The organism is Bifidobacterium mongoliense DSM 21395, assembly GCF_000741285.1.
In the GTDB taxonomy this organism is placed as follows: domain Bacteria; phylum Actinomycetota; class Actinomycetes; order Actinomycetales; family Bifidobacteriaceae; genus Bifidobacterium; species Bifidobacterium mongoliense.
The window spans coordinates 115,343-230,685 of the sequence record NZ_JGZE01000002.1; the positions used below are offsets into that span (position 1 = coordinate 115,343).

General features: G+C 61.2%; 92 protein-coding genes and 2 pseudogenes (2 of these 94 running past the window's edge). 22 read left to right on the plus strand and 72 right to left on the minus strand.

Translation table 11 applies throughout. From position 1 onward, the window contains the following. The 12 genes and pseudogenes from BMON_RS01770 to BMON_RS01825 form a co-directional block, all read right to left on the minus strand. Positions 1-709: the 5' portion of an NADH:flavin oxidoreductase/NADH oxidase gene (locus tag BMON_RS01770; protein WP_420307386.1), read on the minus strand. Its footprint begins 419 nt before the window's first position; only the first 709 of its 1,128 coding nucleotides appear in the window; it begins with the start codon at positions 707-709; the stop codon falls past the left edge of the window. 157 nt (positions 710-866) lie between these two features. Continuing rightward, a pseudogene (locus BMON_RS01775) lies at positions 867-3,136 on the minus strand (transglycosylase domain-containing protein). A gap of 182 nt (positions 3,137-3,318) precedes the next feature. Beyond that, positions 3,319-4,032 carry a Crp/Fnr family transcriptional regulator gene (locus BMON_RS01780; protein WP_033512342.1) on the minus strand — a complete coding sequence of 238 codons (714 nt, stop codon included), beginning with the start codon at positions 4,030-4,032 and terminating at the stop codon, positions 3,319-3,321. Between the two features lie 26 nt (positions 4,033-4,058). Next, complete coding sequence (locus tag BMON_RS01785; protein ID WP_033512341.1) at positions 4,059-5,165, minus strand: lipoate--protein ligase family protein; 1,107 nt, start codon at positions 5,163-5,165, stop codon at positions 4,059-4,061. 11 nt (positions 5,166-5,176) lie between these two features. Continuing rightward, a complete protein-coding gene (locus BMON_RS01790; RefSeq protein ID WP_081882764.1) occupies positions 5,177-5,932 on the minus strand; it encodes a TM2 domain-containing protein in 756 nt (251 codons plus the stop codon). A 78-nt stretch (positions 5,933-6,010) separates the two neighbouring features. Further along, positions 6,011-7,048 carry a 3-isopropylmalate dehydrogenase gene (locus BMON_RS01795; protein ID WP_033512340.1) on the minus strand — a complete coding sequence of 346 codons (1,038 nt, stop codon included), beginning with the start codon at positions 7,046-7,048 and terminating at the stop codon, positions 6,011-6,013. Between the two features lie 49 nt (positions 7,049-7,097). After that, the gene (locus BMON_RS01800; protein ID WP_152595746.1) at positions 7,098-9,575 is read right to left on the minus strand and encodes a S9 family peptidase; all 2,478 of its coding nucleotides are present in this window, start codon (positions 9,573-9,575) and stop codon (positions 7,098-7,100) included. A 184-nt stretch (positions 9,576-9,759) separates the two neighbouring features. Continuing rightward, positions 9,760-10,929: an App1 family protein gene (locus BMON_RS01805; RefSeq protein WP_051917796.1), complete on the minus strand. Its 1,170-nt coding sequence runs from the start codon at positions 10,927-10,929 to the stop codon at positions 9,760-9,762. A 124-nt stretch (positions 10,930-11,053) separates the two neighbouring features. After that, positions 11,054-11,467: a glycine cleavage system protein GcvH gene (gene gcvH / locus BMON_RS01810; protein ID WP_033512339.1), complete on the minus strand. Its 414-nt coding sequence runs from the start codon at positions 11,465-11,467 to the stop codon at positions 11,054-11,056. Positions 11,468-11,510: 43 nt separating this feature from the next. Beyond that, positions 11,511-13,187: a L,D-transpeptidase gene (locus tag BMON_RS01815; RefSeq protein ID WP_051917757.1), complete on the minus strand. Its 1,677-nt coding sequence runs from the start codon at positions 13,185-13,187 to the stop codon at positions 11,511-11,513. Positions 13,188-13,308: 121 nt separating this feature from the next. Further along, positions 13,309-14,154 carry an alpha/beta fold hydrolase gene (locus tag BMON_RS01820; protein WP_033512338.1) on the minus strand — a complete coding sequence of 282 codons (846 nt, stop codon included), beginning with the start codon at positions 14,152-14,154 and terminating at the stop codon, positions 13,309-13,311. 98 nt (positions 14,155-14,252) lie between these two features. Next, positions 14,253-14,879: a DUF4916 domain-containing protein gene (locus BMON_RS01825; protein ID WP_123644275.1), complete on the minus strand. Its 627-nt coding sequence runs from the start codon at positions 14,877-14,879 to the stop codon at positions 14,253-14,255. Positions 14,880-15,066: 187 nt separating this feature from the next. On the opposite strand from BMON_RS01825, the gene trxA reads away from it, so the two are divergent. Both trxA and BMON_RS01835 read left to right on the plus strand, forming a co-directional pair. Next, complete coding sequence (trxA, locus tag BMON_RS01830; protein WP_033512336.1) at positions 15,067-15,429, plus strand: thioredoxin; 363 nt, start codon at positions 15,067-15,069, stop codon at positions 15,427-15,429. Positions 15,430-15,731: 302 nt separating this feature from the next. Next, complete coding sequence (locus BMON_RS01835; RefSeq protein WP_033512335.1) at positions 15,732-16,751, plus strand: aggregation-promoting factor C-terminal-like domain-containing protein; 1,020 nt, start codon at positions 15,732-15,734, stop codon at positions 16,749-16,751. Between the two features lie 340 nt (positions 16,752-17,091). On the opposite strand, the gene BMON_RS01840 is transcribed toward BMON_RS01835, so the two are convergent. From BMON_RS01840 to BMON_RS01860, 4 genes are all read right to left on the minus strand, one after another. Next, entirely contained in the window at positions 17,092-18,597 is a 1,506-nt protein-coding gene (locus BMON_RS01840) for a hypothetical protein (protein WP_152595745.1), read from the minus strand. A gap of 42 nt (positions 18,598-18,639) precedes the next feature. Next, positions 18,640-20,061 (minus strand): tyrosine-protein kinase domain-containing protein, encoded by a 1,422-nt coding sequence (locus BMON_RS01850; RefSeq protein ID WP_033512442.1) that lies wholly within the window; start codon positions 20,059-20,061, stop codon positions 18,640-18,642. Positions 20,062-20,232: 171 nt separating this feature from the next. Further along, positions 20,233-20,802, minus strand: a complete 570-nt coding sequence (locus BMON_RS01855; RefSeq protein ID WP_033512333.1) for an arsenate reductase/protein-tyrosine-phosphatase family protein — start codon at positions 20,800-20,802, stop codon at positions 20,233-20,235. A gap of 41 nt (positions 20,803-20,843) precedes the next feature. Next, the gene (locus BMON_RS01860) at positions 20,844-22,682 is read right to left on the minus strand and encodes a DUF4012 domain-containing protein (protein WP_081882766.1); all 1,839 of its coding nucleotides are present in this window, start codon (positions 22,680-22,682) and stop codon (positions 20,844-20,846) included. A 186-nt stretch (positions 22,683-22,868) separates the two neighbouring features. Between BMON_RS01860 and BMON_RS01865 the strand changes: the two genes are divergently transcribed. Beyond that, positions 22,869-24,626, plus strand: coding sequence for a sugar transferase (locus BMON_RS01865; RefSeq protein ID WP_237745286.1), 1,758 nt, complete (start codon positions 22,869-22,871; stop codon positions 24,624-24,626). A gap of 143 nt (positions 24,627-24,769) precedes the next feature. Next, positions 24,770-26,500, plus strand: coding sequence for an MDR family MFS transporter (locus BMON_RS01870; protein WP_081882768.1), 1,731 nt, complete (start codon positions 24,770-24,772; stop codon positions 26,498-26,500). Between the two features lie 118 nt (positions 26,501-26,618). Here the strand turns inward: BMON_RS01870 and BMON_RS01875 are convergent, their stop codons facing one another. The 9 genes from BMON_RS01875 to BMON_RS01915 form a co-directional block, all read right to left on the minus strand. Further along, the gene (locus BMON_RS01875) at positions 26,619-27,353 is read right to left on the minus strand and encodes an HNH endonuclease family protein (protein ID WP_033512434.1); all 735 of its coding nucleotides are present in this window, start codon (positions 27,351-27,353) and stop codon (positions 26,619-26,621) included. 14 nt (positions 27,354-27,367) lie between these two features. After that, positions 27,368-28,240, minus strand: a complete 873-nt coding sequence (locus tag BMON_RS01880) for an aldo/keto reductase (RefSeq protein WP_033512433.1) — start codon at positions 28,238-28,240, stop codon at positions 27,368-27,370. Positions 28,241-28,444: 204 nt separating this feature from the next. Continuing rightward, positions 28,445-29,998: an ABC transporter ATP-binding protein gene (locus BMON_RS01885; protein WP_081882769.1), complete on the minus strand. Its 1,554-nt coding sequence runs from the start codon at positions 29,996-29,998 to the stop codon at positions 28,445-28,447. Then, positions 29,980-30,672: an energy-coupling factor transporter transmembrane component T family protein gene (locus BMON_RS01890; protein WP_033512331.1), complete on the minus strand. Its 693-nt coding sequence runs from the start codon at positions 30,670-30,672 to the stop codon at positions 29,980-29,982. The genes BMON_RS01885 and BMON_RS01890 overlap by 19 nt, the downstream gene beginning before the upstream one ends. Next, on the minus strand, positions 30,669-31,322 hold the full coding sequence (locus BMON_RS01895; RefSeq protein WP_152595744.1) for an ECF transporter S component: 654 nt from the start codon (positions 31,320-31,322) through the stop codon (positions 30,669-30,671). The genes BMON_RS01890 and BMON_RS01895 overlap by 4 nt, the downstream gene beginning before the upstream one ends. Before the next feature lie 240 nt (positions 31,323-31,562). Beyond that, entirely contained in the window at positions 31,563-32,711 is a 1,149-nt protein-coding gene (locus tag BMON_RS01900) for a helix-turn-helix domain-containing protein (protein ID WP_033512329.1), read from the minus strand. A gap of 221 nt (positions 32,712-32,932) precedes the next feature. Next, a complete protein-coding gene (locus BMON_RS01905; RefSeq protein WP_033512328.1) occupies positions 32,933-33,856 on the minus strand; it encodes an ABC transporter substrate-binding protein in 924 nt (307 codons plus the stop codon). Between the two features lie 149 nt (positions 33,857-34,005). Then, positions 34,006-35,184: a phosphotransferase enzyme family protein gene (locus BMON_RS01910; RefSeq protein ID WP_033512327.1), complete on the minus strand. Its 1,179-nt coding sequence runs from the start codon at positions 35,182-35,184 to the stop codon at positions 34,006-34,008. Positions 35,185-35,200: 16 nt separating this feature from the next. Then, positions 35,201-35,746, minus strand: a complete 546-nt coding sequence (locus BMON_RS01915; protein WP_237745287.1) for an ECF transporter S component — start codon at positions 35,744-35,746, stop codon at positions 35,201-35,203. Between the two features lie 492 nt (positions 35,747-36,238). Between BMON_RS01915 and BMON_RS01920 the strand changes: the two genes are divergently transcribed. Then, the gene (locus BMON_RS01920; protein ID WP_033512326.1) at positions 36,239-37,186 is read left to right on the plus strand and encodes a 5'-nucleotidase; all 948 of its coding nucleotides are present in this window, start codon (positions 36,239-36,241) and stop codon (positions 37,184-37,186) included. Between the two features lie 125 nt (positions 37,187-37,311). Here BMON_RS01920 and BMON_RS01925 read toward each other — a convergent pair whose 3' ends face one another. From BMON_RS01925 to BMON_RS01980, 12 genes are all read right to left on the minus strand, one after another. Next, entirely contained in the window at positions 37,312-38,574 is a 1,263-nt protein-coding gene (locus BMON_RS01925; RefSeq protein ID WP_051917759.1) for an MFS transporter, read from the minus strand. A 217-nt stretch (positions 38,575-38,791) separates the two neighbouring features. Next, on the minus strand, positions 38,792-40,048 hold the full coding sequence (locus BMON_RS01930; protein WP_033512325.1) for an AGE family epimerase/isomerase: 1,257 nt from the start codon (positions 40,046-40,048) through the stop codon (positions 38,792-38,794). A gap of 2 nt (positions 40,049-40,050) precedes the next feature. After that, complete coding sequence (locus BMON_RS01935; protein ID WP_051917760.1) at positions 40,051-41,055, minus strand: glycoside hydrolase family 130 protein; 1,005 nt, start codon at positions 41,053-41,055, stop codon at positions 40,051-40,053. Between the two features lie 96 nt (positions 41,056-41,151). Then, on the minus strand, positions 41,152-42,057 hold the full coding sequence (locus BMON_RS01940) for a carbohydrate ABC transporter permease (RefSeq protein ID WP_051917761.1): 906 nt from the start codon (positions 42,055-42,057) through the stop codon (positions 41,152-41,154). Then, positions 42,054-42,971: a carbohydrate ABC transporter permease gene (locus BMON_RS01945; RefSeq protein ID WP_033512324.1), complete on the minus strand. Its 918-nt coding sequence runs from the start codon at positions 42,969-42,971 to the stop codon at positions 42,054-42,056. The genes BMON_RS01940 and BMON_RS01945 overlap by 4 nt, the downstream gene beginning before the upstream one ends. A gap of 84 nt (positions 42,972-43,055) precedes the next feature. Then, entirely contained in the window at positions 43,056-44,393 is a 1,338-nt protein-coding gene (locus tag BMON_RS01950) for an ABC transporter substrate-binding protein (RefSeq protein WP_033512323.1), read from the minus strand. Positions 44,394-44,652: 259 nt separating this feature from the next. Beyond that, positions 44,653-45,696 (minus strand): LacI family DNA-binding transcriptional regulator, encoded by a 1,044-nt coding sequence (locus tag BMON_RS01955; RefSeq protein ID WP_033512322.1) that lies wholly within the window; start codon positions 45,694-45,696, stop codon positions 44,653-44,655. Between the two features lie 84 nt (positions 45,697-45,780). Further along, positions 45,781-47,061 carry an amidohydrolase family protein gene (locus BMON_RS01960; protein WP_033512321.1) on the minus strand — a complete coding sequence of 427 codons (1,281 nt, stop codon included), beginning with the start codon at positions 47,059-47,061 and terminating at the stop codon, positions 45,781-45,783. 161 nt (positions 47,062-47,222) lie between these two features. Continuing rightward, positions 47,223-48,011: an ABC transporter permease gene (locus tag BMON_RS01965; RefSeq protein ID WP_033512320.1), complete on the minus strand. Its 789-nt coding sequence runs from the start codon at positions 48,009-48,011 to the stop codon at positions 47,223-47,225. Continuing rightward, positions 48,008-48,781: an ABC transporter permease gene (locus BMON_RS01970; protein ID WP_033512319.1), complete on the minus strand. Its 774-nt coding sequence runs from the start codon at positions 48,779-48,781 to the stop codon at positions 48,008-48,010. The genes BMON_RS01965 and BMON_RS01970 overlap by 4 nt, the downstream gene beginning before the upstream one ends. After that, entirely contained in the window at positions 48,778-49,671 is an 894-nt protein-coding gene (locus tag BMON_RS01975) for an ABC transporter ATP-binding protein (protein ID WP_081882772.1), read from the minus strand. The genes BMON_RS01970 and BMON_RS01975 overlap by 4 nt, the downstream gene beginning before the upstream one ends. After that, positions 49,668-50,711, minus strand: coding sequence for an ABC transporter substrate-binding protein (locus tag BMON_RS01980; protein WP_081882773.1), 1,044 nt, complete (start codon positions 50,709-50,711; stop codon positions 49,668-49,670). The genes BMON_RS01975 and BMON_RS01980 overlap by 4 nt, the downstream gene beginning before the upstream one ends. Before the next feature lie 396 nt (positions 50,712-51,107). Here BMON_RS01980 and BMON_RS01985 point away from each other — a divergent pair, with 396 nt between their 5' ends. From BMON_RS01985 to BMON_RS09145, 3 genes are all read left to right on the plus strand, one after another. Next, positions 51,108-51,545: a hypothetical protein gene (locus BMON_RS01985; protein ID WP_033512318.1), complete on the plus strand. Its 438-nt coding sequence runs from the start codon at positions 51,108-51,110 to the stop codon at positions 51,543-51,545. 269 nt (positions 51,546-51,814) lie between these two features. Further along, entirely contained in the window at positions 51,815-52,576 is a 762-nt protein-coding gene (locus BMON_RS01990) for an SDR family NAD(P)-dependent oxidoreductase (RefSeq protein WP_033512317.1), read from the plus strand. 183 nt (positions 52,577-52,759) lie between these two features. Beyond that, positions 52,760-53,257, plus strand: a complete 498-nt coding sequence (locus BMON_RS09145) for a hypothetical protein (RefSeq protein WP_051917765.1) — start codon at positions 52,760-52,762, stop codon at positions 53,255-53,257. A gap of 133 nt (positions 53,258-53,390) precedes the next feature. On the opposite strand, the gene BMON_RS02000 is transcribed toward BMON_RS09145, so the two are convergent. The 16 genes from BMON_RS02000 to BMON_RS02075 form a co-directional block, all read right to left on the minus strand. Beyond that, a complete protein-coding gene (locus BMON_RS02000) occupies positions 53,391-55,244 on the minus strand; it encodes a glycoside hydrolase family 13 protein (RefSeq protein WP_033512316.1) in 1,854 nt (617 codons plus the stop codon). A gap of 114 nt (positions 55,245-55,358) precedes the next feature. Next, entirely contained in the window at positions 55,359-57,197 is a 1,839-nt protein-coding gene (locus tag BMON_RS02005; protein ID WP_202805439.1) for an ATP-binding cassette domain-containing protein, read from the minus strand. A gap of 74 nt (positions 57,198-57,271) precedes the next feature. Further along, the gene (locus BMON_RS02010; RefSeq protein ID WP_033512315.1) at positions 57,272-59,086 is read right to left on the minus strand and encodes an ABC transporter permease; all 1,815 of its coding nucleotides are present in this window, start codon (positions 59,084-59,086) and stop codon (positions 57,272-57,274) included. A 129-nt stretch (positions 59,087-59,215) separates the two neighbouring features. Next, positions 59,216-60,466, minus strand: coding sequence for an ABC transporter substrate-binding protein (locus BMON_RS02015; protein WP_237745289.1), 1,251 nt, complete (start codon positions 60,464-60,466; stop codon positions 59,216-59,218). After that, entirely contained in the window at positions 60,463-61,629 is a 1,167-nt protein-coding gene (locus BMON_RS02020) for a uroporphyrinogen decarboxylase family protein (protein ID WP_081882799.1), read from the minus strand. Before BMON_RS02020 ends, BMON_RS02015 begins: the two co-directional genes overlap by 4 nt. Before the next feature lie 695 nt (positions 61,630-62,324). Continuing rightward, positions 62,325-63,419, minus strand: a complete 1,095-nt coding sequence (locus BMON_RS02025; protein WP_081882774.1) for an asparaginase — start codon at positions 63,417-63,419, stop codon at positions 62,325-62,327. Next, a complete protein-coding gene (locus BMON_RS02030; protein ID WP_033512313.1) occupies positions 63,400-64,218 on the minus strand; it encodes a nitrilase-related carbon-nitrogen hydrolase in 819 nt (272 codons plus the stop codon). The genes BMON_RS02025 and BMON_RS02030 overlap by 20 nt, the downstream gene beginning before the upstream one ends. Further along, entirely contained in the window at positions 64,215-65,246 is a 1,032-nt protein-coding gene (locus tag BMON_RS02035; RefSeq protein WP_051917767.1) for an ABC transporter substrate-binding protein, read from the minus strand. The genes BMON_RS02030 and BMON_RS02035 overlap by 4 nt, the downstream gene beginning before the upstream one ends. Positions 65,247-65,257: 11 nt before the next feature. Beyond that, the gene (locus tag BMON_RS02040; RefSeq protein ID WP_081882777.1) at positions 65,258-66,118 is read right to left on the minus strand and encodes an ABC transporter permease; all 861 of its coding nucleotides are present in this window, start codon (positions 66,116-66,118) and stop codon (positions 65,258-65,260) included. A 124-nt stretch (positions 66,119-66,242) separates the two neighbouring features. Continuing rightward, positions 66,243-67,046, minus strand: a complete 804-nt coding sequence (locus tag BMON_RS02045) for an ABC transporter ATP-binding protein (RefSeq protein ID WP_033512311.1) — start codon at positions 67,044-67,046, stop codon at positions 66,243-66,245. Between the two features lie 187 nt (positions 67,047-67,233). Further along, entirely contained in the window at positions 67,234-68,217 is a 984-nt protein-coding gene (locus BMON_RS02050) for a ribokinase (RefSeq protein ID WP_051917768.1), read from the minus strand. 35 nt (positions 68,218-68,252) lie between these two features. Further along, positions 68,253-68,648, minus strand: coding sequence for a D-ribose pyranase (gene rbsD / locus BMON_RS02055; RefSeq protein WP_033512410.1), 396 nt, complete (start codon positions 68,646-68,648; stop codon positions 68,253-68,255). 153 nt (positions 68,649-68,801) lie between these two features. Further along, positions 68,802-69,752 (minus strand): D-ribose ABC transporter substrate-binding protein, encoded by a 951-nt coding sequence (locus tag BMON_RS02060; protein ID WP_033512310.1) that lies wholly within the window; start codon positions 69,750-69,752, stop codon positions 68,802-68,804. Positions 69,753-69,928: 176 nt separating this feature from the next. Then, positions 69,929-70,918 carry an ABC transporter permease gene (locus BMON_RS02065; protein ID WP_033512309.1) on the minus strand — a complete coding sequence of 330 codons (990 nt, stop codon included), beginning with the start codon at positions 70,916-70,918 and terminating at the stop codon, positions 69,929-69,931. Next, complete coding sequence (locus tag BMON_RS02070) at positions 70,911-72,440, minus strand: sugar ABC transporter ATP-binding protein (protein ID WP_033512308.1); 1,530 nt, start codon at positions 72,438-72,440, stop codon at positions 70,911-70,913. The genes BMON_RS02065 and BMON_RS02070 overlap by 8 nt, the downstream gene beginning before the upstream one ends. 123 nt (positions 72,441-72,563) lie before the next feature. Then, complete coding sequence (locus BMON_RS02075) at positions 72,564-73,565, minus strand: LacI family DNA-binding transcriptional regulator (RefSeq protein ID WP_033512307.1); 1,002 nt, start codon at positions 73,563-73,565, stop codon at positions 72,564-72,566. 451 nt (positions 73,566-74,016) lie between these two features. On the opposite strand from BMON_RS02075, the gene BMON_RS09150 reads away from it, so the two are divergent. The 3 genes from BMON_RS09150 (at position 74,017) to BMON_RS02090 (ending at position 77,602) form a co-directional block, all read left to right on the plus strand. Next, the gene (locus BMON_RS09150; protein ID WP_152595743.1) at positions 74,017-75,132 is read left to right on the plus strand and encodes a hypothetical protein; all 1,116 of its coding nucleotides are present in this window, start codon (positions 74,017-74,019) and stop codon (positions 75,130-75,132) included. Positions 75,133-75,469: 337 nt separating this feature from the next. Further along, positions 75,470-76,582 (plus strand): zinc-ribbon domain-containing protein, encoded by a 1,113-nt coding sequence (locus BMON_RS02085; protein ID WP_081882778.1) that lies wholly within the window; start codon positions 75,470-75,472, stop codon positions 76,580-76,582. Between the two features lie 42 nt (positions 76,583-76,624). Next, complete coding sequence (locus BMON_RS02090; protein ID WP_081882779.1) at positions 76,625-77,602, plus strand: serine hydrolase; 978 nt, start codon at positions 76,625-76,627, stop codon at positions 77,600-77,602. Between the two features lie 125 nt (positions 77,603-77,727). Here the strand turns inward: BMON_RS02090 and uriT are convergent, their stop codons facing one another. Together uriT and uriH are read right to left on the minus strand one after the other, a co-directional pair. Further along, complete coding sequence (gene uriT / locus BMON_RS02095; protein ID WP_081882780.1) at positions 77,728-79,191, minus strand: uridine transporter UriT; 1,464 nt, start codon at positions 79,189-79,191, stop codon at positions 77,728-77,730. After that, positions 79,188-80,138 (minus strand): uridine-preferring nucleoside hydrolase UriH, encoded by a 951-nt coding sequence (gene uriH / locus BMON_RS02100; RefSeq protein ID WP_033512305.1) that lies wholly within the window; start codon positions 80,136-80,138, stop codon positions 79,188-79,190. The genes uriT and uriH overlap by 4 nt, the downstream gene beginning before the upstream one ends. 164 nt (positions 80,139-80,302) lie before the next feature. Here uriH and BMON_RS02105 point away from each other — a divergent pair, with 164 nt between their 5' ends. The 7 genes from BMON_RS02105 to BMON_RS02135 all read left to right on the plus strand — a co-directional run bounded on the left by BMON_RS02105 (position 80,303) and on the right by BMON_RS02135 (position 89,084). Then, entirely contained in the window at positions 80,303-81,385 is a 1,083-nt protein-coding gene (locus BMON_RS02105) for a LacI family DNA-binding transcriptional regulator (protein WP_051917771.1), read from the plus strand. 122 nt (positions 81,386-81,507) lie between these two features. Beyond that, positions 81,508-82,518 (plus strand): LacI family DNA-binding transcriptional regulator, encoded by a 1,011-nt coding sequence (locus BMON_RS02110; protein ID WP_033512402.1) that lies wholly within the window; start codon positions 81,508-81,510, stop codon positions 82,516-82,518. Positions 82,519-82,695: 177 nt separating this feature from the next. Then, entirely contained in the window at positions 82,696-84,003 is a 1,308-nt protein-coding gene (locus tag BMON_RS02115; protein WP_033512304.1) for an ABC transporter substrate-binding protein, read from the plus strand. 148 nt (positions 84,004-84,151) lie between these two features. Further along, positions 84,152-85,276: a carbohydrate ABC transporter permease gene (locus BMON_RS02120; protein WP_051917772.1), complete on the plus strand. Its 1,125-nt coding sequence runs from the start codon at positions 84,152-84,154 to the stop codon at positions 85,274-85,276. 4 nt (positions 85,277-85,280) lie between these two features. Further along, complete coding sequence (locus BMON_RS02125; RefSeq protein WP_033512303.1) at positions 85,281-86,222, plus strand: carbohydrate ABC transporter permease; 942 nt, start codon at positions 85,281-85,283, stop codon at positions 86,220-86,222. Positions 86,223-86,420: 198 nt separating this feature from the next. Beyond that, positions 86,421-87,833, plus strand: a complete 1,413-nt coding sequence (locus BMON_RS02130) for a GH1 family beta-glucosidase (protein ID WP_033512302.1) — start codon at positions 86,421-86,423, stop codon at positions 87,831-87,833. Positions 87,834-87,950: 117 nt separating this feature from the next. Then, positions 87,951-89,084 carry a LacI family DNA-binding transcriptional regulator gene (locus BMON_RS02135; RefSeq protein WP_081882782.1) on the plus strand — a complete coding sequence of 378 codons (1,134 nt, stop codon included), beginning with the start codon at positions 87,951-87,953 and terminating at the stop codon, positions 89,082-89,084. A 137-nt stretch (positions 89,085-89,221) separates the two neighbouring features. On the opposite strand, the gene BMON_RS02140 is transcribed toward BMON_RS02135, so the two are convergent. The 14 genes and pseudogenes from BMON_RS02140 to BMON_RS02205 form a co-directional block, all read right to left on the minus strand. Next, positions 89,222-90,340, minus strand: a complete 1,119-nt coding sequence (locus tag BMON_RS02140) for a class C sortase (RefSeq protein ID WP_202805433.1) — start codon at positions 90,338-90,340, stop codon at positions 89,222-89,224. A 64-nt stretch (positions 90,341-90,404) separates the two neighbouring features. Then, positions 90,405-91,928, minus strand: a complete 1,524-nt coding sequence (locus tag BMON_RS02145; protein ID WP_202805434.1) for a SpaH/EbpB family LPXTG-anchored major pilin — start codon at positions 91,926-91,928, stop codon at positions 90,405-90,407. 127 nt (positions 91,929-92,055) lie between these two features. Continuing rightward, positions 92,056-94,608: a SpaH/EbpB family LPXTG-anchored major pilin gene (locus BMON_RS09420; protein ID WP_081882783.1), complete on the minus strand. Its 2,553-nt coding sequence runs from the start codon at positions 94,606-94,608 to the stop codon at positions 92,056-92,058. Positions 94,609-94,997: 389 nt separating this feature from the next. Then, on the minus strand, positions 94,998-96,515 hold the full coding sequence (locus BMON_RS02160; protein ID WP_161786313.1) for a phosphatase PAP2 family protein: 1,518 nt from the start codon (positions 96,513-96,515) through the stop codon (positions 94,998-95,000). A 16-nt stretch (positions 96,516-96,531) separates the two neighbouring features. Beyond that, positions 96,532-96,921, minus strand: a complete 390-nt coding sequence (locus BMON_RS10100) for a hypothetical protein (RefSeq protein WP_161786312.1) — start codon at positions 96,919-96,921, stop codon at positions 96,532-96,534. A 229-nt stretch (positions 96,922-97,150) separates the two neighbouring features. Continuing rightward, positions 97,151-98,056 (minus strand): annotated as a pseudogene (locus BMON_RS02165) (carbon-nitrogen hydrolase family protein). A 162-nt stretch (positions 98,057-98,218) separates the two neighbouring features. Further along, positions 98,219-99,526 (minus strand): N-acetylglucosamine-6-phosphate deacetylase, encoded by a 1,308-nt coding sequence (gene nagA / locus BMON_RS02170; RefSeq protein WP_033512299.1) that lies wholly within the window; start codon positions 99,524-99,526, stop codon positions 98,219-98,221. Between the two features lie 58 nt (positions 99,527-99,584). After that, positions 99,585-100,373, minus strand: a complete 789-nt coding sequence (gene nagB / locus BMON_RS02175; protein ID WP_033512298.1) for a glucosamine-6-phosphate deaminase — start codon at positions 100,371-100,373, stop codon at positions 99,585-99,587. Between the two features lie 21 nt (positions 100,374-100,394). Further along, positions 100,395-101,447, minus strand: coding sequence for an ROK family protein (locus BMON_RS02180; protein ID WP_237745290.1), 1,053 nt, complete (start codon positions 101,445-101,447; stop codon positions 100,395-100,397). Beyond that, positions 101,444-103,486, minus strand: a complete 2,043-nt coding sequence (locus BMON_RS02185; RefSeq protein ID WP_051917776.1) for a beta-N-acetylhexosaminidase — start codon at positions 103,484-103,486, stop codon at positions 101,444-101,446. The genes BMON_RS02180 and BMON_RS02185 overlap by 4 nt, the downstream gene beginning before the upstream one ends. Before the next feature lie 58 nt (positions 103,487-103,544). Continuing rightward, on the minus strand, positions 103,545-104,699 hold the full coding sequence (locus tag BMON_RS02190) for an ROK family protein (RefSeq protein WP_051917777.1): 1,155 nt from the start codon (positions 104,697-104,699) through the stop codon (positions 103,545-103,547). A 123-nt stretch (positions 104,700-104,822) separates the two neighbouring features. Beyond that, positions 104,823-105,659, minus strand: a complete 837-nt coding sequence (locus BMON_RS02195) for an ABC transporter permease subunit (protein WP_033512393.1) — start codon at positions 105,657-105,659, stop codon at positions 104,823-104,825. A gap of 68 nt (positions 105,660-105,727) precedes the next feature. Continuing rightward, on the minus strand, positions 105,728-106,726 hold the full coding sequence (locus BMON_RS02200) for a carbohydrate ABC transporter permease (protein WP_237745291.1): 999 nt from the start codon (positions 106,724-106,726) through the stop codon (positions 105,728-105,730). 175 nt (positions 106,727-106,901) lie between these two features. After that, positions 106,902-108,215: an extracellular solute-binding protein gene (locus BMON_RS02205; RefSeq protein ID WP_033512296.1), complete on the minus strand. Its 1,314-nt coding sequence runs from the start codon at positions 108,213-108,215 to the stop codon at positions 106,902-106,904. A gap of 392 nt (positions 108,216-108,607) precedes the next feature. Between BMON_RS02205 and BMON_RS02210 the strand changes: the two genes are divergently transcribed. Beyond that, positions 108,608-109,549 carry an acyltransferase domain-containing protein gene (locus BMON_RS02210; RefSeq protein WP_033512295.1) on the plus strand — a complete coding sequence of 314 codons (942 nt, stop codon included), beginning with the start codon at positions 108,608-108,610 and terminating at the stop codon, positions 109,547-109,549. Positions 109,550-109,585: 36 nt separating this feature from the next. Here the strand turns inward: BMON_RS02210 and BMON_RS10235 are convergent, their stop codons facing one another. Next, positions 109,586-110,365, minus strand: coding sequence for a hypothetical protein (locus BMON_RS10235; protein WP_052122202.1), 780 nt, complete (start codon positions 110,363-110,365; stop codon positions 109,586-109,588). A 2-nt stretch (positions 110,366-110,367) separates the two neighbouring features. Further along, complete coding sequence (locus BMON_RS02225) at positions 110,368-111,819, minus strand: hypothetical protein (RefSeq protein WP_162176683.1); 1,452 nt, start codon at positions 111,817-111,819, stop codon at positions 110,368-110,370. 443 nt (positions 111,820-112,262) lie between these two features. Between BMON_RS02225 and BMON_RS09160 the strand changes: the two genes are divergently transcribed. Genes BMON_RS09160 through wecB form a run of 3 tightly spaced genes read left to right on the plus strand, consistent with a single transcriptional unit; the run spans position 112,263 to position 114,996 of the window. Beyond that, entirely contained in the window at positions 112,263-113,285 is a 1,023-nt protein-coding gene (locus BMON_RS09160) for a type IV toxin-antitoxin system AbiEi family antitoxin domain-containing protein (protein WP_081882786.1), read from the plus strand. A gap of 9 nt (positions 113,286-113,294) precedes the next feature. Continuing rightward, a complete protein-coding gene (locus BMON_RS02235; protein ID WP_051917780.1) occupies positions 113,295-114,080 on the plus strand; it encodes a nucleotidyl transferase AbiEii/AbiGii toxin family protein in 786 nt (261 codons plus the stop codon). Next, complete coding sequence (wecB, locus tag BMON_RS02240; RefSeq protein WP_202805437.1) at positions 114,010-114,996, plus strand: non-hydrolyzing UDP-N-acetylglucosamine 2-epimerase; 987 nt, start codon at positions 114,010-114,012, stop codon at positions 114,994-114,996. Before BMON_RS02235 ends, wecB begins: the two co-directional genes overlap by 71 nt. A gap of 238 nt (positions 114,997-115,234) precedes the next feature. Here wecB and BMON_RS02245 read toward each other — a convergent pair whose 3' ends face one another. Next, on the minus strand, positions 115,235-115,343 hold the end of the coding sequence (locus BMON_RS02245) for a hypothetical protein (RefSeq protein WP_033512293.1). Its footprint extends 1,088 nt past the window's final position; only the last 109 of its 1,197 coding nucleotides appear in the window; the start codon falls outside the window, past its right edge; it ends in the stop codon at positions 115,235-115,237.

The window sequence follows — 115,343 nt, forward strand, 5'->3', positions numbered from 1 at the left end:
GCATGACGCCGCGCACCGCAGCGACGACCTCAAGCAGGAGGCGCATGCGATTGGCGAGCGATCCGCCGTATTCATCGGTGCGCTGATTGACCAACGGATCGAGGAATTCCGACAGCAGATAGCCATGTGCCGCATGGATCTGAATCATCTGGAAGCCGACCAACACGGCACGCACCGCGGCTTCGCGGAACCGGTCCACGATGCCGTGGATCTCGTCGACGCCGAGTTCGCGGGGCAGGGCATAATCGCCGAAGGCGACGGCGCTCGGCCCTACGACGGGCCAGCCCCCATCGTCGCCCGGGACGGTGCCGGGACCGTGACCGCAATCGGGGGCATAACTCGAGGCCTTACGCCCGGCATGATTGAGCTGCACGCCGAATGCGGCACCCGTGCCGCGTACACCATCGACGATCCAACGCCAGGCGTTCATCTGATCATCGTTCCACAGTCCCAGATCCTCGGGGGATATGCGTCCGTCGGGCGTCACGGCCGTGGACTCGGCGATAACCATGCCGAAGCCACCCATGGCCCGGGAGACATAGTGCTGATAGTGGAACGGCGTCGGTTTGCCGTCGCGGGCGTCGACGGCATACATGCACATCGGCGGCATCCAGACGCGATTACGCATCCGCAGACCGCGTAGCACCATCGGTTCGAACAGACCGCGAGAAATCTGCCCCTGTTCCTGCTCCGGCGTCATACCGCTCATCGTTGTCATATTCGTTTCCATGTTCGCTGCCATCTTCTTCCCGCCCCGCCAATGATGCAGGGCATACAAGCTTGTTCATCACCGGAGGCGCGTCGGTCGTGCAGCCATGCCACCGACCACCCGGACGATCGCCCCCCGGAAGGAACGCGGCATGCGACTAATGCCTGTCCCCGTCCCCACCGGTGTCAGTGTTGCCCCCAGTATTCGTGTTCCCTCCGTTGTTCGTGTTTCCACCGGTATTCGCGTTGCGATCGGAGTCCCGACTCGGCGCCGCGGCGCTCGACGATGGCGTCGTCAGATATTTGGCCTCCGGATTGCCATAGTTGTTGTCCTGAGGAATCTTCGCCGTATCCAGATACGTGTTCATGAAATCCTTCCAGGCGGGTGTGGCGATGAACATGCCGTACCAGGAAGCCATGAACTTGCCGTTGATGGTCATGTTGTTGAAACTCTTCGGCGATTCGGCGTTACCGACGGCCACGAAGGAGGCGACCTGGGGTACGAAACCACCGGTGAGCATCGACGTGTCCTCGTTGGTGCCGGTCTTGGCGAAGGTCTTGCGGTTGTCGTTCAGCTGGGTCGTCTCGGCCTCACCGCCCTTGGTGACGACGCCCTGGTTCATCGCATACGCGACGGTCTGGGCGATGCCGGGTTCGATGGCCTGGTGGCAATTCGCGCTCGGTGTCTTGATCTCCTTGCCGTATGCGGTGACGACTTTCTTCAGCGCGATTGGTGTGCATTCCACGCCGTTGGCGGCGATCGTGGCGAAGACGTTCGCCATGGTCAGCGGCGCGGCCTGCACCGCACCGATCGTCATGGGCGCATTGAGTGAATTGGCGGAAAAGACATCCTCGCTGCCTCCGGGGAATTATGATACCCCATGGCCTTGGCCGCATCGGCGATCGCGCACAGTTTGATCTGCTGCATCATCGACGCCTGGGTCGTGTTGTGCGAACGCACAAGACCCTGCAACGGTGTCTCGGGGTTCGTGGTGCCGCCACCGGAGTTCTGCACGGACCAGGTGCCGATCCCCTGGAAGCGGTCGCAACTGAAGTCGGCGTTGTTGTATCGGGTCGCCGTGCGCAGCGGCGTATTGATCGATTTGCCGGCCATCATCCATGCGGCCAGATTGATCGGTTTCCACGTGGAACCGACCTGGAAGCCCCAGCCGCCGCCGTCCTTCTGATCGACCGCGTAATTGATGGCGGTGTGGGTCGGGTTGGTCTTGGCTTCGTCGGTGGCGTCGTAGACGCGGTTGCTGCCGAACCCGAGGACCTCGCCGGTGCCGGGCCGGATGGCGGCGATCGAGACCTCGAAGCCACTCGGGTCGTCGACCGGTATCGTGTCGCGCGCGGCCTTCATGGCGGCGGCGTTCGCATTCACATCCATGGTGGTGTAGATGTCGAGCCCACCCTCGTTGAGCAGCTTGTTGCGCGCGTCCTGCGTGGCGCCGAACTCCTTGGAGTTGAGGATCTGGTTGGTGACGTAGTTGCAGAAGAAGGCGTTGTCGCCGGCGCCCTGGCATCCGATGTTCGACGCCGCGTCCTGGAGATTGAGGGTGTCCTTGAGCGGCGTCTTCACCGCGTCCTCATAGGTCTTCTCGTCCTTGATGAACCCCTCCTGGCGCATGAGGTCGAGCACGATGTTGCGCTGCCGTTCGGACTCCTTCTGGTTCGCCTCGACGGAGGGATCGTAGGCGGCGGGGTTTTTGGTGATGGCGGCGATGGTGGCGGCCTGCACGATGTTCAGATCCTTGGCGGACACGTTGAAGTAGCGGCGCGCGGCGGTTTCGACGCCATAGAGATTATTGGTCCCGAACTGGGCGATGTTGAGATAGCCCTGCAGGATCTCGAGCTTGGAGTACTTCTTCTCCATCTGGACGGCGATGAGCATCTCGCGCAGCTTACGTGCGATGGTCTCCTCCGACGCGTGGTATTCGCCGATGGGGTCGTCCTTCTCGTGGGCCTGGGTGAGCAGAACGTTCTTGACGTACTGCTGCGTGAGCGAGGAGCCACCCTGCGTGTCGCCCTTCTTCACGAAGGTCTGGACGAAAGCGCGCAACACGCCTTGGACGTCGACGCCGGAATGCTCGAAGAACCGGCGGTCCTCACGGGCCACAACGGCCTGCTGCATCGGCTGGGAGATGTCCTTGAGCGGCACGACCGTGCGGTTCTGCGCGTAGAACGAGGCGATGATGGTCTTACCATCGGATGCGAACAGCCGTGACTTCTGGGGCAGGGATGTCACATTGAAATCGATGCCCTCCACCTTGAGCGATGGTACGATCGCGCGGGCCAGGCCGTTGGCTCCGAGGACGGCCGGGGCCAGGAACACGCTGGCGACCACGCCACCGGAGATGCACAGCATGGCGTAGGCCAGGAGAAGCGCGAGCACACGCCGGACTGTCAAGGTTTTCTTCTTGGGCATACGCCCATTCTAAGTGAGCGTCTCTACCTGATCACCGCGGGTCGACCGACCTGGGTGCAGAGGCTTCACGATTGGCCTCGGATGCGACGGCGTCACCTCGCCGGACTATGAGCGCGCATGGAGCCGCCCGATGTTCGACACCCCCTTGCCACGCCCGACCCGCGATGCGCGAGTACGTGGATTCAGCGTCTCGAACGACGGATGAGCATGCCGGGTTGGTAGATGATGATGGACCGCCCCTCCCGGGCGATCCACCCACGGTTCGAGAAGTCCATGAGCGCCTTGTTCACCGTCTCCCGCGAGGAGCCGACCAGCTGGGCGAGTTCCTCCTGCGTCAAGTCGTGCGGGACCTTGAGCCCGGCCTCGACCGGTTCGCCGAACCGCGAACCCAGATCGAGCAGCGTCTTGGCGAGCCGCGCGGGCACGTCCATGAATACCAGGTCGGAGATGCGCTCGTTGTTGGCGCGCATACGGTTGGCCAGCACCTGCAGCATGTCGACCGCCACCTGCGGGTATTCCTCAAGCCACGAGAACAGGGCGTCATGCTCGAGCCACACAACCACGGTGTGGTTCTTCATGGCCACGGCTGAAGCCGTGCGGGGGCCGCCGTTGGGATCGAAGACGGGTATCTCGCCGAGGACCTCGCCGTACGAATGGATGCTCAGCAGCTGTACACGATCGTCGCTCGAGGAATGCACGAGCTTGACACGGCCGGACTCAAGCAGGAACATGCGCTGGTCCCTGCCGCCCTCACGGAAGATGAAATCGTTCTTATCGAAGATCGCACGTCGCAAGGCCGGCAGCAGCTCGTTCGCCTGATCCGGCGATACCTGCTTGAACAACGCCGTGCGCAACAGGATGTTGCCGCTTTCGGAAATCTCATTGGGCTTACCCACGCCGTATTGCCTCCATGCCTTCGAATCTACTTCGACTCGGCACCATTGTATCCCCACGATGTGGCGGCCTCGATCAGGTGCCGCACCAGTGTTTCACGGCTCATGCCGGTCTGCGAGCGCAAGGGGTCCACCCGCTTGACCGCCGAGCGCACCGCCTTGTCCGACATCTTCTCCCGGGACACCCTGAGCACCCGCGCCATCTTCTCCGCGTCGATGTCGTAGGCGAGGGTGACATGATGCAGCACCGCACCGGGCCGACCGTCGCGCCCCGGGAACCTGCGCTGTGCCGCACCGCCGATCTTGCCGTGCCGGGAGGCGATGTCGTTGAGTCCGGAGAAACGCACATCCATGCCCAAAGCCCCGAGCGCGTCCACCAGCCACTGATCGCACAACCGGTAGGAACGGGCGATGTCGACGCCCTGCACGAACCCCATGGGGACATACAACGAGTAGGTGATGGTATTGCCGGGCTCCACGAACATCGCACCGCCGCCGGTGCAGCGTCGCACCATCTCGATGCCCTCGGCCCGGGCGGTGGCGACATCGACCTCATCGGGCAGCGACTGGAACCGGCCGATGATCACGGCAGGGACGCTCCACTCCCAGATCCGCAAAGTGGGTCGTTCGAGCCCCGCCGCGAGACGCCGGGCGAAATCCTCGTCGTAGCGCATCTGGTCCCTGGGTGTACGCGGACGGTCGCGGACCACGTCGATATGCGACGCACGCCACCGATTGATCGCCATCCGGCGTAGTGCGTGGTCGTCGACATCGACACCGACACCGGAAGGAACCGCCACGGGACGAGCCGTGCCCGCGTCGGAGCCGTCCGGCTCCCGTCCAACCACATGGGACGCGCTGCAGGCACGGGCGAAGGCGATGTCGAAGGCGCTGGGAGCCGCCCCGATCACATGGATCCGCGGATGCCGCGACAGCACCACGGCCGCACTGCTCCCCTGGGCCAGACCCCGCCCGAGTTCGCTCATGACGGCAGCGGCATCGACATCGGCGGCACCTGATTCATCGACGAAGAAATCCCCGTCCACATGGCAGTCGATCACGCGTCCATCGGTGGTGACATCGACGTTCACGCCGACGAGTTTGCCTCCGGGAGTCTTGTATTCACCCCGTGCCAATCCGTCGGACCTCAGTCCTTGAGCTCGATACCCCTGGCGTCCTTATGCCACGCAGAGCCGTAGTTGGAGCTCAAAATCAGCACGCCTTCGATGAGTCCCCAGACCGTGGCCACGACGGGGCCGAGCCCGAAGACGATCCAACCGACGCAGGTGAGGACGAGCTGCCATACGGCCTTGGTCGTGTTGCCCAGGTAGAAATTATGCACGCCGAGCGATCCGAGGAAGATGCCGAGCAGGCCGGCCACGATTTTCTCGCGCGGCTGGTATCCATAGGGCAGCTGCTGATAACCGCCGTTATACCCCGGAGCATACTGGCCATATTGACCGGATGCTCCCGCGGGACCACCCTGATACTGCTGGCCATACTGTTGCTGGCCGTATTGTGGCTGGCCGTACCCGGGCTGACCGTATTGCTGCTGGCCATATTGCTGCTGACCGTATGCAGGCTGGCCATAGGGGTCGGACTGGGTGGGCTGACCGGGCTGATTGTACTGGCCCTGCTCGGCCTGGGTGTACTGCCCTTGCGGATACTGGGTATATCCATCGGACTGACCCGGCTGACCTGGCTGGCTGGTCTGCCCGGCCCGGCCTGACTGGGCATACGCATCCTGGCCATACGCCTGCTGGGGCTGAGCCTGCCCCTGGTTCTGATCGGCCGGAGCGGGATTCACCGCAGCGTTGCCTTCCGGGCCATGGTATTCAGGCCCACGAGGCTCTTCGCCGCCTGTGGCTCCATCCTGCGCGTGTGTGCTGTCGTTATCGTTCATAAGCCACAACAGTAGCCCACGCACGCACCGTATTTCTTACGGCTGCCTGAATATTGGCTGACAGCCGCACACGCCCGTCTACAGGCGCGCCAGGATGTCCCGTCCAATCTCCTCGGTGCCCCGGGAACGTGAACCGGATTGCTCGATATCGGCCTCCACCGCGGCGTCGATCCGGTCGGCGGGCTCGTCAAGACCAAGATGGCGCAGAAGCATGGCCGCCGACAGCACCGAGGCCGTTGGATTGGCGATGCCCTGGCCGGCGATATCGGGGGCCGAACCATGAATCGGTTCGAACATGGAGGGATGTTCGCCGCTGGCGTTGATGCAGCCGGACGCCGAATACCCCACGCCGCCCACGACTTCGCCCGCCTCGTCGGTGAGGATGTCGCCGAAGAGGTTGTCGGTCAGGATCACGTCGAACCGCGAGGGGTTCGAGACCATGAAGATGGTGGCGGCGTCGATGTGCAGGTAGTCGTGCGTGACGGCCGGATACTCCTCGCCGACCCGGTCGACGATGCGCTGCCACATGTCTCCGGCGTTGACGAGTACGTTCTTCTTGTGCACGAGGGTGATATGGCGGCTGCGGCGCATCGCCAGATCGAAGGCGTAGCGCACCACGCGCTCCACACCGTAGGCGGTGTTGACGGAGACCTCCGTGGCGACTTCCTGCGCAGTACCGCGCCTGACCGCGCCGCCCACGCCGCAATACAGCCCTTCGGTGCCTTCGCGGACCACCACGAAGTCGATATCGCCCGGCTCGCGCAACGGGGAGACGACGCCACGGTACAGCTTCGAGGGCCGCAGATTCACATACTGATCGAGGCTGAAACGCAGCTTGAGCAGCAGCCCACGCTCCAACACGCCGGCCTTGACGCGGGGATCGCCGATGGCGCCGAGCAGGATGGCGTCGGCCTGATCGATGCGCGCAAGTTCGTCGTCGGGCAGGATGGCGCCATCGCGCAAATACCGCTCGGCCCCCAGATCGAATTGCTCGCAACGGAACTGCGCCACACCATCGCAGGCCTTGCGTAGGGCCGCCAAAGCGACCGGAGTGACTTCTTTGCCGATGCCGTCGCCCGGGACCACGGCGAGGGTGTACGTATGCATAGTGGACATAGCCGCGACCCTACGCGCCGCGCGCCGGGCGACCGGCGGAGTGTTTCACCTAGCGGACATGGCGGTGGACACGATTGCGGACTTTCCCGTCATCGACTCCCATGACATGCAGGCACCAGGCGTTTTCGTAGGAGACCTCCTCCCACTGCCGGTAGCGACCCGAGGTGCCGCCATGCCCGGCCTCGGTCTCGATCTTGGCCACGGCGTCGACACCCGCCGACTGCAGGCGCGCGATCCACTTGAGCGGTTCGACGTAGAGCACTCTGGTGTCGTTCATGGAGGTCGTGGCGAAGATCTTCGGGAAATGCGCGACCGGATGGGCTGCGGACGGCGCGTTCTCGTAGGGGCTGTAGGACCGCATGTACCGATAGACCCGCTCGTCGTGCAGGGGATCACCCCACTCGTCCCATTCGGTGATGGTCAGGGGCAGGGAGGGGTCGAGAATCGAGGTCAGAGCGTCCACGAATGGCACGTCCGCCTCGATGCCGGCATAGCGCTCCGGCGCCATGTTCGCCACGGCCCCCATGAGCAATCCTCCCGCGGAACCGCCGTTCGCCACGGTTCTGGAGACATCGGCGTACCCGGCGTCCTGCAGCGCGATCGTGACATCGACGAAATCCTCGAAGGAGTGGCGTTTGGCCAGCCGCCGCCCCTGCTCGTACCAGACCCGACCCATCTCTCCGCCGCCGCGGATGTGCGCCACGACGTAGAGCACTCCGCGATCGAGCATGCTGACGCGCGCCGGAGAGAAACCGGGATCGGAGCTGATCTCATAGGCGCCGTACCCGGTGATGAACATCGGCGCGCCGCCGTTCGAGCCGTCTGAACCGTTCAAGCCGCCCGAACCATCAGCGCCGTCCCGGCGATCCTCGATACCAGCCGAAGCGCGCGCCGCACGCACGTCGAGTTCGGCGGGGAGTCCCGACACCCAGGGCAGCGCGTCACGCCGCCACACCAGCGACACCGGTATGCGTTCGCCGTCGCGGGCGGCGACCCAGACCCGACGCTCGTCGTACTCGTCCATATCGTATCCGCCCAACACCCGTGCCCGTTTGAGCAGGCGATCGACCCCCGTCGCCGCATCCAACTCCCGCAGCTCGCCGGGATGCGTGTAGCTGGTGAAGGAATATCGCAGCCGGGGCGCCTCGTAGCTGGGGTTGCCGCCCGAGCCGATGGCGTACAACCGATGGTCCACGCCCCGCAGCGCCGTGGGAGGGACGACCTCCCGGAACCCCCAGGGACGACGTGCCTTGAAATCATGGGCCGCCTGGCCCGCCGTCATGACCGCGAGATGCGGCAGCCCCTCGGCCCGGTACATGAGGACGGCGAAATGCCGATAGCAAGCCATGCCCTCGATGCCTAGACCCCGAGCGCCGCGCAGCACCGTCGGATTGTCGGGATTCTCGTCCGGCAGGCTCACCGGTAGCTTGGACGAACCCGGCTGCACCAAATCACCGGCCTCGCAGCCGTTGGGGGACCCCTGTGCGACCACGACGCCCTCACCGAGACGATAGGGTGCTTGGTGCTCCTGCATGTCGATGACGTCGATCTCGAAATTCGGATTGCGGGCGTTGTGGTACACGACTGCGATAGGCAGATCGGCGCCCCGCTCCCCCGCTCCCTCAAACCGGGTGAAGCTCACATCGTATTCCACATTCTCCTGGCGTTCGATGAACGGGTGGAACGTGCCCTCGGGAGTCTCCAGCGGCAGAAGCAGCACCTCGCTGGAGGTCTTGGAAGAGGTGCTGATGACCACCTGACGCTCATCAAAACTCAGGCCGACACCGACCCAGAACCGCTCATCGGATTCATGGAAAACCTCGACATCGTTGCCCGCCACATCGCCGACGCGATGACGGACCACGGCATACGGCCTCCAAGCATCATCAAGCCGCACATAGAATACCCACCGGCCATCCGGTGTCAGGCACGCGCTCGATATGCCGTCGATCCGATCGGACAGTTGCTTCCCGGTTGACAGGTCGCGAATGCGGTAATCGTAGCGTTCGTTGCCCGTGGTATCCACCCCGAACAGCATCCATCGGCCGTCACGGCTCAGATCGAGCCCGCCGAGGCGGAAGAAGCCATATCCTTCGGCTTCGGCGTTGGCATCGAAGACGATCTCCTCGCCGGGCATGCTGCCCGGTTCATCGTGCGCGTCGACTTGGGGCGGATCCCAATTGTCGGCGTCACGTACGGGCAGTCGGCACTGCACCCCGTACTGCCGGCCCTCCCGAGTGCGGGCGAAATACCAGTAGCCGTCCATGCGCGTCGGCACGGACATATCGGTCTCCTGGATGCGCGATTTGAGTTCGTCGAACAGTGTGCGCCGCAGCGTCGCCAACGGGGCCATGCGTCGCTCGCAGAACGCGTTCTGCGCTGCGACGAAGGCCTGCAGATCGGGGGACTGCTTGTCGCGCATCCATTCGTAGGGATCCGGGACGTCATCACCGTGCGTCAGCCGGTGGTGGTCGACCTGTTTCGCCTGTGGGGGTATCGCCGACCGCCCATCCTTCTCACCCGGCATATCTTCTTCCGTCATCGTCCCGTTCGTCTTGTGCAGTGCACCGCCATCAATCATGCACGCGATTATACGACCGGAGGCGCCGTTCGCCTCGGGCGGATGGCTGGCCGCCGGGTCCTGCACACCACGCCAAGCACCGACGCGCCATGACCGCACGGCGCGACAACGAGATGACTGCGTTGGCCCATCAGTGGGGCAGCTTGAGGAAGGGCATCATCGTCTTCATGAGATTTGCGCCCGTCGCGCCGGTGAACACCGGGGCATCGGTGATGGGCATGGGGTGGACCGTCGTGCGGCCGGCCAACGAAGCCAGCGGCGAGAACTCACGCGGGCTCAGCTGGCGCAGCCCGATGGCCAGGACGCGCCCGGGATGGCGGTGCGCGATGGTCGCATAGGTGATGGGGTCCTTCTGACCATCGTCACCGATGAGAATGAACTTCATGTTAGGGAAGTCGTTCATCAGCTGCTCCGCGAACTCGAGCTTGTGCTGCACCCCGGACGGCACGAAGGTCTTGGGCCGGGGGTCGAGGTCGCGCAGCAACAAGGGTCCTTCCGGGAACCCCTGGTCGTCGATGAACGTGCGGATGGTGCGCTCCACGTTCCACGGGGACGTCGACAGATAGAAGAACGGGGCATTGGGGAATTGGTCGGCGATGCGGTTGAAGAAGACGCCCATGCCCGGCACGGACGCCCGTTTCTTGGGGTTGAGCAGCAGCAGGTTGTAAGCGGCCTTCACCATGGACGGCGCGTTGGTGACCATGATGGTGTCATCCACGTCCGATATGACGCCGACCGGAGTACCCGGGGCGATGACGAACAGCTCGGCATGGACCGGATGGCGTCCCTCGACGACGTATGACACGGTATGCACACCGGGCTCGAGGCGACGCTCGGCAACCAGATCGAGGTATCCCGAGCTGTCGGATATGGCGTAGTCGCCGCTGCGATCCCGGACCCGATCGACCTTGTCGTAGATCTCGGAAGATCCGACCTGCACGGTCTCGATCGGCACATCGTCGATGGCGATGCGGACATGGATGCCCCCGGCCGGGACGGCCAGCATCGCACGCAGGCCACGCATGAGCGTGCCCGATCGGCTGTGCCCCGGGGCGAAGGTGGTGCGGCAGATGAGCCGCGCATAGTCATCGGTGCCGTAGCACACGTAGGGCTCGACCTTCGGGTACCAATGCAGGCGCCGACCCAATGCCCTGGAGAACCGCGCCCACAGGCCGAAGCCGTCGATCACCAGACGCCGGGCCACCCGTATCGCAAACGGCTTGTTCTCCATACGCTCGGGGGCGCTGGCGCTGTCGACGGTCGATACGACACGTCGGGCAGGAATCGGCACGGTGGCCATATCGTCCGCCTCGGCGCCGTCATGATCGTGCACCTCACCGACGCGGCGGGATCGAACCCCACCATGGCCGGTGTGCGGCGCGGGGTTCGATCGCGATGTCTGGTTCGGAGTCAAGACCATACGGCTACTCGATCTTCCGCAACAATCCGCGGTACTGCTCGGCGTCGAGCAGATCGGGCTCATCATCGTCCAACGTGATCTTGAGCATCCATCCCTCACCGTACGGATCGGTCGTGACGACCGAGGGGTCATCGCTGACATCGCGGTTCACATAGGCGATGGTGCCCGCCACGGGGCACACGAGCGGCTGGACGGCCTTGGAGGATTCGAGCTCGATGATCTCATCGCCCGCCTCCACCCGTTCGCCGACCTCCGGCAGATCGACGTAGACGAGCTCGCCCATCTGGTCGACGGCGTATTCGGTGATGCCGATCATCGCGGGGTCCAGGGAATCGTCGACCCACACATGGTCGTCGGAGTAGCGCAGCTGCTCGGGTACCTCGAGATCCGCCGCGGGATTGTCGGATTGTTCGTTCATGCCACCAGATTATCGTCCCCGCGTTACAACCACGGGGCCGGGTTCAGCCGCGCACCGGGCCGGAAGGCTGGTTGCCGACGACGTTCACGAGCGTGCCCTCGGGGCAGTTGTCGTAGATCCACTGCGCGTCCTGCTCGTACATGTTGATGCAACCGTGCGAACCGTTGTCGGAGGGATCGCCCTTGGCGATGCCGGGGTAGTTCCAATTCGCGGTGTGGAATCCTTCACCGCCGTTGTAGTAGCTCACCCAATGCACGTCCTTGGACAGGTACGGTGTGCCGTCGTTGTTCAGACCGCGCATATCCTGCGTCCGGTAGCGCAGATAGATCGTGAACGTGCCCGAATCCGACTCGTCCCCGCCGGACCGGCCCGTGCACACGAGGAAGGTCTTGACAAGATTGTCGCCGTCGTAGACGGAGGCCACCTGCTTGGTCTTGTCGACGACGATGTGGTATTTGGAGACCGTCTGCTTGACGTCATGCGCCTGAACGTCGGCGTCGACTTTGAGCGCGCCACCCTGGCCTCCGGCGAGAGCCTGGTAGATCGGCCCGGAGACGGCGGAGAGATTCTTGACCGTGACGCCATCGACGCCCGGCACCTTGGTCATGAGCAATTTGCCATGGGAATCGACGATATCCTGCTGGCTGACCATCTTGCGGTTGAGCTCTTTCGGCAGATCATTGGCGACATAGTCGGCGATGGCCTGGCGATCGTACTGCAGGGAGATCTGCCCTTTCGCCGGGTCTCCGGCAGGGGTGATCCACGAAGCGAGGGTCTGCGCCGGGATGGTGAAGGATTGCCGCTCACCGGCCGTCAGCGTGATCGGCGCGGACAGGCGGGCGTTCGCCTGATCGGCCGCATCGGTGGCGCTCTGCATCGAGATCGGCATGTCCACGCTGCGGTACCCGACCTTCACGCTCGCCGGGGTTCCCGGCTGGGCGATCATGCGATCGACGGCGGCGTTGACCGGTTCGGGTTCGGGGACGCTGCCGCCCTTGCCTTCGGTCGCGGCGAACCTATGGGTGTCGTTGTTGTACGCGATGCTCGAGGGAACCGCACGATCGCCGGGGGTCACGAAGGACGTGGTGACGAATTCGCCGGCGGTCAGCTTGTTGTCAGCCGCGCTCAGCGGCACCGTGGCCCGGCGGAACGGGTTGAGTCGTTGGAACGGATCGGTCCCCTTGGCTCCGATCAGCGCATGGACGGTGGCATCGGCATCGACCTTGGTGCCGAGGTCCTGTAAGGAGGCCTTAACGGTGTGGCCCTGACCGTCCGAAACCGTGATCGTCGAACGCTGCACCACACCATTGACGATCGCCTTGACCTGGCCGGCATCCTTGCCGACGACGGACACATCGGCGAAGGAGACCCCCGGTGCGACCCTGTCCTGGAAGTAGGCGCGCGCCGCGAAGAAGGAGCCTACCAACAATACGATCAGCACCGCAAGGGTACTCAGCAGTACGATCCACAGCGTCTTATGGCCATGGCGGGTCTGATGATTCACCACAGCATGCTCGGGAAAGTCTTCTTCCCCTCCCATATCGGTCCACGCCAAAGACGACAGGCCGGCGACCCCTTGGGCCGTATGCTCGCCCAGCGGAGGCATCGATATGGTGCGCTCCCCGATCTGCTCCGGAACGATGCCGTCACCACCGCGACGCCGAGCGTCAAATCCTTCGTTCCCGGCCCCCTGGCCGAACGCGTTAGCAGTGCTGTTCACATCGCTTCCTTTCCCCACCGTATGCTGAGCAGAGTCTATGCCCGGCATGTGACCATTTCGCTTCTCGGCTTATCGTGTCACGGACCTTACCGATACCAAGGCCACACGGCAACGACCCTATTCAGACCCGTCGCACCAATGCAACCAGGGCCCGGGCCACCGTTCGAGGATGCTCGACCGCGCTGAAATGGCCGCAATCCTCGATCTGCGAGAAGGCGACCTGCGTACCGGTCATCCTATCGGCCATCGCCTGCATAACCTTCGGCGGACTCGAGGGGTCCAGTGTTCCGCACACGACGGCGGTGGGCACAGTGACGAGCGGTAATTGGTCATTGAGGTCGGGGCGTCCCGCGGCCATACGTTGCCGCCAGGCGATGCCCTCCGGTCGCTGGCTACGAATCCATCCGGTGAACAACCGCACGCATGCCGGGGAACGTTTGACCGTGGAGTCGCCGTCCCGGGGCACCGCGAAATGCATGACCGGCTCCACCGTGTCGCCGCGCTCGCACGCCTCGGCGACGGACAACCGCCTGGCCCGCCCCTGCACACCGTCGTCACCGGCCTTGGTGTCGCAGATACCCAGCCCTGCGACCGCTTCCGGGTGGCGCTTGTGGATGTCGAAGACCACATAGCCACCCATGGACAGACCGACCCAGATGGCGCGGTCGTACCCGGCGGCACGCATCATGTCGACATAGGCATCGGCAAGCATGTCCAACGCCTGCGGATACGCCCCGTCGTCATCAGCCGGCCCGCTGTCGCCGGCATCGGGAATGGGGGCGATGCCGGCGCCCGGCATGTCCGGGGCCCAGATCGGGAAGGGCGACAGACCCTCCTGCTCCGCGATTGCTACGATGTCGCGGACGCACTCATCCCACATCCGGTGATCCACCGGGAAGGCATGCACCAGGATCAGCGGGACACCCTCCCCCTCGCGATAGACGGTATTCGTCACACTCAGTGCCATATCACATATCCTCTCGTTCTCTCATGCCCCGTACGCCGAAGCCCCGGCACCCGGGATTCCTTGATGCGAATGCGCTGCCTGCCCCAGGGTCCTCTGGGTCACAGGCAGGCCCAGGCGATGGCCTTGCGTACGATCTCTCCCTGCCCGTTGGCCATCTGATCGATGAAGGCGTGCATGCGCAGACTGTCGGGGCTGCACCACTCCACATCCAACGTCTCGTCCTGGGGCTTGCAGTCCCCCAACACGGGAACCAGATAACACAGTGCGATCGCATGCTGTCTGGGGTCGAAATAGGGCGATACGCCCGGTGTGGGGAAGAACTCGGCGACGGTAAACGGCGTCAGACCGGCGGGCAGCACCGGAATCGCGATCTCGCCCAGATCCTTGGCGATGTTTCTGGCGATCGCCTCACGCAGGGTCTCGTGGTAGAGCACACGGCCTGCGATGATCGTGCGTTCTACCGAACCGTCGTCGTCCATATGCAGCAGCGAACCGATCTGGACGACCCGCCCCAGCTCGTCGGTGTGAGCCGGCACGACCTGGACGTACGGGATCGGCATCTCCTGACGCAACCGGTCGATGCTGGCGCTGGGCAACCATCCGGGCGGATTGCCATGGCCGGAACCCGCGACGAAATCCTCCGGCGTGATGCCGTCGAATTCGCCACGCCGGCGATGAGCGTCGAAATCGCCGTCGTCGGGCACTTCATCATTCATGACTTGCATACCGCCCATTATCGTCCGAAACCAGACCACTCGACAAGCGGGTTCACGAAACCCGACCGACCGGCACCCGCACCGTGGGCCTTCGTCCCCTCCACGCTTCGCCTGAAAGCATAGCCGCGGTGTGTTGTTGTGTGGTGCTGGAATGATGGGAAACACTGTTGTTGAGTACATTTTGCAGGAGGATGATATGGCGACCACAACGTTGAACGCACAAAATTTCGAGCGGACCATCAAGGACAACGAACTGGTGTTCGTTGATTTCTGGGCGACCTGGTGCGGGCCGTGCAAGGCGTTCGGACCGATCTACGACAAGGCGAGCGAGAAGAACAGCGACATCGTCTTCGGCAAGGTCGACATCGATCAGAACCAGGAGCTGGCCAGCGCCGCCGACATCAAGGCCGTACCGACGCTCATGGTCGCCAAGCAGGGGCAGATCATCTTCAAGCAGGCTGGAGCCCTGCGCGCCTCCGACCTTGACGACGTCATCGATCAGGCCCGCAAGCTGGACATGGCGAAGGCGAAGGCCGCCTCCGAGGATGCCGCGAAGTAACTGAGCCCGCATCCACAGCGATTACCGGCGCGGGGCCGTGCACAGCGATGCACTGCCCCGCGCCGTTCTCGTTATACCTGTGCACGGCAGGATCACACCGTGGTGCGCACCCCCAGAAGCCCCAGGCCGGTCAACAGATTCCCGCCGACGGATGACGGCCCGAATACGATGATTTCCCCGCCCCGATATACACTGTTGGATAGTGCGTGACACAGGATGCCGCCTTTGGGGAATACGGAACAGTAGCACAGGGGCTTCGTCACCGGGTACGCGCGGTATTATTCGTCGAGTCAAGGAGCGGTATGGCCAACCATCGCAGGGAAGTGCCCACGCTGAAATCACTGAGCAAACGCCAGTGGATGAAGATCGTATCGGCATTTGTTGCCTTGGGTATGCTGTCCGGCGCCGGACTGGCTTCGCGCCATTTCTATGAGTCCCAGCGTCCGATCTCCCAAGTCACCACCTATTCCGCCACCGACTCCAATGCGTTGGCCGTATCCCGTGGCACCGATCGTGAGGATTTGCGCGGCATGAGCGCGGACACGTCGTATGTGCGTGTCACGATCAATGGCCGTTCCCGCATGGTGCTCGGCACGGATTTCACCGACGTCAAATCGGTGCTTGAGGCCGGTGACATCACCTTGGAGCCCAATGACACTGTCAGTCCATCGCTGTCCACGAAGGTGAACGAATCGACCGTCATCAGCATCAGCCGCGCTGGCGCGGATCTCGAGACGTCGGATGCCGACATCGCTTTCAACACCGTACGCAAGGAGACCGCGGATCTGCCCAAGGGCCAGGAGAAGGTCGAGACCGAAGGCAAGGCCGGCGTCATGGAGACCACGAGCCTGGTCACCAAGGTCGGCGGCAAAATCGTATCGTCCAATATCTTCGCCTCCTATGTCAAGACGGCACCGGTCGACAAGGTCATCCTGGTCGGCACCGGATCGACGGCACCGGCTCCCAGCACCTCCGCGGGTTCCTCGAACAGCGGTTCGGGCAACATCGGCACGACCACCCCGGTGGGCGAGATGCAACAGTGGGCACATGACACCCTGCTGTCGAGCGGCCACAGCGAAGCTGACTTCACCGCCACGGTCTACATCATCAGCCACGAATCCGGTTGGCGGGTCAACGCCATGAACCCCTCAGGCGCCTACGGCCTGCCGCAGTCACTCCCGGGCTCGAAGATGTCAACGGCCGGCGCTGACTGGCAGACCAATTACCAGACCCAGCTCAAGTGGTTCTGGGGCTACTGCAACAGCCGCTACGGCTCGATTCAAGGCGCCTACGCATACTGGCAGACGCATCATAATTACTGATCGATCATTACTCTTCTCAACCATTGAGGGCGTTGAACATGGAATCATGTTCAACGCCCTCAATGGTTGTATATCCGAGGAAATATCTCTATCCGAATAGGTCACATCGTTTGACGGTCCAGACTCATCCCCAAAGGTTCTGGAGTAACGAGAACGAGTAGCGTGAATCTGATACGCGCCAACACCCAAACAGCCCCAGATGGAGCACGAAACACTCGGCACAACCATCATCACGGTGCCCCAGGCGACTTGTAATATGCAGGATCCCCGGACTCACCGAGTCATGCCGGAGCACGTCCCATTTATCATGGAGAACCGCCATGCAGAAAGACAGAACGGATTACTGTACCCCGTCGCCGGCCCCACTGCCCTGGGACCCAGGAGAATCCTGAGGTGAGAGACCCTGATCAGGTGGTGGCTCTTTATTATCACCATCACCACCGCTATCTTTGGCATCCTCATCAGATTTTGTAGTGTCCCTGGTCGGCGTTCTCGGTGCCGGAACGGAGGGCGATGCAGGTGCCGCAGGCGCGACTGGCACAACGGGGGCAGCGTTCTGAGACGCACTCTGTCGCGCTGCATAGGCGCTCATGGATTGATTGACAGCCACCTGCGCGGTATCAAGATCATTCTTGACTTTATGCAGGGTATCCAAGTAGGCGTTGTCGTTCGCAACAGCCTGACGCGCCGCAGACACAGCAGTCTCCAAAGTAACCCTGGTCGCATTCTCATCGACCTGATTCTGACTGGAATTGAGCAATGTCACCGCCTGGGCGATCGACGCATTCACCTCTTGGCGGGCGGACGTTATCTCACTGTCCCGCTGCGCTTTGCTCGCCCGAACATCTGCGGCGGCCTTCGTGACTGCGGTCACCGAGGACCGAATATTCACCACTGCAGAGCGTGCATCACGTGCGCGCTTATCCAATACTCCAGCACTCGAGGATTCATCACACCTGCGTTGTGTTGCAGACAGCCGCTGCGCACGAGCGTTTGCTATCGTCTTCGACAGCGTGTCGATGGTGGAGCCATCATGCACCTGGGCGGCCTTCAAGGATTGCTGTGCTTTGACATTATCCAGCGCTGTCCGCAACGAGGCATCAGCAGTGGTATACGACCTCACCGCCGCAGTACATGTGACCACCGCTTGGCGATGTGCATCGGCCATGCCATGACGTTTGACCAGCCAAGTGGCGACGGCAGCTATGAGCGCCACACATACCGCCATAAGGATGATAACGGCCAGAATACGGCGTCTCTGCAACCCTTGAGGTGGTAGTGCTGCCGCATCGGCATCACGGAATTGCGGCGGCACGCCGGCACCGGGGGTCTGTGCGCCGGCCATTCGCACAATATCGGAGAACTCATCGTTCTCCGAAGAGATATGGTTCCCCGGATTGGCATGTCCGTCCTGAGCATCCCAAGGATTCAACTGGGCATCATCAGGATTCAGTGCATGAAGACCGCTGCCCAGAACCAGAGTGCGTTCACCCTCCGCATCGCCGGAACCAGCAGACGAACCAGCAGATTCACCCCGTTGCTCGGAACCGGTCTGTTCACCGGTCTGAGGTACTCCGATGAACCCGTTGCCTGCGTGCTGAGATGATGCTACACGCGGTTTCGGGGCGAACTCGGCATCACCAGATGTACCATGATCCCCCATATCCAAGTCATGCGGAAACGTGATCATGGGAATATCCCAATCGGTGTCCACAACATCGTGGTCAAGCCAAGGTACATGATCCACTGCCTCGGGCTCAGGTGTCACGGAACGTTGCGAACCTTGCCCTTCGGCGATAGGAAACGAGAGGTCCACTGATGGATCCTGCTGCCGCTCATCGGTCATAGCCCGATTCTCCCTATCCTATGCGTCCGGAGGCATTGTCCTTCAGTGGCGCTTATCACGGCCCCTCGCGGAGCGACGCGCCTTACCATGTGATTTACCGTCTTCTTCGTAATAGTAGTAATTACTCGCGTTTATTCTCTTAGGATCCGCAAAATTCAGGATGAAACCGAGTACCGGTACCTCACTGGTGTGCAACGACTCCACTGTAGCGTGCAGTTCCTTTTTATCCGCGACGCCCTTACCAACGACCAACACCACACCATCGGCCTGTTTCCCGAAGATGGCGGCATCGTTGGCCACAGACAGCGGTGCAGTGTCAAGAATGACATAGTCATACTGGGTCAATGCCTGATCGATTAATTCGGTCATGATGACCGAATTAAGTAATATGCTCGCGTTGCCGGGACGCTTACCCGCCGGCAGTATATGGAAATTAGGCTTCCAGTACTGCTGCACGATCTCCCTCGGCGACGCCTGTCCGGAAAGAATATGTGATAATCCCACATGCCCTTCCAGACCCAACGCTCGAGCAACGGACGGATGGCGCAAGTCACCGTCAATCAAAAGAACGGACTTACCCTCCTCGGCGATCGCCGATGCGACATTGACCGACAGCGTCGTCTTGCCCTCCGATGGCTCGGTAGACGTAATGACGACGAGATGTCCATGGTCGTTCGTATTCGGACTCAGGAACGAGATATTGGTACGGATGCGTCTGATCTGTTCAGCCTCGTGGCTCGAAGGCTCCGCCACCACAACCGGCTTCCGTTCTTCCATACGCGAAGAACGGGGAACGGTACCCAACGATGAGGCATCCGTCAGAGTCTTGGCGTCCTCGAGGCTATCCACTCTAGTATTGAGCACGTCCCTCAGCAACGCCGCACCAACGGCAACGATCAACGCCAGAACGAAGCCCGCGGCCAGATATAATGGGATTTTCGGCGAACTCGGTGCAGTAGGAGTCTGTGCCTCCTGAACGACGGAGAGTTGAATGGGAGATTTACCGGCATCATTGCTGTAGAGACTCGAAGATATCTGCTTTGCCAGATTCTTGGATACACTATTGGCGATCTGCGCCGACTGCTGCGCATCGCCGGTTTCCACCGCGATATCGACCATGAAGGTATTGGTCGGATTCGTAGCGGTAACCGTGTCGGCAAGATCCTTGACACTCATATTCAACGACAAGTCGTCAATGACTGGCTGAAGAATGGCTTGCGTCTTAATCAGCTGGGGGTAAGTCTTGATCTGCGTGGACAGATACGAGGCTCCGGAATTCATTTCATTTGAATTTTGAGTACCGTCGGACTGCCCCGAATAGGTGGCGAACAACTCCGCAGTTGCCGTGTATTTGGGAGGCGACAAGAAAGTAAAAGCAGCCACCGCGAGGAATACCACCACGAAGGCGGTAACTACAGTCACGACATGTTTACGCAACACGTGCAGCAAATCAGCAATAGTCACAATGTTCCCCGTCTCCCGTTGGCCCTCAGACGCCGAAATTATATCATTGCACACAGAGTAGCCAGCCCTCGGCGTTACTTCGGATTCTCTCGCACGCTGCGATGCCGAATTTCACCGGCCATGGGGACCGTCACACACCCAATCCCACCAACCCACGCACCCTGCGATGCATCATCTCACGTCACCAAACATTTCTGGATGCTTACGCATGCTAGTTAGGATTCTGCGTAATGCACGGTTCGTATCGTCAGCCGCGACTTCGAAATGAGCGAAATCCTGATGATGCGGATCCGCGATGTCTTGGGATACGGGCATCGAAGCTCGGATCAACGGCGCGGCGTCCATCACGGATTGTAGGCGTTCCTCGATGGTCAAGCCACGCACCAGTCCATGTCCTGCGCAGTGCACGCATACATCGGCGAACTCGTTGAGCAAGAACGTATACCGTACAGCAACCGGAGCAATAGAGACGATGCGTTGACGTTGCGCACGTTCGAAACAGAGTATGAGATCAGCGGACGACGCCATCGCCCGCGTCAGCCTCCTCGAATGGAATCCACTCGAATCGATGCCTACGCTGTCCATCAATCGGGCACTGGATGGATCAATGGCGTGTCTCGACAATCCGTGTGTTCCCGCACTCGACACCTGTATCGACGTTCCCTCGAGATATCTGCTCATCAGGAGTTCCGCCATGGGAGACCGACAGATATTCCCAGTGCAGACAAAAAGGATATGCATGGTGCTCCTTTAATGGATGGTACCGAAGAAAGTATAGGCGTCTACCGCTTATCGGTAGTGGTGCAGGCCCCGGTATCGGTGGTGATTCCCGGATCCTTCCAGCCCATAGGGGTCTGGTCGAGCACGAGATCACCCGTGGCCTTCGTGGATGTAGTGACATCGAAGGTATACTTCACGCTGGCGCCAGGAGCCAACTTCGCAATGCTGGCCTGCAACGACGAACCGTTCATCGTCTCTTGCCGTGCATCTGATACGTCACCCGTCGTGTTGAGATTGGTCAAAGAACCTCCGGCCGGAGCGTACATCAGAACCTTCTCCAGTCCAATGTTCTGGAGTCCATCCGCAACCCCGGAAATATACCGAGGCAACGTTCCTACCTGGTCGGTGGTCAAGGTGTTGGTCAACAGGTATTCGACGTGATACGTCTGTGAACCATTGGCGTTGCAACTGGTGCGAGTGATCTTCGAGGTCCGGTGAATATACCAATCCATCTTCGATGGATTCTGCTGCGTAACATATACCCCGACGGTCGGATTCGTGTCGCTCTTCGGCGTCTGCGGCGTGAACCCACCCTTGCTCAGGGACGCCTGCATACCGGCATCAAAGGAATACATGGCGAAATGCCGTTGCTGTGCCATGGTTCCCATGGTCTTGCCAATGGCACTGAGCTTTTCGAAACTCACGTTGTCGAACAAATTACCGATGCATTGCACCGCCACCTCCTGGAAATACAGATCCTGTTCCGCCGGTGCATAGTCCTTGTAGACCGTGTTGAGGAGGAATTCGGCGGTGTTGTCGCCGGTCAGCACCTGCCCATTCGACAGTTTCACAGTGCCGTTGATGGCGATGAGCTGCTGCAGGAAGACCGGATCCATCATAAGCACACCATCAAGGGTCCTTCCAGCGCCCCATGGAGTTCTGCCCCAGATCGCCCGCATGGCCTCAGCACTGCGGGAAGTATCCGGGAAAACGGCGAGATCCCTGATGTCGAACGACATGCGCAATGGGCCCCAGGCGTTGAAGATACGCGACTCGTCGGCGGTGGGATCCCCAGGTCCAAACTTGATGTACTCCTGGTTGGCCCGGAAATCGTCGATGGCGATCTTGCCGTTCTGCGTCCGCATTTCACCCACGGAACCGATCAGCCCACCCGCAGAACGAGCTTCCGACGTGGTCATGGCCATGACCGCATACGTCCGTGCCTGACCGGCCCCCAAGAAACCCGGCAGGATGTTGAGCGTGTTCGATAGGGCGTCAGCGGTCTTGGCCACGCTGCCGAGTTGATCACGGGCAGTGGAGTACGCATCACGCACCATCGGTATCCGTGGTGTCGGCAGGTGATTCAACCCCTGCACATCGCGTTGCAGTGCTTGATTGGCTGTATGGACACCACTCTGAGCATCAAGCAGCGGCTGCAGGTTCAACCCACCATCCACCGACTTCAGCGAAGTGGACTTGAGTCCACTGACCGATTCGATGAATTGCGGCATGGCATCTGTCACCACCCCGTGCACCGCCGAAGTCATGCCTTGCACGGTTACCACATCATCGCCGATAACGGGCAAGTGCGTCATAAGATTCCACATAGTCCCGTGTGCGATAGCCTGGGCGGCACCAGTCTCCTGCTGAATCTTGGGCAATTGCTCGGAGACCGCATCCAAACTCTGCCCACCACTCTGGGCGGCACCGAGCAATGCGATGGCCTGTCGCTCGTGCGCCTTGATTCGCTGCACATCACCGTAGACGCGAAACCCCGCGTAGCCCAGTAGACCGACCATCACAATCGCCAGGCACAGCAGGGACCAAAGCAACGGATGACCATGCTTTCGGATCACCCCGTGCTTGGACGTTTCCCGTCCCATTGCCGAACGTCTACTCATACGAATACCTCAATATCATGTTGTGACCACTCAGACACCCTGCGTCGTCGACATGCCAAGTCTCCATATGACTATAAAGCGAACGATTGGAAAACGGACAATTGGTCGTGTCTTCGTTATCTAGTGTGACCTATCCCCGTGTTACCTTTAATCTACATAAGCTGAGAGTCTTGGGGGAGAGTCAATATGCCAGAGGATGAGGCTACACAGGAAATTGACGTTGCTTCGATGAGAACCTCTCGCGTGGCCGGTCACGGCTATCCCGCCTCATTGGGGCATGAACCAACAACGGCACCCGTTCCCCCACCTGCTCCATTCTCGTCCACTGACACGCAGACAAATTCTGGAGAATCACGGAATCCCGCTCCGGCCATTTTCTTTGACGGGTCTTATATCGTGCCACCGGCACGCCCTTCCATGGACGGTACACCCGCACCGCGGCGGCATGTCCGGCGTCTCTTCGAATATGCCGTTCCACGTTGGAGTCTGTTATACACCAGTACATTGATCATGCTCGACATGGCGATGACTCTGCTCGCCGCGGCTATCATCATGATGTTGTACCCCGAAGCACATGCCTACCCGTTCAGTCATGCCATGATTCATAACGGTATGTCCGAATATCTCACACTCATCTGCCTGTCGTGGTTCGTCAGCTTGGCCCTGAGTCATATCTTCGAACGTCACACCATGGGTGAAGGATATGAACTCTACAGCAAGATATACAAAGCCGCCTGCATCAATTTCATTCTCCTGGCAACGATCAGCTATTTGAGTAAAATGGACACCCCACGATCACTGACCGTTGGTGTCCCGATACTCACCGCATTGCTCACCACCATCGAACGTTGGCTCATGCGGCGCGCGTTGCAACGCAATCGCCATCGGGGCGAATACAACTATCCTACGGTGGTCGTCGGTTCACCCGAAGGCCTGCACCGCGTTATCGCCTTGCTTGAAGAGCATAAAGGCTTGGGATATGATCCAATCGCCGTCTGCCCGGTTGTGGCTGTGCAGACCGATCATGATTCTTCAGGTCCCCAACATCTTGTCTCCGCACCGTTCACGCCAATCAACGACAGGGAACGTACCTTACGCGTGTTGCCCATGAACTCACATTTGCCGCAGACAGCGAAGTACCTCAAGGCCAACACCGTGATGATCGCTGATGTCATCGAACGATATTCCGAAACCATGCGGACGCTCTCGCTTGCCGTTGAATCCATGGGCATCGAACTTGCCTTCAGCTCGGCGGTCGCCGATCTCGACGGAGCCTCGCTGCACCTGCGCAACCACCCCTCAATGCCGGTCTTCACCGCACGACTGCCCCAGTACTCCATGCTCACGAGAACGAGCAAGCGACTCGTGGATATCATCGGATCCTCAATTGCTTTGGTGCTCTCCTCCCCCATCATGGCGTTCATCGCCATCAAAGTGCGCATGGAGGATGGTGGACCGGCGATCTACAAGCAGCAGCGGATCGGACTCTACGGAAAGCCCTTCACTCTCTATAAATTCCGTTCCATGAGCGTGAATGCCGATAAGCAGGATGTGTCACTGGCCGAGCAGACGGGCGCAGACCACGGCATCCTGTTCAAACCAAAGAACGATCCTCGCGTCACCCCATTCGGACACTTCATTCGCAAGACATCGCTGGATGAGTTCCCCCAGTTCTTCAACGTGTTCATCGGCAATATGAGTCTCGTCGGCCCGAGGCCGCAGCAACGGTACGAGGTCGAGCAATACGGCACGCTGTATTCAAGCCGGCTTCTGGTCAAGCCCGGTATTACTGGATTGTGGCAGATCTCAGGTCGCAGCGACCTGAGTCAGGAGGAGGCCGAGCATCTCGACGTCTCTTACATCCAGAACTGGTCCATCACCGGCGATCTCGCCATATTACTGAAAACAGTGAGTGTGGTCATCCGGGGTACCGGCTCGTACTAGACCCCTTTCGTGGCGTATCCACGCTGCGGCGTAGAATATCGTCGTTATTACATAGTCATCCCACAGCCGGCGCATATCACCGGTCATATGCGGGGATATGAGGGGCGTGGCATCACACGGCGATAAGAAGAGGCGGCAGACGCATGGCAGGGCGTGGCATCGATAGGATATCCGCGGATTCAGGCACAGTAGCGAATACGACCGATGCACAACCACTGTCCACAAAGCGTGATTTTTCGGCGGTCCTACCTAAAAACGAGGCCTACGTCGACGGCCATCTGTCGAAGCCGGCGCTGATCTCGATCGCCATCCTCACGTTCATCACCTTCGTAGGCAACTTCACCCAGTTACAGCTCAGCGCGGCTCTGCCGACCATCGTGAAAGAATTCGATATCAGCGTGACCACCGGCCAGTGGCTCACCTCCATCATCATGCTCACCATGGGTGTCATGGTGCCGCTCACGGCATTCCTCACGAGGCGGTTCTCCACCCGACAGATCGTCATCACCTCCATGGTGGTGTTCACGCTCGGTTCGATCATTGCCTGGCTGGGACCGACGTTCCCCATCGTCCTGGCAGGTCGCGGCCTCGAGGCCATCGGGTCGGGGGTCATGTGGCCCGTGCTGCAGATCACCGTCTTCTCCATCTACCCGTTGGCCCGCCGCGGCCTGGCCATGGGCACCGTGGGCATGGCCATGAGCGTGGCGCCCGCCATCGGCCCGGTGTTCGGCGGCTGGCAGACCGATGCCAACGGATGGCGTTCGGTCTTTCTCACCCTGGCCGTTATCGGCGTCATCGCACTGTTGCTGGCGACATTCGGCCTGCGCAACTTCGTGCAGCATGATGGTTCTGTCAAGGCCGATTTGTTCTCGGTATGCCTGTCGATCATCGGGTTCGGCAGCGTGATGTTCGGCGTCACCAACAGCGAAGCGTACGGTTTCGGCAACGTCATGGTCTGGCTCCCCATCATCGTGGGCATCGCCGGCATCATCTGGTTCGTGCTGCGGCAGATTCACCGGGCACGGCTCTTTCGCATCGCCTCCGAAAAAGTCTTCGCGGCCAAACGCGCCGGCGCCAGTCCCGAAGTCATCGCCCATCTCAAAGCGGCGAAGGTCCAGCCCCCGCTGCTCGATCTCAGCGTGCTGCGCAACCACAGCTTCACCGTGGGCACGATCACCGCGACCCTGAGCTTCTTCGCATTCAGCACCATCACCGTGATCATCCCGCTCTATATTCAGAACGACCGCGGGTTCTCGGCCACCATGAGCGGTCTGGTGATGCTGCCCGGCGCTCTGGGGCAATGCATCGCACAGTTCGGCGGCGGCCGCCTGCTCGACCGCTTCGGTGCCCGCCCCGTCACCTTGGTGGGTTCGATCACGCTGCTCGTCGGCACGCTGATGATGGCGATGATCGGTCCGGACACTTGGATCTGGTGGGTCTCGATCTGCCAGTTCATCCGCCAGATCGGCATGGGATTCGTACTCATGCCTGTCACCACCTGGTCACTCAACTGTCTACGTTCCACCTCGGTTTCGGCCGGCTCGGCGGTGACCAACACCTCGCGTCAGCTGGGGGGTGCCATCGGGGCGCCAATCCTCGTCATCGCGATGGAGTCGATTACGAAACTGCGTCAATCGGCCTTGGGCGGTGGTGCGGCGCATGCCGTGGCGGCCAGTATCTTCGGCGTGCGAATGTCGCTGTATATCAGCGCGCTCATCACCTTCGCCATGGTGGTGCTCGTGTTCTTCGGCGTCAAGGGCGACGGCGCCGGATCGACGCGCGACCTCACCCATCAGGCATTGCATCGACTGCACGAACAGATCGAGCAAGAGCGCAACCACATCACCGGGGCGTGGCCCACGCATATCGACTGAGTAACGCTCATCGCTGGATGACCAGCACCCGTCACCCGCTGTCCTTCACCGACCGGACAATCGGGACATTGCATTCACCTGACCATCATCAATCGCCCCGTTCCGACAGCCGGGAATGTTACCGCTTCGGCACCTCCTGCGCCGGACACCCGTGGAGAACGGCCTTCATCGCCCGCTTCTCCTGGCTCGTCACCGTGAGACCGTACTTCTCCTTGACCCCGATCTGGCGAGAGACGTAACTGCATCGGTAGGCGCTGTTCGTCGGCAGCCAATACGCGGCGGACGCCGATCCCTTCTCCTCGTTGCTCGGCCCGTCGACGGCCAGCAGATTGTAGGGGTCATTGCCGTAACGATAGCGTTGCGCGGTCGTCCAGCTTTTGGCACCGGACTGCCACGCATTCTGCAACGCCACCACGTGATCGATCTGGACCGCCGTGCTCGTGGTCGGACCACGGAGGAAATGTATGGTCCTGGCGGTGTAGGGGTCATTGAGTACACCGGATTTGACCTGACAGCTACCGCGGCGTTTGTACATCATCTGCGTCAGGTCCCTGGCCAGGACATCCTCGCGAATATCACAGCCGTCACCGTCCTCATCGGTCTGGCGATAGCCGAAGGCCTCCCTGTCATACCCGGCCACGCTCGGCCGGTCATCGACCTTCAGACCGTCCAACGCCTGGGCGGCCGGTCCGCTGGCGGTGTACTCCCCGGTCAGTTCGCCCACCGGCCGACTGATCTTCGGCAACAACACGCCAATGGTGATGCCCACCACGATGGCGACCACCAACAGCATCAGGATACGCTCCAGCGGACTGCTGGAGTCGAAACGACGTTTGCGAAATCTGGATGACATGCTGGCGCGCACCCTCACGCGTAGGAGAAGGTCTGCGGATCATGCCCGGCGCGAACAGGGCCGTCCAGACCGTCGATGGCGGCATGCTCGGACTGCGTCAGGGCAAAGCCGAACAGATCGAGGTTCTCGCGCTGACGATCGGCATGCACCGACTTGGGAATGATGATGGTCCCGTTCTCGATATGCCAGCGCAGAATCACCTGGGCCTCGCTCACGCCATGCTCTCCGGCGATGCGCGATATGAGACCATGTCCCGCCTGCAGATCGGCGCCTCGTGCCATCGGTGAATACGCCTCGACGGCTATGCCATGCTCTCGGCAGAACGCGACCGTATCGCGCTGCTGCCAAGTCGGATGCAGCTCGATCTGATCGACGGCGGGCCACTCGCCCGTCTCGCGATGGAGACGTTCGAGGTGTTCGGGCAGGAAATTACACACGCCGAGCGTACGGACCCGGCCCTGTTCCTTCAACTCCCGGAACGCTGTCCACGTCTCCCCCGAGCGCCAATCGAACGGCGTCGGCCAATGAATCATGTACATATCGACGTAGTCAAGTTGCAGGAGCCCGATCTGCCGGTCGAAGGCTCGCAACGCAGCATCATGGCCCTGCTCGGAGTCGCGCAGCTTGGTGGTCACCCACATGCAGCCACGGGCGTCGCCACGGGTCAGTCCCGCCTCAGCGAGCGCCCGGCCCATCCCCGCTTCGTTGCCGTAGCCGGCCGCACCGTCGATGTGGCGGTACCCGGCCTCAAGTGCGTTGAGCACAACGGGCGTCGTTTCCTCGTCGCTCACGCGCAGAATACCCAGTCCTACTTGCGGGATGTGGTTGCCGTCCGACAACGCGATATCCAGCACCGCCGAGTTTTGGCCCTTGGATTCCAACGTCATGGTCATCATCGCTCCGTTCATTGCCGTCCGCTCAACGTCACACCGCATGCCCGACACCACCTGCATCATACGGATGGCGCATCGGAACGGCCGCTGAGGCAGGTCCTCTATCTGTTGATTCACGATAGCCGGGCCGTGGGATGACCAGGCCGACCAGCGGTGGCAGCGGCGCGGGACGTATGCGCAAGCTCGGCGCATGCCGCATCAGCGTCGGGACACCCGTCCCTGCCGCATGACCAGTGTGCCGTTGGCGATGCGCTCCGCCCCTCGCAGATCATGGGTGGCCATGACACACGCACATTCGTGGGTGTCGAGATAGCGTCGTACTGCTTCCATGTCGTCGCTCACCCGATCCTCGTCCTGTCCGGCAGCCGGTTCGTCAAGGAGCAGCAGTTGCGGACACGACACGAGGCAGGTCGCCAGGGCCAGACGCCGTTTCTGCCCTTCGGACAGTGCCAACGGATACCCCGAGGCGAGACCAGCCAACCCCATCTCCTCAAGCACCGCCATACAAGCCTCTCGATCGGCGTTTCGGGCGAGCATTTCGGCGATGACACTGGCGGTGAACAGCTGGTAATCGGGGTTCTGCCACAGGTAGGCGGTCCGCAGCCCCGACGACGAGGCGCCAAGCCGCCACAGCCGAAACCCCTCGGCACGTGCGGATGCCCGTCGTATGATGCGTCCCCGCCCGTCAAGGCATCGACCCGCGCTGGGGTGCAGGACGCCGGCCATCACCGACAACAGCGTGCTCTTCCCGGCCCCGTTCTCCCCCAGCAACATCAGGGCGTCGCCGTCGTGAAGCTCGAGCCGATCGATGTCGAGTGTGGTGCGCCCATGCCGACGCACACGCACGCCATCCATACGCGGCAGCGGCACCCGGACACCCGTACGGATGTTCTCGCTGTGGTGTTCCTCTGGCCTCGGGCAATCATCCGACACCGCACCGGCATGGGAGCCAGAGCGTTGAGCATAGGGCATCAGGGTACCGGGACGTAGGGTACAGGGATGCAATGTGCAGGGCCGTATGCCGCCGTCGATCAACTCGACCGTGTGATCGGCGTACGGCTCGACCTCACGGATCCGGTGCTCGCACACGATGATCGTACGGCCCGCATCGGCCAGACGCCGCAGCGCGCCCATGACCGTGGCCGCACCCTCACGATCCAAGCTGGCCAAGGGTTCGTCGAGCAACAACATCGGCCGATCCATCGCCAGGGCCGCCGCACAGCATACGCGTTCCTGCTGCCCGCCCGAGAGCCGGGCCGCGGCCGCCGTCGGGTCGAGGTGGAACATCGCGCTGTAAGTGCGCACCCTGCGCTCGATCTCCTGTGCCGGCACCGCGAGGTTTTCGCATCCGAAGGCTATCTCATCTTCGACGGTGGCATTGAGGATCTGCGCTTCGGGATTCTGCTGCACGAAGCCGACCGTCTGCGCAATCTCGCAAACGGACCGTCCTGTATGCGACACCCCATCGACGAGCACGTCGCCCCGCCACCGCATTGTCGGCTCATGCGCCGCCAACCCGGCGATGCAGGAAAGCAGCGTCGACTTGCCCGATCCGGAGGCACCCGCGAGCACGGTAAGACTGCCCGCAGGCACCGTCCACGAACAATCCTTGATAACCCACGGTTCACCGTCACCGTACGCGCACCATAAGTGACGCACCGTAAGCGCAGCGACCGCAGCGGTATGACTCACGACGCCACTCACTACGCCACCCCCACCGTCACCCATGCCGCTCACCCATGCCTCACCCATGGCAATGTCACCGCCACGACCATGGCGAGGGCGAGCAACACCAGGAATGCCACGTCACGACGATGCAACGCCACCGGATGGTAGACGCTGGCGGGCACCCGCGAATCGAGACTGAAACACCGCATCTCCACGGAGACGGCCATGCATGTGCTGATGACCATGACCCGGTTCATGAGCGGCACGGCGATGCGAACCAGCTTAACCCCGCGACCCCCACCCCGAGGCACGGTGCGCCAAGCCGTATACACCATGTGCATCTGTGCGGCCAGCAGGTGCATCGATCGCAGTGCGATGAGGATGATGAGCGCCACCGTCCGTGGGGCACGCATCTGGTTGAGCATACGGACGAACGCCAACTCCGGCACACAGACGAGCGGCGTAGCGGACAGCCACAAGGTGGCGAAACGCACGACAATCATGCCGGCCGATGCCATGTCGCCGGTGATCCACGCCGTGGACAGCGCCATCACGACGCCCGCGGGAACGAACACCATCATGGTGCGCAGCAGCGGGACCGTCATGCCGTAGCCGCATTCGACCAGGCACAGCAACCCCATGAACACGCCTAGACGCCAGGGGTCACCGCATATCAGGAAGAACACGAAGGCGGCGATGGCCGACGCCATCGCGACGCCGGGATGCAGCACCGCCAGGACCACGGCACCACGGTTCACCGCAGACGCCCGTGGGCGATCAGCTCGCGCCCCACCTTCACGCCGAGCAGCGAGCCGCCCACCGCCAGGACCACCGTCATGACGAGCACCACCGCGACAACCAGGTTGAACGACATCACGGTGCTGAGATTGCGACCGAGCACGAGTGTGTAATACAGGACCTGCACCGGGACCATGGCGATGGGCGTGAATATCGACACGGCGTACACCGCGGCGATCCGACGATAGTCACGGTAGATCGCCAGGATGATCAGCTCGGCGATGAGCCCGGTGAGCAGCGCCATGATGCCCGAGGCGGGACGCATCATCAACGACAGTAGAGCGCTCACGGCGGCGATGATCGTGGCCGAACCGGGCTTGCGCACCTTGAGCACGCCGACCGCCATGAAGAAGGCGAAGAACGGCGCCACGCACATCTGTGGCAACCCAAATAATCCGATGGCGTGCAATGGTGCGGTCAGGGCGCTGCACACGAGTACCAGGGCGCCGCTGATGGCGAGGAATACGATGTCACGCACGCCGAACCCGGCCCAAGCGCCGAGTGCGTCGTGGGCTTGCGCCTCAGCCGATGACCGCCGATCAGCCGTCACGCCTTCGACGATGTTCGTCGGCACGTGGCTATCCGATGGTGGGTTACTTGTCTGTGTCATGATGCTCCTTCACGTGGTGATGTTGCGGACAATGGCGAGGAGTGATCTCACCCAGGAGAACGATTGCCGTGTACATAACCACCTGCACCCTGCAACGGCACGGTGATGCCCTGCCCGTCATTGCAGGGGCGTGGGGTCCGATTTTCCCAAATATCGGACCCCACGCCCCGTACATGAAGGATACTATCACAGTATGATAATCGTTATCGACATCAATATTGGTGTGCCAACGGTGTCACCTCAACGCTCGCGCCGATGCTGATCGTTTGTTCGCAGGATATTGCCCACAATCCTGACGGCCCCACACAGCACGCCGCCGATCGGCCAGGGGATCCAGAACGGCACGCCTCCCACCATCGAGGCCCCATCATGCCCGGGCGTTCCGGCGAAGAGCATCCACAGACCCACTATCGTCGCCACCAACATGATGATGCCGCATACGGAGCCGGTGATTTTACCGTAGAAATCGTTCTCCTCGTCGCGTTTCACCGCCTCTTCGGACGCCTCCCTGTTGTAGCCCGCGATGTCCATGTGCCCGTGCCGTATGCCGAAATAGATGAACAAGGACACGGCCAGGGCGACGCAGAACAGAAGGATGCCGACCGGCCATCCGTCGTCGAGCCCCAGCAGCTGCTCGCTGGTGATGATCTGCGCCACGCCGACCAGGATCAGGCCGATGCCCACGACCACCGCGATGGCCAGGTTCCGGGACGAACGCAGGCGGTCATCGTCGGTGTAGAAATCCTCGACGTAGGGATGACGTCGGCGAAACTCGGAATGCCCCATCGACGCGGGGATGATGAGCGCCAGACCGGTCACGACGCCCAGCGCGATGAAGACGAACTGCAGCACGTCGTTGGCCGGGCTCACGCCCAGCAGGGAGTTGTCCTCATCGAACAACATGCCCAGACCAACGCCGACCAGGATCGAGGCGACACCGGCCGCGATATGCCAGGCGAAGCTCCGTGCGTGATCGTCGTATCCGGTCACATCCTGCGCCATGCTCACGCCCATCGGCGCCGTACCCCGAAGTCCGGCCTGCCTCACGGAGCCCGAAGGCCCTGCGGCATCGCCGCCGGCGAACGCATTGCGACGCACCGCATCCTGCCCGGCCACCGCATCGGACACCGCTGCCGGAGTGGTTCCGGCCGCACCCGTGGCGGATACCGCCGTGGCAGCCGCCGGATGCCGCACATCGCCGAGCACCAGATCGTCGAGGGTGCAACCAAACATATCGCAGATCATGAGCAGCTTGTCCATCTCGGGATAGGCCTTCTCCGACTCCCATTTCGATATGGATTGCCGGGAGACGCCCAGCAGCATCGCGAGCTGCTCCTGCGTCATACTGCGCTGGGCCCGTAGGTATTGAAGATTGTCTCTGAAGCTCATTTGGGGGTCCTTTCATAGGGTTACCTCCATCATGACGGCATCTTCAATTCTAGACCACCATCTTGCGGTTGCACAGCCAAAACGCAACCGCAACCGTGCGCAACCAGCGGTTGCATCGTTGATATACCAACCCCGAGCGCACGGACCACCACCTAAGCGGGCCTCACACCCAACGGCCACCAGCCGACCACCAAGGTCGGATGGCCACCACAATCTGCCGTCTACCACGGCAGATATGCGTTCGTGATCGCCCCGGCGTCGATGGCCGCCAGCGATTCGCTCTCGGGCACGGTCATGAACCCCTGCCCGGTCATCCAGTGGTCGTAGCGTCGGATCGCCTCAATGTCCATCGGACCCCAATGGCCCTGCGGATCGAACCATGTCGGCGCGATGATACCCAACGTGTGCGCGAGCACGGCGGGGCTGACGTTGGCCAGCGGGTCCTGCAGGGTCCGCATCGCCGCATCGCGATCGTCGGCCGCACGCCGATACCCCAGTGCGGTGTCTCGGAGGAAATCGCGCACGACCGCCTCATTGCGTTCGAGGAATTCACGGCGCACGCATACGTAATACGAGTAGTGCGGGGCGATGCCCAGGGAGTCGAAGGGAATCGTCACGATGCGGTCGAATGACGAGGAACCCTGGAACGGCTCCCACCACACGACATTGACGAACGCGTCGAAGGTGCCGCTTTCGATGGAGCGGAAGTCCGACTCCCACCCACCCGTGGACACGACGTTGACCTTGGCGATGTCGCCGCCGTCCTTGGCCATCGCCTCCTTGAGTTCGGCGAAGAGACGGTAGGCGGCGGCCGGGAAGCCCAGGGTGCGGCCCTCGAGATCACGGAATCGGTGTATGCCGCTGTCAACCGACGTCACCACACCACCGACCTGGCACTGGTTGAGCGCCGCCACGGCCACCAGGCCGGTGTCCCCGCCCTGATGCGAGAACAGGTCCTTGTGTCGCACCAACGCCACCTCGCACTCGCCGCGCGCAAGCAACGCCGCCGGGGTGCCACGGAACGAGTCGCCGTTCGAGAAGACGACGTCCATATGGTGCCTGGCATAGTCACCGTTGGCTCGCGCCATATAGAATCCGGCGTGGTTGGTCCAGGAATGAATGTATTCAAAACGTACGGTCAGCATGATTGCTCCTTGTGTGCTGTATTGATTGCTTTGTCTCCAGACGAAGCGATATGCCATTCGGCCATGGATGGTCGGATGGCATATCGTCGTCCGCGCGGACGCCCGTGCGGACGACGATCAGTGCGGATGCCCGCGAGTGATGCCGCCGCTCAGCACGACAGGGCGTCCGCGCAGCCGCGTATCGCGTCGAGATACCGCCGGCCCGCAGTTCGGCCGAACCACGCGGTATGGCCGAGCAGCGACGTGTCGTAGCACCACGCCGCATCCTGCGGCCGGTGCGTGGCGGTCATGTAATAGGCGATCCAGTTCAGGGCGGCCTCGGACTGGCTCACCGGCAGCATGCCGGCAATCAGATCGAGGTCCGCCTGATCCAGATCGCATACGCGGTGATATCCGCGCAGGATGGCGATGGCCAAGTCGGGACGGCATCGCTCGTCTTCGCCGTTCGCGATGGCGACGAACTGGATGGTGTTGCGTTCCAAGGTCTCGACCAGATCGAAGATCGCGGTGTTGCGATCCGCCAGACCGAAGTCGATGACGCTGGCTGGCGCCGATCCACGCCACAGGAAGTTGGAGACGTGGGGGTCTCCGTGCGTCCAGCAGGGCGGTCGCAATCGGTATGCCGACGCGATGCGCGCGGCGTACGAGCGGTGTGCCCGCAGGTTGCTCATCACCGGGCGATGGGTGGCCGCAAGATAGTCGGCCACCGCGGGGCGCTCCCCCAGCCAACGCCGCATCGCCGTTTCGACGTCGTCCTGTGCAAACAGGCCGAAATGGTCCTGGAACGGATTGGGTCTGCGTACGGGCGGCTCCGCGAAGTCGCGAGCGGCCGACGACAGCCGAGCCATGAAGGAACCCAGCGCCTCAGCCTCCGAGACCGTACGCGGCGGATCCCATGACAGGGCCTCGCGGTACCGGTCGTCGCCCGCGGCCCTGGTCGACACCTCGTAGACAGCATTATCCACGGTCAGGGTCGTCTCCTGGGACCGCCCCGACCCCATGCCGGACAACGCGGTCGATGCATCATCGAACGCAAGGAACGTCGGCGTTTCGATGCCCCGTGCCGCCAGATGCGCCACGAAACGGTGGTACGGGAGCACCGACGCGGCATCACGCACGGTGCGGTCGTAGCGCTTGATGAACACCGTGCCTGCCGACGTCCGAACGAGCGAACCCGCCGCCGTCGGCCTGCCACTGTGCGCCACCACCGCATCGGCATGGAGCGGCGAGCGCAGCCGGGACAACACCGATTGCGCCTCGTCGACATCGATATCGGCCCATCGCTGCGCGACGATGTCGAGCTGCGGGTCGCCGTTATCGTTCCTCATGGTCTCTTCTTCCCGTTCAGGCGCGAGAGCCCGCATCATGACCGCTTGCCAGACTGGCCAATGTCCCGGTACGGGCGATCATCCTGAAGAGGAGCCACATCAACGCACCGGCGATAATCGCCCCGGACACGATGCTGCACACGAAGCTGACGATGATGAATCCGGCGGCGTATCCCTGATAATCCATGACCCAGGAGAGGGCCATGCCGCTAGGCCGGCAGCCGCACCCGACAGAGCCGTCATCGCCAGATTCCACGCCTTGTAGGCGACGCCAGGAAGACGAGTTCGGGGCCAGACCCTGGATGAGACCCGGCAGGATGGTGCCCAGCCCACCCCAGTGGCTGCCCAGGAACGCCTCGACGATCCCGGCGATGAGTTCGGCGAAGAGCGCCGCGCCGGGCTTGCGCACGATGACGGCGGCCAACGGACCCGCGAAATAGAACAGTCCCCAAGTCAGCGCGCTCATGCCGGGGACGAACTGGAACAATGCGGACAGCGGTTCGGAAATCAGCCCGACACCCCAGAAGATGACGCCGGATGCAACGGCGATGACCGCCGTCACCGTGATGTCGACCGTCCTCCACCTCAGGTTGCGAACAGGTGCGGACGGTTGGGTTGATGTGATGGTGCTCGTGGCTATCCTTCTCGTCTCGATACATGGTCATCGAGCGGGAAGCGCCTGTCGGATAGTTCAAGCTCCGTACGCCGGTATTATCCGGATCACGTGTTCGGTCGGTATCAGCCCTCTCAGCTCGCCATAGGCGGCTCCCGCGCTCAATGCTGATCACGCTACCTCACCTCGCCTACATGATTCCGCCCTGCCCCGAGTCCACGTTCCGCCACCCGCGGCATGACGGTCAACGCGCCGTGGTGGCCCCCAACGCATCGCCGGCGCCAGTGGCATCGACATCCAGCGACACCCCACCGTTGCGCGATGAAGTCGGATAGACTGCTCGTAACCGCTTCGCCGCACCACGGTCCACCCCGGAGCCGCCGATCGAACCTGTGGATGCGCACGCCGCCTCCCAAAGGCGTCGGGCGGAAAGGAATCGATATGAAGCCATTACTGCAGGACCGTTGTCTGGTGATCGGCGTCGCCTCGAGCGCATTATTCGACCTGGGCGAAGGAGATCGCATCTTCCGGGAGCAAGGCACGCAGGCCTACGAGCGATACCAGCGTGACCATCTCGACACCCCACTGGAACCAGGAGTGGCCTTCCCCTTCATTTCGCGCCTCCTGTCGTTCAACAGCATCGTTCCCGACGCCGTCGAGGTCATCATCCTGTCGAAGAACAGCCCGGTGACCGGCAAGCGGGTCATGCGCAGCATTCGGCACCACCGGCTCGCGATCACCCGGGCGGTGTTCCGCAGCGGCAAGTCACCATTCGATTACATTCCGGTCTTCAATATGTCCCTGTTTCTCTCCGCCAACGCCGTCGATGTGGCTCAGGCGGCGAAGCGCGGCTTCGCGGCCGGTCAGGTGCAACGCACGGAGCATCTGTTCTCCGACACCGGATCCGAACTGCGCATCGCCTTCGATTTCGACGGCGTGCTGGCCGACAGCTCATCGGACCTCGTGTATCGCCGGGCCAAGAAGGAGCATCCCGAAGAAGCGCTCACAATCTACCAGAGCAACGAACGCGACCATATCGACGATCCCATCCCCGCAGGGCCGCTCAAGCAACTGCTCGCGGGCATCAACCGTCTGCAGCACGCCGAACGTGAGGTATTGCAAGGTCAACAGGCGAAGAACTCACCACGCCTGCGCGTATCTCTGGTCACCGCGCGCAATGCCCCGGCGCACGAACGCGCGCTCAACACACTCGAGGCATGGGGACTCGAGGTTGATGACGCCTTCTTCCTCGGCGGACTCGACAAGGCTCCGGTGCTCAACACCCTGCGTCCGCATATCTTCTTCGACGACCAGGAGTCGAATCTGTCGGCGCACGACCTCTCCATCCCCGCCGTGCACATTCCGGTCACGGTGCGTCCGGAGGAGTGAACGAACACGATGATCGTGACCGTGCAAGGAGCCACTCCATAGGATGGCGGGGATGCGATGGCACCGTTGTACGCACACCACGCCATTCACATATCACGCCACACGCACGCCTCCCGCCCCCGTCATCACATGGTTTGGGTGGCGGCCTTCTTGTCTTGCAGACGCAGATCGTAATCCCGGCAATCCGGCACTGCGGCCATGAGGACCGCGCACAGCACGGCGCCCAAGCCGGACAAAGCGAACACCCATTGCACGCCTATGGCATCGCCGAGCGGGCCGGCGAACAACAGGCCGATGGGTCCGGCAAGGTTAGACAGCGACATGACCACGCCGAATACCCTGCCCAACTCATCCGCGGGAAAGCTCTCCTGAATCATCACCATGGTGAGGGTGAAGGGGAATGAAGCGGCGAGGCCGGCCACCGCATTGAGCGCTACGAACACGACGAACCCACCCAGATCCCTGGGCAGCACCGCGCATGCCACGAAGGCGACTCCCAACAGGCCCATGCCCGCGACCGTCGGTACCATGCGGTTTCTCGTGGCGCCGAACACGCCGATAATGGCGCCCCCCGCGAGCGATCCCACCGACCAGACGACCTCGACGATGCCCGCCTGCGTAATACTGCCGCGGAAATACTGCAGGGTCATGAGCGGGTACAGACTCGCCGCGGGCATGAACAGCAGCGAAAACAGCGCGCCGATGATCACGATGGCCCACAGTCCCCGCACCACGCCGATGCGTTTGAACCCGAAGACGGCGTCGGCCACCACGTGAGGTCGCTGCGAGACCGCAGCCTGGTTGGACTGAATGGTCACGAACATGAGCACGGCGAGACCGAGGACGGCACCGAGTACATCGAGCAGGATCAGTAGATTGATGGGGATGAACGCGTAGAGCAATGCCCCCAGGGCCGGGGATATCACCATGGTCGCGGATTGCACCATGCCCAGGGTGCCGTTGATCTTGGTGATTTCGCCCTGCGGCACCATGGTCGGCAGGATCGACTGTACGGTCGGCGACTGGAAGGCCTGGGCACCCGATCTCACCAGCAGTGAATCGAACACCAACCAGAGCGGGAAGTCGCCATCAACCGTCCCCACCACCGACAGCACGATGGCCACCGCGGCGGCGACCATGTCGGGGACGATGAGCAGCGCTTTCTTATTCCACCGGTCGATGAACGTACCCACAAAAGGGCTGAGCAGGACCATCGGCAGCATGGCCGTGAGCGTCGCCAGACTGAGGACCGTGGCGGAGCCGGATTGCTGGGTGAGATACCAGATGATGCCATACTGCACGATCATCGAGGTAATGCCCGTGACGAATTGGCTGAGCAGGAACAGATAGCTGTTCAGTCGCCAGTTGGTGGGTATCGGTTGTTTCACGGGACATCGTCCATCTATTGGTCGGGCGCGGGCGTCACGTCGTGTCGCATACGACGTTCCGAATCACTATACCGATGGCACGGCACCGAATGGACCCATGCCGCGCGGCGGCATGGGTCCGCGCGCCCGAACGCGGCCATCCCCGCGCAGTCACCAACGGCTCCGCCCCGGGAAAGGCATCTGTCCATCACGCGAACTCGGAGCATGCCTCCACAGACTACCGATCGGCGTTGCGAACGGCGGTGGCGATGGAGGTATCCGGTGGATTGTAGGCGATAAGCGTGGATTGGAACGCGTGGTAGACATCGGATTTACCCGGCCATACGGTACCGATGACATGATTGTCGTGATCGAGCTGGTGGAACCACGACCCCTTGTCATGATCGATGAGGTACTCGTCGGTGTATTCACAGAACTCCACATACCGTCGCGCATACTCGTCGTCATGGGTCACGGCGAACAACACGGCACTGGTGTTCATGGCCTCGGCGACCGTCCAGTGCATCCTGTCGCGGACGACGGGCGTCCCGTTCCAATCGGTCGTGTACACCATGCCCGGTTGGCCGTCAACATTCCAACCGTCGGCGACGGCGCGCGCGAAAAGGTGCTCGGCAGCATCGACGTACCCCGCCAAACGGTGTGCATCGAGTTGAGCTGACAGGGCCCACTGCGTGATCAGACGGGCCCACTCGATGCCATGACCGGGAGTGGCGCCGTAAGGCTTGAACTGATCGGCCTTCTTATCGGCGTTGTATTCAAGCATGGGCTCCCAATCGGCGGAGAAGTGTTCGGGAATCCTCCACTGGTTGCCTTCCGCCCAAGCGATGACATGGTCGACGATCCTGCCGGCGCGCCGACGGTACAGCTCCTGACCGGTGGCATCGGCCACGGCGAGGAACGCCTCGGTGGTATGCATGTTGGCATTGAGGCCGCGATATGGATCAAGCTGCGAGAACGCGCTGTCCCAGGTATCAACCGCCAGACCGATCTCGTCATCCCAGAAATGCGCGTTGAACACATCAAGAGCGTCATCAAGCAGTTCACGTGCATGCGGTCGTCCGGCAAGCAAGGCCGATGAAGAGGCAATGAGTACGAACGCGTGGGTGTAGCAGATCTTGCCCTCCACCGGCACGCCCTCGGACGTCACCTGCGGATACCAGCCGCCATGGTCGTCGTCGTGGAGCACACCGCGCAACCCGTTCAACGCCTTGTCGACCAGTTCGCCTGCCCCGCGATATCCAAGCAAGGCCGCTATGGAATACACGTGTGCCATACGACCCGTGATCCAGGTCTGCACACCCTGCGAGGGATCCAATCCCCCTTCATCGTCCAACCATCCCGAACCGCCGATCGGCGCGGGGAACCCCTCGCCGAACCGCAGCAGATCGTATGACTGCGAGGCCATGAACACACGATTGGCTTCCGTGCCCAACCGGTATTTCGGATTGATATGCTTCAACGCTGATGCATGCATCGTTACCGCTCCTTGTTTGTGGTATCGACATTGGAACCCCAACCGACCGCCGGATCGCACACCGCGACCGCCAGGGTCGTATCCGATTGACCATAATACGCGAACCAACGGCCATGGAATTGCACGAGGCCCTCGACGAACGTGACGTTGGGGATAAGACCGTTGAAGTCCTCGAACGTCTGCGGTTGCAACCACGATCGCTGCATGCGGGCGAGGACCTCATCGGGATTGTCGGGATCGATGACGAACTGCCCGCAACGGTAATCCACATCCCACCCGCCGTCGGGGCGACGGGTGCGGGTGGCACCGTTCATGAGGAACAACAACAGACCATTGTCCGTCATGACCGGCGGCGCGCCGATCTCCACGAGATCCGCGTCGAACGAGCCCGGGGTCGAACGGTACAGCGGTTCGGTATCGGGCGTGCCCGGTGTCCAGTGGATCAGGTCGTCGCTCACGGCCCAGTAGATCGACCCCTCCCCGAAGTACATACGCCACTTCCCGTTGATTTGGTAGGGAAGGATGACCCCGGCCTTGGACCATTCCCCGTGGTGGGGGGTGCCGGTCATGGCGAAGGTGTCGAAGTCGTTGAACAGAGGCCCGTGCTTCGTCCAATGCCGTAGGTCGGTCGAAGTCGCGAGGCACAGACGCGCGTTCTTTCTGTCCCATCCGGTGTATGTCAGATAGTACACGCCGTCGATGGCGGTGATGCGCGGGTCCTCGCAGCCGTAGCGTTCATAGTCCTCGGTGGGTGAGAGCACCGGTTCCGATTCACGTTCGAAGTGGAAGCCGTCCTCGCTCGTGGCGATGCCGATATGGGAAATGATGTCCTCGGCATGCGCCCGATAGAGGATCACGACCGTATCATCAACCACCAGTGCGGCGGGATTGTACAGGTTGGAGGACTCCCACGAACCCCCGAGCGGCTTGAGAACCGGATTGTGTTCGTAAGGGACGAACGGCCCGAGGGGGAAATGCGCCCCGGTGAAATAACTGGTGCCAGTCATGATGATGTAACGATTCCTTTCCTGCCGGCGAAAGGGTGGCTCTCACCGGGTCTGCATGGGTAGCGATATCTCGGGATCCCGGCCCGAACGGTGCGGTCAGCCTTTGACCGCTCCCAGCACGCCGTTGACGAGGTAGCGCTGGATGAAGATGTATCCCAGCACGAGCGGGGCGGCGACGATGAGTGTGGCCGCGGCGAGCAACGGCCAATTGTTCGAGTAGGTGCCTTTGAAAGCGAAGAGGCCGGCGGATATCGGGAACTTCGACTGGTCGGAGAACAGAACCGTCGCCAGGATGATCTCATTCCAGATCCACACCGCCTGGAGTATGAAGACGGTGGCGAGCGCCGGTTTGGCCAGGGGGACCACGAATTTGAACAGATAGGTCCAGTATCCGACACCGTCGATGGCGGCGGCCTCATCGAGGTCGCGGGGCAGTGAAGTCACGAAGCCCGAGAACAGGAGCGGACCGATGCCCACGCCGACGGCCACCATGAGGATGTAGCCGAGCTGGGTGTTGTACAGATGCAGCCTAAGCAGCAGCTGGAACTGCGTCATGAGCGCGTTCGGCAGGAACAGGACCAGCGTGAACAGCAGGTTCCAGAACTTGGCGCCCCGGATGTATCCACGGGCGACGGGGAATCCCATGAACAGGGCGATCAGCGTACCGAAGCCCGCACCACAGACCGTGTAGATCACGGTGTTCAGGAAGTAGGCCCCGAAGCTGCCTTTCTGCCAGGCCTCGGAGAAGTTGCCCCAATTCAGGGATGTCACCACGCCAACAGGGTTCGAGATGAACTCCGTGTTGTTCTTCAAGGCGGTGTTGAGGAGAAACAGCATCGGAAAGATGAACGTGATGAGGATCAGGGCCACGAACAGGTAAGCCAACCAAGGGATGTGGCCGATCCTCCTGTGTCTGCGCATCCGTTCCTCACTTCTGCTGATCGTCTCGCCCATCATGCCAGGACCTTTCCTCGTCATCGAACCGTTCGAGATCTCGCTCATCGCTGTTCCTTTCTGCGCAGGTACCACAGCGTGGTCAGCGTGATCACTCCGACCAAGACGAACTGGACCATGGAGATCGACGCCGCATATCCCTGCGACTGCGAGAGCGTGGTCCCCGAACGACCGCCGAAGGATTGCATGTAGACCTGCAGGGAAAGCACCTGCGTGCCCTTCTTATCGGCACCGGTGAGCACATAGGTCAGCTGGTAGCTTTGCATGGCGTTGACGATACCGAGCAGCACATTGGCGGTGATCGAAGGCGCCAGCATGGGCATGGTCACGAATCGCAACTGCTGCCAGCGGTTGGCTCCATCGATGCTGGAGACTTCATAGAGCTCCTGAGGAATGGCCTGCAGACCGGATAGGAAAATGATCACCGAGGTGCCGCAGACCATCCAGATCTGCACGAAGATCACCAGGTACAGGGCGATGTTCTGATCGCCGAAGAACGCCGAACGCTGGCCGAACAGCTCGAGCACGCGCTGGATCGGTCCACCCGAGGTGTTGAACATCAACGACCAGACGAGTGCGGTGACCGTAACGCCGAGCACGGTGGGCATGAAGACGACCGCGCGATAGAGGTTGCGGCCGCGGAGCTTGGGATTGTTCAGCAGGATGGCGATGCCGAGCGCCAGATAGATCTGAATGACGGTGGAGACGCCGGCAAAGATAAGCGTGTTCTTCAGCGCATTGAGGTTATCGGCCCGATGGCCTGCGCCGAAATAATCGATGTAATTCTGCAGCCCGACGAAGTGGGTCGGCAGATAGGAGACCTGCCGCAGATCGGTGAACGACACGAACAGCACGGCTATGGCCGGCACCAATGCGAAGACCGTGAGTACGGCGAGTGCAATACCGAACGTCGCGCGCAGTGGGGCTCGTGAGGGGAATGGGTAATTATGTTGATTGTTCATATCATGTCCTTATGAAGGGAGGTGCGGCAGGGAACCAATCCCCGCCGCACCTCCCGACCAACTGCGAATCGTTGGCTGAGTGGATCAGAAGGCCGCGGACCATGCCTTCTGCGCGGAGTCGGCCGCCTGGGCGGAGGACTGCGTACCCAGAGGCGAGAGCGCCGGATAGTTGAAGGGGTACACGGCATCCTCACCGGCCTTGTTGTTGGCCATCCAGACCTGATCCCATGCGGGTTGGTACGTCTTGGTGTACTGCGCGACGGAGTCCAGGAAGGCGGAGGTCTTGACGTCGGGCTGCGCCGAGGAGTAACCGGCGCCGTTCACGAAGGTGGCATAGTTCGTGGGGTCGGAGAAGAACTTGAGCCAGGCCAACGCACCGGCCTTGTTCTTGGTGCCTGCCGAAACGCCGAGCTGCAGCTCCACCTTGCCGTTGAGCAGGGAGTTGTCGGCGGCGTTGTCGGAGCCGGGGAACGGGATGTAGCCGTAATCGAAAGCACCGTTGACGGCCGTCTTGATGGTGGGCTCGTTCCATGTGCCGTCGGGCATCATGGCGAAGTCACCGCGCGCAAACGCCGCGGGCAGATCATCGTACCCGGCTCCGGAGAAGTGCTCCTGCGTATTCTCGAAGACCTTCTGCGTCCTGTCGAGAATGGCCTTGGTCTTCTCGTCCTTCAGGCTGACCTTCTGCTTCCACAGCCCTTCCGCGAGATCCTGCTTATCCTTCAGGGTCGGGTACGAAGAGGCCACGTTGCCCAGCATGACCAGACCCGCCGGCCATGTATCCTTGCCGCCGATGCCGAACGGCGTGACACCTTTGGCCTTGAGCGTGGACATGACCTGCTGCAGCTCCGACCAAGTGGTCGGCGCCTTGAGACCATGCTGTTCGAAGATCTTCTTGTTGTAGTACAGACCCGTGGAATAGCTCAATCCCGTCGGGACCGCATAGTCCTTGCCCCCGATGGCCGCGGCGTCGAGGACCGACCTGGTGTAGTGCTTCATGAACGATTCACCCGTGAGATCGACCAGCCCTCCGGACTGCGCCAACTGCACGTCATCGGGCGTGGAGGACTTGGCATAGCTCGGGGTTTCGGCGAAGTTCTTCAGCACGAAGATGTCCACGGACCCTGCGGACAGACGGGCCGATTTGGTCGCGGGATACGAATCGTTCGGCACCGATGAGAAATTGACCTTGGCTTTCGGATATTTCGCGGTGAAGGCTTTGTTCACGGCCTTGAACGCGGCATCCGAAGCGGAGGCGCTCGACATGAGGATGTTGATGTCCCCGGACACCTCTCCGTTCGAGGACCCGCCGGATGCCGACGAGCCGCCGCACGCCGCAAAGGATCCGATCATGGCCACGGACCCTGCCGCGGCGATTATGGCGCGGGAGATCATCCCGCCGCGCGATATGTTCCAACTCATAGCGTGACTCCTTCGTCATACCGAAACGTTTCGGTTGTGCTTGCACGACCAATATACATGACTTTGCCATGCATGTCGAGCCCGGCATGAAGACACCATACGACACGTGCCCGAACTCCCGATATTCCGGTATTTACCGACGAAACGCCCGAGCGACCAACCACCGCATTCGCCTGTCTGATCCATGGTCGGACCATCCCATGCCAGCGGCACGCCAACCTGACATCGGGTCATTGCGGCGGCGCATCCAGAAGGTGGTTCAGACGCCGACCACACTGCACGGACAAGGACCGATGGATTGTCCGCCGACGATCTCGGCCGGAGGTATGGTCCGATTCGCCACCTGAACCCCGCCGATGACATCAAGCAGCATCTCAGAGGCCACCGAGGCCAGCTGACGGGGATTGGTCCTGGCGGTCGTCAACTGCGGCCGGCTGTGCACCCCCATGGAGATGCCGTCGTATCCGGTGACCGACACATCGTCCGGGACACCCAACCCAAGATCGAGGCAACCCCTGATGAATCCCAACGCCATGAGGTCGCTGGCACACACGACGGCCGTCGGACGATCCGGGCCCCGCATGATGCGATGCGCCGCCTCCTCGCCACCCCGGTAAGTGAACTCACCGTCGACGACGCACGTGGCATCAAGCCCCGCCTCGGTCAACACACCCCTCCACGCCTTGTAACGCAGTTGAGAATGCACGAATTCGGACGGCCCGGAGATATGCGCGAACCTGGTATGTCCGAGGTTGACGAGCATGGCCGTCAGATTGCGCATGGGGCCCTCGGCATCCTGACGGACGGTGGGAACAGGCAAGTCGTCAGCGGCATTGATCGCCACCGCAGGAAAATCCAACTTTCGCAACAGCCGAACCCGGGGGTCATCAACACGCAGCTCGTTCAGGAACACGCCATCGACCCGGCGATTCAACGCGAGTTTCCGATAGCGCTCCAAAGTCTCCTGTTCGCCATGACTCACCTGCAGCACCAACGCATAATCACGCGATGCAATCACTTCTTCGATGCCGGTGATAAAACTGCCGAAGAACGGGTCCTCTTCCAACACGTTGATATCACGCTGAATAACCAGACCAACCGCGAATGCCCGGTTCGACGACAGGCTGCGCCCCCGCAACGAAGGCACAAAACCCAGTTCGTCAGCAACGGCGAGGATGCGACTGCGCGTGGCCTGCGACACCCCCGGTCGTCCATTGATGGCAGCCGATGCCGAACTCACCGCCACCTTCGCAGCCTTGGCCACATCGACGATCGTCGTTCTCTTGGGCGCTGCTCCTGGCATGGCTATATCCTAAGCCCGCCAAGAGACCGACGATGCCCGAAGGAACACGTGGGCCGGCTGCGGATGCATGGCGCGCAACCGCCATCACCCCCGCAGCCCCTCGATGGAACCACTGACCACACGCCCCTTGGACACCACGGCCACGATGTTGTTCACATCGAGATCATCGATGCGCTCCCAGGGCCTGCCCTTGATGACAATGAAATCCGCGCTGCTCCCCGCGATGAGACGACCGGCCTGATCCCCGATGCGCATGGAGTCGGCCGCGTCGGAGGTCGCGGCGGCCATCGTGCGTTCCGCACCCCAACCGAAGATCTTCGACATGAGTCGGACCTCCTCCATCTGATCCCCGTACGCGACGAGATTCTTGCAGGCATCGGTACCAAGCACGAACCGAACGCCGCATTCGGCAGCCCTGCGGAACATGGGATTGCGCCCTTCGATGATCTTTCGAGCCTTGTCTCTGGCGATCGCGCTCACAGCGGATGACCGATAGGCGATCACCTCATTCACCAACAAGGTCGGGGCGACGGGGATGCGTCGCTGTGCGATGCACTGCATCTGCTCCACGGTCATGGCGGTGGCATGTTCAATGGAATCGACGTGTTCATCAAGCGCAATCTGAATGCTGTCCGTCGTGTGGCAATGCGCCGCCACCTGCATGCCCAACGCGTGCGCCTCATCGATGGTTGCGCGAATCTCCGCCCTGGTTTGGTTGCGCCAGGCGACTTTATCACCCAGCGACAACACGCCGCCGCTGAGGTATATTTTGATGCCGGTGGTACCTTGCCGCGCCCACACCCGTACCAGCTTATGGCATTCGTCAGGGGAGTCGGCAACGGGATTGCGCTGTTCGGCACGTGGCGGAGTAAATAAATCGCCATGGCCAGCGGTCATGCCGACCTCACCGTCGGCCAGGACCCGAGGCCCTCGGATCACGCCCTCGGACAACGCCCTCGAAACCGCGATTTCTACGGCGTGGGAAGCCATATCCCGCATGGTCGTCACGCCGAAGCGGGCGCATTCCTGCGCATTGGCCAGCACGTGGAGCGACATCTCCTCCGGCGGCGTATACAATCCCCACGAGAAGGTGTCCGCAACCGTGGTCGAGGGGTATTCCAGATGCAGATGGGTATCGACCAGACCCGGGATGATGCTGAGTCCGAGATCGTCCTCGGCGTGCGCCTGCACGTTGCGGGCATAACCGGCATCGGCCATGGCGTTCCCGCCGCCGACCTTCTGCGCAGGAGCAACGGAATCGATTCGCCCATCGCTCCACGAGATGGAGGACGAACCACGGTACCCGTCACCGTCCCACACAGGCAGCCCAGTGATGGTATGTTGCGATGCGTCATTGAACGGCATGAATCTGACTCCTTCGAACCGTGCGGCCGACTATCGGCTCATTGAAACAATGGATGTGATCACGTGGATGGCGATGATCGCACGTCAACCCCGGCGTGCCAACGGCCGTGCTCTGCACAACACACGCCGTCGCCGAACCTCGGAGCCGAGATTGCCGCCGATCACGAGGCCACGACGAACCGAGGCCGAACGATATCGTCCAGGATCGTCACACAGGAGTAGACGATCATCGTGACCAAGGCAATGACGATGGCCGAGGCCCACATCTGCGCATAGGAAAAAGTCGCCACCGCCTTGGAAATCGATCCGCCCAGGCCGTTGCCCGTCGAGAGCCACTCCGCGATCATGGCGCCAACGACGGCAGAGGGGATGGACACCTTCGCCGAGGCCATAAGCGAGGGGACGGCACCCGGCAATGACACCTTCATCAACAGGATCCAAGGTCCACCCCCGTATACTCGGATGAGATCCGAACTGGCTGTAGGCACATTGCGCAAGCCGAACAGAATATTCGCCAACGCGGGAAGAAACACAACGATGATGACCAGCGTCGTTACGCTGCGTTGCCCGATGCCCATGATCAGGGTGATAAGTGGGGTCATGACCACCAACGGTATGGACCGAAGTACCATGGCGGTAGGCATCACTATATGCTCGGCAATGGGAAATAGGCAGAACAGCACCGCCAGAAGAAACGCAAAGCCCAACCCCGCCACATACCCAATGCCCGCGTCACGCAAGGTGATGCCTAGGTTACCGAACACCATGGCACGGTGTTCGGCGGCATCCGGATGCCCCATAAGATACGTCCAGACCTGCGCCGGGCGCTTGCCTATCATCTGGTTGACATCGAACGCATCGAGAACCACCTGCCATAGCAGTACGACCACCACGACGGCGATCAGCATATTGCACACACGCCGAACCACGAATCGAAGCCCAGGGTTCATCGATTGATCTCCTTTGCCCACGGGGTAAGCAATCTTCCAATCACCCCGACGAGAGCATAGCCAAGCAGCGATATGATTCCCGTCACCAGGCTCAAGGCCCAGACCCTGTCGGGCTGCACCTGCCGCTGTGCCGCATTGAGCGCGACACCGATACCGGTATCGATACCGCCCAGATACTCACCGACGATGGCTCCGAGGATCGCACCGGGAATCGCTACCTGCAGTGCGGTCATGATCGCCGGCAATGCAGCGAGGATGCGAACCTTGCGAACCTGCGTCCATGCGTTGCCACCGTAGACGACGATGAGGTCAAGCTGACTTCGCGAGGCCGATTTGAGGCCGGTCAGGGCACCGACCAACGTCGTAAAGAATACGAGCATCGCCGACAGCGCGATGGCGGATACCCGGCTGCCGAAGATAACCATGACCAGCGGTCCAATGGCCGTGATGGGCAGGCAGTTGGTCAGCACACCGATCTGCGAGACCAGCTCCTCCAATTTGGGAACGACCAAGACCAGCGCCGCCAGCATGAAGGCAATGCAGTTGCCCCAGACGTACCCCCAGCCGGCACGGGCGAGCGTACCCGCCGTATTCCGTCCGTAGAACCCCCAGCCATCGGCGATTATGGAGCGCACGACCGCCACCGGCGTGGGAAACGACGAGGTGGAGACGGACGAGTACGTAAAGCCCCACCACACGCCGATCAGCAAGAGCACGCCAACGCAACCGCCAAACCAAGGTTTGCGAAGCCACGACTGCGCCGCGCTCACGGTTGCACCGCCCTACCCGAATCCGAAGCCGGCTTGCCGTCCCGGTCCTCGCCCGATACCGAGAAGAGCATGCCGCTGAGACGATCGACATAGGCGTGGAAGGCGTCCGTGCTCATCGTCTGCACCGTACGGGGGCGGGGAATATCAATGGGGATCATGGTGACGACGTGCCCAGGATGGGCTGACATCACAGCGACGTAGTCCGAAAGCAGCACAGCCTCCGCGATGCCATGAGTGACCATCAGCGTCGTGGTGGCCCGTTGCATCCAAATTCGCTGCAACTCCAAATTCAGGTGCCGCCTGGTCATGTCATCCAAGGCGCCGAACGGTTCGTCCAGCAGGAGGAAGCGGGGGTTCACGCTGAGGGCGCGCGCGATGGAGGCACGCTGCCGCATACCTCCGGAGAGCTGGCCGGGCCTGCTGCGCTCAAAGCCCGCAAGCCCCACCAATGCAATCAAATCGCGAACGGCGGCGTCATTCTTGTGCCCCTGTATCTCAAGCGGTAACGCGATGTTGCGTTCGACGGAGCGCCACGGCAGCAATGCGGGATCCTGGAAGGCGATGCCCATTCCCGCTGTGGCATGGCCCGGTTCCACCCGTTCCCCGTTCACCATGACCGATCCCGACGTAGCGCGATCGAGTCCGGCAAGAATGCGCAGCACGGTCGATTTCCCGCAACCCGACGGCCCGATCAGAGATACGAAGGCACCTCGGGGAGCGGCTAGATTCACGTCGCGAATGGCCTGAAACTCTTGACCTCGCCCTGCGGCGAATACCTTATCAAGATGGACTATGCGAATGCCATCGACCCCGCGATCGGCTTCATCGCCCCGGTCAAGCACGTCGGAGCCAACCGTTTCTTCTGAGTCCAGACGAGGATGATGGGTCATTTGAGCAATTCCGGATTCTCCGAGATGACCTCGTCAATGAGCGAGGTATCGAACAGCTTGGACGGCGTCACCGAAATCCCCGCGTACGTCAGGGTTTTAACGGTGCCCGACTGAAGATCCTTGCTAATGGTAAGCAAGCCGTTCGCTTTCGTCTCGGAGGTCTCGATAATCGCCTTTTCCCTGTCATACGTGATGTCCATCGACTGCTTGCTGTACTGCTGGTCCTTGCCGTAGTCGTTGATGGTCAAATTAACCGCTTGGTCCTTATCGGACAGAGCCTTGCGCCATCCCTGAATGGTCGCCTTCAGGAAGGCCTTGAGCTCGGCCCGATGCGAGTCGATCGCATCCTGCGAGGCGATGAGAGTCTCGCCCACCATCGGCAAGCCGGCATCCGCCATCAGCAATTCCGTGGCCTTGAATCCGGAGGCGGTAAGAGCCGCTGCGCCAGTGGTGGTATAGCCGATATAGCCGTCTACCTGACCCGTAGTGAGCATACTCGTATCCGAAAATGGAACGGTGGTCACATCTTTTTCCGACAGTTTATTCGCTTTGAGGAAGGCTTTCCAAACCAACGTGTTGGAATCGCTCACACCGATCTTCTTGCCTTTCAGGTCGGAGACGGAGCGAATGGGTTTGGACGCCGCTGAGACGATCGCAAAGGGATTGACCTGATACAGGGCGCCAATGGTCTTGAACCCGGCCCCCTCATTGACGATGGCAGGAGCCGTAATGAGCGGAGAACTCACGCCGACCAACGCCTTGCCGCCTGCGACCGCCGCTTCCGCGCTCGTGGCCGACGAGCCTCCGGAGATGAGGTTGACCTTGTCGAACCCGGCATCACGGTAGAACCCATCCTTGTCGGCGACATACATGCCGGCGAACTGCATATTTTTCAGCCAGGACAGTTGGACCCCAACAGTACCGTAGCTCGGTTTACCGTCCTGGCTCGCATCGCCGGTCGCGGAAGACGATCCGCATCCGGCCAAGGCGAGTAAGAGTACGGCGCCGGCAGCAAGGGCTCTCGTATATCGTGCAAACATGTCTTCTCCTGTTATGTTGGGCAACGGGCAACAATCGCATACGATACCTCAGCCATGGAAACTCAGTGTTACCTATTCCGTTCCCTCGGTAGGACACCCCGGAGAAGAGGCGGGCATCGACGGCCGCGCCGGTCGGCCGCGCCGCAATCCGTCATCCCGTCGCGCAATGAAAGAATACAGTGCGCATTCGCGCTCACTGTTGCCCCATTCCATATCTGGGACATTATTCATCGATTATCATTTATCTCACGAACTATGTATTCAGAAACAGTTCGCGGTGGTAAAACGATGATATACTATCAATTGCGAAGTTATTTTCGGCAAACAGAACATGGAGCCGAATGAAGCTGAGAACATATTCAGCAATCATTGATGTGGCAATAAGGAGCTCAATTCATGCCTATTCTCCAGGGATTTGAAGAGGTCAACATCACGGCACCCATCACCAAGATGACGATGACCGTGATGGATACCCGTGTCCGCTTCAACAAAGCCACCGCCATCGCTCTCGGATACCCCGCCTATGTGAAGGTATTGGTGAACGACAAGACCAAACAGGTCGCTCTTGAGGTATGCACCGGCCGCGATGCGAATGCCGTCAAATTCAGCAAGCCCGAAGGCAAGCAGACCGCTTCGGTCAGCCTCAAGGACGTGACGCTCGTCGCCACGATCCGGAAGTTCTTCACCCTCAAGCCCGCCGCCGAAAGCGAGGATTCCTACGCGGCCGTTCCGGGCAGGCTCTTCCCCGACCAACACGTCGTCGTCTTCGATGCAGCCGAAGCGGTGGCCGGAACCATGAAGCGCCGTGGTCGCAAGAAGGTCGTCAAGGACTGAGCGTCTCATCGCACGCAATCACCAGTGGGCCATGCCGTAAACCGGCATGGCCCACGTCGTATTTCCGGTAGGCATAATCCGCGACGTACCTGTGGCCCCTCCCCGGCAACGCTATACTTGGTGTCAGGTGCGATGAAGCACCCCGTCAGCCGCGTGGTAGCGGATGGCGACACCAGGCATGAACTCCGTGACAGACGCCACACAGCGTACACGGCCGTGTACGCAAACCACAGTCATGGCCGTCATGCACATATCGGAAAGGTTGGATTATGACTGGAGTCAATGGGAAGGTGGTCATCGTCACCGGAGCGGCGGTGGGTATCGGCGCCGCGGCGGCCAAGTTGTTCGCCGCCAAAGGGGCCACGGTCGTCGTGACGGACGTGGACCGCGACGGAGGAGAGGCCACGGTCCGCGATATCACCACAGCCGGAGGACAGGCCCTGTTCCTGGAGCAGGACGTCTCGAGCGAAGCGGATTGGCACCGGGTCGTCGCCGCAACCGTTGAAGCATTCGGCGGCATCGATGTCCTGGTCAACAACGCCGGCATCTATTTCATCCGCTCCCTGGCCGACACGACCACCGAGGCATTCAACCGGCTCATGACCATCAATGTCACCGGCACATGGCTCGGCGCGAAGCATGTGGCACCCGAACTCAGGAAGCGCGGCGGCGGATCGATCATCAACCTCTCATCGATAGCCGGCCTGCGCGGCAGCCCCAATCATTCGGCCTATGGGTCGAGCAAGGGCGCGGTGCGTATCATGACAAAGGACCTGGCCGCGGAACTCGGACCGGATAACATCAGGGTCAACTCCGTCCACCCCACATACGTGAGGACGCAGATGGCCGACCAAGGCGCCGCGGCGTCGGGGTTGACGCTGGACGAGATGGGAAGGAAATTCTCACCATTGGGACGATTGGCGACGGTCGAGGATATCGCAAATCTCATCGTCTTCCTCGCGAATGACGAATCCTCCTACCTGACGGCATCCGAATTCGTCATCGACGGCGGCGGAACCAGCGTGTTCTAAGGGCCCGCACCGTGGCGACGGCGCCCGGTCCGCAGTATGCGGAAGCCCGTGCCGCCCGGGCCCATTATGGTACCATGGCACCAGTAGTGCACGGCGTTACGGCCCGGATCTCAGGCGATGCCAGTGGCAATGATGGGATGGCGACCATACCCCCGTGAAGCGCTCAACGAAACGAGGTGCGACATGAATGACGGACAGCAGTACACGCCACAGAACACGGCGGGCGGCACTCCGGGAGGTCCCCGGGTCGGTGCTCAGCCCAACATCGGTCGGCCTGCTGCACCGATGCAGCCCGCGCCGGCCGGCCCCCGGCCACCACAGCCCATGCCCGGATATCCGGTGTACCCCGGTTCCGCCCCGATGCCCCAGGTGCCGGGCGCCTCGCAGCCACCAATGCCCCAGAAACCCAAGAACAGCGCGGCGAAGGGCTTCGCCATCGCCGGTTTCATACTGGCGTTGATCGGTTTGTTCGCGGTCATCTGGCAGTACAACAAGTATCTCAGCCCGTTCGGCACGGTCGGTCTGGTGATGTCCGTCGTAGGTCTCTTGCTGCCGGAGAAGGGTGAGGACCGCAATCGAATCACCTTCATCTTCGCGGTCGTCGGCATCATCATCTCGATTCTGGTGCTCATCGCGACGCTGGTCATCGGCATATTCGATCTGAAGCCGTTCCTGTACTAGACGCCCCGCCCGAACGCCGGATATCGAAGTCCCTCATCGACATCGCCCCGAACGAATCCTTTCGTTCGGGGCGATCCCATAGGTGCGTCGCGCATGCGACCCAGCCCGACTCCTCCGGGCAGCAGTACACCACTCACATCCGGTAGATGAACGCCTCCCACGGCTCGAGCCGCCGGGTGGTCAGCGAGGCAAGCGTGTGGTCGGCCGGATAGGTGCTCAACACGACGTCGTCCACGCTGATGCCGGCCGTGCCGCTGGATCGTGACGGGAAGCCGGTTTGATCAAAACCGAGCAACCCTGCGGTCTCGGGCGGGATGACGGCGGTGTGGGAACTGAGATTGGCGACCACCAGCAGATCGCGGTGCCCCGGGACCGGCACCGGCAGACTGCGCACGAAGGCGTACACGCGCTTGTCATCGGCATCCAGCAGTCTCCATCCCCCGACCGACACAACGGGATCGGTGTGGCGCAAATCGATCAGCCGGCGGTAGAAGGCCAGCACGGAGTAGGGGTCACGCTGTTCATTGCGGGCGTTGATGACGTCCTTGTTGGGGTTCACCTCCATCCATGGGCCCGGATCGTCGGGACCCGAACCGGTGAATCCCGCATAGCGCGAATCGTCCCACGGCATGGGGGTGCGCGCATTGTCGCGACTGCGCATGGTGAGTGCGCTGATCATCTGCTCGTGCGTGGCGAGCTTGTCCTCGAGCACGCGGACATCGTACAGGCTCAGGGATTCGATGTCGCGATACTGACTCAGGCTCGTGAAGCCGGCGTTCGTCATGCCCAGCTCCTCCCCCTGGTAGATGTACGGCGTGCCACGGTGCATGTGCAGCACGAGCGCGAGCGCCTTGGCCGACCTCACGCGCAGATCGTCCGTGCTCACGTCGCCCCACCGCGAGACCACGCGGGGCTGATCGTGGTTATTGAAGAACAGGGCGTTCCACCCCTCGACGCTCACCGCCTCCTGATACCCGCGCATGATGCGCTTGAGCGTGACCAGATCCAAAGGCAGCGGGTTCCACTTACTCCCCCGCTCATCGAACATCATGTGGTCGAACAGGAAGAGCATGTCGAGTTCCCCGTGATTCGGCGTGGTGATATGCCGGTTGCGCACCGGCGTGATGCCGGGCGCCTCGCCTACGGTGAGGAAGCCCTCGCGCCCATCGAACACCCGCGAGCGCATCTCGGCGAGGAACTCGTCGAGCCGCGGTCCGTCTGCGGCGGCGACCTGGGAGTTGCAGTACCCGCTCTCGTCCGCCGGACCGTCGGGCAGCGTACCGTCGGCGGCGACGGGTTTGGATATCAGGGCGCTGACGTCCATGCGGAAGCCGTCGACCCCACGGTCGAGCCACCATCCCATCATGCGGTAGACGGCGTCACGCACCGCGGGGTTCTCCCAGTTGAGGTCCGGCTGTTTGCGTGAGAAGGAGTGCAGATAGTAGGCACCCCGACCCGGGTCGTAGGTCCATGCGGAGCCCCCGAAGTCGGAGCCCCAGTTGTTGGGTTCCGCGCCCGGGGTGCCAGGAGTGTGGCCGGGCTTGGCGGGGCGCCACCAGTACCAATCGGCGTACTGCGGATCGCCACGACGGGACGCTTGGAACCAGGCATGCTCGTCGGAGGTGTGGTTGACCACCAGATCCATGACGATCCTGATGCCCCGTGCGTGCGCCTGGCCGATGAGCTCGTCCAGGTCGTAGAGCGTGCCGAACATGGGATCGACGTCCCTGTAATCGGCGATGTCGTAGCCGTTGTCGTCCTGCGGCGAACGGTAGATCGGGCTGAGCCACAGCACGTCGACGCCAAGATCCGCCAGATAGTCGAGCCGGCTCGTGATACCCGGGATGTCGCCGATGCCGTCGTTGTTGGAATCCTGAAAGCTGCGCGGGTACACCTGGTACACCACCGCGTTCGCCCACCACGGGCCATCGAGGGCACCGTTGGCATGCATGCCACGAGGCAGTGGGCTGCGCTGTGCATCGGTCATCGAGATGTCCTTCCTCCGTCGTTTCCACGACCCACTCTAAGGGGTGTGGAAGCGCAGGAAGGACCCGTGTCGCACACAGCTGATTACCGTGCCAGTCACGGCGGATCCCGTCTCTCAGGCACGCATGCCCAGATAGGCCTCCTGCACGGCCGGATCATGCAACAGCCGTTGCGCCGGACCTTCGAGACGGATGGCGCCGTTCTGCAGCACGTAGCCGTAATCCGCGACCGACAGGGCAAGCTCGGCCTGTTGCTCGACCATGAGTACGGATACCCCGAGCTCGTCGCGCAGCATGACGATCTGATCGAGCACATCCTCCACGAGTTTCGGCGACAGGCCCATGGTGGGCTCGTCCATGCAGATGACCGACGGATGGCTCATGAGCGCCCGGGCGAAGGCGAGCATCTGCTGCTCGCCGCCGCTCATCGTGCCCGCCTGCTGCATACGGCGCTCCTTGAGTCTTGGGAAACGCTCGTACATCTGCTCGACATCGTCGGCCACCCCGGCCTTCCCGGGCCGCGTATACGCCCCGGCGAGCAGGTTCTCCTCGACGGTCATGGCGGGGAAGACGCGCCGCGCCTCGGGTACGGCCGCGATGCCCGAACGCACGCGATGGCGCGTGGACGAGGCGGTGATGTCCTGACCGCGGTAGACCAATGTGCCGCTCGCCGGGGTCTTGAGACCGAGGATGGTCTTCATGGTGGTCGACTTGCCCGAGGCATTGCCGCCCAGCAGGGACACGATAGCGCGCTGCGGCACGGCGATCGACACATCCCGCAACGCGTGGACCTGTCCATAGAACACGTTCACCTTGTCCAGGGCCAACAGGGGCGGGGTCTGAGGCCGGGACTCGCGTCCCTGTCGGGCATCGTCCCCGAGACGGGCCGACGCATCGGCCGACGACGGCGCCGATGGAGCGGGCCGAACCGCGGAAGACCGAGCTGGAGAAGACACAGTCGGCGCCGGTTCGACGACGCGCCCGATCGCGTTCTGCTTGGCCAATACGTCCTGCTGCCCCGCCGGCCCGGACTGGACATGCGCTTCGCGGCGCTTGCCCAGGTAGGCCTCCACGACCTGGGGACTGTGACGCACCTCGTCGGGCTCCCCGAACGCGATGATCCTGCCGCCGTCCATGGCGATGACATGGTCGGAGAGCGCGGTCACCAATTCGATCTTGTGCTCGACCAGCAGCATGGTATGACCCTGCGCCTTGAGATGCTGCAACTGGCGCAACACTTCTGCAGTTTCGGACTGGTTCATGCCGGCGGTCGGCTCGTCCAGCAGCAGCAAAGCGGGCTCACTGATGTGCGCACGGGCGATCTCCGTGCGCCGGCGGTTCGCATAGGACAGGGTGTAGGCATAATCGTTCCGCCGGCTGCCCAGGCGCTCACGGAACCGGTCGATCTCACGGCCGACGCGCTCGGTGACGTCGCGGTTCTCCGCCCTGGTCTTCGGTCCGGGGATCAGCGCCAAGGCGGTTTCCGCGAGCAGGGAGAGCCAGCGTATGACCGGATAGCGCTGCAATCCCTTGAACGGCCGCTGGGCGTTCAGGCGCTTGTGGAATCCCAGCCCGACGTTCTCGTCGACCGTGAGCCCCGCGAACACCCGTCCGTTCTGGAACGTCCTTGACAAGCCGCATTCGGCGATGTCGGGCACGCTCAGACCCGCCACCGACTGACTCTCGATATCGATGAGACCGGAGTCCGGCGCAAGAAAACCCGAGATGAGGTTGATGGCCGTCGATTTACCTGAACCGTTGGGACCGATGATGGAGATGACCTCGCCCTGATGCAGGTCGAAGGAGATGTCGTTCACCGCCTTGAGCCCGGCGAAGGATTTGCTCAGATGCCGCACCTGGAGCACCGCCGGCGCATCGAGCACGGCACGACGATGTTCGGCGGCGAACGCCAGGATGTCGTCGTCGCCGTGCAGATCGTCCCTGTCGATCGGCATATCGCGCGATATCGCGTTCGGCTCACTCAGATTCGTATTCGGCTCATTCATATTCACGTTTGACTCACTCATATTCACACCTTCCTGGCGAACAGGCCCTGCGGCCGGAACAGAATGACGAGGACGAGCAGCACGCCGTAGAGCAGCACGCGCGCATCCGCGGCGAATCGCAACACCTCGGGGCCGCCGATGAGAATCACGGCGCCGATCACCGCGCCGATCGGCGAGTTCATGCCGCCCATGACGATGACGGTCAGGATCAGCAGTGACATGTTGACGTTGAAGATCGTAGGATCGATATACGTGTATTGATGCGCCAGCAACGACCCCGCGAGACCTGCGAAGCCGGCCGCCAACGCATAGGCGAGCGCCTTGTAGGCCCCGGTGCGGATGCTCAGGGCCTCGGCCGCATCCTCATCCGATCCGACCGCCTCGAGCACATGGCCCAGATGCGAGGAGCGGATGCGGGTGACGACGAGCAGCACCACGAGCAGCACCACGACGTCGAGCAGATACTGCATCTGCTGGGTGTAGAGCGCCTGGCCGAAGACGTTCGGGAACGCGATGCCCTGGATGCCCAGCGACCCCTTGGTCAGCGGCTCGGCGAGACGGATGATGGCGACCATCACGTAGCCCACGCCGATGGTCGCGATGGCGACGTAATGCCCGGCCAGCTTCCAGACCGGGAAGGTGAGGATGCTCGCCGCCACGGCCGCGATGAGACCGGATACCGGCAGCGCGAGCAGGAAGGGCCAGTGCAGTTGCATGGTGAGCAGGGCGGATGCATACGCGCCGACGGCGAACGGACCGGCCATACCCAGAATCGTCTGGCCCGCGGACCCGGAGATCAGCGTCAGCCCGACCGCGGCGATGGCGTAGATGGCGACCTGCGTGCCGATGCCGGCGAGATAGTCGTTGAAGAGGAACGGCGTGGCGAGCAGCGCCACGGCGCCGATCGCGTTCCCCCACCACGGCAGGGTTATCGGCCGTCCGCCGCCGAGGAAGGTGCCGGTCAGCGGTTCCGACGCGACATCCACCTTCGCGCCGAACAATCCCCGCGGTTTGATGATCAGCACCAGCAGCAGGGCACCGAAGGTGATGAGGTCATGCGCCCCGTCCCCCAGCCACGAGATGCCCACGGACTCGACCACACCGAGTACGAGACCGCCGGCGATGGCCCCCGGAATCGATCCCAGTCCGCCGATCGTCGCGGCCACGAAGGCCGTCATGCCGATCGCACCGCCGTTCGTGGGATTGATGTTGCCGTTGAACAATCCCAAGAAGATGCCCGCGACGCCGGCGAGCACGGCGCCGATCACGAACGATACGGTGCGTATCGATCTGACGGGGATGCCCATCTGCCGCGCCGCCTCCGGATCCTGCGACGTCGCGCGGATGGCCTGGCCCGTTTTGCCGTATCGGAGGAACGCCCACAATCCGAGCATCGAGAAGAGCGCGAAGACGGCCATGACCACGTCCGATGTGCCGAACCGGACGCCGAACACCTGCAGGTTGAAGGTGTCCAGCAGTTTGGGGAACGGACGGGTCTGCGGTCCGAAGATCATCTGCAGCCCGTTATCAAGCACCTGCCCCACACCGATGGTGGCGAGCAGCGCGGCGATGGGCTTACGCCCTTCGAGCGGCGAGATGACGGCGACGTTGAGCAGCAGTCCCAGGATGCCGGTGACGACGACGACCGCCACCACCGTGGGGACGATCCCCCACCCCAGCGACGTGCCCAGCCACCAGGCGACCATCATGCCGACGGCGACGAGCGAGCCCTGGGCGAAATTGGCGACGTTCGTCACGCCGAACACCAGGGACATGCCCACGGCCACCAGCGCGTACACACCGCCGTGGATCAATCCTGAAAACAAGGTATCTAGCATGAATTCCTCTTCCGATTGTTATGGTTGCTCGGCCCCGGATCGCACCGGGCCGCCGGCCGCCGTCGCGGCATATGTGCGTGCGTCGCGGCGGCGGGCCGGCGGTATCCGAGCTAGCCGGCCGCCGATCGGTCAGCCTTCGTATTGGACGAACTGCCCGTTCTTGACGATGAGCAGAATCGGCTCGATGTTGTCGGCCCGACGCGTGGTCTGGTTGAACCTGAACGTCCCGCCCTTGCCTTGGTACAACGGGAAGTCCTTTACCGTCTGCAGAGCCTTCTGGATGCCCTGGCGCGTCGGTTCGGTCGTGTTGGCGGCATGGGCCAGATCGATGATCGCCTGGTAGGCCGTCACCTCGAAGTTGCCCGGGTTCTTGCCGTACTTCGTCTTGAAGTCACTGACGAACCGCTGGGCTTTGGCGTCTTTGGTGCCGGTCGCCGAGAAGCTGCCGGTGATGATGGTGCCTTGGGCGTTCTTGCCCGCGAGATTGAGGAATTCCGACGTCTCCTGGCCTCCGAAATACGGACCGGTGTAGCCGAGCTTGTCGCGCAGCGTGTTGAGCACCAGCGCGCCGTCGGGTCCGTAGCCGATATCGACCACCGCATCGGGCTTGGCGTCCCTGGCGGGGATCAGAATCGGCGACAGGTCGGTGGAATCGGGCAGATACGAGGACTGGTAGACGATCTGCGTGCCGTTCTTGCTCGCCTGCTCCTTGAAGAACTCGTAGGCCTGCTTGCCCCAGTCATTCTCGATGTAGACCACGGAGACCTTCTTGGCGTGTTTCGCGACAATGTCCGCATTGGTCTTCTGATACACGTCCTGCCCGATCTGCGGGGTCCAGACATGGTCACCGGTGTCGGTGAAGGTCGGCGCCGAGTTGTTGAACCCGTAGTGCACCAGCCCGGCCTGTTGGAAGATCGGCGAGGCCGCCGACGACGCCGGGGAGGCGTAATCGCCCACGACCGCGATGATGGATTTGTCCGCGGCGAGCTTGGGCGCGACCGCGGCGTCCTGCTTCGCGTCCGATTGGGTGTCGTAGTATTTCAACCCCAGCTTCCTACCGCCGACGCCACCGTCCTTGTTTACTTTGGCGACGGCGAGATCGAAGCCCTGCTCGAACATCTTGCCGTATTCGGCGTACTGGCCGGTCTTGGGATAGATGACGCCGATGTTCACCGTGCCGGAAGCGCTCGCCCCGGTCCCCGACCCGCTGTTGTCACCTCCCAGACCGCACGCCGACACGGTGGCCAGCAGACCGACCGCGGCCAGGGATGCCACGGCGATGCGCGTCAACCGCCCCGCGAAGACGGATCCTCTGCTCGTCATGCTGTTGCTGATTGTCACCTTGTTCGTGGTCCTGTTGTTGATTGCTGTCCTACTCATTGCTTTGTTCCTCTCGGTGTCGTTCTCTCGGTGTCGTTGTTGTGATGGGTGCGGGTACGGGTTCTGATGCGGCGATAGTCGCTGTGCGTTGGCGAAGACGAGGGCGCCTTCCGGCGTTCACCGGATCTTCGCCGCGGCCAACGCGCGCATGGAGCGTCGTCCGCCGGGGTGGGGACCGTGCAGCTCGGCGCCACGAGGAACGGCCGTCCCTGCTGCAGGTCGATGACCTTGTCGATGTCCGTGGTGACGACGGCGGGATCGGAACCCGGAGCGAAATCCGTGAAACTCGGCCCGCCTACGGGCACGACGTGCCGCAGGGCGTCCACCTGTGGATTGCCGGCGAGGTACTGGTCCCATTGCACGATCTGGACGCCGTACCGCTCGAACCAGTCGGGGTTCGATTCGGCGCGGCAGGTATGCAGCAGCACCTCGGCCTCGGGATTCGATTCCCGGATGGCGTCGAGCACGACGCGATCGTAGGGTTCGCCGAACCGTGCGTACTGCTCATCGGTGAAATACCCTTCGCTCACGGTGCCGGTCACGGCGAAGAAGATGCCGTCGAGACCCGCGCCGCCCTGATCCGTCGGTTTCACCAGCGCGGCAGCATACGCGGCCAAGGTCTTCGTGATCTCACCGAGCGCCCGCTCGACCTTGTCGGGATGCTGGAACAACTGTTCGCGGGTCAGCGTCCCGCTGGCGTAGGTGTCGCCGGGATACAGTGCGATATCGGCGAGCTGGAGCAGCACGCTCAACGGGTTGAAGACCGTCTGCAGCACGGCGCGGTCCTCGTAGGCCTTGCGGATGCGGGCGGCGGCCTCGAGCTGTTCGCTGAAGACGCCGTCGACGGTCGGATCCAGCGCGGTGATCCCCGCCAGATCCTCGGGCGTCGTGACGGCGTCACTGATCTTCACCGGAATCACGTAGCCGGCGTAGTCATGGCGGTCGTACCGCGAACCCCAGGCTTCCGAATAGTAGATGGCACGGGGATTGATCTTGACCCAATCCCAGTCCCATCGCCTCACGAACTCGATGGTCGCATCGGCGAATTCCTCGGCTCCGTACTCATGGCCGATGAGATGCTGCCATGCGGAGACGAGATACGGGACGTCGCTGGGCCGTTGGCGCGCGATGTCATGGAAGGTGTGACGACGATTGATGGACATGATGGCCTCTTTGGTGGGATGACGGTGGTCGGTCCCCATGAGCGGGTCCCCGAGGATACCGGGGTCGGCGCTGCGGGTACGCCTGTCCGACGTATGGCGTGTATGACGTTGTGGGATGCGGCGCCACCGGGTCGCCGGGATGCGTGTGCGACGGTTGTCGGTACGCTCCGCGGCTCGTGGGCCGGATATGGATATCCGCAAATCATGGGATACCAGGGCTGAGATGGGTGTCGACTCCCCCGCACCTCCACTCATCACGCAGTGGGGGTGGAACGCCGATATGGTACGACGCACCTTCGGGGAATAAGGATTACCTAGAGCAATCGATTCGGAACCAGCCGAATCACTCCATCGAATCCGAGTACTTCAACGCTCGGTATTTCAAAGCTCCGTACTTCAGATCTCAACTCTTCAGAAGAAGAAGATCAAACGATCAACAGATCACATACAGCATGCCTCAGGACAACACACGGTCCGCCGCACCACTGGTGTCGAGCCGAACCGAACTGTTTCCATGTTCATAGCCATGCCGTATTCTCGCATTCGCTTCATCATATGATCCGTGCGATGCACGGGTTACCGATCATATGCAATGAATGGGTTGCCGGGCGACGGTTGTCGCTTATCTGGTGAGCATACACGATTGTCGCCCAAGTGCAACCCCGATGACCAAAACCATCACCGGCAGTGGCTGCTCACCACTGCCCCTCGTGGCGGAAAGCCCGTTTGACGGCCGCGATATCGGCGTGATTGGCGACAAGCACACCCAACAGAATCCTGGATTGCCTGGCCGTGAGGAAACCGGCGGGAATGAGGCCTTTGCGGATGAGAACCATCTCTCCGCCCGCATACCCGTAGGTACGACGGAACGTCGACCCCGACCCGGTGTGCGTGGCGAAGACCACGGGCGTGCCGTCGGCCACGATGCCTGCGGCGACATCGGCGCACGAGGAGGACAGATGACCCGCTCCGGATGCGGCCAACACGATGGCATCAGGAGTCGTGTCACCCCCGGCGAGCGCTGCGAGGGTCCTGCCTTCGTTGCCCAGTCCCGTCTCAACCACCGGGATATAGGGCTTGTATGGCCGTTCGGGAGTCGCCAGCACCATGCGCCGATGCGCCGGCCTCCACGCGGCATGCACATTACCCTCGACGATGCGGGCGACCGGACCCCAATCGGGGGACTGGAACGTCGCCAGATCCGTCGAATTCGTCTTCACCACCGTGTGCGCGAGATGGACCTGACCGGCCAGGCACACGAGGACACCCATGCCGCGCATGGAATTCGCCAGAACGGTCTGCACCGAATCCACGATGTTCTGAGGCCCATCCTGCGTAATCGACGATTCGGTGTTCATCGCTCCGGTGAACACGATCGGTTCGGGCCTGTCCCAGAGCAGATCGAGGAAATACGCGCTCTCCTCAAGCGTGTCCGTGCCATGGGCCAGCACGATGCCCGCCACACCAGATTCGGCCTGTTCCTTGGCGAAATCCAAGGCATTGAGCAGATCGTCGAATGAGAGCGAAGCCGACCCGGTCGCACTGATGTTGCGCACACGGAAATCGGCTACGCTGCGCAACCGGGGCACCATGTCCAGCAACCCTTCGGCGTCAAGCGAGGGTACGGCGCCGGTCGCACCCTGCCGTGGAGCGCTCATGGCGATCGTGCCGCCCAAGGCGCCGACGGCGACCGGGGGCAGATCGGTGAGGTCCTTGGAAGCGGATGCCGAGCGCCGCGCCCCGCGGCCGCTCAACCCGGCGAATGCGGCGTCACCGTCCGCACGCATCATAATCGATTCCCTTCACTCTGTTATGCAGCACGCCAAGCCTGCTGCGGTAGGCGGACACCTCATCCACAGGCACGTCGACGATACCGACCTCCTCGGCGCGGCCCAACCGCATGAGGCACGAGCCGTCGGGCGCCCAGATCCCGCTCATGCCGATGCCCTGGGGCTGGTCCGGCATGCCCGGGTCGCCCATGGCCGTGCGGTCGGCCTGGTCGACGGCGACGAGGAACGAACAGGAATCCATGGCCCGCACCTGGGCGAGCGCCTCCCACTGGGTTGCTTTCCCGGGCCCCGCACCCCAGGAGGCGGAGGCGACGAGCACACCGGCCCCCGCACTCGCCTGCTCGATGAACATCGAAGGGAATCTCAGGTCGTGACACACGGCAAAACCAATACCCTCATATGGTTCGGGAACCGTTCTGCCAGGCTGTACGGTGTCGCGTTCGCAGTAGCCCAGCGCGTCGAATCCGTGGATTTTGTCATAGGCTCTGACCAGGCCGTGCTCGGTGACGCAGCACAACGTGTTGCGAACCCTGCGGTCACCATGCTCCGCCGGACGGAACCCGCCTGCGATGATCAGGGTATGCGCTACGGCGGCGGCGCACCGCAGACCTTCCACCCATGAGTTCCACTGTTCGGCCGCCTTGGGCAGATCACCGCCGAAGGACAGCGCCATGGCTTCCGGGAACACCAGCACGTCGCACGGCGACGCCGCCAGCTTGGCGGCCGCATCCTTCACCGTCGCGATATTGGCCTCTACCGAGGTCGTCGAGCTGGCGACCTGACACAGCGCTATCTTCATGACTTGCTTTCCGCTCGTGTGGCGAACAGGGGGTTCACGACGTTGGTGTACTCCGGCATGGCTTTGAGGTTGCCCGCATTGATCTGCCGCCGCATCGCCGTCCGCATGGCCTGGGGGGTGATCAGCGCACTCTCCGGATACACGTTCGAGTCGATCATACGTTGCACCGCGGCCGACAGCACGGAGGGCTGCAACGCCGGGAACCATGCGCGGGCCACGGCGATGCTCCCCCGCCGATCCCCGTGGATGTAATGCAGGGCGTCGTTGATGGAGGCGACGAAGCGTTGGACGACCTGGGGGTTCTTCTCGACGAACGCCCTGCTCGTCATGAACGTGGAATACGCATACTCCGGGTACACGCTGGTCCACGAGTAGACGATGTGCAGACCCTTCTCAAGGCTCTGGGAGATGTACGGCTCGTTCGCGATCGCATACTGCGTCCGTCCGGTGACGACCGTGCTGATCTCGGAGCCCTGTTGCACTTCATGGACGCGCACATCCTTGCCGTAGGTCATACCGGCGGCCTTGAGCCCCTCTTTGAGCAGCGTGTTGGTCGTCGTACCGGGCGCGGAGACGGACACCGAATGCCCTTTCAGATCGGCGACGCTCTTCAGGGGCGTGCCGTCTCGCGAAACGATCCAGGTCGGGGCGCTGTTCGCCGCGGTCGAGACGCTGACGGTCTTGCCGCCTCGGGCGTTCATGTAGGCGACGTTTTCCGGGCCACCCAAGGCGAAGCCCGCATCACCGCGCAGCACGGTCGTCAGGGCCGCACCGCCGGTGCCGGAATTGCCGATCGCGCCGTCGATGACGATGCCGTGCTTGGCGAAGAGGCCCTTGTCCTTGGCGACATACAGCGGCAGATACAACAGCGACTGGAACGCCTCGTTGATCTTGACCGGATACATGGTCGCCCCTTGCGCGTCCTGCACCGGTTTGACCGTCTGGGCACCGCAGGCACCCACACCGAGCATCATGGCGCAGGCGAGCAGACATCCGAACGAACGTGCTATACGGGTTCTGATATGCATGGCCACTCCCCTCAGACGATCTTCTCGATGCGGCGCGCCACCCACGACACCACCACGTTGAGCAATGCGGCGAGCACGAGTATCAGCAGCACGGACACCCATATGCCGTTGAGGTCGTACAGATTGCCGGCCACGGCCGCCTTCCGGCCCAGGCCGGCGTCGGCGGAGATGAATTCACCACCGATGACGGCGAGCAGGGCGAGGCCCACGTTGACCCTGAACGCGGAGATGATCCACGGCATGGACGACGGAACGATGACCTTGGCGAACAGCTGCCACTTCGAAGCGCCCATCGACCTGACCAACGACACCGATTCCTCATTGACCTTGGCCGAACCCTCGCATGAGTTGAGCAGCGCGATGATGAAGGTGGCAAAGGCCGCGAGGATGATCTTCGACACCTTGCCCGAACCGAACCAGATGATGATGAGCGGACCGAGGGCGATCTTGGGCAGGCCGTTGAGCGTCACCACGATCGGGTCGATCAGCCGCATCACCTTGGGCACGAACCACAGGGCGAGGCCCGAGAGGACACCGAGTGCGGAACCTATCACGAAACCGACGACCGTCGAGGACAGCGTGGACAGGCAGTCGGTGACGATGCTGCCGTCCGCGACCGACATGGCGAACGATTTCCAGATGCCCTGCGGGGAACCCAAGGTGAACGAGTCGAGGACCTTCGCATTCGTCCCGATCTGCCACAATCCGATGAGCAGCACAATGAGCAGCACTCTGATGACGTTGGGCACGAGATGACGGGAGATGAAGCGGCTGCGCAGCAAGGCGCGTCGTTCGAGTTCTTCGGACATCGGCCCGGAGGACGCCGCTGGTCGTGATGATGTGGACGGTACGGTTTCTATGGATGCGGTCATTGCGCTGTGCTTTCTCGTGAGGCTTTCTCGTAAGGTATCTACTCGTCAAATGCTTGCTGGATGCGGTCAAGTCATATGCGGCGGCCCGGGGATCGAATCGGATATCCGCCGATCGCCCGCACGGTCAGTCGACCAGATGCTGCTGGTCCAGATCGCCCCAGATGTGCTGGAAGAACGTCGAGTATTCCGGGTCGCTCCTGGATTCCGTGACGGAGGCGTTGTGCCGGCAGATGCCGACATCGATGATCTCCTTGACGCTCGTCGGGCGATTCGCCACCACGACGACGCGATCGGACATCACAATCGCCTCGCCGATATCGTGCGTGATGAGTATGCCCGTTTTGCCGAGTGAGGAGAATGTTCGGAGCACCTCGTCCTCGAGGAGCAGGCGCGTCTGATAATCCAGCGCCGAGAAGGGCTCATCGAGCAGAATGATGTCGGGGTCGAGGGCCAGCGTACGCATGAGCGCCACGCGCTGACGCATGCCGCCGGACAGCTCCCGAGGACGGGAATCGGCGAATTCGGACATGCCGAAGCGCCGCAGATACTCCGATGACACTTCATGCCGACGGTCGGTGGGGACATGGCGCAACTCAAGCCCCAGTTCGATGTTCTGGCGGATCGTACGCCACTCCATGAGCAGATCCTGTTGCATCATGTAGGCGATGGATGTCGTCGGACCGTCCACGACCCGGTCGTTGATGGTCACGCTGCCCGACGAGGGCGGCAGCAGACCCGAGATGATGTTGAGCATCGTCGACTTGCCGCAACCGCTGGGCCCGACGATGCTGACGAACTCCCCGCTGTGCACATCGAACGTCAGATCGCGGATGACCGGGACCTTGCGCAGGTTCGCGTCGCGATAGTCCTTGGCAATGTGACGCAAACTGACCACGGCGGATCGTTCGTCGCTGGTGTTGGTGACCATATGCATCTCCTCCGAAGCTGTGATTCATGTGTCACCAACACTTCAGGGAGAAAAGGCCATTGCGTTTAACGACGTGTTACTTTCGTTGCGTGCGTATGAACTGCATGTAACCCGCCGGTCCACCGCACCTGGCCCGTACAGCCTGCCCGCCATACCATGCGCCGTGAAGACGCCAGGGCAAGAACCGCTACTGCTGCGCCAACTTCGCCAGAATCTGCGCACTGGTCCCATAGGAGGCCTGCGCACCCATGCCCGTCGCCGCGAAAGCGGAGACATAGGAGGCGGCACGCGCGCTGTCGTCGAGCGACAGTCCCGCAGCCAGGCCCGACAACACCGTTCCCATGAAAGCGTCGCCGCAGCCGGTGGTATCGACCGCATGGACCGGAACGGGATCGATGCGCGTGATGGACTCGCCATCGAGCACCACCGAACCATCGCCGCCCAGTGTGACGATCGCCTGAGCGAAGCCCAACGTGCGCATGCGCGCGGCGACGTCACGCCAATCGGCCTTATCCCAGTCGCCGTCTTCCGGCTCCGCGACGCCCAGCAGCTGGGCCATCTCGTGCTCGTTGACGAGGAGCACGTCACAGGCTTCGATGAGCTCGGCGGGCAAGGTGTCGACGAACGGCGAGTCGTTGAGCAGCACGGTCATGCCGTGCTCATGGCCGAGCCGCGCGCATGCCGTCACCGTATCCATGGGGCTTTCCAGACACAGGCCCAGCACCGAGGAGGCGACGATGTCGCCGGCGGCGTCATGGACATAGTCGACCGAGACGTGGGCGTTGGAACCGGGGGAATACACGATCGTGTTCTCTCCATGGGCGTCGACGGTGATCACCGTGGTGCCGCTGGGACCGGCGACGCTCCTCACATGGGAGGTGTCGACACCGGCCTCACCGAGATGCTCCAGCAGGAACCGTGCGTTGGCATCGTCACCCACCGCGCCGAACAGTCTGACCTCGGCACCGATGCGAGCTGCGGCCGCGGCCTGGTTCGCCGACTTGCCGCCGGGCAGAAGCCGCAGCGGACCGCCGTTGATGGTCTCTCCCGGCTTCGGCAGACGCTCGGCGGTCACCGTGTAATCGACGTTCATGGAACCGATGACCGAGACCCGTGATTCCCGGGAGGTAATAGTTTCCAGCAGACTCGCAACGCCTTCGTGATCACTCATGGGATTCTCCTTCTGTTCGAACCGCTTCGGCCCCGTTAGAAGGGCACACCGCAACGGAAGATAACATTGGCATACGACGTGGTCTCGCCGGTGCGCACCACGAATTTCGTCCCGTGGACCAGATCCTTGAACCCGCCGTCCCCATCGTGGTCGACAAAGTCCAGCGGGACGTCGAAACGATCCCTCACCCAGGTTTCGGCAATGCCCCCACGGGCCTCCTTCGCCATCACACCGGCCTCGAGCACGAGCTCGGGATTGAGGGCATCAAGCACCTGTTCGAACCGCGGGACCCCGAAGGTCAGGGCGAGGTCGATCACCTCGACGCCCGGGGGAACCGGCAACCCGCAATCGGATATGACGAAACGGTCTTTGTGTCGCAGACCCGCCAGAGCAGCCGCGAGATGTGCATTCAATATGCCATGGGTAAGCATGGTCGCATTCTCCTTCATGAGATTCAATGCGTGCCGCGCCGCATGGAACGGCGCGGCACGCGGGAACACTGACGATCATCATGCCACGATACGGCCCGCCGACCATACGGGTGGGCCATATCGGAGGGGATCATCGCATCACCGCACGGCTTCTCACTGGAAGTCGGCGACGTTCTCCTTGGTGACCGTCTTGACCGTGATCTGCTCGGTCTTCTGCACCTTCTCACCCTTGATGAGCTTGGCGGCGTTCTGCACGGCCTTGCGGCCGAGTTCCTTGGGCTGCTGCGCGATGGTGCCGACGAGCTTGCCGTCCGCCACCTGCTTCAGACCGTCATCCGTGCCGTCGAATCCGAACACCTTGACGTCCGTGCCGGCTTTGGCGCCCAGTGCCTGCACGGCACCCAACGCCATCTCGTCGTTCTCGGCATAGATGCCGACGGCGTCGGGCTTGGACTGCATGAGGTTCGTCGCGACGTCAAGGGCCTGGGACCGGTCGAAGTTGGCGGTCTGCTCCGCGGCGATGGTGATGCCAGGGTACTTCTTGATCTCGTCCTTAAAGCCCTTGCCGCGGTCGCGGGTCGAGGCCGCACCGGGGGTGCCCTGCAAAATGAGCACCTGGCCCTTTTCGCCGATGGCCTTGGCGAGCTCATCGGCCGCCTGGGCTCCACCTGCGACGTTGTCGGATGCGACATGCGAGTCCACCTCCTCACCGGTCACCGCCCGGTCGACGGAGATGACGGGGAGCTTGGTCGACAGCAACGGAGCCACCGCGGGTCCGGCCGCGTCGGAGTCCACGGGATTGATGATGACGGCCTTGGCGCCCTGAGACTGGGCATTCTGCGCCTGGTTCTGCTGCGTCGAGGAATCGTTCTGGGCGTCGGAGACCTGCAGGTCGAGGCCGAGCTTCTTGGCCTCCGCCTGCGCACCGTCGCGCAGATCGACGAAGAACGGATTGTTCAGGGTCGAGACCAGCAGTGCGACCTTGTCGCCGCCGGCCGACGACGAGCCTGACCCGCCGCACGCACTGGCCCCCGCCATGAGGGCTCCGGCGCACAGAATGGCCATAGCGGCGCGGACGCTTCTCTTGAATGTGATGTTCATCATGATGTTCTTCTTTCTTGTTGTTCTTCTTGATTCACTGCTTGTTGATTCACTGCTTGATATCCGTTCACCCTTCGTTGGGTGGCGGGTCGGCGGTGCTTGCCCGCGTGCCGCATTGCATCGAACGGATTGCCGCTCGAGCGCGGTGGCCGCGGGGCCGCGCCGCCTTCCCGGTGTCGTCAGTGTGCATCCTCCTTGCGGCGCAGGGTGTCGAAGCTCACGGCGAAGGCGATGACCAGGCCGATGACGACCTGCTGCCAGAAGGACGACACGTTGAGTATGTTGAGTCCATTACGGATGACGGCGAGCAGGATGGCGCCGATGAAGGTTCCCGACACCTTGCCCTTGCCGCCCGACAGCGAGGCCCCGCCGATGACGACGGAGGCGATCGCGTCCATCTCGTACCCGGTGGCGGCCTGGGGTTGCGCCGAATGCAGTCGCCCGGCGATGACCAGCCCGGCGACGGCCGCGAAGACGCCCGACAACAGGAAGACCATGATCTGGGTCCGGTGCACATTGATGCCCGACAACCTGGAGGCCTCCATGTTGCCGCCCACCGCGTACATGGACCGCCCGGCGCTGGTGAAGTTGAGGATGACGGCCGCGATGAGGCCCATGATGAGCATCATGACGATCGGCACGGGCACGCCGACGATGGTCGTCCCGAAGAAGTTCACCATGCCCGACGTGGAGATCGGCCTGCCGTCGGAGATGACGAGCGTGAGACCGCGCGCCACCGACATCATGGCGAGGGTGGCGATGAAGGACGGCAGTTTGAGATAGGCGTTGGCGATGCCCGAGAGAGCGCCGAACACCGCGCCGGCCAACAGGCCGACGAGGATCGTGAACCATCCGGGCAACCCCATCGAAGCGCCGGTGTAGGCGACCAGCATGCTCGAGACCGCCGCCACCGAACCTACGGACAGATCGATGCCCGCCGAGACGATGACGAAGGTCTGCCCGAAGGCAAGGATCGCCACCGTTGCCGCCTGTATGCCGACGTTGAGGATGTTGGGTCCGGTCAGGAACGCCGGCGTGGCGAGCGCCAGGACGACGCACAGCAGCACCAGCCCCAGGAGGGCCCCGTTGCGCGCCACGAAGCGCTTGACCTGATCGAATGTGCCGTCTTTGGTCTTGTCGCCTTCGACGACCTTCGTTGTTTCACTCATTGCTGCTCTCCTTTACTGATTCCATCTCGGGTTCGTCGGCCTCTCGCATGTGGGAGACGGCCAGTGACATGACCTTCTCCTGGGTGGCTTCGGCGGCCGGCATCGCTCCGCTCAGATGCCCGTTGCTCATGACCAGAACCCGATCGGACATGCCCAGCACTTCGGGCAGATCCGAGGAAGCCATGACCACGGCCCCGCCCTGGGCGGTCACTCTGTTGATGAGTTCATAGATCTCCACGCGCGCGCCTACATCCACGCCTCGTGTCGGCTCGTCGAGCAGCAGCACCTTGACGTGCGCCATCGACCATTTGCCGAACACGATCTTCTGCTGGTTGCCGCCCGACAGCGACCCGGTTCTCTGATCGATGCCGGCCATGCGAATGTTGAGTTTCTTCGCGGTGTCCTGTTCGCGACGACGCTGGCCGACGCGATCGACGAAACCGGCCTTGGATGTGGGAATCATGGTCGCCAGACCGAGGTTCTCGGCGACCGATGCCTCCATGATGAGCCCCTGGTTCCTGCGGTCCTCGGGCACGAGCCCCACGCCGGCGTCGATCGTCTTGGCGATATTGCCTTTGGGCACGACGGTGCCGTCGACCATGATGGTCCCCGAATCGTACGTGTCCGCACCGAAGATCGCCCGGAGCACCTCGGTGCGCCCGGCGCCGACCAGACCCGCCAGCCCAACCACTTCGCCTGCCTTGACATCGAACGACACGTCGTTGATGGCGCCGTGCCTGGTCAGGCCTTGGACACTGAGCATCACCTCGCCCGGCTTGCCGGCCGTGCGCGGGTACTGGTTGTCGATGTTGCGGCCCACCATCATGCGCACGAGCTCCGATTCGGGACTGGATGCCGGTATGGTGCCAACGTACTTGCCATCCCGCAGCACGGTGACCACGTCGCCCACCCGTGCAATCTCATCGAGATGGTGGGAGATGAAGACCATGGCCACACCCTTGGCCTTGAGCTCATCCATGATCGTGAACAGCTGGTCGCATTCCTTTCGGGTCAACGACGCGGTCGGTTCATCGAGAATCAGAATGGACGCGTCCTGCATGAGCGCCTTGGCGATCTCGACCATCTGCTGCCGGGCCACGCCGAGCGCGTTCATCGGCGTCGACACGTCCTCGTTCAGGCCGATGCGCTCCAAGGCCGCCCGGGCCCTGCGCTTCATCGTGGCACGATCCACGAAACCGGCTTTGGTCGGCAGATCGCCGAGGAACAGGTTCTCCATGATCGACAGACCGGGGACCATGTTGAGTTCCTGGTGGATCACCGCGATGCCCAGTTTGCGGGCCGCATCGACGTTCGGGATCACCAACTGCTTGCCGTCGATCTCGATATGCCCCTCATCGGGCTGATAGATGCCGCTCATCATCTTGATGACCGTGGACTTACCGGCGCCGTTCTCGCCAAGGAGCACATGCACCTTGCCTGGCTCCACGGTGATCGAAACGGTATCGACCACTTTGGCGTTGCCGAATATCTTCGACACCCCTACCAACGATAATTGGGTCATAATCCCTCACTTTCTCTGTACCACCAACTGTTCCGAAGTCCTTCACGCCCCGGACTCCCGGGGGCCCGGCACCGTGCGTTCGCGTCCTCGACATCGTCGTCCTCTTTGTCATCGCACTCGCTGTCATCGCATCCTCCCCACGGATTCCCGGGGGATGTACGTCGTCTCCACCCGATGCGATCCGGCCGCGCCGTGCCCGACGACCATATCGAGGAAGGTCTGCGCCCCGATGGCCCCGATGCGCCGGACCTGCTGGGAAATGACCGAGATGTGAGGGCTGGTGAGCCGGAACATCTCGAGGTCGTCGAACGAGACGATCGAGATATCGAGTCCGACCCGTATGCCGTTGTCGTGCATGAGCGACACGGCGCGCACGGCATCGGGCGAATACCCGAAGATCACCGCACCGACCCCCGCCCGGCGCATCCGGCGCAACACCGAAACGCACGACGACTGATCGAATCCGGTGGATTCGACGAACACATGGTCCTCGCCGAACGCCATGGCGGCCAGTTCCCTGAACACGTATTCGCGTTCCTGCAGGGTCGGCGACTCCAGCACGGGGCCTGAGACGTAGCCGACCTTGGAACAGCCATGGGCCCGGATATCCTCCAACGCCTCGGTGAGTCCCGGGATCGGGTCGGAATCGACGACGGGTATCGTGTCGAGGCCCTCCACCTGACGGTCGACGAACACGAGAGGGAGTTTCCTGCCGATCAACAACCGAAGCGCATGCGAATCTCCGCCCTGGGGCACCAGGATGGCGCCATCGATGCGCTGCGACAGGATGCTCATGATGAAGGAGTCCTGCTGATCCGCGTTTTCCGAAGAGGTGCCGATGAATGTGCAGTAGCCGGCGCCGAACAACGCATCCTGAATCGTATACGCCAGATCCGCGAAATACGGGTTTCGGATGTCGGGCACGAGCAGCCCGACGGTCCCCGTTTTCGAGGACCGCATGGCCTGCGCCCTCGAATCGGGGATGTAGCCGAGCTCCTTCATAGCCTGTTCGACCACGAGCTTGGTATGTTCCGAGATTCTGCCTTTGGTGTTCAGGGCGCGGGAGACGGTCGAGACCGAAACACCCGCAAGACGGGCCACATCGCGAATCGTGGCGTATGCCATCGGCATCTCCTCTCCCTCGAGTCATGCTCCCGTTCGCCGCCGTAGCGTATGGCCGCGAACCCCTGGACGACGTTTCCGACGTCGTCGGACGGTTACCTACCGGCTACGCCACAGCGTCATCGTTGCGATACTTCACAGCTGCGATGCCATGCCGTAATCCTGGTTGTACCGAGTTGGAAATGCAGCCCTTATCTGCGCTGAATAACAGCAGCAATCCCATTGCAATAACGTTCACATCAATACTACAAAAACTCTGCAATACCTATGCGGTAACGTTATCGCAATGATATATCACAGGTCGGTCGTCCGGCAAGCCCCGGACACCCCGGCGTGTCGATTTCGGAACGCTCGACCGTCACGACCCACCCGACTATTTGCGACCATGTGGCAGCGTCTTTGCCCAATGAGGCGTATGCTGACCTCCGGCAACGTTGCGCAACAAGGGGGCATCATGGGTTGGCGATTGGGTACAACCATCGAGAGCAAACACATGGACACGAATGACGAGCCGACGCAACGCATCGACTCGACACCCACGGGCGTCATGCCCGTACAGCCGACGGCACCGCACCAGCCGACGACACATCCGCAGATGGCAACACGGACGCAGCCATCAATCGCCACTCCGCCACCCTCCGACGGCGGCACACCACCCGATACCGGAGAGCACAGCGACCGAGGGAACGGCAAGCCCCTGCCTTGGTCGAAGCTCGCGGTATCATCCCTGGTCCTGGGGCTGCTGGCACTCCTGTGCTTCGCCTTCGAGGGGTTCCCGTTCGCCGGAATGCTCTCGCTCATTGCCTTCCCACTCGGCGTGGCCGGCCTGATCGTCATCCAAGTACGTCGAAGGCGACGCAGCACGACGCTTGCGGTGATGGCGATCATCCTGTCGCTGGCGTTGTTCGTCGCCTCCGTCGTTCGCACACCTGCAACATCGACGACGGCGACGCCCTCCCCCACCCACAGCGTCTCGGCCGCCGAGCGCGCGGCCGACCGCAGCAGGAAAGCCGCCGAGCGCAAGGAACGCCTCCTCCGTCAGCAGCAGGAGCGGGAAGCCAAGCGTCACCTCGCCGAAGCCAAATCGGCACTCACGTCCAAGCTCAATGACGCCCGTGGCCTCCTCACCTCATCCGACGGCAACGTGGCCGACCCCGCGACACGCGACGCCCTGAACGCTTTGATTACGACGGATGCCGCCCTGAACTCCACCAACCCCGACGACTGGACGTCGGCCGTGCAACCGCTGCAGCTGGCGATGGACAGCGTGAACGCCAGCGAGGCGAAGAAGCAGCAGGACGATGCCGCCGCAGCCCAACGGCAGGCCCAGGCAGACGCCGACGCCGCGAAGGCGCGCGCGGAGGAGGAACAGCGCCAGCAGGATCTACGCGCCGCCCAACAGCAGGCCCCCGCGCCACAACCCCAGCAGGACCAGTCCCAACAGCCGATGGGTACCGCACACGGCGGAGCCTTCTGCACACCGGAGGGCGCGCGAGCACAGTCCGACCGTAGCTCCCGCATCCTCACCTGCCGGGTCGCCGCCGACGGGCGGTTGCGTTGGAAACTATAAAGACATCGTCCCTTACGTGATGTCACTTTCCCGGTTCTCCCACGCCACTTCTATACTGAAGTCGACTGCGGTCCAGTTGCCCGATGGGCTTGTCGAGGCGCAGCCGTTCAGGGGAACCTCAGGGGGGACATCATGAAATTGTGCACGCAATGTGGGAGCACCACTCTCGGCCAAGCCAATTTCTGCAAAACCTGCCGCAAGCCGCTGGGCGCCGTCGCGGCCAACGTCGGCGACTAGAAACACACCGACGCAATCTGCAGCTCCGCAGGCTCCAGCACCCCCAATCCACTGCCCAGCAATCGGTATTCAGAACCGATGAACCATCAAGGAAGTACTCGTGTATTGCACTCACTGCGGATTGCCCAATGATCCCGATGCCCGGTTCTGCGTCTCCTGCGGCACCCCACTCGAGCCTGACGATCAGGTCCCGGCGCAGCCTGAACCGGTAGTCGACGCCGACGCTCCGGCCATGTTCCCTGCCGCGACGCAGTACAACACCCAGCAGATCCCGGCGACGCCGGTCGCGCCGGCACCTCACGTCGCAGCCTACGCTCCGCCTGTCTGCCGCCCGAACAACAGCGGCAACAAAACACCGATCATCATCGGCGCAATCGCAGCGGTTGTGGCCGTCGCCTGCCTCGTGGCGTTCATCGCCTTCGAAAGCGGCGCATGGGGCCACAACGCATCCCCTCAGCCCCAGTCCCCCACCGGCGACGCCCCTAGCGCCACCGCGTCGCCGACGTCATCATCGAAACACTCGACATCAAGCAAGCATCACAAGACGAAACCCTCCGCGCTGGACCGAGCCACCCTCGATTCGATCGTCAACGGCTACTCGAACACCGATGTGTCAGTGGCGGCCACCACGACTACGGGAGCCGGACAGTACACATCGCAGTCGGGTAATGACGCGTTCGTCGCAGCAGGCATGTATTTGCCCATTTACCTCGCAGCAAGCGATTCCCACAACCAGGACGCCATCGACTCGGCGAACACCATGATGTCTACCATGAGCAACGACGACGCCAACAGTGCGGTCAACGCCTTGGGTGGCATCAGTGCGGTGACCGATTGGGCGCACTCACATGGCTATAACTCCACGGAATTCAACCGCGAGTTCGGCGATGTGCAGGCTTCGAACAACGGGTACGAGAACTATACGTCCTCCCGAGATGCGACCAAGATGCTGTCCGCGGTCATCGCCCATGGCGGCCAGAACCTCATGTCCTACGATGTCACCACCGATGGCGTCTCCATCCCCGCAGGCATGAGCGTCAAGGCACACCGTGGCATGGGCATCAAGGATTCCTACAACTATTTCATGGTGATCAACGACGGCGGCTCCACGGTGTCGTTGGCAGTGATGACGCAGAATCAGGGCAAGGAGCAGGCCGCCGCCCTCACCTCCAAACTGCTCATCGCGATTCATCGCGGGCTGCAGGCCCGGTGAAGGCCGCACGACAGCACCTCTGAATTCACAGGGGAAACGGACATGGCGAAACATACGGGCAACCGCACACGGGCGACTCTGACACCAACCGTGTGGGCGACTCTTACATGTCTCGTCATCGTTCTCCTGGTGATGGGGATGGTCGTGCACGGTCGTATGACCGACCGTGGTGCGGCAGGGCAGGCAACGGCCTCGCCGACCGCTTCGGTCGCCCGCACGACTCATGTCCCCACCAGCAAACGGATGGCTCCCAAACCGGACATGGCCGCGGAGCGTAAAGCCCAACAGCAGCAGACACTCAACGACCTACGCCCCCAGATGGAACAACATATCCAGGGGTACACCGGCGATTGGCAGGTGTACGTCGAAGAGCTGTCCACCGGAGCGCAGCTCTCGATGGGCAATCGCATACAACCGGCCGCGAGCCTCATCAAGCTGTACATCATGCTCGCCGCTTACCAGCAAATCAACGATGGCACGCTCCCCGACACTTCACAGATTGATGATCTGTTGCGGCAGATGATCACCGTGAGCTCCAATTCCGCAGCGAACACCCTCATCGAGACGCTTGGCAACGGCAACGATCAAACAGGGTTCGACGTCATCAACCGCACGGCTCGGCGCTACGGATTCACGCAGACCACCATCGCCGACATGCTCTCCGATACGGGATCATTGGACCCCAACCACAAGACCACATCGTCGCAGGATTGCAGCATGTTCATGGCCAAGGTCTACCGCAAACAGCTCGTATCACAATCAGCGAGCGAGGCGATGCAGCGTCTGTTGCTAGGTCAACAACGACGCAACAAGATCCCCGCGGGCCTTCCCGCAGGCACGACCGTGGCCAACAAAACCGGAGAGGTGCCCGGCGTGGAGAACGACGCGGCTATCGTATTCTCGCCACACGGCGATTACGTGCTCACGGTGATGACCAATGGGCAAACCGACGCCTTGAATGCCCAGGATGGCATTCGAACATTGTCATCAATGGTCTGGTCGGCATTGACGACTTCCTGAAGGGGTGAGGGGCACACCACAGGCTTGTCCGCGAGTCACACGCATAATAATAGCCGGACGCCACAAGGTAGCCGCCATTGCAACTAACCCGTACCGTCCGGCCAGATACCGGTATGCCCTACCGACTATGCCGCGGAGACCTCGCCCGCAGCCGAGGATTCCTCGACCTTGGGGATGAGGAACGAGCACAGCAGGGCCGCGACGACCAGCACGCCGCCGACCGCCACGCTGATGACATATGAGGCCGTGCCGGTCCCGCCGTTGATCTGGGTCATCACGGCGTACAACACCGCGAAGCTCAGTCCCGCACCGAGGTTGAAGGCCCCGGCGTTCAACCCGGGCAGATACCCGGGATTGTCGTCGGGCGAGAGCACGATGCCCAGGCCGTTGAGCATGATGTTCACCGTTCCCGCATACGCCAGGCCGACGAACACCGAGACGCAGACGAGCAGCCACACATGCGGCGCGGTCGCGGTCAGCATGATGAGCCCGATGCCGATGATCGAGGCGATGAGGCCGGAGCGCAACACAGTGTGGTAGCCGAACCGGCTGGCCAGCCAGCCCGCGATGGGCCCGAAGGCCAGGCCGGCGATGGCGTAGGGAGTCAGGGTGGCGAGCGACGCGAGGTCGGCGCCGAGACCGGCACCGAACTTCGTGTCCTGCGCGATGGCCGGCACGATGCCGTTCATGATGGCGAAGACGCCGGTCATGGTCAGCAGCGTGGTCAAGAGCAGACCCCAAGTGCGACGCTGCTTGAGGTAATGCGTGGCGACCATGGGGGCCTTCTTGCGCTTCTCCACGTTCCAGAACGCGACGAACGCGACGATGGCCACGACGAGCAGGATGGCGAACAGCAGCCAGTTCGCGTCGCCGAGCTTCTTGGCCTCATCGACGGCCACGAGCAGCGAACCGATCGCGACGACGATGAGCACGACGCCCAGCCAGTCCATCTTGGACTGTTCCTCGGCGTAGCTCTCCTCGGTGGTGATCCAGACCAGGACCATGGCGACCGCGGCGATGCCGGCCATCGTCCAGAAGATCGAACGGAAGCCGTGATTGGCGGCCAGCCAGCCGCCGAGCAGTGCGTCGATGCCGGCGATGCCGCCGTTGACCGACGTGATAACGGCCATGAGTCGGGCATACCGCGCGTTATCAGGCACCCGGACGTGCAACATGATGAGGCACAGCGGGACCAGCGGCCCGGAAACGCCCTGCAGCACACGGCCGATGAGCAGCATGGGGATGTTGACGGACAACGCCGAAATCACACAGCCGACCACGGTGGCCAGCAGCATGCCGAGCAGCACCTTCTTGCGGCCCGCCAGATCGGCCAGACGCGGCAGGAACAGCGAGAACAGGGCGGCGGCGGTGAAGAACACCGTCTGCGTCATGCTGATGTCGGAGGCCGTGGTGTTGAGCTCGCGCTGCATGGTCACCAACGCCGGCGACAGCATGGAGGCGTTGAGCTGGAACGCGAAGACCGCCACCAGCAGCGAGATCATCAACGCGATGATCGAACCGCGGTCCCCCGGAGCGCCATGCTCCTCATCGTTGGCGGCATGCACCGTCGAACCTTTCGTTGCGCTCATTGCTCCATCCCTTCCCCGATGTTCTCTATGGACTCGTGAATCAGCTGCCAGAACCGATCGACGTCGAGTTTCTCGGCATATTGCGTGTGGCAGTCCGCGGGGGCGGGGGCACGCAGATCAGCGACCGTCATGCCCAGCGTCAGGTCGCCGTGGGTCTCCACGTCGATCGGCGCCTTACGCACCGTCATCACATTCGGATCGATGAGGTAGGCGACGGTGCACGGGTCGTGCACCGGCGGATCGACGAAGCCCTGGTTCTGCGCGTAGGCCTTGCGGAAGAAGTCCATGAGCTGGCTGACGAACTTCGCCGTCGGGGTGCCGATGGATTCGATGTCCCGCTGGCGCGCCGGGGTGCACAGCGCCTGGTGCGTCAGGTCGAGACCGACCATGGTGACCTGCCACGGCGCGTGGAACACGACGTGGGCGGCCTCGGGGTCGACTTTGATGTTGAATTCGGCCACGGCACTCCAGTTGCCGACGTGAACGCCGCCGCCCATGAGGACGACTTCCTTGACGCGTTCGACGATCATGGGTTCCTTGCGCACGGCCATGGCGATGTTGGTCAGCGGGCCGGTCGGCACGAGCGTGATGGTGCCGGGCTCGTGCTCCATGATGGTGTCGATGATGAAATCGACGGCATGCTTGTCGATGACGGTACGACTCGGCTTGGGCAGATCGACGCCGTCGAGGCCCGTGTCACCGTGGACGGATGCGGCCACTTCGAGCTCCCTGACCAACGGGCTGGCGCAGCCTGCGGCCACGGGGATCGTGCGTTCCTTGACCTCTTCAAGCACCGCCAAGGCGTTGTAGGTCACCTTGTGCAACGTCTGGTTGCCACCGATCGTGGTGATGCCGAGCAGATCGATCTTCTCGCTGCCGAGCGCCAACAATATGGCGACGGCGTCGTCATGCCCCGGGTCGCAGTCCAGGATGATTTTCCTTGCCATCCACACTCCTTCGTCCTCGAATCATGCATATCTCACTTCATTGCGGTACGCATGCTTACTTGCGGATTCCATTCCAGAATGATAAAACGTTTTACCAAACCTTAGAGTCCATGATAAAACGTATTATCAGCCGTGTCAAACGAAGCCAAGCCATAGGGGGCCGTGTGTCGCGCCGCGCAACCATCAAGGACATCGCCGCCGAAGCGCAAACATCGACGACGTCGGTCTCACTGACCCTGAACAACCGACCGAACCGCTTGTCCGCCGAAACCAAAGCTCGCATCCTCGACATCGCACGACGTCTGCACTATGTCCCAAATCAGAGCGCACGCAGCCTGGTCAGCAATCGTTCGATGCTCCTGGGTCTTATCGTCCCTGACATCCAGAACGTGTACTTCGCGAATCTGGCGAAGCATCTCAGCGATGTCTGCAATGCACACGGCTACATCCTGGTCATCGCCAACTCCAATGATTCCGCGATCTCCGAACGGCAGTTGCTCAAGGAATTTCGGTCACGCGGCCTCGATGGCGTCATGATCGTGCCGTCACTGGAATCCTTCGACCAACCGGCGAACTTCCGTTCGAATGTCGAGCAGTTGGATATCCCCGTCATTATCCTGGACAGAATCTCGGCGCTGCCCTGGTGCGACGGGGTCGGCTTCGACAACTACCGCGGCGGTGAACTCGCAGCCCAATGTCTGCTCGACCACGGCCACCACCACGTCGGCGTCATAGCGGCCCAATCGACGTACATGAAGAACGACGGTCGGATCACAGGATTCCTCGATCGCATGTCGCAGGCGGGCTTCGAAGTGCCCGAGGCACTCATCACCGAGGGCAAGTTCCGCTACCAAGGCGGGTTCGAGACGGTCTCCGGGTTGCTCGACCATCATGTCACCGCGGTGTTCTGCGGCAACGACCTGACCGCACTCGGAGCCCTGAGCAACCTGCGCGCGCAAGGCCTGCGGGTGCCGCAGGACATCTCGCTCATCGGATACGACAATGACACGGCGTTCGGCGCGATGGGCGTGGAACTCACCACGATCGACCAGGATCTCGAGCGACTCTCGGCGGTCGCCATCGACACCCTCACCGCCAGGCTGAAACTCCTCGCGAAGGCGACCAAGCAGGTGGGCGCCGACACCGGAAAGCCATGGTTCACCGGTCCACAACGCACCATGCTCACACCGAAGCTCGTGGAACGGGCGACGGTGGCATGGGCCGGTTCGTCAATGCCGAAAGCATAGCACGCACGGGCTTGCACGTGCCGTACAATGGACGCGCAATGCATCGCGGAGATGCCATCGACCGATCAACGTCTGGCATCGCGACCGCAACGCACACAAGACACGACGAAGGCTGGTGCGATATGGTACGAGGATCCGTCACCATACGTGATGTCGCACGACATGCTGGGGTCTCCATATCGACGGCATCTCGTGCGCTGGGCGGCGGCTCCGCCTCCGCCAAGACGCGAACCAAGGTACAGCAGGCAGCGACTGCGCTGCATTTCGTGCCGAACACCGCCGCACAACAACTCATAACTGGTCGCTCGAACGTCGTAGCGATCATGATCACCGAGACCCCCGATTTCATGTTCCAGGATGCATTCATCTCCAGCATCACCAGCCAGCTCATGAACTCGTTCACCAAAGCGAACCTCTTCCCGTTCCTCGTCCTCATCGCCCCCAACGACGCTGAAGGGTTCGCGAGGTTGCTGCACAATTCCCGCGCCGATGGCATGGTTGTGGTGAGTTTCCATTATTCCGAACAGTTCGCCACGGTCATCGAGCAGTTCGGCAGACCCACCGTGTTCGTGGGCAAACCGCCGCTCGACATGGATTATCCCTACGTCGACCCCGATCAGCTGCAAGGCGGCCGGATGGCCGGACAGGTGCTGACAGCACGAGGACGCCGCCACATCGCGATCATCGAGGGACCAACCGACATGCATTCCCCGAACGAAAGGAACGATCGCACCACCGGCTGCGTCCGGGCACTGCACGATGCAGGCCTCTCCCCGATTGCGACCATCCCGGGACCCTACACCATGCGGCACGGCATCGAAGCCGCGCACGAAGTGCTCACCGAGCACCCCGAGGTCGATGGTTTCTTCGCACATTCCGATCAGATCGCGGCGGGCGTGCTCCATCTCCTTCACCAGCACGACAGGCATGTCCCCCGCGACATATCCGTCGTCGGCTTCGACAATTTCCAGGTCGCCGGCCTGGTCTCCCCTCCGCTGACCACCATCGCTCAACCGTTGAACCAGCTTGCGGAGGCGGCCACCGAAATGTTGTGTGCCCGGCTCGAGCAAGGTCAATGGCCTTACCGGAGGAAGATATTCCCCGTGCATCTGGTCGAGCGCGACAGCGTGTGATATCGGCCATCCGTCATCACTCAAGGCACGAATCCACCCTTCGGGCATCGTCATCTGCCTCAAAGTGTGATAGACTAGAGTCGTTTTTGGAAACGTTTCCAAAACGTTCGGCGTGATGCGAAGAAGTATCCGCCGAAGGAGAAACCGCACATAGTTGTGCGCCGGGAAAGGAACACGATGAACACGAGAAGCATGAGGATCATTGCCTCGGTAGCCGCGATAGCCACCCTCGCCAGCCTTGGGGCCTGCGGCTCCAGCAACAACTCCGGCGGCAGCGCCGGTGGAAAAACCGTGATCAAGATCCAGACCTTCAACAACTTCGGATACGGCAAGCCCTCCGACACCCGACCGGGCGCCGATCTGTGGGCCCAGTACGAGAAGCTCCACCCGAACGTCAAAGTCGAGGAGACCGTGGCCTCGGGTTCGGACGACGCCCGCTCGGCGTTCAATACCGCCATCTCGTCAGGCTCGAACGCCTATGACATCTACGCCGCTGACATCGCCTGGATGCCTTCCATCCTCGCCATGCCCGACAAGTTCATGGATCTCAAGGACTCCCTGAAGAGCAATGACTGGCTCAGCTGGAAGACCAAGGGCGCCACCACTGCAGACGGGAAGGTCATCGGCGCCGGCAACGACATCGGACCGACCGCCATGTGCTATCGCTCCGACCTGTTCGCCAAGGCGGGTCTGCCCACCGATCGTGCAGAAGTCGCGAAGATGCTCGGCGGGGACTCCGCCTCGTGGGACACCTACTTCAAGGTCGGCAAGCAGTACGCCGAGAAGACCGGGCTGCCCTGGTACGACGCCATGGGCGGTATCTGGGGCACGATGAAGACCCAGATCGAAGAAGCTTACGTCAAGAAGGACGGCAGCATTATCGCCACCGACCAGCAGATCAAGAGCAAGTACGACGAGCTGACCGCCACCAGCGCCATGTCCGCGCACCTCAACCAGTGGTCGGATGACTGGAACGCCGACTTCAAGTCGGACAAGGGCTTCGCCACCATCATGTGCCCGGCATGGCTGATCAACAACATCAAGGGCAACTCCGGCGCCTCCTTCAAGGGCTGGGACGTCGCTGACGTCACCCCCGGCGGCGGTTCCAACCAGGGTGGTTCATGGCTCGTCGTGCCGAAGACATCCAAGGTCTCCGGAGAAGCCGCGAAGCTCGTCGCATGGCTGACCGCACCCAAGCAGCAGATCGCGACCTTCAAGGCCGCCTCCAACTACCCGAGCTCCCCCACGGCCATGAAAGATCCGGCGGTCGCCGACAAGACCGAACCCTTCCTCAACAACGCACCCACCGGCAAGATCTTCGCCGACCGTGCTGAAGCCGTCAAGGCCGTCCCGTTCACTGGCGCTCAGTACTACGACATCGATTCCAAGCTGGGTGACGCCCTCGGACGAGTCGACGTGACCAAGGAGCAGAGCCCCGAGCAGTCCTGGAAGCAGTTCGTCGCCGACGTCAAGGCGCTGTCCTAAGGCATAACCCACCAGGGCGGTTCACTCGGCACCAGGAACGTACCGCCGAGTGAACCGCCCTCCGGGTCCTTCAATCATCAGATTCTTATCGATTCGTTGCGGCGCGACGTTGCGCCGCCATTGTCACGATGCGCACAGAGGAGTATCTATGTCACACGATCATGAGACAACACCGGACACGGCCCCACGGCCCAACCGATGGCATACGGTATTGGGACGGCTCGAGTGGAAGGCTTCGCCATACCTCTACGTGGCACCGTTCTTCCTGCTGTTCATCATCGTCGGGCTTTTCCCCCTGCTGTACACGATGTACGTGGCCACACGGCAGTACAACACCCTGACCGGCGACGGCGGCCTGGCTGTCTGCGGATCGACATGTGACACCACGCAGTCATCATGGATGGGCAATTTCCTGTGGGTATTCCACCAGCAGGCGTTCTATGTAGCCTTGCGCAATTCCGTATCCATTTTCCTGCTTAGCTCGATTCCGCAGATCATTCTCGCGCTGCTGCTCGCCTGGATACTGAACGCCAATCTCAAGGCCAAGACGTTCTGGCGCATGGGCGTCCTGCTGCCGTATGTCGTGGCGCCATCCGCCGCAGGCATCATCTTCTCCCAGATCTTCTCCGATAAGATGGGCGCCATCAACGTCCTGCTCCAGCAAATCGGGCTTAACCCGATCATGTGGCACGGCAGCGCGATCTGGTCGCACATCGCCATCGCCACCATCGTGAACTTCCGCTGGACCGGATACAACACGCTTATTCTCCTGGCCGCCATGCAGGCGGTCCCGCAGGACGTCATCGAGGCCGCCGTGGTCGACGGCGCCGGAAAATGGCGCACGTTCAGTTCGGTCACCTTGCCGATGCTCAGGCCTACCCTCATCTTCGTCATCATCACCTCCACCATCGGAGGCCTGCAGATCTTCGACGAACCCCAGCTCTTCCACAATTCGGCGAGCGCGGGCGGCGGCGTCAACAACCAGTACCTCACCGTGAGCCTGTACCTGTACAAGCTCGGGTTCGTCAGCGTCACCCCAGGCCAACCTAACATGGGCCGTGCGGCGGCCGTCGCCTGGGTGCTCTTCCTCATCATCGTGCTGATCGCCGTGCTGAATTACATCATCACCCAACGTCTGGCCAGCGGCGGGCGCAGACGCAACGACAAGCAGACGCTCCGCCGCATCGCACAGCGGGATGCCGAGGAGCGCGCACGCGCCCAACGATCGGGTTACAACGCCCGGATGTCCGCAACTCACGAGCAGGAGGCTTGACATCATGACCGGTATGCATGACACACATCACGAACCCAGCGTCCCCGCACTGGAGCAGATCTACGGCACGAAGGTCGCGTCCGCCGCGGCGAAGCGACGGGCGATGCGCCTGGACGTCACGTCGCAGGGACGCCGGCCGGGCAAACCGAGCTACACCGTACTGATCCTGGCCATCATCGTGTTCGTCTTCCCGCTGTATTACGCAGTGTCCATAGCCTCGCAGAACAGTCCGAGCAACCAGTACGGCGTCCGTGCCCTCATCCCCGGTACCGCGCTGCTGAGCAATATCGGACGGGCCTTCAACGCCATCGATTTCGTGCAGGCGTTGACCGGCACATTCTTCGTCTCGACGTTGGTATCTATCTCGACGGTGCTGTTCAGCACATTGGCCGGCTACTCGTTCGCCAAATTGCGCTTCCGCGGACGCAACTTCCTGCTCACTTTCGTGATCGCCACCATGACCATCCCGCAACAGCTCAGCGTCGTCCCCCTGTACATCATGGCCAACAAGGCGGGCCTCTACGGCAGCCTGTGGGCGGTGATCATCCCCGGGCTCGTCAGCGCCTTCGGCGTGTTCTGGATGACGCAGTACATCGGCGACGCCCTCCCATACGAACTCATCGAGGCCGCCCGGGTGGACGGCTGCTCGATGATCCGCACGTTCTGGTCGGTCGCCCTGCCGGCGGCCCGCCCCGCGGCGTCCATGCTGTTCCTGTTCACGTTCATCGGACAATGGACCAACTACTTCTGGCCCATGCTCATCCTGGGTTCGAACAAGAACAGCATGCTCACCGTCGCGGCCGCGGCCCTCAAGGGAGCATACTTCACGGATTACACGATGGTGATGGCCGGGGTCATCCTCACCACCTTCCCGCTGATCCTGCTCTTCTTCTTCGCCGGCCGGCAATTGGTGTCCGGCATCATGGCCGGAGCCGTCAAGGGCTGAAGCCACTCCAGCGCCTGCCGGCCGCACAAGGCATAGCCCCGTTGCGTCGGCAGGCGACCACACCACCGAATACCTACCACACCGCCTACAACACCGTATGCACCACCACATCCATTGGCACCTTTACAAGCAATGCGGCCCGAACCATGCCTGGACCCTCCCACGGCACCGTTTCGATCGCATGGAAAGCGAACAATCATGAGCACCACATTCCCCAAGGACTTCCTGTGGGGCACGGCCACCGCCTCCTACCAGGTGGAAGGCGCCATCAACGAGGACGGTCGCACACCGTCGATCTGGGACACGTTCTGCGCCAAGCCCGGCACCATCATCGATGGGTCCTCCGGTGAGTTCGCCGACGACCACTACCACCGCTTCGCCGAGGACATCGCCATCATGGGAGATCTCGGCGTCAAGGCCTACCGTCTGTCCATCGCATGGCCCCGTATCATCCCCCACCCCGACGGTGCCGTGAACCAGCGCGGCATCGACCACTACGTGCGCGTTCTGGACGCGTTGCGCGAAGCGGACATCACCCCCGTCGTTACGCTGTACCACTGGGACCTGCCTCAGTACCTCGAGGATCGGGGAGGCTGGGCGAACCGGGAGACCGCGCTGCGTTTCGGTGACTATGTGGGCGCCGTGGCGAGCGCCTTGGGCGATCGCGTAGGCATCTGGACCACCCTCAACGAGCCGTGGTGTTCCGCCTACCTGGGCTACGGCAGCGGGGTGCATGCCCCGGGCGTGCGCGACTACGCAAAGGCCCTGGATGCGGTGCATCACCTGAATCTCGCCCACGGACTGGGTGTCCAGGCCATCCGGTCGAACCTTGGCGAGTCGGCGCACACGTCCGTCGTACTCAACCTGTCGGTCAACATCGCGGCGTCGGACCACCCCGAGGACCAAGCGGCGAAGCATCGCGCCGATCTCATCGCCAACGAGGTGTTTCTCGGACCGATGCTCGAAGGACGATACGATCCCGAGATCTTCGAAGCCACGGCCGCGGTAAGTGACTGGTCATGCATCAAGGACGGGGACCTGGCAACCATCCGCCAACCGATCGATACGTTGGGACTGAACTTCTATTCCACCACGCACGTGCGGGCCAAGTCCAACTACGGCATGCAGCCCACGACGGACGTGGCCACATCCGCGGAACGCAACCCCATGCCGGCACAGGAGATCGTCGATGTCCTGCCACCTGAAGGCGAGCTGACTGCCATGGGATGGAATCAGGAACCCGAAGGGCTCACCACACTGCTCACCGAGATGGGGAGGCGATTCCCCGATGTTGCGCTCATGGTCTCAGAGAACGGTTCGGCGTGGGACGACGAAGTCAGCCGGGACCCCAACCAACCAGGAGGCCAGATCGTCCACGACCCGAAGCGTGTGACATATCTCGATGCCCACATCAAGGCCATGGCCGCCGCCATGGCGAACGGTATCCACGTCACCGGCTACTTCGCCTGGTCCCTGCTCGACAACTTCGAATGGGCGCTCGGCTACTCCAAGCGCTTCGGCATCATACGGGTCGATTACGCCTCACAGCGGCGCATCTGGAAGGATTCGGCGCTCCGGTTCAAGCAGATCATCTCCACGAATACGGTATGACCGCTGTGCTGGATCTCTTCGGGGCAACGTCGCCATATCCGAATACACGCCTAATCGCGATGCTGATGTTAACATGATTTGTACTGGCCGGGGAAGACAACCATAGCGGGAGGATCGTTGAAACCTCACATTACAATTCACGACATTGCCGAGATGTGTCATGTGAGTACCGCAACCGTCTCCCGAGCTCTGAACGGCAAGCCCGGAATCGGAACGGCACGCAGAGAGCAAATCATCAAACGCGCCAGAGCTCTTGGCTACGTGCCCGATGCAACGGCGCAATCCATGAGATCTCGTCGTACGGACTGCGTATACATCGTCATGTATTCCGGCCCGGGCAATGGCGAACCGTTACTTCAATTGCCACCCCATGAGGTTTTCGAATCGATGTTGGGAGTGAGCGTCCGAACGCATGTGCTTTCGGTTCACGACGATCTCGTCGAGGATTTGAAGCAAATAGAGGCCACTTATGCACCGTTACTATTCGTGGTGTTCGGCCCTTGCCTCACCGACAGCTGGAAATTCTCATCCCTCACCACGCCGTTGCTGTTCGTGCTCTCCGATGACGCACCCGAGGGACGCCCTGCGGTCGTCAGTGACGATTTCGACGGAGCGCTGGGAGTGACAGAATCACTGTTCGACGCGGGGCACCAACGCATCACATTGATAAGTGACAGTGCGGACGGGAAACGGGTGAATTACGAGCACAGAATCGAAGGGTTCCGTGAAGCGTTGAGGCGGCACGGGATGCGGTTCGATCCGTCCATGCTGAGCACCATCACCATTGATTTCGGCGATTACCTTGAGTCATCCCAAGAGGAACTCAAGAAGGCTCTCCATCCGCTGTTGCGGGAGGACGGCCTGTCAAACGGTTATGAACGACCTACTGCCGTGTTCGTTCTGAGCGACTTCCTGGCATTGACACTACTCAAGGTCGTGTGGAACGCTGGTATGAGGGTTCCTAAGGATATATCGCTCGCAGGGTTCGGGGGCTGGACGATGACAAAATACGCCCCCGTTACATTACGTACATGGACTCAACCACGCGCCGACCTCGTCACGGTTGCGGGCACGGCGGTATCCTGTCTCATTCGTTCCAAGCCCTTCCCCAAGACCTTGGAACTACCCACCCAGCATCCGGATGGCAGCTACGGCACCGCCATCGCCGTCACTCCCACAACGCTGATGGTCCCGGGTTTCTTGCGGACGGGCGAATCCGTTGCCACCATTGCAGCCCCGCCCATTGAATGACACAAGGCCGCTGTGACGATTCCCCCGGTTCAGCGATGACCCTGGTGATGCCACGGTGGACGAGGCAACACCCGTCCCGGGCAGCAACGCCACAGCACGCCCCATGCCATAGGAACGGGCCACGGAAGCGCGAGCCGTTACCGGTCTTTGCCGGTTTTCGCGGGATACCCCGAACGCCAAACAAATCCCACAGCGCCGATCAATCCGCCGGAAAGCACAATGATCCACCATGGGAAGCCCGGCAGCTCCGATGGTTTGTGGGCGGCTTCGATGTCCTTCTTCGGCGTCGGGTTGATGCGCTTCCCGGTCACGAGAATACGCTGGGAGTTGATGCCCAAAGGGGTGCAGGTCACGAGTGTCACCAGGTCTCGTGTGGGTTCGGCCTTCAGAGATGTCGTGTCGTGAGGATCCACAACCCTGATATCAAAGACTTCATACGTGAGCACCTGGCCCATAACCTCTACGGTAAATGTATTGCCTTTCTTTACCTTGTCAAGATTGGTGAACATGGTTGCCGTGGCGAGCCCACGATGACCGGTCAACACGGCATGCGTCCCTTTTCCTCCCACCGGCAACGAAGTGCCTTCCAGATGACCGACGCCTTTGAGCAGCGTGGCGTCGGACGTGCCGTGATACACGGGCAGGTCCACATCGATGGATGGGATGCGCAGTCGAGCCATGATGTCTGCCGGACCAACCAGAATTTTATTGTAATCCAACGATTCCTGGGGATCCCGGCTCTTGCCGGCCCCCGTGGGAAGACGATGATTCGCCTCAAGCACCGCCCCGGCCGACAACGCATCGTTGTAGGCATGAGCCTCCTTGAGCTGTTCGGTAATGGATGGAGACACGTTCCCCGAGTCGATCTGTTGGGTATTGGTGTCGATCAATCTCGATTGGTCGTACTGGGAGAACCACTCGGCCGTTTGGGGATACATGAGCACAGCCAAACCCGCCAGTACCAACACGGCCGGGATGAGGGCATAGAGGCGCAACCTCCACCGAGCATGCGCCTTCCCGGTCTTGGCCGCAATGACGGCCGCATCCCCGGATTCCATGGCATCACCAGCCTGTGCCACCGATGCGGGCATAACGGATCGGTGCCTCGGATTGTCCGACATCTCTGTATTTCGATTGCGCATTGTCCTCCGCCATCGTTGGTCCACCACTCGATCATTGACTTCAGCATAAGCATAAATACGAGGAGGGGGAAAGGTGCATCCACCTTTCCCCCTCCTCGGCGTATTACGGTTCATCCGATACTCGAGTGAACCGCCGCACAAGCCGTATGGCTCAGCTTACGCCTACCTACTCAACAGCTCAGCGAGCAGAACGCTTGCGAGCAATCGTATAGGCAGCTCCACCGGCGACGACCAGCGCAAGACCACCGAGGGTCATCACGATGGTTCCGGCAGCGCCGGTCAACGGCAGGTTCGGATGATTCTGCTGCACGTTGGTGACCGTGACCGTGTTCACACCGGTCGTAGTCCCGGGCTTGATCGTTACCTTATGATCGAAAGTACCGACGATAAAGCCAGCCGGAGCCTTGGTCTCATACAGGCAGTAATCCTTCGAGGGGTTCTGGAGCGGACCGTCGGAGCTGTTCGCGACGAACAGGCCAAGAGGACTGGTCGGGTTCGCGTTCCACTGCACGGTGCCGTTGACATCGGAAGTACCGTCCGCGATATGGGTACCGGCAATATCGGCGGGGCAGGAGCCGTCAGCCGCGGTGGCAGTAACTGCGAACTGCGCATCCTTCAGCGGTTTCTTGCTCTCATCTTGCTTGATGACCTGAAGCTGACCCCAGTACGTGTACGGCGTCGTGGTTCCGGGAGTCGTCGTCCCGTTGAACGTCGAGCCATAGCCGGGCTCACCGGGCTTGCCTGAACCCGGACCGTTTTCGATCGCTCCGGACTCGGTGACCTTCAGGACCTTCGCCGTGAATACGACAGTGATGACATCGTCAGCCTTGAGCGTAGCCAGGCGAGCCGAGGTCAACGTCCAGCTTGAGCCATCGGCCGCAACGGTGTAATCCGTATCCTTCACGAGCGGCGTGCCGTTCAAGCTCACCGAGGTGGTGTCGTTATACGCCAGCTCGTCAGCCTTGAGAATATCGTAGATTACCGCTTGGTTGTAGGTCTCGCCCTCGTTCAAACGCGGAACGGTCTGCTTGATCGTGTACTCGACGGTGTCCCCGACCTTCACACCGGTCTGGTCCTCGGTCTTGTTGATCGTCTTGACAGGAGCGGAAAGCACCTGGTTCTTCGGATACACGTTCACGTCATAGAGCCAGTTGCCCTTGGTCTGCGGCAACGGCAACGTCACGAGGAACGGTGCGGTCTCGGAAACAATGTTGTTGTTGCCGTGACCGGTTTCAGTCACATAGTACAGACCGTGAGGCAAATCAGCGGTCACCGTGCCGTTGGCATCGGTAGTCACTGACGAGTCGGTCAAGGACGCGACATCCTGCAAGGCATACGGTGCCGAAGTGACATCCGACGCCTGCACGCCGTCAATGAGATCCCAGCCCTCAGGGGTGTCGAGATTGATCGACTTCCCATCCTTCGAAACGACCTGCTGAATCTTGAACGTCACGCCTGCAAGCGCATTGCCGAAGCCGGTGGTATCCTGCTTCGTTCCATCGCCGGCATCGCCCTGCTTGCCATCGAACTTATTGATGGTCAGCGAAGTCTTGGTGTCGGGGTTGATATTGCCCACACCGGTGATGGCATCGTCTGCATTGGCACTCAACGTAGCCCCAGCCAAGCCCATGGCCCCAACGGCCAAGGCACCGACAATCGACGCGAGGCGACGCGTCAGCGAACCTTTCTTTCCCATACTCATTGTTTTCCCTTTCTGTAGGTGCCCTGCCATATGACGGGCACCACATGCATCTGGCCGAATGACCAAAATCTCTATTGTTAATTATTCCGGGCGGGGCCGCAATTCAGGCCTCGCAAGTTCGAGTGGGTTATACCCTGGTGTGCATCCTTCGCCGCAACGCTACCGCGAGACCTGCCGACAGCATCATCAACGTCACACCGCCGAGCACGAATGCATCCGTACTCATCCCACCGGTCAGCGGCAAGGTGGGCGGGGTCCGCTGTTTGTTGGCGATGTCCACGGCCACGGCACTGGCGACGGCACCCGCGTTCACGGTCACGGTATGCACCGTGTCATCGAGCACGTACCCTGTCGGGGCCTTCGTCTCCTTGAGGTAATACACCTGCGAGGTATCCGAATCATTGCCCACGAACAGCACGATCGAACCCGTGCCGTCCGCACCCGTCGTAAACGTGCCCACCGACGTGGTGGCGGCCGCATCGGAATACACCGTGAACTCCGCACCGGCCAACGTCTTCGCCACGTCGCCCTCGGCGTGCTTGAGGACCTTGAGCGGCCCCCAGTTCGTCGTGGGGTTCGTACCGGGTTCGCCTGGCTTGCTCGTGGTCTTGCCGCCGTTGTCGTTGGTGAACACCGTCGCCTGATTCGGGATGACCCCGTCACCCAAGGAGTTCACCTTGGTGTTCAGCGTCAACGTCACCACGTCGCCCGCCTTGAGCTTGGCCACGCCGACGGCAGTGAACGTCACCGTCACCGTGTTCCCGTTAGCAGCAGAGGCCGGGTCAACCGTGTAATCAGTGTCCTTGGTGAAGCCCGCGACCGACAGATCCTTATATGACAGACGCGAATCCAGCTTGTCGGACACCACGAACTTCGTGATGTCACCAGGCTTGTCCGGCTGCACCGGGGCCTTGATCGTCCACGGCACCGTCGAACCAATCACCACACCATCCGTAGGATCAGCAACCTCCTTCGTCGGCACGCCGGTATACACGTTCACGAAGGTGCAGTCAACGGTCTGCCCCGGCTTGACCGATGGCACGCTGACACCATCCTGGGAGGTAATGGATATCGACGTGTCGGAAGCACCGCTTCCGGTGACCTTGCACTGGTTGAGCGCATTGCCCGCGTCGAACTTATAGTTCGCCTGCTGCTGCTCATTGACCTTGACGTTGGCCACGCCGTTCGCGTTGTTGAAGTTGAGACCCCACGACGCCACACCGCTCGCATTGGTCTGCTGGGTGGTGCTCACGGGATTCTGCGTCAACGTGCCGCTGGTGGCCGTGCCCAACGCCCCGACCGTCCAACCGGATATGGGCTGCGGAGTCGCCTGATCGTAATACTTGATCAGCTTGTGGACGTTCACCGTCGCCGATGAGGGTTTTGGCGTGTTGGTGAAAGTACACACCACGTTGGGTGCCTTAGCCTGGCCGGTGGGAATCGATAGCTTCCCGGCATTGACTCCGATAGTCGCATTGCCATTGGCCACATCTACGCATGCCAAGCTGGACACATAATTGGCCATGTCCGTGGAGGCGCTGCCCGGAGCCTCAGTGACCGTATACTGGTGTCCTGCAATCACTGGTATGGGACCTGCAGTAATCGGTTGTACGCCGGATGCCTGCCCAGTCGTTGTGGCTGGAGTTGCCACATCGGTACCCGCGGAGTCTTTGATGCCAAGCTGGAACTGATCTCCCGGTACTGCCCTGCCATTCGGCAGGTTCTTGGCAACGGTGAGCGTCGGCGGAGTGGAGCACGAAGAAAGATCCGTGCTACTGCTCTCCGTGCTACTGCTCATCTTGTTCGATATCTCAACAGGGGTACCCCAAGTATTGGGATCGTATTTCAGCAGTGTCGTGTCATTGCCGACATAGAGATAGCCGTTGCTGTCGAACGCTATACCATTAAAGCCAGAACCAGCCTTGATGTGCTTGCCGAAGACATTTGAACCGATTATTGCACGATTCTGATCATTCGCCGCTACGGCCGCTGCAATATCCGATTGCTTCACCAGTGTAATGTTGACGGAGACTGAGCCCTTCCGATCAGGATTGGTGCTGCTGACAACATACAAATTCCCCGCACCATCGAATGCCATGTCCCCGTTCAAACCACCATCGGGAAGCGACAAGTTTTTGACTGAACCCAAGGCACTATAGCCATTGCCCGTCCACGCCCACAAGTACACGGCCTGATTCTTGATTTTTCCGATCAGGAAGTTGCCCGTCACTGGATCGACCGCCCCGGCCACCAATGAAGCAGAGCCCATATTCGTGTTACCGGATCCGGTTATCGCCGTTGGGTTCGTTCCAGCTTGGTACCTCACAACCTTATTAACCTGAGAGACCTGATAACCGCCCCTCTCGTACCAATAGGCAGTTGAGCCATTCGCCCCAATGCCGATGCCATTATACGAGCTGCCCGAAGTCTGTCCGCTGGCATTATACGCAGTGGTCACGTTGCCGCTCGGGTCAATCTGATTGACGTTTCCGTTACTCTGCATCGAGTAGATGTACCCGGGCTGGCAGTTGAACATGCTGCCATCCGCAGCCTGCGCAGCTGGCGCGTGGGTCGCAGCAACGACTCCGCCTGTGATCAACATGGCAATAGCCGCAATGATGGCAAACACGAATTTGACTAGTATGGAGCGATGGCGCCCCGTATGCGAATATAATGTCATCGTCTACCGCCTTCTCTCCAGCCTACTTTCAGCAGCGACTGCAACAATCGCGAAATTCCCGTACTGCAGTGCATATCTCCTCTTCCTTTCAATGATCCCCCTGAACCATTTGCCCGAACGCAGCCACAACGTCCTTCGGTGCATATTGCCCATCATGCAACCGATGCCACCGATCCGCCCCATTGAGGGTCTTCGGCACTCGCACAGTCACAGGCATCGATCATGTCCATGGTCAGAGTGTACCTGTCACCGACCAGTGGAAACCCAACGTAAAGGTTTACGTGGGATATGTCACATACACGGGATTCACCCGTTATCCGCATACCGATTACGGCGCCGGAATTGCCGGCGAACCGAAGCGGTGGCAAATCGCCAGGGCCGGGCCTGTCCTATGCCACGTGATTGCGCTTCTTCAGCAGCACGATGCAGATCCCTCCCGCTGACAGGCATACCGCGAGCATACCGACTGGAAGCGCGGCCGACCCAGTGTGTGCCAACATCCCGTTTGGCTGATTGCCCGCATTTCCCGCAAGTGTGCTGTTGTTTGGCCCCTTCGCGCTACTCTTTCCGATCTGCGAAGTCTCAGCATGTGACGGCGCCGCCGCCGGCGTAGTCGGCTTGTCGGGAACGGCGCGGCCGGTAATCGTAACGGTGAAGGACGCCGTCATGGTACGCTCATCTCGCACCGCGACGGTGATGGTCTGCGGACCGTTGGTAGCATTAGCATTAAAGCCCATAAGGACATACTCATCGGCGCTCAACCTGCGTTCAGTGCCGTCGGACATTCGCGCAGTCACCACGAGACCTGCAGGATCGAATTCCTGTCCCGCATGGTACACCCCCACCGTGGGTTGGGCCGTTACCCTTACCGAGGCGATGGTGGGGTCATGCTGAACCACCACTTCGGCGCGCCGCCCCGGCTCCACCTTGATGACCGCACCGGAATCACTCACGGTGACTTTCGAACTGAACGCGGCGGCAAGATTGAGACGCTGCCATCCATCCGACGTGGAATCAAGAGGATATCCCGAGTCGATCTCCGTACGGGCAAGCACCGCCGTACGCTGCTTTCCATCGAGCGTGGGGAACACCGTTCGCAAGAGCGCCTCGGCTCCCGCCGGTACGCGTGGCTGTTGCCCTGTCCGCCCCACGGCAGCAAAACCATAGGTCATCCGCCGAGTGAACGCCGTGACCGCAGATGGAACATCCGTAACCGGATCAATCGACACCTCATCGGTGAAACCGCTCTTGTACCCATCCGTCGTTGCCGCTTTGGTCCGGGCGACGATCTGCGCAAAAGTGTCACCGTATCCCGCCGCACGCCCACGCTTGGTCAGATACGTTCGCAGCTCCTGCTGCGCAGGAAGAAAACGTGCCTGATAGAACTGATCATCCCCCAGACGCCCCGCGGCAGAGGCGGTACCCACAATCCGTCCGCCGATGATATCCAATGGATAATGTACCCCAAGGACGATGCGGTCATTCCCGCCCTCGGCGGCGCGCGCCGCAATCTGCGTCGACAGCTCAGGGACCATCGCCGCAAGGGTAAGCCCGGAGGCATAGAACGCCATGGTGTGCCCGGACGGGAAGGACTGGGAATTATCCGGAATCAGCTCGGCATATCCGGCACCATGTTCAAAACCGCGGTACGGATCGGTCCAATCGGAGGCGCGCTTGATGCCTAACGCCGGCGCGAGACCTTTCAGATCATTACTTCCATGCACGCTGCGATCAAACGCATCACCATACTCGGTGTTGAGCGAAGGACGGGGATAGTTATACGCCCGTTTCGCATCGGTCACGGGGATGTACTTGACCATGTCGTTAAGCAGGGTGAACGTCTGTTGCAACGCACGGGTTTTCGTTGAGGGATCGATGACCAGCCCATCCCAGAACCATTCCCCCATAATCGGCCCAAAGGCGTCAACGAACGTTTCTCGGTTGTTCTGGTCGGCATCGATGAGCGCGCTGTACCTGCGTGTATGTGCCGTCAACCAATATGCCGGCGGCGTTGTCGGCCGCCGCCTTGTTGTTGATGGAGACCACCAAATCATTGTTGCGTCCAAGAATCGCAACCCCCTTATCAGTCACCGATCCTCGGAACACGTCCGACGGATCGTTGGAGGGGTTATCTTTGGCCGACCAGTATTGTTTGAATTCACCGAGCAACGATTCGACCGCCGGTTTATTCGCATCCGATGGATATACCGCAGATTGATCGGCAGCCATGGCCGGGGACACGCCCCAAAACCCAGTTGCACACACAACGACGGCAGCCACGGCCGCCGCAATACGTCGCACACCCGTTCTCATCCTCATCCTCCACATCATGGCCATTACCGATTCAACCCTAAGGTTGCAAGGTGGATGAGAAGTGGCACTGACATGAACAAGGGATAAACATCGATGCAAGCGAAGCATGAGACCGCCGACGTACGCATCATCGCGACAACCGGTATCGTGAGCATGGCGGAATCAATACTCCCGACCAATCACGAACGTCCCATGCTCCCGCCGGCTTCCTCGAAGAACCGCCGGATTGCTACTCCTGGAATTTGGGATCCTGGAGCAGATCCTCATAGAGTTTGCGATACACCGCCGGGCGGAAGTCCGTTGCCCTGCCGATTAACACATTCGGCTCGAACTTCTCCCTGGTGGCCAGCGTCAGGTCCACGGTCGCCGTGTACATACAGTTCTTCGCCGCCCTCGGGTCCGTGAACGGATACCCCGCGAAGTATTCGGCCTCGCAGAATTTGGTGCTGGGACTGATAATGCTCGACCCACCCCAGAAATCGTTGTAGAGATCCCTGCCCGCAAGATTGGCGGAAACAATATAGATCCGATTGACGATGCTGCCCGCCTCCAGCGTCGTGGAACCGAGCGCGACACCATGGCATTTGGCGAGTGCCGTGCAATTCACGTAGAGGCGGCAGCCTTTAGTCGCATAGTAGCGCATCAGCTCTTGGAAGCAGTAGGTGTCATAGCAGATGCCTAAACCGACAAGGCCCCACGGCGTCTCAAAGATGAACGGCTCGTCCCCTCGTGTTGCCCAATGCGGTTCGGGGAACGGCAGGCGAATCTTGTGGTATGAGCCGATGACCCCCTCCGGACCACAAACGCACGCCGCATTGTATATCACGGAGGCATCGTCCTTGTCGCGTTCAGGCAATCCGAAAGCTATATAGACACCAAGCTCCTTGGCTTTCTGGGCCATCGCCTGTGAACTAGGCCCAGGAACCGTCTCCGCAAGCTTTGCCTGCATTTTCTCCGACTATGGCCTTTCCTCTTCGTCGTCGTACCCGGTCAGCCCCATCTCGGGGAACACGATGAGATTCGCACCTTCGGCCGCAGCCGCCTCCACGTATCCCAACATACGGTTGAGATTGACCTGTTTGTCGCCCCATGTGGCATTGAACGCTACCGTGGAGATCTTGATGACATCCTTCATATGGTTCCTCCTATGACTTGGATATGCAGACGCCCCGACACTAAAGCCGATTCATATCACCAAGGTTTCAGGCGCATATCACTGATGTTCCATCAGCGTTGCCGCCGATCAGCACCCGTATTCAGCGCAACGCCCACCTCCGCATAGGCAGGATGCTCATCACTATGCGATGCACCGACCTTCGCACCACACCGATTGCACCTTCCAGGAGGCACCGGCATGGAGCAGACAGTCCGCGGCATAGCCCTCTGAGAGCAAACCAAGAGGATGGTTCGTAATGGTGTTCGGCCGGTCGATTCCCAAAGCATGGGCCGGCCCCAAGGTGGCTCCGGCGACTACAGATACGGCGGAAAGGCCCAGCTCCTCCACTCCGCGGCGCACCGACTCCTCCAACGTCAGCGTGGAACCGGCGATCGCACCATTCGACACTAGGCGGGCATGCCCCTGCTTGACGGTGACCGCGAGCTTGCCCAACGTATAGGCGCCGTCCGGGCACCCCGTCGCGGCCATCGAATCGGTTATGAGGGCGATGCGATCGGCGAACAACGCGAACGCGAGCTTGGCCACGGGATTCTGCACGTGGAACCCGTCGTTAATCAGCTCGACCTGCACGCGCGAATCCTCCAGAACCGCCGGGATGGGACCGGGCTCGCGGTGGTGGATGCCATTCATCGCGTTGAACACATGGGTGAGGATTCTTGCCCCAGCATCAATGCCGCGCTTGGTCGTGTCGTAATCCGCATCGCAATGGCCGATGGCCGGCAGCACACCCGCTTGGCTGAACCGCCGAATCGCCTCAAGACCATGCGGCAGCTCGGGCGCGATGGTGATCTGGCGAATGCACCCATCACTGGCCTCGAGCAACCGATCCACATACTGCGGTTCGGGATCGCGCAGGCACGCAGGGTCATGCGCGCCCTTACGAGACAGTGCAAGGAACGGGCCTTCGAGATGGGCGCCGATGCAGTCCTGCCGTTCGGCGCAGACCTTTGCGACGGTGCGCAGATTGGCGCACATCACGTCAAGCGGATTGGTGATCAAACTCAGCACCTGACGCGTCGTGCCATGCATGGCATGGCCGGCACGGGCGATCGCGATGCCCTCGAATCCGTCATCGAACGACTGCTCCCAAGCGCCATGCGAGTGTATGTCGATGTAGCCGGGCGTGAGGATGGCGCCGTGTGCGTCGATTACTGGGGCGTCGGCCGTTGGGGAGACGGCGGATGACACGTCGGCCGAACCTTGCGATGCCGCGGGTTTCAGAGAGACCTTCGTACAGGCACGGTCGAAATCATCGTCTCCCGCACCCGTGGCGACGATCGCTCCATGGGCCGAAACCAACCAGAAGTGGCGTTCGACCCCGCGCGCATCGATTTTCGTGGCGTTGCGAATCGCGAAGGTCTTCGGCGCACTCATCACGGCCTCGCGAACCGCCGCGCTGCGTTCTTCCTTCGTTACCTTGCCATCCATGGATATCCCAGCCTCTCTCATTGCCCGCATCGGTGTTCCCCTTACCTACCGGCTTGGATCAGATGCCCTGCCACGCCGGCTTGTGTTCATAGGAATACTGGTAATAATCCTTGTTGCGCAGACGCGATGCCGCCGCCTCATCGACGATGACCGTGGCACGCCGGTGCAGCTGCAGCGCCGAAGCCGGGCAGAACGACGAAATACCGCCCTCGACCGTCTCCGCGATCGCTTCGGCCTTGCCGGATCCGAAGGCGAGCAGCACCAAATGGCGCGCCTTGAGGATGGTGCCAATGCCCTGCGTGATGCAGTGGGTCGGCACCTGATTGATGTCGTCATCGAAGAATCGGGCGTTATCGATGCGCGTCTGCTCGGTCAGGGTCTTGATTCGCGTGCCCGAAGCCAGCGAGGAACCAGGCTCATTGAAGCCGATGTGACCATCTGTACCAATCCCCAGGATCTGGATATCGATGCCGCCGGCCGCTTCGATGGCCTCGTCATACATCGTGCCGGCATCCTTGATGGTCGACAGATCGCCATTCGGCACATGAATCTTGTCGGGGTCCAGACCCAAGGGCTCGACGACCGTGCGGTTGATCGTGCTCTTATAGGACTGGGGATGCTGGGGGTCGAGACCGGCGTATTCATCGAGCGCGAACCCTCGCACCTGCGAAACGTCGATGGATTCAGCCTTCACGAGCGCCGCGAGCTGATGGTATGCGGCCAGCGGGCTTGAACCCGTGGCGAGGCCGAGCACGCAGTCCGGCTTCTGTTCGATCAGCCGGGCAACGCGCTGCGCGTAGATCTTCCCGGCTTCGTCCTGATTCTTGACGATGATGACTTCCGTCATAATCAATCCTTTCTGTTGTGTCTATTGTGCGGATGAATCGGCGTGCTGCCGTGCGATGGCAACGGCAGCCGCTCCGATTGCCCCAATCGGCTGGCTCATGGGGGCGAGCATCAGTCGTTGGGGAAGTTCCAGACTCGCCACGAACGAACTCGAACGAGCCCTATCGCGCAGATCCGTGGTGATGGCATCAAGCAACGGCTGTCCGGTTTTCGCCAGTCCGCCGCCCAGTACGATCGTCCCCGGATCGACGCTCATGGCGATGATCATGATCGCCGTGCTCATGCCGTGGATAACCGTCGCGAGGCACTCGTGGGCATGGTGGTCGCCGTGGGCGGCCGCACGCATCAGCTCCGGCAGAGGATATCCGGCGTCCGTCGGCCAGATCCGCGCCACGGCCGACCCGGAGGCCACGGTCTCCAAGCAGCCCTGTTGCCCGCATTTGCACGGATAGCGATGTGGTTCGACAGGGATATGGCCGATCTCTCCGGCGATGCCGGTGGAGCCGTGATACACGTGGCCGCCGCTGACGATGCCACAGGCCAGACCGGTGCCGAAATTGAGCAGCACCATGGGCCCCTGATCATCGGCACATTCCCGGCCAAGTACGGTCCAGGCACCGAAGGCGGCCGCATTCACATCGTTCTCGATGCGGATCGGCGTATCGGGGATCTCCTCCGCGATTCGATCGCGCAGGTTGAATCCGGCGATACCCAGATTCACGGCATTGCTGACTTCGCCGGTCTGCGCGTCGATGGTCCCGGGAATGCCGACACCGATGCCGGCGAGCGCCCATCCGCATCTCGTGGCCACGGCGGATAGCTGAGCGATCAGGGCGACGATCTGTTCGGCCACGGCCGTATCGCCGTGATCGCTGTCGTCTCGCCGGGATTCCAGGACCGTACCTACACCGTCGATGATGACGCCCTCGATCTTCGTACCGCCGATATCGATGCCGATATACACGGATTGAGCGCGGGAGCCGTCCGGTTGCAGGCCGGTTTGCCCCGTGCGCTGTGTGGCCATATCGGCCGCCTCTCGTTCGAGGGTGGTGAGACGCTCGCCATTCCGCATCATGCCTGGGCCTCGGTCCGTGCGACTGAGGGAAGCTCAGCTCCGTGAATCTCGGGCTGTGGGGCGGCATCTGTTTGCGTGTCGTCGCTCTTCGTTTCCGCTCCGGCACGCAGCAGGTCCGCAACGCGCCATATATCGGTCGCGATTCTTCTCAGTTCCGACTCCCTGCTGATGGTCCGCCAGGCTTCGGCGTACTGCTCGAACCATATTTCCAGCGCTTCGGCCACGGCATAGCGCTCGGCCTGGGCACCGGGATGCAGCAGCATCTTGCCGCATCGGTTGAACAGGCGCTGGCCCTGGATGGCGATGAGCCAGGGCTGCAGCTCGTGAGCCTCACCGCACGTATGCGTCGACAGATGACGCACAAGCGAGTTCTTGGCCTGGGTCAGGCGGGTATCGTTCTCGCCGGCGGTTTCGATGGCAGCGGCGAGCGTGCGCAGGTAGTCACGTCGCACCGCTGTCAGACCCTTCGTCGGATCGACGTGCAGCGCGACACCGCTCTCCCGAATCTGCTGGTACACGTCGGTGTTCACCGACCCCGTGCCATCGTCGAGCTCAAGATAATGCACGATGTTCTCCCACGAGAACGACTCGCCCTGGCATGCCGACTTCATGTCGGCGACGCATGAGCCGGTGACATCTCCGTATTCGAGCCTCGCGATCCTGCCGTCCAGGGTCTCGAGATCGCAGCTGCCGGGGTTCCAAGCCTCCTGGGCCCCATAGATCATGGCGGGGATGCTCATGCGCGAATCGTTGATATGACCGTAATCGCCCCAATCGGTCACCATGAATCCTTCCGCCCGGTATTCCATGCCGTAGCGGGCCAGGCGACTGATGTTGTTCCAGCCGTCGTCGATATGCGGCAGCACGCTGTTCCACGAATGCACGGCCGCGCAGACGTATTGCCGGGCACCGGATCTGGCGACCAGCGCGACCTTCTCCTCGGTGATGTCGGGCGCGTACAGCCAGTTCAGGATGACGATGTTCTTCGGCAGCAGATCGAGGATCTCGGGCATCTCGACGGCGATGTCGCCCCAGAGCATGGCCTGGTGCCCGCGGCTCTCAACGTACTGGCATAGGCGTTCAACATAGCTCGCATACATATGCGGCACGTCCCGCCCGCCGTTGTGGTCGCGCGACCGGCCCTTGCCCAGGTCGAAGGTCTCGTCGCCGCCGATATTGAAGAATTTCGAAGAGACCGCGCCGATATACGCGTCGATGAGACGCTGGGACAGCTTGAGGGAACCGGGATGGTTGATGTTCATCGTGTGGTGTTCCTGGCGTTCGATGAAGCTGTACGCCCGGTTCGACTGTTCGGGGAATTCCCCAAGATCGCGGAAGCTGCGCGTCCGCAGCGTCATATAGTGGTGGCCGAACGTGGAGATCGAGGGGACGAGCTCAATGCCGCGTTCCCGGCAGTATTCGTCCAGCTCAACGAGATCGCGTGATGTCAACGGGCTGGTTCCCCGCCAGCTTTCACTCAATCCGCGGACCTTGCCGGTGTGCTCGATATAGAGCTGAAGCTGGTTGTATTTGTATAGGCAGAGCTTATCGATCCACGTTTTCAGCCAGGCCATTGTGGGCACGCGCCCGCGCGTCACGTCAAGGCTGTAGCTGCGCACCGCATACGCCGGACGGTCCGCAATCTCCAGGCAAGGCATCGCGATGCCGTATTGGGCGATCAATTGCCGCAAGGTCTGCACGCCATCGCGCAGGGCTGCCGCATCACGGCCCTCGACCACGATGGGAACGACATCATGCGAGACGGTGAGCGTATAGCCATGCGCCTCGAGTTCCGGATTGATGGTGAGCAGTACGTCGACATCGCGATGCTCGCCGCGCGTGATGTTCCAGCGCAGACCGGTCGCATCCGACAGGGAATCGGCCAGTTGTTCGGCCAGGAAACACGACTCCGAGCACTGAGAGATGATGCCGGCGATGGGCAAGGCGACGATACCGTCCATCAGGTGCAACGAGCTCGGCTGGGGAAGCAGCACGGGCGCTGCGACCGACTGCATGGCACTGTTGGTCTCTGTCATCATTCGATTCCTTCGCATCTCATTGGTTCACAGCACTTGGTCCACAACACTGGGTTCACCGTCACAGCACAGCAAGAACACGTCTCAACACCATCCCGGCCGCACCAAGCATCGCCGCATCCTCACCGATCGTCGACAGCTCGACATGGACCTCGTCGAGAAAACGAGATTTGGTCAGCAGATCGATGGTGGACTGCGCGGCTTCCACCATGGTCCGGTTAACGAGTCGCGATGGCCCAGAAAACACGACATGCGTGATGTTGGTCAGCGCGACGGGCATCGCCAGAGCCCTGCCCAGCTCCTCGCCGGCCCGGGCGATGATCCGTTCGGCATCATCGGGACGTTCCTCAACGGCGGCGTCGAGCACGGGCGACGACACGATCGTCTCGAGACAGCCGGTTTTGCCGCACACACATGGACGCACGCCGTCGGACATCACGACATGCCCGATCTCCCCTGCGGTGAAGCCCTTGCCACGCACCACGTTGCCGTCGATGAGCAGGCCTGCGCCCACACCATCGGCGATCTGCACGAGGATCATGTCCGATACCCCACCGCCGAAATAGCCTTCCGCGAACACCGCGGCATCAGCGTCGTTCGTGACGACGACCGGACAATCGATCAATGCGTGAAGACCATCGGCCAGGTCCATATCGACCCATCCGAGGTTGGGGGCCTCGAGGATCAGGCCTTCGTCGTTCACCGTTCCAGGCGTGGCGATGGCGATGCCGATGACCCTGACGTCACACATGTCGAGCAACCGCTGGCACAGGCCGATCACCTCGGTCGGTTCCAGTCGGCCTCCGTGCGGCAGCGCGATCTCGGCACGGTGCATCACCTTGTCTGACAGATCCACCACCACCCCACGCAACCGGGTCACGTCGGAGAGATCGATCGACACGATGGCGCCCGACGAGGCGTTGAATCGCAGCAACTGCGAGGGTTTGCCGGGTCCGTGCGGGGTCTTGTACGCCCCTTCGACCAGCAGACCGTCGTCGAGCAGCTCGGCGACGACATCCGACGTCGAGACCTTGGACATGCCTGTGAGTTTGGCCAGTTCGGCCCGAGAATGCGAATCATACGGATACAGGGCCCTCATGACCGCGGTTCGATTGCGCAGCCGTATATCGGAAGGTGCCGCGCTGGCCAATCGGTGCGAGGCGTTGGCCTGCCGTGAGCCACGGGCATCAATCAATACGGGCAGCCTGCGTGCCATGGTGCGCCTCCTTACCTGTCTGCGTTACCTATCTGCCTTATCTGTCGGCATTATCGGTCTGCGTTATCTGCTCTTCACGCGGGACGGTGTCCTGCAGTGATGAGCCGATAAAGTTAACAATACTCACTTAACCGCACCTTCGGTAATCCCCTTGACCATATTGCCTTGAATAATCATGAAGAAGATGACCACGGGAAGCGAGAACAGCACCGATGCGGCCATCTGCCCGCCGAAGTCCGTTCCAGTCGGCGTCGAGAAGCTCGCCAGCCAAACAGGCAGCGTGTACTTGGATTGATCCTTCATGAAGGTGAATGCGGTCAAATAGTCATTCCAGGCGGCGATGAACGCAAAGACCGACGTCGAAATGATGCCGGGAGCCACCAACGGGAACGTGATCAGGCGGAGAATCTGCCATTCACTGGCCCCTTCGACTCGGGCCGATTCGAAGATGTCCACGGGAATGGCGAGGAAGAAGCCCCGCATATTCCAGATCGAGAACGGCAGCACCGAGGCGATGTACGCCAGAATGAGTCCCATGTAGGTATTGAGCAGCCCGAACTGATTGAACACGATGAACTGCGGAATCAGCAACGCCGTGCCCGGCAGCATCTGAATCGCCAGAATCGTGACCATGATCGAGCGGCGACCCTTGAATCGGTACAAGGTGAGCGCCGCGCAGGCGAGAAACGCCAGCATGACGGATACGACGATGGAAATTGTGGTCACGATGACCGAATTCATCAGATTGACCAGGAACTGGGTCTGGAACATCGCCGTTCTGAAGTTCTGCAGCGACCAGTGCGTCGGTATGAACACCGGCGTCGCGGTCATGACCTCGTTGCGGGGCTTGAATGCGGTGATCGTCATCCAGTAGACCGGGAAGAACCAGATGATGCAGAACACGACCGCCGCGATCGAGCTTCTGACCCGATCCCAGCGGATACGGCGCTTGGCTTTCATCGCTCCCCCGTCGTTGTTGGTGGTGTCCGCGCGCATCGGCGTGCGGCGTTCGATTGTCGTGGCCATGCTCATAGATCCTCACCCGACTTCAGAAGATTGCGAATATAGACTCCGGTCAGCAGCAGCAACACGACCACCGTGATCACGGAGATCGCCGAGCCCTGGCCGATATCGAAGCTCACGAATGCCTTGGTGTAAGTGAATACGCCGATGGTCGATGTGGAGCCGGCGGGCCCGCCTTGGGAGACCAGCCAGATCTGGTTGAAGACATTGAAATCCCAGATGACGGAAAGTAGGGTGACCACGAGAAGATTCGGTTGAATCATGGGCACGAGTATCTGCCAATAGATGCGCCAACGGCCGGCGCCATCGAGCTGGGCGGCTTCGAGACACGATTCGTCGGCGGCCAGGGTGGCTGCATAGAGCGTGATGGCGATATAGGGCACCGCCTGCCAGATCACCAGCAGCCAGATGCAGATCAGGGCGAGCGTCGTATTATTCGCCCACGACGTGTTGACCATATCGCCGAAGATGACCAGCCTCGAAAGCAGCCAGTTCACGACGCCGTATCCGGGCTGGAACAGCCACTTCCAGACGATGGACGAAGCGACGTTGGGCATCGCCCACGCGAAGATCATCACCAAGGTGACGAGGTATCGCATGCCGTTGTTGAGCCTGGTCATCATCTGCGATACGTACATGCCGATGAACACGCTGCCCAGCACGAGGGCCGCCGTGAACAGCACGGTGCGCAACATGGCGAACCAGAAAGTCTTGTCGGCCAGCACGGTCGTGTATTGCTTGATGCCCACGAGGTCGAACTCTCCCGTGAACAGCGAGCGCTGATTGAAATTGGTGACCGATGTGAAAAGCAGGAACCCGATGGGTACGGCGACCAACGCAATCAAAATCAGACCCGTGGGCCCGAACAGTATGGCCGCGATCCGGCCATCATCGCCGCGCAACGCGCGAGCCTTTTTCCTTCGCCGCCTCGGAGGTCGCGAAGGGGTGAGCAATTCACCCTCAATGGTCTCGACCGAAGGGGTTCCATTCATCGAAGCGGTCATGATCCTTCTTTCGTGATATCCACCGGTCACGCTGACGTCGAGTCGGATGGCGGATGCCCAGTGCCGGAAGACGTGGGCCCAGTGCCGACCTGCCTGTCGCTACCTGACGGTGACGTCGTCACCATCGGCAGGCAGGCCGACAACAGGCATTGCGGGAGCTGCGAATACTGCAGCACTACTTGGCGAACACCTGATCCATATGCTGATCGAAGGTCTTCGCGGCTTGTTCGGGTGTCGCCGTGCCGGTCGCGATGGACTGGGTGAAGGAGTTGACGGACTTGTCGCCTTCAATGGTCGCCCAGTTCGGAGAGCCCGGCGTCGCCCTGGAATCCTTGGCGGCCTCGAAGAATCCGCTTTGCACTTCGGGGAAGTCGGAGGACTTCATCGCCTTGTCCAACCCCTCAACGCTGTTGGGGAGCCATCCATCCTTGCCGAACACCCACTTCTGCTGGATGTCCGGGCTGGCGGCGATTTTGATCCATTCCAGCGCCAGGGCGGAGTTCTTGCTCTTGGCGGCGATGGCGAAGTCAGAACCGGCGGTCATGGCCGGCTGGTTCTTGCCACTCTGACCGGGCATGGCGAAAGTGGCCAGATCGGTCGACTTCACCGTGGAGTTGAGGGTCTGCACCGAGGAGATCGCGGCGCTGTTGGCCATGATGGCCGATGTCGAACCGTCGGCGAGCAGCTGGTTCTGATCCGGCTCGTCGGTGTCGAGGCTTTGCGAGGCCTTGCTGGAATAGGTGTTCTGGAACGTCTTCCACTGTTCGAGGCCCTTCAGGGAATCGGCGCTGGAGGTCGTGCCGGTCCACTTGCCGTCCTTGTTCTGCGCGACGTCACCGCCTGCATCCCACACGAATTGCAGCATGGAATACCAGTACTGGCCCGGCAGATAGAACGGCGTGAAGTTCTTGTTGGAGGCGTTCTTCGCGGCGACCTTGTCGAGGTCGGACGTGAACTCGGACCATGACTTCGGGGCCGAGGTGATGCCCGCGTCACTCCACATCTTCTTGTTGTAGACGACCGCCCGTGCGGCGCCGAACGCCGGGACCGCGTACAGCTTGCCGTCAACGGTCGCCGGATCGGCCAGACCACTCAGCCAGGTGTTGCCCTGCGCCAGATCGCTCTTGTGCGCAGTGATGTCGAGCAGTCCGCCGCTGGCGGCGAAGCCGGCGACCTGAGTGTTGCCGATGTCCAGGACGTCGGGAGGCGTGGATGTGGTCAGCGCGGTGGTGATCTTCGTCGTGATATCGGTCCACTGCTGGGTTTCGACCTTGACTTTCGCCTGGGTCTTCTTGGTGAAGGCCGCGTTGATGGCGGCCATGGTCTTCGGTGAATAGTCACCCTGCATGGCCCATACGGTGATGGTTTTACCCTTGCCATCGGTGGAGCCTGCGGTTGAGGATGACGAGGAACCACCCATCGAACATCCGGTTAATGCCAATGTGATTGCGGTGACTGCCGCAAAGATCATCGTTTTCTTCTGTCTCATTGTGACCCTTCCGTATGCGTTCAATGATGCAATACACGACAGAAAGTGATGGCAACAGATGCAAGCCACGTTCCTGCCTAACTCCCAGCAACATCTCCTTTGAACAACTTGCCAGGAAGCAACGGCACCAAACCCAACAGCAGATTGGTTCGCCTTCCTAACTATTGTAGATATAGCGAGGTTGTGTGTCAATTTGATTTCCGCAATGGGTCGAATGCGCATGGCTGTTTACTTGCCCGTAAACTAATAGGATCTAACTCGTTCGCATACCTTATATATTCCCCGTCCGCGCGTAGAATACCCATCATGGTTCCGGGTGTGATTCCACGCTTGGAACTCGCCTTCAGCTCCGCATGGGATGGCCCAACGAAGACCGGTAAAGGGGTAGATCAATGGAGTCCATAGCCACATTCGACCATCACGACGACGTCACCCTGCCGTACCGCTCTACCGACGCCATCGGTATCGCCAAAGCCATCTCGATGCCCCAGGAGGTGATTGACTCCTTGGTTCGGATACGAGCAGCGCACCCCCTCGAGATGGGTGACGAGAGCGGGGCCAATGGCAGGACCATACAACGACTCCTGGCTGGGCTGACCGAACCGGCCACACGGCATCGGTCATGGCGGGAACTCAAGACACGGCTCGGCGATGACCCCGACGGTTTCACCATGCTGTGCTGCATGCTCGAGGCCGCGGGGCGGTATTCCCTCCCCCGGTATCGGGCTCTGCACATCCCCGACGCCATCTTCGTCGACACGATGGGAGCCTTCAGCAGATTCGTGGACGAAAGCCTCGCCCGCCACCACCGCTACTGCTTCGACCGCGATTTCTGGACCATACGGCAACTCAGCCTCACCCTGTTCCGCTTGGGCAGCCTGGAATTCGAGTTCGTTCAGGATCCGGAGCACAGCCCGTCCGATGCGAGCGGCCCGATCATCGATATGCACATCCCATCCGATGCCGACTTGCGCGATGAGGCCGTCAACTCATCCCTGCAACAGTGGAACGCCTTCACCGGGCAGCACTTCCCGCAATGGCACGATATTGCGAAACACTGCACGAGCTGGATGCTCAGCCCCGCTCTCGACCAGCTGCTTCCCGAATCAAGTCACATACTCGCGTTCCAGCGGCGCTTCCGGCAGATTGGTTTCGACGCCGATGCACCCGACTGGCGCGAGTGGGTCTTCGACGCCGATCCCGCACCGATCGCCCAGCTCCCCGAACGAACCTCGCTGCAGCGCTCGATGAAGCGGTTCATCCTTCAGGGCGGAAAGATCGGTGTGGCAAGCGGCATACTGATGAATGAGCACGTCGATAGGGATATGCTGTGAGTCGGTCCATTGCGGTGGGAAGCGGACGTATATACATCAAAAATCCCACTCGTGGTTCGGGTCAGCGAGTGCAGTTGCCGTGGCCTCGACGGTCTGCAAATCCTTGAATGGCGACGTGTCTGCAAGGGTGAGAATGCCTTGTAAGCTCATAGCCAATTCTTGCATGTTGTTCGTCTCCAGCGCATGGTCTACGACGGCGAAGAGCTTACTGAAATTCTCTTTTCGCTCATCGAAGGACTTGTCCAGATACGACTGAAGGGCCTCCTTCTGGGCTTCAATTTTCGCAATGGCGATGTCGCGCCGGGCGGAGATATCCGCACGTTGGGTCTTCTGGACCTCCTCGAATTTCCTGACTTCACCCGCTTGTTCAACAATGGTTTTGAACACACCAATGACGTCAGTACCGGTCACGATCATGGTGACCTTCTCAGCTCCAAGTGACGGCGTCGTACCGTTATGTCCGAATGCTTGGTGCGCGTCACCATCCCGCCGAGATTCCGACGCATCACGATTCTCGTCCCGACTAGACCGTACGTCGTCGTTCTGCGAATCAGACGGCTGATTATGTAAGCCAGCAGACTGCGTGCCGTGCGACTGGTTCTTCGACTTCGACTTCGGTTTCGGTCTGGACTTCGACTCGGATTGGGACGTCGTTTGCTCACGTCTTTCCCCCGAATCACTCGGATCCGTTACATTCCGCAACGTGTCATCCAGGAACTGCTTACCCATATCGACGACGCTGGGGCCAAATTCGGCAACCAACATCTGAAACACCCCGTGAAGATTACCGTTCCCGTTCATTGCATGCTGGCTCATGGTCATACCTCCGTGTTGATTACCTTGCGTACCGTGGACGAAATCTCGAGACTCTCATCGGTGAGGTTGCCATCGTCACCCAACAGTGGAGTCTGGGCAAGTTCTGCCATGGTTTTAATAAAGCGTCCGCATTTGTTGAATACCGTCACGCACCCCTTGTCGTTGAAATCGAATTCTGGAATCAAGGGATCGAGTTCATCCAATAGATGGACAGTGCGCCACCGCAGCTCTTCGGTAACCTCCCTGAGCTCGGCCACCCGCACCGAAATACCGTCCATGATGGTCCACGCCTTCTCCCATCCTGCCACCACGATTCCCACACTCTTCTCGTATTCCTTGGCCTCCGTCAGCTTCTTCGCATAATGAAAAGAGGCCATAGTCCCCGCCGACAACAACGCCACAACACTCGTGGCTCCCACGGTAATCGCAGTCAGGGCAGCAGCACCCGCCGCCACTCCGCCACCACCGGCGGCCAAGCTGCCACCTCCGAGCCACGCGAGCGTCGCATTTGAGGCGGCAACACCGGACAGACTCGAAATCGCCGTACCCGTCGAAGCCGTGGCTAAGGCTCCCACCGTCCCAGTAACCAAGGCTGGAGTTCCAAGTACGGCGGCCGCCCCCGCAGCCCCAGCGACGGCCGTCGTCTCCAAGACCTTCGATGCCTCCATATCCACGCTTTTCATCTCCTCCAAGGTCCGGGTATCGATGGAGAGACTGGCAAGGATCTCATATTCCTTGCGGGCATTGCGCTGCTTGAGCGAATCGAGATAGTTAAGGAACCTGCCAACGGTCACATGCAGGGAGCGGAGACGATACGTACCGAATTCCGTAATGGCGAAGTTGAGCTGCTCTCGGCGTTGCTCCGTGACAGCTTCCGCAGCGTCATAATATTCATGACAGATGCGTAACACATCCTTCGCTTCTTTGCGATTCTGGAGCCCCTTGACACCTGTTGCCGTTTCACCGATATGCAATGCACCCGCAGCGATTCCGCGAGCATCAATATGCCCAATCGACTGAGTCATCTCCTTGGCCCTCTGCTGCGCCGCATCACGTATCTTTGAACGGTCGAAAGACTCCGCTGATTGTTTAATCCGCCCGAACACACCAGCAGTGGCATCGCTCACCTTCTGGCCACTCGCGGAAATGGCGTGTTTGACAGCAGCTGGGGCGGCTTTCACGTCATCCATGCCTAGTTTGCCATCACCACTCAAATCCATGATTCGTCCGATTGCATGACCCGCCCATGCCACGGGATTGTCGGAGGTTGCCGTTTCGATGTTCTCGTCTTCTGCTGGAGAAGAGAATGATCGAGTTCCCTCATTCACCGAGTCGGTGGGATCGAAGTCTGGGAAGTCGCTTTTCAACAGTTTCTGATACTCGGACTTCGCGGCCTGATAACGCTGTGATACCTCGTTATCGAAACCGGAAACCTCGTGGACTTCGTCAGACATCATCATCCTCCTCGATACACATCCGATATGTCGCACCTGCTCGACCACAACTCATTCGATGCTTGTCGATAAGGGTACTCCCCCGTTGTGGCTCATTTGAACACTTCAACAATCGTGTCCCTGTAACAGATAAGACCCCGAGAACAATCATGATTATCGGACCGTTATCGGCCCATGTATTGCAGCAAGTTCCGGCATGTCGCATAAGGCCTTCTGATTAGCTATGCATTATCAATGCTGAATCGAATTGCCGACCAGGCGGTTCACGACTATGTATCCCGAAGGAATCATGTGAAGTGGACGCGGGCTTCGTTCGAACTTGGACGGAACAATAGATCGACACAAGAATCCTGAGTTCAGCCAATACCTGACCAAACATGTTACTGTGCACGAAACCATCTTATATACTTGGAAAATAACCTACTGAATGTTATCGTTCAAGTATGAAGAGTCGCGAAGCCCTCCGTAGAGTGCAGGAGATCACCGAAGGCCAATGGGGTCTGCTCACCGCTGGCCAGGCGCGTTCGTGCGGCGTCACCCCCATGACCCTCGCCCGTCTTTGCGACGCGGGCGACATCATCCGCATCGCTCATGGTGTGTATCGCGACGCGGGCTCCCCCAGCGACGAGCATGAGAGCCTCCAGGCGGCCTGGCTGATGACCAATCCGAGTGCGCTTGCCTACGAGCGGCTCGCCAAACGCCCCATCGATTTCGTCGTATCCGGCGAATCGGCCGCACGACTTCACGACATCGGCGATCTACGCGCACCGCGCCATGAGTTCACCACACCACGAAGAAAGCAAACGCAACGCGCAGACACCCGCTACCGCATCACCATCCTGCCGGAGCAGGACGTCACCATGAAACAGGGTCTGCCCGTAACGACACCCGAGCGCACCATAGCCGATATGATCGAACGTCGATATGACCTCAGCCTCATCGCCAACATGCTGCGGGACGCCATCAATCAGCAGAACATCGACGAACCACGCCTCGTCGAACTACTCAACCCGCTGGCCAAACGCAACGGACACCGGCCAGGAGATGGCCATGCGCTGCTGGAACAGATTCTCACCATTGCGGGAATGGGCCACGACGCCCTCTCCCGGACGATCGCCGCCGACCCCAGGCTGGGCAAACTCGTGACCGGGCAATACCTGAAGTCGCTTTCCACAGCCCTCAGCACAGCTATCACCGCATACCAGAGTTCCGAGCTGGAAGGAATCCAGCAAGCCCTCGATACGATATCCGCTGCATTCCACCCCTCAAAACTGTCCAAGATCAATATGAGCGCCATCGACGCGACACAACTAACAAACCTGGCTAAGGCGCTGGAATACCTCGTCACGCCATTTACTAAGAACGTAGCGTCCGGGATGATCCCGCGAACGCCAACACAACGACCATCATCCACCACCTGTCTGTCACAATCTGCAAGACGGCAGAACCATGAAACAGGACGATAGGATATCCAGATGGATCATGATGTTTCATATGACAGCCCCACGGCCGTGGAACAAGCAATCAAAGCTGCGGCAAACCAAGCGTTCCAAGAGGACCCCACCACCTCAGTCGACGAACGAATCCGTCTAGAATATTTCCGCCGGTTTCTGAGTCGCATTTTTTCCCAAGCGGGAAACCAAGAATGGGTACTCAAGGGAGGCACAAGCATGCTGGCGCGAATTCCTTCAGCCCGGGCCACCATGGACATCGACCTGTTCAACGCGGAACTGTCGCTTGACAACGCTCTAAAGAAACTGCGGACTCTGGCATCTATCGATTTGAGTGATTTTTTCCGGTTTGAGTATACGGGCCGCACCAAGACGCTTGAGGGTTCCAATACCGAATACACCGACGGATACCGAGTAAAATTCGACGTTTACATAGGGGTGCAGAAAAAACAAAGTATCCATATTGATCTTGTCACGCGGGAAGCAACAACTGGCGAAGTGGAAATCTCCGCTCCAAAGAATGCCCTGCATCTCCCAAAATTGAAAAGCTACCCTTACCGACTGTATCCAGTAGTCGATCAAATCGCTGACAAAGTGTGCGCAACAATCGCACTGTATAACGGCAGACCATCAAGCCGGGAGAAGGATCTCGTCGACCTCGTCATCATTGCGAATACATATGACATCGACGCGGTGCTGCTCAGGACCGCGATATTGAGCGAAAGGACACATCGTCAGCTTGATCTGCCTTCTGCTTTCACCGTGCCCTCCTTCTGGGGCGGAGGGTACGCGACAGCAAACGCTCTCTGAGATCACCAGCAAGGTCATTCTCGGGCTCGACACGATTCTGCAGGAGGAACAACCAGATCTGGTTCTGGTGCATGGAGACACCACAACCACCATGGCGGCGAGTATGAGCGCTTTCTATCACCAGATACCCGTCGGCCACGTTGAGGCGGGGCTTCGGACCTGGGATAAGTATTCTCCGTACCCCGAAGAGATGAACCGTATGCTGACCGACGACATATCGGATCTGTATTTCGCGCCGACCCAACTCAGCAAGGACAATCTCTTGCGGGAGCACCACCCTGAATCGCAGATTTTCATCACCGGAAATACGGCGATCGACGCGCTGCGATACACCATTCGTGACGATTACCACCACGATGTCCTCACGGCAATACCTCGGAACCATAGGTTCATCCTGCTCACCATGCATCGAAGAGAGAATCAGGGGCAGCCGATGCGCGACACCTTCAAGGCCATCAAGGACGTGGTCAGGAATACGACCGATCTTGATGTCGTATATCCCGTGCATTTGAGTCCGCGCGTGCAAAGCGTCGCCCATGAGGTCTTTGACGGCGTGGACCGCGTCCATCTCATCGCCCCGTTAGACGTGGTTGATTTCCATGGAATCGCCGCGCGCAGCTCTTTCATTATGACCGATTCTGGCGGCGTCCAGGAAGAGGCCCCCTCGCTGAACAAGCCGGTGCTGGTGCTGCGCGATTCCACCGAACGCCCCGAAGGCGTTGCGGCCGGAACCCTCAAAATAGTCGGGACAACGACCCAGGCAGTCAAGAACGCCATGCTCAGCCTGTTGAACGACCCGCAGAAATACCACGCCATGGCAACGGCCCACAACCCCTACGGTGACGGCCATGCCTCCGAACGCATCGTGAGCATCTGCCGGGACTACTTGTCGATGAGCAATTTCAAACCAAGGTAAGGGAGTGTGCAATGGAAGGTGGAGGAAAGTTGGATTCCGCTCCTATGCCCATGACGGCACATACTTCATGTATCGCGGTGAAGTGTCAGGGTCAAGAGGGCGAATCAGATCCTTTTCGACGCAGCGCCTGATGAGCTTGGAGATGACAGGCTGCGACTTGGCCCCCAACCCGAATCGCTTGCGAGGATTGCCGTTGGTCATGTATTCGCCGTTACGGCTAATGACACCGGCCCCATCATCATTTCCAACTACAGTTTCTCAGCTTGTCAGCAATCTCTTGAGTGCATAAATCTTTGACTCCTACTGTGGGATTTGACCTGGTGCTCGAAGAAGAACTTTCATCGAGG

What these genes read in the sequence shown, in the direction of transcription:
- BMON_RS01790 (WP_081882764.1), bottom strand. Translation starts at nt 5,932, where the DNA reads ATGAACGATAACGACAGCACACACGCGCAGGATGGAGCCACAGGCGGC.
- BMON_RS01795 (WP_033512340.1), bottom strand. Translation starts at nt 7,048, where the DNA reads ATGTCCACTATGCATACGTACACCCTCGCCGTGGTCCCGGGCGACGGC.
- BMON_RS01800 (WP_152595746.1), bottom strand. Translation starts at nt 9,575, where the DNA reads ATGCCGGGTGAGAAGGATGGGCGGTCGGCGATACCCCCACAGGCGAAA.
- BMON_RS01805 (WP_051917796.1), bottom strand. Translation starts at nt 10,929, where the DNA reads ATGGCCACCGTGCCGATTCCTGCCCGACGTGTCGTATCGACCGTCGAC.
- gcvH (WP_033512339.1), bottom strand. Translation starts at nt 11,467, where the DNA reads ATGAACGAACAATCCGACAATCCCGCGGCGGATCTCGAGGTACCCGAG.
- BMON_RS01820 (WP_033512338.1), bottom strand. Translation starts at nt 14,154, where the DNA reads ATGGCACTGAGTGTGACGAATACCGTCTATCGCGAGGGGGAGGGTGTC.
- BMON_RS01825 (WP_123644275.1), bottom strand. Translation starts at nt 14,879, where the DNA reads ATGCAAGTCATGAATGATGAAGTGCCCGACGACGGCGATTTCGACGCT.
- trxA (WP_033512336.1), top strand. Translation starts at nt 15,067, where the DNA reads ATGGCGACCACAACGTTGAACGCACAAAATTTCGAGCGGACCATCAAG.
- BMON_RS01835 (WP_033512335.1), top strand. Translation starts at nt 15,732, where the DNA reads ATGGCCAACCATCGCAGGGAAGTGCCCACGCTGAAATCACTGAGCAAA.
- BMON_RS01840 (WP_152595745.1), bottom strand. Translation starts at nt 18,597, where the DNA reads ATGACCGATGAGCGGCAGCAGGATCCATCAGTGGACCTCTCGTTTCCT.
- BMON_RS01855 (WP_033512333.1), bottom strand. Translation starts at nt 20,802, where the DNA reads ATGCATATCCTTTTTGTCTGCACTGGGAATATCTGTCGGTCTCCCATG.
- BMON_RS01860 (WP_081882766.1), bottom strand. Translation starts at nt 22,682, where the DNA reads ATGAGTAGACGTTCGGCAATGGGACGGGAAACGTCCAAGCACGGGGTG.
- BMON_RS01865 (WP_237745286.1), top strand. Translation starts at nt 22,869, where the DNA reads ATGCCAGAGGATGAGGCTACACAGGAAATTGACGTTGCTTCGATGAGA.
- BMON_RS01870 (WP_081882768.1), top strand. Translation starts at nt 24,770, where the DNA reads ATGGCAGGGCGTGGCATCGATAGGATATCCGCGGATTCAGGCACAGTA.
- BMON_RS01875 (WP_033512434.1), bottom strand. Translation starts at nt 27,353, where the DNA reads ATGTCATCCAGATTTCGCAAACGTCGTTTCGACTCCAGCAGTCCGCTG.
- BMON_RS01880 (WP_033512433.1), bottom strand. Translation starts at nt 28,240, where the DNA reads ATGACGTTGGAATCCAAGGGCCAAAACTCGGCGGTGCTGGATATCGCG.
- BMON_RS01885 (WP_081882769.1), bottom strand. Translation starts at nt 29,998, where the DNA reads ATGGGTGAGGCATGGGTGAGCGGCATGGGTGACGGTGGGGGTGGCGTA.
- BMON_RS01895 (WP_152595744.1), bottom strand. Translation starts at nt 31,322, where the DNA reads ATGACACAGACAAGTAACCCACCATCGGATAGCCACGTGCCGACGAAC.
- BMON_RS01900 (WP_033512329.1), bottom strand. Translation starts at nt 32,711, where the DNA reads ATGAGCTTCAGAGACAATCTTCAATACCTACGGGCCCAGCGCAGTATG.
- BMON_RS01905 (WP_033512328.1), bottom strand. Translation starts at nt 33,856, where the DNA reads ATGCTGACCGTACGTTTTGAATACATTCATTCCTGGACCAACCACGCC.
- BMON_RS01910 (WP_033512327.1), bottom strand. Translation starts at nt 35,184, where the DNA reads ATGAGGAACGATAACGGCGACCCGCAGCTCGACATCGTCGCGCAGCGA.
- BMON_RS01920 (WP_033512326.1), top strand. Translation starts at nt 36,239, where the DNA reads ATGAAGCCATTACTGCAGGACCGTTGTCTGGTGATCGGCGTCGCCTCG.
- BMON_RS01930 (WP_033512325.1), bottom strand. Translation starts at nt 40,048, where the DNA reads ATGCATGCATCAGCGTTGAAGCATATCAATCCGAAATACCGGTTGGGC.
- BMON_RS01935 (WP_051917760.1), bottom strand. Translation starts at nt 41,055, where the DNA reads ATGACTGGCACCAGTTATTTCACCGGGGCGCATTTCCCCCTCGGGCCG.
- BMON_RS01940 (WP_051917761.1), bottom strand. Translation starts at nt 42,057, where the DNA reads ATGAGCGAGATCTCGAACGGTTCGATGACGAGGAAAGGTCCTGGCATG.
- BMON_RS01945 (WP_033512324.1), bottom strand. Translation starts at nt 42,971, where the DNA reads ATGAACAATCAACATAATTACCCATTCCCCTCACGAGCCCCACTGCGC.
- BMON_RS01950 (WP_033512323.1), bottom strand. Translation starts at nt 44,393, where the DNA reads ATGAGTTGGAACATATCGCGCGGCGGGATGATCTCCCGCGCCATAATC.
- BMON_RS01955 (WP_033512322.1), bottom strand. Translation starts at nt 45,696, where the DNA reads ATGCCAGGAGCAGCGCCCAAGAGAACGACGATCGTCGATGTGGCCAAG.
- BMON_RS01960 (WP_033512321.1), bottom strand. Translation starts at nt 47,061, where the DNA reads ATGCCGTTCAATGACGCATCGCAACATACCATCACTGGGCTGCCTGTG.
- BMON_RS01965 (WP_033512320.1), bottom strand. Translation starts at nt 48,011, where the DNA reads ATGAACCCTGGGCTTCGATTCGTGGTTCGGCGTGTGTGCAATATGCTG.
- BMON_RS01975 (WP_081882772.1), bottom strand. Translation starts at nt 49,671, where the DNA reads ATGACCCATCATCCTCGTCTGGACTCAGAAGAAACGGTTGGCTCCGAC.
- BMON_RS01980 (WP_081882773.1), bottom strand. Translation starts at nt 50,711, where the DNA reads ATGTTTGCACGATATACGAGAGCCCTTGCTGCCGGCGCCGTACTCTTA.
- BMON_RS01985 (WP_033512318.1), top strand. Translation starts at nt 51,108, where the DNA reads ATGCCTATTCTCCAGGGATTTGAAGAGGTCAACATCACGGCACCCATC.
- BMON_RS01990 (WP_033512317.1), top strand. Translation starts at nt 51,815, where the DNA reads ATGACTGGAGTCAATGGGAAGGTGGTCATCGTCACCGGAGCGGCGGTG.
- BMON_RS09145 (WP_051917765.1), top strand. Translation starts at nt 52,760, where the DNA reads ATGAATGACGGACAGCAGTACACGCCACAGAACACGGCGGGCGGCACT.
- BMON_RS02000 (WP_033512316.1), bottom strand. Translation starts at nt 55,244, where the DNA reads ATGACCGATGCACAGCGCAGCCCACTGCCTCGTGGCATGCATGCCAAC.
- BMON_RS02005 (WP_202805439.1), bottom strand. Translation starts at nt 57,197, where the DNA reads ATGCCGATCGACAGGGACGATCTGCACGGCGACGACGACATCCTGGCG.
- BMON_RS02010 (WP_033512315.1), bottom strand. Translation starts at nt 59,086, where the DNA reads ATGCTAGATACCTTGTTTTCAGGATTGATCCACGGCGGTGTGTACGCG.
- BMON_RS02015 (WP_237745289.1), bottom strand. Translation starts at nt 60,466, where the DNA reads ATGAGTAGGACAGCAATCAACAACAGGACCACGAACAAGGTGACAATC.
- BMON_RS02020 (WP_081882799.1), bottom strand. Translation starts at nt 61,629, where the DNA reads ATGTCCATCAATCGTCGTCACACCTTCCATGACATCGCGCGCCAACGG.
- BMON_RS02025 (WP_081882774.1), bottom strand. Translation starts at nt 63,419, where the DNA reads ATGATGCGTGCGGACGGTGACGCCGCATTCGCCGGGTTGAGCGGCCGC.
- BMON_RS02030 (WP_033512313.1), bottom strand. Translation starts at nt 64,218, where the DNA reads ATGAAGATAGCGCTGTGTCAGGTCGCCAGCTCGACGACCTCGGTAGAG.
- BMON_RS02035 (WP_051917767.1), bottom strand. Translation starts at nt 65,246, where the DNA reads ATGCATATCAGAACCCGTATAGCACGTTCGTTCGGATGTCTGCTCGCC.
- BMON_RS02040 (WP_081882777.1), bottom strand. Translation starts at nt 66,118, where the DNA reads ATGACCGCATCCATAGAAACCGTACCGTCCACATCATCACGACCAGCG.
- BMON_RS02045 (WP_033512311.1), bottom strand. Translation starts at nt 67,046, where the DNA reads ATGGTCACCAACACCAGCGACGAACGATCCGCCGTGGTCAGTTTGCGT.
- BMON_RS02050 (WP_051917768.1), bottom strand. Translation starts at nt 68,217, where the DNA reads ATGAGTGATCACGAAGGCGTTGCGAGTCTGCTGGAAACTATTACCTCC.
- rbsD (WP_033512410.1), bottom strand. Translation starts at nt 68,648, where the DNA reads ATGCTTACCCATGGCATATTGAATGCACATCTCGCGGCTGCTCTGGCG.
- BMON_RS02060 (WP_033512310.1), bottom strand. Translation starts at nt 69,752, where the DNA reads ATGATGAACATCACATTCAAGAGAAGCGTCCGCGCCGCTATGGCCATT.
- BMON_RS02065 (WP_033512309.1), bottom strand. Translation starts at nt 70,918, where the DNA reads ATGAGTGAAACAACGAAGGTCGTCGAAGGCGACAAGACCAAAGACGGC.
- BMON_RS02070 (WP_033512308.1), bottom strand. Translation starts at nt 72,440, where the DNA reads ATGACCCAATTATCGTTGGTAGGGGTGTCGAAGATATTCGGCAACGCC.
- BMON_RS02075 (WP_033512307.1), bottom strand. Translation starts at nt 73,565, where the DNA reads ATGGCATACGCCACGATTCGCGATGTGGCCCGTCTTGCGGGTGTTTCG.
- BMON_RS09150 (WP_152595743.1), top strand. Translation starts at nt 74,017, where the DNA reads ATGGGTTGGCGATTGGGTACAACCATCGAGAGCAAACACATGGACACG.
- BMON_RS02090 (WP_081882779.1), top strand. Translation starts at nt 76,625, where the DNA reads ATGGCGAAACATACGGGCAACCGCACACGGGCGACTCTGACACCAACC.
- uriT (WP_081882780.1), bottom strand. Translation starts at nt 79,191, where the DNA reads ATGAGCGCAACGAAAGGTTCGACGGTGCATGCCGCCAACGATGAGGAG.
- uriH (WP_033512305.1), bottom strand. Translation starts at nt 80,138, where the DNA reads ATGGCAAGGAAAATCATCCTGGACTGCGACCCGGGGCATGACGACGCC.
- BMON_RS02110 (WP_033512402.1), top strand. Translation starts at nt 81,508, where the DNA reads ATGGTACGAGGATCCGTCACCATACGTGATGTCGCACGACATGCTGGG.
- BMON_RS02115 (WP_033512304.1), top strand. Translation starts at nt 82,696, where the DNA reads ATGAACACGAGAAGCATGAGGATCATTGCCTCGGTAGCCGCGATAGCC.
- BMON_RS02120 (WP_051917772.1), top strand. Translation starts at nt 84,152, where the DNA reads ATGTCACACGATCATGAGACAACACCGGACACGGCCCCACGGCCCAAC.
- BMON_RS02125 (WP_033512303.1), top strand. Translation starts at nt 85,281, where the DNA reads ATGACCGGTATGCATGACACACATCACGAACCCAGCGTCCCCGCACTG.
- BMON_RS02130 (WP_033512302.1), top strand. Translation starts at nt 86,421, where the DNA reads ATGAGCACCACATTCCCCAAGGACTTCCTGTGGGGCACGGCCACCGCC.
- BMON_RS02140 (WP_202805433.1), bottom strand. Translation starts at nt 90,340, where the DNA reads ATGAACCGTAATACGCCGAGGAGGGGGAAAGGTGGATGCACCTTTCCC.
- BMON_RS02145 (WP_202805434.1), bottom strand. Translation starts at nt 91,928, where the DNA reads ATGAGTATGGGAAAGAAAGGTTCGCTGACGCGTCGCCTCGCGTCGATT.
- BMON_RS09420 (WP_081882783.1), bottom strand. Translation starts at nt 94,608, where the DNA reads ATGACATTATATTCGCATACGGGGCGCCATCGCTCCATACTAGTCAAA.
- BMON_RS02160 (WP_161786313.1), bottom strand. Translation starts at nt 96,515, where the DNA reads ATGGGGGAATGGTTCTGGGATGGGCTGGTCATCGATCCCTCAACGAAA.
- BMON_RS10100 (WP_161786312.1), bottom strand. Translation starts at nt 96,921, where the DNA reads ATGAGAACGGGTGTGCGACGTATTGCGGCGGCCGTGGCTGCCGTCGTT.
- nagA (WP_033512299.1), bottom strand. Translation starts at nt 99,526, where the DNA reads ATGGATGGCAAGGTAACGAAGGAAGAACGCAGCGCGGCGGTTCGCGAG.
- nagB (WP_033512298.1), bottom strand. Translation starts at nt 100,373, where the DNA reads ATGACGGAAGTCATCATCGTCAAGAATCAGGACGAAGCCGGGAAGATC.
- BMON_RS02180 (WP_237745290.1), bottom strand. Translation starts at nt 101,447, where the DNA reads ATGATGCGGAATGGCGAGCGTCTCACCACCCTCGAACGAGAGGCGGCC.
- BMON_RS02185 (WP_051917776.1), bottom strand. Translation starts at nt 103,486, where the DNA reads ATGATGACAGAGACCAACAGTGCCATGCAGTCGGTCGCAGCGCCCGTG.
- BMON_RS02190 (WP_051917777.1), bottom strand. Translation starts at nt 104,699, where the DNA reads ATGGCACGCAGGCTGCCCGTATTGATTGATGCCCGTGGCTCACGGCAG.
- BMON_RS02195 (WP_033512393.1), bottom strand. Translation starts at nt 105,659, where the DNA reads ATGAAAGCCAAGCGCCGTATCCGCTGGGATCGGGTCAGAAGCTCGATC.
- BMON_RS02200 (WP_237745291.1), bottom strand. Translation starts at nt 106,726, where the DNA reads ATGACCGCTTCGATGAATGGAACCCCTTCGGTCGAGACCATTGAGGGT.
- BMON_RS02205 (WP_033512296.1), bottom strand. Translation starts at nt 108,215, where the DNA reads ATGAGACAGAAGAAAACGATGATCTTTGCGGCAGTCACCGCAATCACA.
- BMON_RS02210 (WP_033512295.1), top strand. Translation starts at nt 108,608, where the DNA reads ATGGAGTCCATAGCCACATTCGACCATCACGACGACGTCACCCTGCCG.
- BMON_RS10235 (WP_052122202.1), bottom strand. Translation starts at nt 110,365, where the DNA reads ATGAGCCAGCATGCAATGAACGGGAACGGTAATCTTCACGGGGTGTTT.
- BMON_RS02225 (WP_162176683.1), bottom strand. Translation starts at nt 111,819, where the DNA reads ATGTCTGACGAAGTCCACGAGGTTTCCGGTTTCGATAACGAGGTATCA.
- BMON_RS09160 (WP_081882786.1), top strand. Translation starts at nt 112,263, where the DNA reads ATGAAGAGTCGCGAAGCCCTCCGTAGAGTGCAGGAGATCACCGAAGGC.
- BMON_RS02235 (WP_051917780.1), top strand. Translation starts at nt 113,295, where the DNA reads ATGGATCATGATGTTTCATATGACAGCCCCACGGCCGTGGAACAAGCA.